The organism is Fodinibacter luteus (assembly GCF_039541575.1).
GTDB lineage: Bacteria > Actinomycetota > Actinomycetes > Actinomycetales > Dermatophilaceae > Fodinibacter > Fodinibacter luteus.
Genome location: NZ_BAABGM010000015.1, coordinates 56605 through 171947, shown reverse-complemented (window position 1 = coordinate 171947; position 115343 = coordinate 56605). Strand labels below are relative to the sequence as shown.

General features: G+C 74.1%; 98 protein-coding genes, 6 tRNA genes and 1 riboswitch (2 of these 105 only partly in view). Of the genes, 59 read left to right on the top strand and 45 right to left on the bottom strand.

Annotated features, from left to right (window positions below):
- Positions 1–273, top strand: the end of a protein-coding gene (locus tag ABD899_RS12670) for a DUF2017 domain-containing protein (protein WP_345206511.1). The gene continues 339 nt to the left of window position 1, outside the view; 273 of the gene's 612 nt are visible here — the last part of the coding sequence; the start codon falls outside the window, past its left edge; its stop codon occupies positions 271–273.
- Positions 274–315: 42 nt separating this feature from the next.
- Here ABD899_RS12670 and ABD899_RS12665 read toward each other — a convergent pair whose 3' ends face one another.
- Together ABD899_RS12665 and ABD899_RS12660 are read right to left on the bottom strand one after the other, a co-directional pair.
- Positions 316–1533 (bottom strand): glycosyltransferase family 4 protein, encoded by a 1218-nt coding sequence (locus ABD899_RS12665; RefSeq protein ID WP_345206510.1) that lies wholly within the window; start codon positions 1531–1533, stop codon positions 316–318.
- 7 nt (positions 1534–1540) lie between these two features.
- On the bottom strand, positions 1541–2611 hold the full coding sequence (locus ABD899_RS12660) for an RNA-binding protein (protein WP_345206507.1): 1071 nt from the start codon (positions 2609–2611) through the stop codon (positions 1541–1543).
- 165 nt (positions 2612–2776) lie between these two features.
- Between ABD899_RS12660 and murI the strand changes: the two genes are divergently transcribed.
- The 8 genes from murI (at position 2777) to ABD899_RS12620 (ending at position 7237) form a co-directional block, all read left to right on the top strand.
- Positions 2777–3604 carry a glutamate racemase gene (gene murI, locus ABD899_RS12655; RefSeq protein ID WP_345206504.1) on the top strand — a complete coding sequence of 276 codons (828 nt, stop codon included), beginning with the start codon at positions 2777–2779 and terminating at the stop codon, positions 3602–3604.
- The gene (locus ABD899_RS12650; protein WP_345206501.1) at positions 3601–4371 is read left to right on the top strand and encodes an MBL fold metallo-hydrolase; all 771 of its coding nucleotides are present in this window, start codon (positions 3601–3603) and stop codon (positions 4369–4371) included. The genes murI and ABD899_RS12650 overlap by 4 nt, the downstream gene beginning before the upstream one ends.
- 45 nt (positions 4372–4416) lie before the next feature.
- Entirely contained in the window at positions 4417–5175 is a 759-nt protein-coding gene (rph, locus tag ABD899_RS12645; protein WP_345206498.1) for a ribonuclease PH, read from the top strand.
- Positions 5172–5810 carry an RdgB/HAM1 family non-canonical purine NTP pyrophosphatase gene (gene rdgB / locus ABD899_RS12640; RefSeq protein ID WP_345206496.1) on the top strand — a complete coding sequence of 213 codons (639 nt, stop codon included), beginning with the start codon at positions 5172–5174 and terminating at the stop codon, positions 5808–5810. The genes rph and rdgB overlap by 4 nt, the downstream gene beginning before the upstream one ends.
- A gap of 40 nt (positions 5811–5850) precedes the next feature.
- Positions 5851–5932, top strand: a tRNA-Leu gene (locus tag ABD899_RS12635).
- 112 nt (positions 5933–6044) lie between these two features.
- Positions 6045–6515, top strand: coding sequence for a thioredoxin-dependent thiol peroxidase (gene bcp / locus ABD899_RS12630; protein ID WP_345206493.1), 471 nt, complete (start codon positions 6045–6047; stop codon positions 6513–6515).
- 7 nt (positions 6516–6522) lie between these two features.
- A complete protein-coding gene (locus ABD899_RS12625; RefSeq protein WP_345206490.1) occupies positions 6523–6894 on the top strand; it encodes a DUF3618 domain-containing protein in 372 nt (123 codons plus the stop codon).
- A gap of 1 nt (position 6895) precedes the next feature.
- Positions 6896–7237 carry a GroES family chaperonin gene (locus ABD899_RS12620; protein ID WP_425474964.1) on the top strand — a complete coding sequence of 114 codons (342 nt, stop codon included), beginning with the start codon at positions 6896–6898 and terminating at the stop codon, positions 7235–7237.
- A 225-nt stretch (positions 7238–7462) separates the two neighbouring features.
- On the opposite strand, the gene ABD899_RS12615 is transcribed toward ABD899_RS12620, so the two are convergent.
- The 4 genes from ABD899_RS12615 to orn form a co-directional block, all read right to left on the bottom strand.
- Positions 7463–7538: transfer RNA gene (locus tag ABD899_RS12615), tRNA-Lys, on the bottom strand.
- 72 nt (positions 7539–7610) lie between these two features.
- On the bottom strand, positions 7611–8327 hold the full coding sequence (locus ABD899_RS12610; RefSeq protein ID WP_345206488.1) for a copper resistance CopC family protein: 717 nt from the start codon (positions 8325–8327) through the stop codon (positions 7611–7613).
- Positions 8328–8445: 118 nt separating this feature from the next.
- Positions 8446–8521, bottom strand: a tRNA-His gene (locus ABD899_RS12605).
- Between the two features lie 61 nt (positions 8522–8582).
- Positions 8583–9293 (bottom strand): oligoribonuclease, encoded by a 711-nt coding sequence (gene orn / locus ABD899_RS12600; protein ID WP_345206485.1) that lies wholly within the window; start codon positions 9291–9293, stop codon positions 8583–8585.
- A gap of 71 nt (positions 9294–9364) precedes the next feature.
- On the opposite strand from orn, the gene ABD899_RS12595 reads away from it, so the two are divergent.
- From ABD899_RS12595 to ABD899_RS12570, 6 genes are all read left to right on the top strand, one after another.
- Positions 9365–10528, top strand: coding sequence for a PrsW family intramembrane metalloprotease (locus ABD899_RS12595; RefSeq protein ID WP_345206483.1), 1164 nt, complete (start codon positions 9365–9367; stop codon positions 10526–10528).
- Between the two features lie 127 nt (positions 10529–10655).
- Positions 10656–11870: a M20 metallopeptidase family protein gene (locus ABD899_RS12590; protein ID WP_345206480.1), complete on the top strand. Its 1215-nt coding sequence runs from the start codon at positions 10656–10658 to the stop codon at positions 11868–11870.
- A 164-nt stretch (positions 11871–12034) separates the two neighbouring features.
- A complete protein-coding gene (locus tag ABD899_RS12585) occupies positions 12035–12268 on the top strand; it encodes a hypothetical protein (protein WP_345206477.1) in 234 nt (77 codons plus the stop codon).
- Between the two features lie 45 nt (positions 12269–12313).
- Positions 12314–14935, top strand: a complete 2622-nt coding sequence (locus tag ABD899_RS12580) for a winged helix-turn-helix domain-containing protein (protein ID WP_345206474.1) — start codon at positions 12314–12316, stop codon at positions 14933–14935.
- A 141-nt stretch (positions 14936–15076) separates the two neighbouring features.
- Positions 15077–15739 carry a GAP family protein gene (locus ABD899_RS12575; protein WP_345206472.1) on the top strand — a complete coding sequence of 221 codons (663 nt, stop codon included), beginning with the start codon at positions 15077–15079 and terminating at the stop codon, positions 15737–15739.
- Positions 15740–15765: 26 nt separating this feature from the next.
- Positions 15766–17064, top strand: a complete 1299-nt coding sequence (locus ABD899_RS12570) for a cation:proton antiporter domain-containing protein (RefSeq protein ID WP_345206469.1) — start codon at positions 15766–15768, stop codon at positions 17062–17064.
- A gap of 42 nt (positions 17065–17106) precedes the next feature.
- Here the strand turns inward: ABD899_RS12570 and ABD899_RS12565 are convergent, their stop codons facing one another.
- From ABD899_RS12565 to ABD899_RS12550, 4 genes are all read right to left on the bottom strand, one after another.
- Entirely contained in the window at positions 17107–18447 is a 1341-nt protein-coding gene (locus ABD899_RS12565) for an anaerobic sulfatase maturase (protein WP_345206467.1), read from the bottom strand.
- Between the two features lie 47 nt (positions 18448–18494).
- Positions 18495–20849: a sulfatase-like hydrolase/transferase gene (locus ABD899_RS12560; RefSeq protein WP_345206464.1), complete on the bottom strand. Its 2355-nt coding sequence runs from the start codon at positions 20847–20849 to the stop codon at positions 18495–18497.
- A 75-nt stretch (positions 20850–20924) separates the two neighbouring features.
- Complete coding sequence (locus ABD899_RS12555; RefSeq protein ID WP_345206462.1) at positions 20925–21086, bottom strand: hypothetical protein; 162 nt, start codon at positions 21084–21086, stop codon at positions 20925–20927.
- 1 nt (position 21087) lies between these two features.
- Positions 21088–21552: a DUF6325 family protein gene (locus tag ABD899_RS12550; RefSeq protein WP_345206460.1), complete on the bottom strand. Its 465-nt coding sequence runs from the start codon at positions 21550–21552 to the stop codon at positions 21088–21090.
- Positions 21553–21830: 278 nt separating this feature from the next.
- Between ABD899_RS12550 and ABD899_RS12545 the strand changes: the two genes are divergently transcribed.
- The 3 genes from ABD899_RS12545 (at position 21831) to ABD899_RS12535 (ending at position 25236) form a co-directional block, all read left to right on the top strand.
- Complete coding sequence (locus ABD899_RS12545; protein WP_345206457.1) at positions 21831–23003, top strand: ABC transporter substrate-binding protein; 1173 nt, start codon at positions 21831–21833, stop codon at positions 23001–23003.
- Positions 22978–23430, top strand: a complete 453-nt coding sequence (locus tag ABD899_RS12540; RefSeq protein WP_345206455.1) for a rhodanese-like domain-containing protein — start codon at positions 22978–22980, stop codon at positions 23428–23430. Before ABD899_RS12545 ends, ABD899_RS12540 begins: the two co-directional genes overlap by 26 nt.
- Positions 23431–23637: 207 nt before the next feature.
- Complete coding sequence (locus ABD899_RS12535; protein ID WP_345206452.1) at positions 23638–25236, top strand: MFS transporter; 1599 nt, start codon at positions 23638–23640, stop codon at positions 25234–25236.
- 295 nt (positions 25237–25531) lie between these two features.
- On the opposite strand, the gene ABD899_RS12530 is transcribed toward ABD899_RS12535, so the two are convergent.
- Positions 25532–25605: transfer RNA gene (locus tag ABD899_RS12530), tRNA-Arg, on the bottom strand.
- Between the two features lie 135 nt (positions 25606–25740).
- The gene (gene thpR, locus ABD899_RS12525; protein ID WP_345206450.1) at positions 25741–26304 is read right to left on the bottom strand and encodes an RNA 2',3'-cyclic phosphodiesterase; all 564 of its coding nucleotides are present in this window, start codon (positions 26302–26304) and stop codon (positions 25741–25743) included.
- Positions 26305–26372: 68 nt separating this feature from the next.
- Here thpR and ABD899_RS12520 point away from each other — a divergent pair, with 68 nt between their 5' ends.
- The 6 genes from ABD899_RS12520 to ABD899_RS12495 all read left to right on the top strand — a co-directional run bounded on the left by ABD899_RS12520 (position 26373) and on the right by ABD899_RS12495 (position 34767).
- Positions 26373–28082, top strand: a complete 1710-nt coding sequence (locus ABD899_RS12520; protein ID WP_345206447.1) for a GTPase family protein — start codon at positions 26373–26375, stop codon at positions 28080–28082.
- On the top strand, positions 28079–29833 hold the full coding sequence (locus tag ABD899_RS12515) for a GTPase (RefSeq protein WP_345206445.1): 1755 nt from the start codon (positions 28079–28081) through the stop codon (positions 29831–29833). The genes ABD899_RS12520 and ABD899_RS12515 overlap by 4 nt, the downstream gene beginning before the upstream one ends.
- Before the next feature lie 274 nt (positions 29834–30107).
- A complete protein-coding gene (locus tag ABD899_RS12510) occupies positions 30108–30743 on the top strand; it encodes a single-stranded DNA-binding protein (protein ID WP_345206442.1) in 636 nt (211 codons plus the stop codon).
- Between the two features lie 229 nt (positions 30744–30972).
- Positions 30973–32655: an energy-dependent translational throttle protein EttA gene (gene ettA / locus ABD899_RS12505; protein ID WP_345206440.1), complete on the top strand. Its 1683-nt coding sequence runs from the start codon at positions 30973–30975 to the stop codon at positions 32653–32655.
- Positions 32656–32809: 154 nt separating this feature from the next.
- Complete coding sequence (locus tag ABD899_RS12500) at positions 32810–33808, top strand: glycosyltransferase (protein ID WP_345206437.1); 999 nt, start codon at positions 32810–32812, stop codon at positions 33806–33808.
- Positions 33805–34767, top strand: coding sequence for an NAD-dependent epimerase/dehydratase family protein (locus ABD899_RS12495; protein WP_345206435.1), 963 nt, complete (start codon positions 33805–33807; stop codon positions 34765–34767). Before ABD899_RS12500 ends, ABD899_RS12495 begins: the two co-directional genes overlap by 4 nt.
- 7 nt (positions 34768–34774) lie before the next feature.
- Here the strand turns inward: ABD899_RS12495 and ABD899_RS12490 are convergent, their stop codons facing one another.
- Complete coding sequence (locus tag ABD899_RS12490; RefSeq protein ID WP_345206433.1) at positions 34775–35512, bottom strand: class I SAM-dependent DNA methyltransferase; 738 nt, start codon at positions 35510–35512, stop codon at positions 34775–34777.
- Between the two features lie 96 nt (positions 35513–35608).
- Complete coding sequence (locus ABD899_RS12485; protein WP_345206430.1) at positions 35609–36271, bottom strand: TetR/AcrR family transcriptional regulator; 663 nt, start codon at positions 36269–36271, stop codon at positions 35609–35611.
- An 86-nt stretch (positions 36272–36357) separates the two neighbouring features.
- Here ABD899_RS12485 and ABD899_RS12480 point away from each other — a divergent pair, with 86 nt between their 5' ends.
- Entirely contained in the window at positions 36358–37503 is a 1146-nt protein-coding gene (locus tag ABD899_RS12480; RefSeq protein ID WP_345206428.1) for an acyl-CoA dehydrogenase family protein, read from the top strand.
- A gap of 33 nt (positions 37504–37536) precedes the next feature.
- On the opposite strand, the gene ABD899_RS12475 is transcribed toward ABD899_RS12480, so the two are convergent.
- The gene (locus tag ABD899_RS12475) at positions 37537–38241 is read right to left on the bottom strand and encodes a lysoplasmalogenase (RefSeq protein ID WP_345206425.1); all 705 of its coding nucleotides are present in this window, start codon (positions 38239–38241) and stop codon (positions 37537–37539) included.
- 94 nt (positions 38242–38335) lie between these two features.
- Positions 38336–39091, bottom strand: coding sequence for a 3-oxoacyl-ACP reductase FabG (fabG, locus tag ABD899_RS12470; RefSeq protein WP_345206423.1), 756 nt, complete (start codon positions 39089–39091; stop codon positions 38336–38338).
- A gap of 246 nt (positions 39092–39337) precedes the next feature.
- On the opposite strand from fabG, the gene glgX reads away from it, so the two are divergent.
- The 3 genes from glgX to treZ are packed head-to-tail and all read left to right on the top strand — an operon-like array spanning position 39338 to position 45893.
- Positions 39338–41488 (top strand): glycogen debranching protein GlgX, encoded by a 2151-nt coding sequence (glgX, locus tag ABD899_RS12465; protein ID WP_345206420.1) that lies wholly within the window; start codon positions 39338–39340, stop codon positions 41486–41488.
- Between the two features lie 2 nt (positions 41489–41490).
- Positions 41491–43950, top strand: coding sequence for a malto-oligosyltrehalose synthase (gene treY, locus ABD899_RS12460; RefSeq protein ID WP_345206417.1), 2460 nt, complete (start codon positions 41491–41493; stop codon positions 43948–43950).
- Entirely contained in the window at positions 43947–45893 is a 1947-nt protein-coding gene (gene treZ, locus ABD899_RS12455) for a malto-oligosyltrehalose trehalohydrolase (protein ID WP_345206415.1), read from the top strand. The genes treY and treZ overlap by 4 nt, the downstream gene beginning before the upstream one ends.
- Before the next feature lie 124 nt (positions 45894–46017).
- Here treZ and ABD899_RS12450 read toward each other — a convergent pair whose 3' ends face one another.
- Positions 46018–46989: an acyl-CoA thioesterase gene (locus ABD899_RS12450; RefSeq protein WP_345206412.1), complete on the bottom strand. Its 972-nt coding sequence runs from the start codon at positions 46987–46989 to the stop codon at positions 46018–46020.
- A 139-nt stretch (positions 46990–47128) separates the two neighbouring features.
- A complete protein-coding gene (gene yczR, locus ABD899_RS12445) occupies positions 47129–48604 on the bottom strand; it encodes a MocR-like transcription factor YczR (protein WP_345206410.1) in 1476 nt (491 codons plus the stop codon).
- A gap of 62 nt (positions 48605–48666) precedes the next feature.
- On the opposite strand from yczR, the gene yczE reads away from it, so the two are divergent.
- Positions 48667–49425 (top strand): membrane protein YczE, encoded by a 759-nt coding sequence (yczE, locus tag ABD899_RS12440; RefSeq protein ID WP_345206407.1) that lies wholly within the window; start codon positions 48667–48669, stop codon positions 49423–49425.
- On the opposite strand, the gene ABD899_RS12435 is transcribed toward yczE, so the two are convergent.
- Positions 49403–50356 carry a polysaccharide deacetylase family protein gene (locus ABD899_RS12435; protein ID WP_345206404.1) on the bottom strand — a complete coding sequence of 318 codons (954 nt, stop codon included), beginning with the start codon at positions 50354–50356 and terminating at the stop codon, positions 49403–49405. The two genes, yczE and ABD899_RS12435, sit on opposite strands and share 23 nt — an antisense overlap.
- Before the next feature lie 225 nt (positions 50357–50581).
- The gene (locus ABD899_RS12430) at positions 50582–52795 is read right to left on the bottom strand and encodes a RecQ family ATP-dependent DNA helicase (RefSeq protein ID WP_345206402.1); all 2214 of its coding nucleotides are present in this window, start codon (positions 52793–52795) and stop codon (positions 50582–50584) included.
- Between the two features lie 121 nt (positions 52796–52916).
- Between ABD899_RS12430 and ABD899_RS12425 the strand changes: the two genes are divergently transcribed.
- A complete protein-coding gene (locus ABD899_RS12425; protein WP_345206399.1) occupies positions 52917–54599 on the top strand; it encodes a serine hydrolase domain-containing protein in 1683 nt (560 codons plus the stop codon).
- On the opposite strand, the gene ABD899_RS12420 is transcribed toward ABD899_RS12425, so the two are convergent.
- On the bottom strand, positions 54545–55993 hold the full coding sequence (locus ABD899_RS12420; protein WP_345206397.1) for a serine hydrolase domain-containing protein: 1449 nt from the start codon (positions 55991–55993) through the stop codon (positions 54545–54547). The genes ABD899_RS12425 and ABD899_RS12420 overlap by 55 nt on opposite strands.
- A 234-nt stretch (positions 55994–56227) precedes the next feature.
- Here ABD899_RS12420 and ABD899_RS12415 point away from each other — a divergent pair, with 234 nt between their 5' ends.
- Both ABD899_RS12415 and ABD899_RS12410 read left to right on the top strand, forming a co-directional pair.
- On the top strand, positions 56228–56689 hold the full coding sequence (locus ABD899_RS12415) for an acyl-CoA thioesterase (protein ID WP_345206395.1): 462 nt from the start codon (positions 56228–56230) through the stop codon (positions 56687–56689).
- Positions 56686–57369, top strand: coding sequence for a DUF8010 domain-containing protein (locus ABD899_RS12410; protein ID WP_345206392.1), 684 nt, complete (start codon positions 56686–56688; stop codon positions 57367–57369). Before ABD899_RS12415 ends, ABD899_RS12410 begins: the two co-directional genes overlap by 4 nt.
- On the opposite strand, the gene ABD899_RS12405 is transcribed toward ABD899_RS12410, so the two are convergent.
- The 6 genes from ABD899_RS12405 to pepN all read right to left on the bottom strand — a co-directional run bounded on the left by ABD899_RS12405 (position 57351) and on the right by pepN (position 65402).
- Positions 57351–58736, bottom strand: coding sequence for an MFS transporter (locus ABD899_RS12405; RefSeq protein WP_345206390.1), 1386 nt, complete (start codon positions 58734–58736; stop codon positions 57351–57353). The two genes, ABD899_RS12410 and ABD899_RS12405, sit on opposite strands and share 19 nt — an antisense overlap.
- A 98-nt stretch (positions 58737–58834) precedes the next feature.
- Positions 58835–59647 carry a glycerophosphodiester phosphodiesterase family protein gene (locus ABD899_RS12400; protein ID WP_345206388.1) on the bottom strand — a complete coding sequence of 271 codons (813 nt, stop codon included), beginning with the start codon at positions 59645–59647 and terminating at the stop codon, positions 58835–58837.
- A gap of 1 nt (position 59648) precedes the next feature.
- Positions 59649–61460, bottom strand: a complete 1812-nt coding sequence (locus tag ABD899_RS12395; RefSeq protein ID WP_425474967.1) for a glycoside hydrolase family 13 protein — start codon at positions 61458–61460, stop codon at positions 59649–59651.
- Between the two features lie 45 nt (positions 61461–61505).
- Positions 61506–61907 carry a globin gene (locus ABD899_RS12390; RefSeq protein WP_345206385.1) on the bottom strand — a complete coding sequence of 134 codons (402 nt, stop codon included), beginning with the start codon at positions 61905–61907 and terminating at the stop codon, positions 61506–61508.
- Complete coding sequence (locus tag ABD899_RS12385; RefSeq protein WP_345206382.1) at positions 61904–62857, bottom strand: mechanosensitive ion channel family protein; 954 nt, start codon at positions 62855–62857, stop codon at positions 61904–61906. The genes ABD899_RS12390 and ABD899_RS12385 overlap by 4 nt, the downstream gene beginning before the upstream one ends.
- Positions 62850–65402, bottom strand: coding sequence for an aminopeptidase N (pepN, locus tag ABD899_RS12380; protein ID WP_345206380.1), 2553 nt, complete (start codon positions 65400–65402; stop codon positions 62850–62852). Before pepN ends, ABD899_RS12385 begins: the two co-directional genes overlap by 8 nt.
- 178 nt (positions 65403–65580) lie before the next feature.
- Between pepN and ABD899_RS12375 the strand changes: the two genes are divergently transcribed.
- The 4 genes from ABD899_RS12375 to trmB all read left to right on the top strand — a co-directional run bounded on the left by ABD899_RS12375 (position 65581) and on the right by trmB (position 68606).
- Positions 65581–66216 (top strand): mycothiol-dependent nitroreductase Rv2466c family protein, encoded by a 636-nt coding sequence (locus tag ABD899_RS12375; protein WP_345206815.1) that lies wholly within the window; start codon positions 65581–65583, stop codon positions 66214–66216.
- 3 nt (positions 66217–66219) lie between these two features.
- Positions 66220–66690: a ribose-5-phosphate isomerase gene (locus ABD899_RS12370; protein ID WP_345206377.1), complete on the top strand. Its 471-nt coding sequence runs from the start codon at positions 66220–66222 to the stop codon at positions 66688–66690.
- A 102-nt stretch (positions 66691–66792) separates the two neighbouring features.
- Entirely contained in the window at positions 66793–67902 is a 1110-nt protein-coding gene (locus tag ABD899_RS12365) for a PP2C family protein-serine/threonine phosphatase (protein ID WP_345206374.1), read from the top strand.
- The gene (gene trmB / locus ABD899_RS12360; protein ID WP_345206371.1) at positions 67899–68606 is read left to right on the top strand and encodes a tRNA (guanine(46)-N(7))-methyltransferase TrmB; all 708 of its coding nucleotides are present in this window, start codon (positions 67899–67901) and stop codon (positions 68604–68606) included. Before ABD899_RS12365 ends, trmB begins: the two co-directional genes overlap by 4 nt.
- A gap of 97 nt (positions 68607–68703) precedes the next feature.
- On the opposite strand, the gene ABD899_RS12355 is transcribed toward trmB, so the two are convergent.
- Together ABD899_RS12355 and ABD899_RS12350 are read right to left on the bottom strand one after the other, a co-directional pair.
- On the bottom strand, positions 68704–69660 hold the full coding sequence (locus ABD899_RS12355) for a hypothetical protein (RefSeq protein WP_345206369.1): 957 nt from the start codon (positions 69658–69660) through the stop codon (positions 68704–68706).
- Positions 69661–69900: 240 nt separating this feature from the next.
- A tRNA-Pro gene (locus tag ABD899_RS12350) sits at positions 69901–69974 on the bottom strand.
- A gap of 111 nt (positions 69975–70085) precedes the next feature.
- Between ABD899_RS12350 and ABD899_RS12345 the strand changes: the two genes are divergently transcribed.
- The 4 genes from ABD899_RS12345 (at position 70086) to tig (ending at position 74113) form a co-directional block, all read left to right on the top strand.
- Positions 70086–70159 (top strand) — tRNA-Gly (locus ABD899_RS12345).
- A 270-nt stretch (positions 70160–70429) separates the two neighbouring features.
- Positions 70430–71794, top strand: coding sequence for a TrkH family potassium uptake protein (locus ABD899_RS12340; RefSeq protein WP_345206366.1), 1365 nt, complete (start codon positions 70430–70432; stop codon positions 71792–71794).
- A complete protein-coding gene (locus tag ABD899_RS12335) occupies positions 71787–72455 on the top strand; it encodes a potassium channel family protein (protein WP_345206363.1) in 669 nt (222 codons plus the stop codon). Before ABD899_RS12340 ends, ABD899_RS12335 begins: the two co-directional genes overlap by 8 nt.
- 191 nt (positions 72456–72646) lie before the next feature.
- A complete protein-coding gene (gene tig, locus ABD899_RS12330) occupies positions 72647–74113 on the top strand; it encodes a trigger factor (RefSeq protein WP_345206813.1) in 1467 nt (488 codons plus the stop codon).
- Between the two features lie 143 nt (positions 74114–74256).
- On the opposite strand, the gene ABD899_RS12325 is transcribed toward tig, so the two are convergent.
- Positions 74257–75345, bottom strand: a complete 1089-nt coding sequence (locus tag ABD899_RS12325; protein WP_345206360.1) for a LacI family DNA-binding transcriptional regulator — start codon at positions 75343–75345, stop codon at positions 74257–74259.
- Positions 75346–75498: 153 nt separating this feature from the next.
- On the opposite strand from ABD899_RS12325, the gene ABD899_RS12320 reads away from it, so the two are divergent.
- The 4 genes from ABD899_RS12320 to ABD899_RS12305 all read left to right on the top strand — a co-directional run bounded on the left by ABD899_RS12320 (position 75499) and on the right by ABD899_RS12305 (position 79301).
- Entirely contained in the window at positions 75499–76701 is a 1203-nt protein-coding gene (locus tag ABD899_RS12320; RefSeq protein WP_345206357.1) for an MFS transporter, read from the top strand.
- Positions 76702–77230: 529 nt separating this feature from the next.
- Positions 77231–77641, top strand: a complete 411-nt coding sequence (locus tag ABD899_RS12315) for an SHOCT domain-containing protein (protein WP_345206354.1) — start codon at positions 77231–77233, stop codon at positions 77639–77641.
- Between the two features lie 360 nt (positions 77642–78001).
- Positions 78002–78628 carry an ATP-dependent Clp protease proteolytic subunit gene (locus ABD899_RS12310; RefSeq protein WP_345206352.1) on the top strand — a complete coding sequence of 209 codons (627 nt, stop codon included), beginning with the start codon at positions 78002–78004 and terminating at the stop codon, positions 78626–78628.
- Positions 78629–78656: 28 nt separating this feature from the next.
- On the top strand, positions 78657–79301 hold the full coding sequence (locus ABD899_RS12305; RefSeq protein ID WP_345206349.1) for an ATP-dependent Clp protease proteolytic subunit: 645 nt from the start codon (positions 78657–78659) through the stop codon (positions 79299–79301).
- A gap of 80 nt (positions 79302–79381) precedes the next feature.
- On the opposite strand, the gene ABD899_RS12300 is transcribed toward ABD899_RS12305, so the two are convergent.
- Positions 79382–79954, bottom strand: a complete 573-nt coding sequence (locus tag ABD899_RS12300) for a hypothetical protein (RefSeq protein ID WP_345206346.1) — start codon at positions 79952–79954, stop codon at positions 79382–79384.
- Positions 79955–80238: 284 nt separating this feature from the next.
- Here ABD899_RS12300 and clpX point away from each other — a divergent pair, with 284 nt between their 5' ends.
- On the top strand, positions 80239–81525 hold the full coding sequence (gene clpX / locus ABD899_RS12295) for an ATP-dependent Clp protease ATP-binding subunit ClpX (protein WP_345206343.1): 1287 nt from the start codon (positions 80239–80241) through the stop codon (positions 81523–81525).
- Positions 81526–81755: 230 nt separating this feature from the next.
- Here the strand turns inward: clpX and ABD899_RS12290 are convergent, their stop codons facing one another.
- The 5 genes from ABD899_RS12290 to ABD899_RS12270 are packed head-to-tail and all read right to left on the bottom strand — an operon-like array spanning position 81756 to position 85894.
- The gene (locus ABD899_RS12290; RefSeq protein ID WP_345206341.1) at positions 81756–82280 is read right to left on the bottom strand and encodes a hypothetical protein; all 525 of its coding nucleotides are present in this window, start codon (positions 82278–82280) and stop codon (positions 81756–81758) included.
- Complete coding sequence (locus ABD899_RS12285; RefSeq protein ID WP_345206339.1) at positions 82277–83620, bottom strand: DUF58 domain-containing protein; 1344 nt, start codon at positions 83618–83620, stop codon at positions 82277–82279. The genes ABD899_RS12290 and ABD899_RS12285 overlap by 4 nt, the downstream gene beginning before the upstream one ends.
- The gene (locus ABD899_RS12280) at positions 83617–84579 is read right to left on the bottom strand and encodes an AAA family ATPase (protein WP_345206336.1); all 963 of its coding nucleotides are present in this window, start codon (positions 84577–84579) and stop codon (positions 83617–83619) included. Before ABD899_RS12280 ends, ABD899_RS12285 begins: the two co-directional genes overlap by 4 nt.
- On the bottom strand, positions 84579–85094 hold the full coding sequence (locus ABD899_RS12275) for a hypothetical protein (RefSeq protein WP_345206334.1): 516 nt from the start codon (positions 85092–85094) through the stop codon (positions 84579–84581). Before ABD899_RS12275 ends, ABD899_RS12280 begins: the two co-directional genes overlap by 1 nt.
- Positions 85095–85150: 56 nt before the next feature.
- Positions 85151–85894: a DUF4129 domain-containing protein gene (locus ABD899_RS12270; RefSeq protein ID WP_345206332.1), complete on the bottom strand. Its 744-nt coding sequence runs from the start codon at positions 85892–85894 to the stop codon at positions 85151–85153.
- 154 nt (positions 85895–86048) lie between these two features.
- Here ABD899_RS12270 and ABD899_RS12265 point away from each other — a divergent pair, with 154 nt between their 5' ends.
- The gene (locus ABD899_RS12265) at positions 86049–86633 is read left to right on the top strand and encodes a hypothetical protein (RefSeq protein WP_345206330.1); all 585 of its coding nucleotides are present in this window, start codon (positions 86049–86051) and stop codon (positions 86631–86633) included.
- 38 nt (positions 86634–86671) lie between these two features.
- Here the strand turns inward: ABD899_RS12265 and valS are convergent, their stop codons facing one another.
- Positions 86672–89302 carry a valine--tRNA ligase gene (gene valS, locus ABD899_RS12260; RefSeq protein ID WP_345206327.1) on the bottom strand — a complete coding sequence of 877 codons (2631 nt, stop codon included), beginning with the start codon at positions 89300–89302 and terminating at the stop codon, positions 86672–86674.
- Positions 89303–89385: 83 nt separating this feature from the next.
- Here valS and ABD899_RS12255 point away from each other — a divergent pair, with 83 nt between their 5' ends.
- The 3 genes from ABD899_RS12255 to ABD899_RS12245 all read left to right on the top strand — a co-directional run bounded on the left by ABD899_RS12255 (position 89386) and on the right by ABD899_RS12245 (position 93181).
- On the top strand, positions 89386–90144 hold the full coding sequence (locus ABD899_RS12255; RefSeq protein ID WP_345206324.1) for a lysophospholipid acyltransferase family protein: 759 nt from the start codon (positions 89386–89388) through the stop codon (positions 90142–90144).
- Between the two features lie 100 nt (positions 90145–90244).
- A complete protein-coding gene (locus ABD899_RS12250; protein ID WP_345206322.1) occupies positions 90245–92332 on the top strand; it encodes a TPM domain-containing protein in 2088 nt (695 codons plus the stop codon).
- A 129-nt stretch (positions 92333–92461) separates the two neighbouring features.
- The gene (locus ABD899_RS12245) at positions 92462–93181 is read left to right on the top strand and encodes a PspA/IM30 family protein (RefSeq protein ID WP_345206319.1); all 720 of its coding nucleotides are present in this window, start codon (positions 92462–92464) and stop codon (positions 93179–93181) included.
- Positions 93182–93327: 146 nt separating this feature from the next.
- Here ABD899_RS12245 and ABD899_RS12240 read toward each other — a convergent pair whose 3' ends face one another.
- The 7 genes from ABD899_RS12240 to ABD899_RS12210 all read right to left on the bottom strand — a co-directional run bounded on the left by ABD899_RS12240 (position 93328) and on the right by ABD899_RS12210 (position 102763).
- Complete coding sequence (locus tag ABD899_RS12240; RefSeq protein ID WP_345206317.1) at positions 93328–93867, bottom strand: NUDIX hydrolase family protein; 540 nt, start codon at positions 93865–93867, stop codon at positions 93328–93330.
- The gene (locus ABD899_RS12235; protein WP_345206315.1) at positions 93864–94895 is read right to left on the bottom strand and encodes an ECF transporter S component; all 1032 of its coding nucleotides are present in this window, start codon (positions 94893–94895) and stop codon (positions 93864–93866) included. Before ABD899_RS12235 ends, ABD899_RS12240 begins: the two co-directional genes overlap by 4 nt.
- A complete protein-coding gene (locus ABD899_RS12230; protein WP_345206312.1) occupies positions 94892–96700 on the bottom strand; it encodes an ABC transporter ATP-binding protein in 1809 nt (602 codons plus the stop codon). The genes ABD899_RS12235 and ABD899_RS12230 overlap by 4 nt, the downstream gene beginning before the upstream one ends.
- A complete protein-coding gene (locus tag ABD899_RS12225; protein WP_345206310.1) occupies positions 96693–97820 on the bottom strand; it encodes an energy-coupling factor transporter transmembrane component T in 1128 nt (375 codons plus the stop codon). The genes ABD899_RS12230 and ABD899_RS12225 overlap by 8 nt, the downstream gene beginning before the upstream one ends.
- Positions 97821–97833: 13 nt before the next feature.
- Positions 97834–98781 (bottom strand): hypothetical protein, encoded by a 948-nt coding sequence (locus ABD899_RS12220; protein ID WP_345206307.1) that lies wholly within the window; start codon positions 98779–98781, stop codon positions 97834–97836.
- The gene (locus ABD899_RS12215; protein WP_345206304.1) at positions 98781–100337 is read right to left on the bottom strand and encodes a prenyltransferase/squalene oxidase repeat-containing protein; all 1557 of its coding nucleotides are present in this window, start codon (positions 100335–100337) and stop codon (positions 98781–98783) included. The genes ABD899_RS12220 and ABD899_RS12215 overlap by 1 nt, the downstream gene beginning before the upstream one ends.
- A 90-nt stretch (positions 100338–100427) precedes the next feature.
- Positions 100428–100549, bottom strand: a riboswitch (cobalamin riboswitch).
- 66 nt (positions 100550–100615) lie between these two features.
- Positions 100616–102763, bottom strand: a complete 2148-nt coding sequence (locus ABD899_RS12210; RefSeq protein WP_345206301.1) for an HNH endonuclease signature motif containing protein — start codon at positions 102761–102763, stop codon at positions 100616–100618.
- A gap of 522 nt (positions 102764–103285) precedes the next feature.
- Here ABD899_RS12210 and ileS point away from each other — a divergent pair.
- From ileS to ABD899_RS12195, 3 genes are all read left to right on the top strand, one after another.
- Entirely contained in the window at positions 103286–106582 is a 3297-nt protein-coding gene (gene ileS / locus ABD899_RS12205) for an isoleucine--tRNA ligase (protein ID WP_345206298.1), read from the top strand.
- A 138-nt stretch (positions 106583–106720) separates the two neighbouring features.
- Positions 106721–107248 (top strand): hypothetical protein, encoded by a 528-nt coding sequence (locus ABD899_RS12200; RefSeq protein ID WP_345206296.1) that lies wholly within the window; start codon positions 106721–106723, stop codon positions 107246–107248.
- Between the two features lie 154 nt (positions 107249–107402).
- Positions 107403–108797: a bifunctional folylpolyglutamate synthase/dihydrofolate synthase gene (locus ABD899_RS12195; RefSeq protein ID WP_345206294.1), complete on the top strand. Its 1395-nt coding sequence runs from the start codon at positions 107403–107405 to the stop codon at positions 108795–108797.
- 367 nt (positions 108798–109164) lie between these two features.
- Here ABD899_RS12195 and ABD899_RS12190 read toward each other — a convergent pair whose 3' ends face one another.
- A complete protein-coding gene (locus ABD899_RS12190; RefSeq protein ID WP_345206292.1) occupies positions 109165–109785 on the bottom strand; it encodes a cation efflux transmembrane domain-containing protein in 621 nt (206 codons plus the stop codon).
- 94 nt (positions 109786–109879) lie between these two features.
- Here ABD899_RS12190 and ABD899_RS12185 point away from each other — a divergent pair, with 94 nt between their 5' ends.
- The 7 genes from ABD899_RS12185 to mrdA form a co-directional block, all read left to right on the top strand.
- Positions 109880–110149, top strand: coding sequence for a hypothetical protein (locus tag ABD899_RS12185; protein ID WP_345206290.1), 270 nt, complete (start codon positions 109880–109882; stop codon positions 110147–110149).
- Positions 110146–110538 (top strand): DUF4233 domain-containing protein, encoded by a 393-nt coding sequence (locus ABD899_RS12180; RefSeq protein WP_345206288.1) that lies wholly within the window; start codon positions 110146–110148, stop codon positions 110536–110538. The genes ABD899_RS12185 and ABD899_RS12180 overlap by 4 nt, the downstream gene beginning before the upstream one ends.
- Positions 110539–110558: 20 nt before the next feature.
- Positions 110559–110981 carry a nucleoside-diphosphate kinase gene (gene ndk, locus ABD899_RS12175; protein ID WP_345206286.1) on the top strand — a complete coding sequence of 141 codons (423 nt, stop codon included), beginning with the start codon at positions 110559–110561 and terminating at the stop codon, positions 110979–110981.
- A gap of 130 nt (positions 110982–111111) precedes the next feature.
- Positions 111112–112146 (top strand): rod shape-determining protein, encoded by a 1035-nt coding sequence (gene mreB, locus ABD899_RS12170; RefSeq protein WP_345206283.1) that lies wholly within the window; start codon positions 111112–111114, stop codon positions 112144–112146.
- Positions 112147–112148: 2 nt separating this feature from the next.
- Positions 112149–113093 (top strand): rod shape-determining protein MreC, encoded by a 945-nt coding sequence (gene mreC, locus ABD899_RS12165; RefSeq protein WP_345206280.1) that lies wholly within the window; start codon positions 112149–112151, stop codon positions 113091–113093.
- A gap of 64 nt (positions 113094–113157) precedes the next feature.
- Positions 113158–113646, top strand: a complete 489-nt coding sequence (gene mreD / locus ABD899_RS12160) for a rod shape-determining protein MreD (RefSeq protein WP_345206277.1) — start codon at positions 113158–113160, stop codon at positions 113644–113646.
- Positions 113643–115343 carry the 5' portion of a penicillin-binding protein 2 gene (gene mrdA, locus ABD899_RS12155; RefSeq protein ID WP_345206274.1) on the top strand. Its footprint extends 294 nt past the window's final position, so 1701 of the gene's 1995 nt are visible here — the first part of the coding sequence; it begins with the start codon at positions 113643–113645; the stop codon falls past the right edge of the window. Before mreD ends, mrdA begins: the two co-directional genes overlap by 4 nt.

Here is a 115343-nt window from a genome sequence, read left to right as displayed (position 1 = left end):
GCCACCGTGCTCGAGACGGCCGCGGCGCTGCTGCGGGCCGAGGACAAGGTGCGCCTCGACGAGCCCCAGGCCCGGGCCCTGCTCACGGCGCTCACCGACGTGCGGCTCGTGCTCGGTGAGCGGATGGGGCTGCGCACCGACGCCGACGTCGAGGCGCTCGAGGCCGCCGCCCCGGACCTCGACCCGGACGACCCGCTCGGGTACGCGCTGGCCGTCTACGACTTCCTCACCTGGCTCCAGGAGACGCTCGCCTCGGCGATGCTCGACGCGTGAGGGCGCGAGCGCGCACCGGCCGGGGGCCTCGTGGGCCCTCGTTCATGCCGGTAACGACGCGAGGATGCCGCGCAGCCGCTCGCGCGCGACGTCGGGGGAGTGCTCGGCCTGCCAGCGCTCACGTTGGGCCCGGGCGACCTCCTCGAGCCGCGACCCCGGGGCGGACGCCCACGACCGCACCGCGACCGCCAGCGCGGCCGCGTCACCCGCGGGGACGACCCATGGGTGGTCGGGGCCCACGACGTCGCTGAGCGCGCCGGCGTCGCTGACGATGCACGGCACCCCGGCCGACATCGCCTCGGCGGCCGGGAGCCCGAACGACTCCGGGGCGAGGGAGGGGACGACGAGCCCGTCGACGTCGCGCAGCAGCTCGGCCGGCTCGACCCACCCCACCCGCTCGACCCGGTCGCCGAGCCGCTCGAGCGCCGCGGCCACCCGGCGGGCCCCGGCCTCGTCGGTGAAGCGTGGGCCACCGGCGAGGACGAGCCGCACGGGCTCGTCCCCGAGCCCCGTGGCGAGCGCCTCGGCGAGGACGAGCAGGCCCTTGTCGACCGCGTGCCGGCCGAGGTACCCCAGCCGGCGCGGGCGCCCGGCGGGACCGGGGGCGTACCAGAGGTCGGGGGTCCAGTTGGGCAGCACCCGCGCGTGCGGCACCTGTGCCGCCATCCACCGCGAGGGCACGAGGGTGAGCCACGACCGCGATCGGGCCGTGAGGTAGCCGGCGTGCTGGGCGCGGGTGGGCAGCTTGTGCAGGTGCACGACGCGGCGCGGTCGCCCGGCTGTCGCGAAGGCCGGGACGAGGCCGTGGCACCACAGCAGCTCGCGGCGCCCGCCGTGCCAGGCGCGCAGCTCGTGCACGTAGCGGCGGCGGTCCGCGGCGAGCCGGTGGACGGTGAACCCCTCGGATGCCGCGAGGTCGAGGATGCCGTCCGCCTCACCGGAGCCGCCCGCCCCGCGCGGTACCCCCGATGTCCCCGACGTCCCCGACGCCCCCGTTCCCGTACCGCCCGCCCCGGCCGGTACCCCCGATGTCCTTGGCGTCCCCGACGCCCCCGTTCCCGTACCGCCCGCAGCCACCGTGCGCGCCGGACCCGGCGTCCCGGCCATTCCCGTTGCCGCCGTGCGCGCCGGACCCGGCGTGCCCGGCCCGACGACCTCGACGTCGTAGCCGAGGTCGCGCAGCAGCCGGCCGGTCGCGAGGAGCATGACCTCACCGCCCCCCACCTGTCCGTTGTTCGCCGCGAGGATGACCGTGCTCACGACTGCCTCACCCGGTCATCTCCTGCACCACCGCCGCGACCGCACGTGCCGGCTCCGTCGCCGGCCGGTGCGGGGCGGCGGTGGGCGGGCCGCCCCACGGCGCCATGGCGTACCGGGCCCAGAGGGCGCTCAGCCAGGGCGGTGGGTCGGCGAACGTCACCCACGCGGGCAGGCCGGCGGCGGCCGCCTCGAGCACCCCCGCGGAGAACACGCTGACGACGGGCGCGCCGAGGTCGCGCAGGGGGGCGCCGGAGCGGTCGACGGGGACACCCGCCGCCTCGAGCCGCTCGTGGACGGCGACGGAGCCGCGGTCGAGCTCTCCCGGGTGGGGGCGGTAGGTCGCGTGCTCGGCCCGGCAGAACGACTCCGCCGCGTCGGCGAGCGCCTCGCGCGGCAGCTCGGTGGCGTTCAGCTGCCCGAGGAAGACGGGGGGCACCTGTGGCGCGCGGACCGCGGTGGGCGGGCGGCCGGCATCCCAGAGCAGCTGCGCGCCGACGACGGTGGTGTGCACGTCGTCGCGACCCGACCGCCAGTAGCCGGCATCCGCCTCGCTCCACGCGAGCAGCGTCGTGCCCTCCGCGAGCGGTGGCGCGTGCGGCGTGAGCAGGCCGTGCTGGACGGTGACGAAGCGGCGGTCGTCCCCGGTATCGCGGCCGCCGACCGCCGACCGGGCGATGTGGCCGAGGGGCAGGTGGTGCCCGGCGGAGAGCACGACCCGGGCCTGCTCGGCGAGCCCGGGGAGGGCGTCGCTCGCGAGGGTGGTGCTCTCGGCCCACGTCCACGAGGGGAGCACGTCGCGCACCCGTTCGGGCGAGACGACGACGACGTCCTCGGGGTGGACGTCGCGCAGCGGGGCGAGCAGGGCGGCCTCGGAGGCGGGGGTGCGGGACTCGAGGCAGACGAGGACCCGCGGCTCGGGCCCGCCCCGGGTGACGACGACCTGGCCGGCTCGGGCGCCGGGGCGGGCGATGTCGCGCAGGACCCCGACGACGCGCTCGACGCGACGTCCGAGGGGCTGGCTCGCGTGCTGCCAGCGGTGCCACGCCTCGAGGTCTCGGGGGTGGGTCAGGCCGTCCACAACGCCTCCGGGTGCCGGGCTCGGTAGGGAACAGGTCGCGCCCACCCGAGGCTACGCGCCCCGACGGGGCGCAGAGCGGGGGACCGCGCGGCCGACACCCCGGTGTGACGTGGGAGACGTCGCTGCGGCGGCTTCGGCGTCGGTGCTGGCACCTACCCTTGTCCGGTGGCAGATTCACCGATCGGGGTCTTCGACTCCGGCTATGGCGGGCTGACCGTCATGCGGGCGATCCTCGACCAGCTGCCGCACGAGTCGGTCGCCTACTTCGGCGACACCGCCCGCGCCCCCTACGGCCCGAGGCCGATCGCGCAGACCCGCGAGCTCGCGCTCGAGTGCCTCGACCGGCTCGTCGACCACGGGGTCAAGGTGCTCGTCATCGCGTGCAACACGGCGAGCGCGGCGGTGCTCCACGACGCGCGCGAGCGCTACGACGTACCGGTCGTCGAGGTGATCCGCCCCGCCGTGCGCCGGGCCGCCTCGGCCACCCGCAACGGCCGGGTGGGCGTCATCTCGACCGTGGGCACCCACCAGTCGGGGGCCTACCTCGACGCGTTCGCGGCGGCCCCGCACCTCGACGTCGTGAGCACTCCGTGCCCGAGGTTCGTCGAGTTCGTCGAGCGCGGGGTGACCGGCGGGCCCGAGCTCGTCGGTGTGGCCCACGAGTACCTCGACCCGCTGCGCGAGCGCGGCGTCGACACCCTCGTCCTCGGCTGCACGCACTACCCGCTGCTCACCGCGGTCATCTCCTACGCCATGGGCGACGACGTGACCCTCGTGTCGTCCGCCGAGGAGACCGCCAAGGACGTCTACCGCGTCCTCGCCGACGCCGACCTCCTGCGCCCCGACGGCCTCCCCGACCCCGACCACGGGTTCACGACGACGGGCGACCCGGAGGAGTTCCGCCGCCTCGCCACCCGCTTCCTCGGGGTCGGGTCGAGGCTCGGGCCGGTGTTCACCTCGCCGCCGACGGTCGTCAAGGCGGGTACCGCATGAGGGTCACCGTGCTGGGGTGCTCGGGCTCGTTCGCCGGCCCGGCGTCGCCGTCGTCGTCATACCTCGTCCAGGCCGACGCCGACGGGCGCACCTGGACGATCGTCCTCGACCTCGGCAGCGGGGCGCTCGGGGCGCTCCAGCGGCACCTGTCGCCCGACGACCTCGACGCCGTCGTGCTGACCCACCTCCATCCCGACCACTGCGTCGACGTGTGCGGCCTGTACGTCTCGCGTCGCTACCGCCCCGCGGGCCCGCTGCCGGCACGGCTGCCGGTCCACGGGCCGACCGGCACCGCCGAGCGGCTCCAGCTCATGTACCACGGGCTCGAGCCCGGCGGCATGGAGGGCCAGTTCGTCTTCCGGGTGGTCGCGGATGCCGTGCCCCTGCGGATCGGGCCGTTCACCCTCACCCCCTACGCGGTCAACCACCCCGTCGAGGCCTACGGCTACCGCGTCGAGGCCGACGGTGCCGTGCTGGCCTACACCGGCGACACCGACGACTGCGACAACCTCACACCGCTGCTGCGCGGTGCCGACCTCGCCCTCACGGACTCCGCGTTCGTCGACGGTCGCGACGACGCCGTGCCCGACATCCACCTGTCCGGCTCGCGTGCGGCCGCCGCGGCCGTGCGCGCCGGCGGGGTGGGCCGGCTCGTGCTCACCCACATCCCCGCGTGGAACGACCCCGAGGTCTGTCGGGCCCAGGCCGCGTCCGTGTGGCCCGGCGAGGTCGAGCTCGCCCGGGCCGGCGCCGTCTACGAGCTCTGAGCGCCCGGTTCGGGGCCCGGGTGCGACCCGGCTAGCCTTGCGGCCATGCCTGCCCAGACCCCCCGCCACGACGGCCGCGCCGCCGACCAGCTCCGCGAGGTGCGCCTCACGCGCAACTGGCTCGACCACGCCGAGGGCAGCGTCCTCGTCGAGTTCGGACGCACCCGGGTGCTGTGCGCGGCATCCTTCACGGCCGGCGTGCCGCGCTGGCTCAAGGGCAGGGGCACCGGCTGGGTCACCGCCGAGTACGAGATGCTGCCGCGCTCGACGAACACCCGCAGCGACCGCGAGTCGCGCCGCGGGCGGGTCGGGGGCCGCACCCACGAGATCAGCCGGCTCGTCGGGCGCAGCCTGCGCGCCGTCATCGACACCTCCGCCCTCGGCGAGAACACCGTCGTCCTCGACTGCGACGTGCTCCAGGCCGACGGGGGCACCCGCACCGCCGCCATCACCGGGGCGTGGGTCGCGCTCGCCGACGCCGTCGCCGACGCCCGGGCGAAGGGCCTCATCGCCGCGGGGGCCCAGCCGCTCACCGGCTCGATCGCCGCGGTGAGCGTCGGGCTCGTCGACGGCCGGCCGGTGCTCGACCTCGACTACCCTGAGGACTCGGGCGCCCAGACCGACATGAACGTCGTCATGACCGGTGACGGCCGGTTCGTCGAGGTGCAGGGCACCGCCGAGGGCGAGCCCTTCGACCGGGCCGTGCTCGGCGACCTGCTCGACCTCGCGACGGCCGGCTGCGCCGAGCTGACCCGGCTCCAGCAGGCCGCGCTCGACGCACACGCCCGGGAGCGGCTCGGGTGAGCCGTCGCCTCGTCCTCGCGACCCGCAACGAGCACAAGGTCCACGAGCTGCGCCAGATCCTCGGTGACCTCGTCGACGAGCTCGACCTCGACGTCGTCGGCGCCGACGAGGTCGAGGATGCCCCGGACGTCCCCGAGACGGAGGTCACCTTCCTCGGCAACGCCCGCCTCAAGGCGGTGGCCCTCGCGACGGCGACCGGGCTCCCGGCCGTCGCCGACGACTCCGGGCTCGCCGTGGAGGTCCTCGGTGGGTCACCGGGGGTCTTCTCGGCACGCTGGTCGGGGTCCGCGGCGGGCGAGGATGCCGCTCGCGCCGACCGCGACCGCGCCAACCTCGCGCTCCTGCTCGAGCAGCTCGGCGACGTCCCGCCCGCGCACCGGGGCGCGGCGTTCGTCTGCGCCGCCGTCATCGCGATGCCGGACGGGCGGGTCGAGGGCGTCGAGGGTCGGGTCGAGGGGCGCCTCGCGCGCGCGCCTCGCGGTACGAACGGCTTCGGCTACGACCCCGTCTTCGTCCCGCACGGCTCGCACCGCACGCTGGCCGAGCACACGGACGAGGAGAAGAACGCGATCTCGCACCGCGGCAACGCCTTCCGGGCGCTGGCGCCGGTCATCCGCGAACTGCTCGGCGAATGACGTCGCCCGGTGGCGCTGGGGCGGCATACCCTTGCCCTGCGCGCGAGTGGCGGAACTGGTAGACGCGCCAGATTTAGGTTCTGGTGCCTTCGGGTGTGCGGGTTCGAGTCCCGCCTTGCGCACGACACGTACCGCGCGACGGTGGTCCGTCGACGCGTGCGCCCCGCGGGTCGGCCCGGCGGTGGGCGGGGTAGGTTGGGAGCCGCACCGCCCCGACTCGACGAGGAGGCCACCGTGGGTGACCGGCTCAGCCCCGGCGACATCGCGCCCGACTTCACCCTGCCCGACGACACCGGCTCGCAGGTGACGCTGAGCGACCTGCGCGGCGGCAAGGTCATCGTCTACTTCTACCCCGCCGCGATGACCCCCGGCTGCACGACGCAGGCTTGCGACTTCAGCGACTCGCTCGAGTCGCTGCGGGCCGACGGCTACACCGTGCTCGGCATCTCACCCGACATGCCCGAGAAGCTCGCGAAGTTCCGGGAGAAGGAGGGCCTGACCATCACCCTCCTCTCCGACGCCGACCGCGCGGTCATGACGGCGTGGGGCGCGTTCGGCGAGAAGATGATGTACGGCAAGACCGTGCAGGGCGTCATCCGCAGCACCGTCGTGCTCGACGAGGACGGCACCGTGTCGCACGCCTGGTACAACGTCAAGGCCACCGGCCACGTCGCGAAGCTGCGTCGCGACCTCGGACTCGAGTGAGGACACCATGAGCACCTCCCAGCCCACCCCCGGCGGCACGACGGCACCCGGATCGGCGTCATCGGGCCCGGCGTCCGCACCGGCCACCCCGGCCGCCCCGGCCACCCCGGCCGCTCCGGCCCCGCCCGTGTCGATCCCCGCCCTCGAGGCCGAGATCAGCGCCCGGCGCGACCGGCTCGCGCAGACCATCGACGAGCTCGTCGAGCGCGCCCACCCCCGCTCGATCATCCACCGCCGCACCGAGGCGGCCAAGCAGCGCTTCGCCGACGTCGCGACGACCCCTGAGGGCGACCTGCGGGTCGAGCGGCTCGCCGCGGCCATCGCGGTCGTGGCGGTCATCGGCGGGTGGCTCGTCTACCGTCGCGTCCGCCGCGGCTGACGTGACCCCGCGGCAGGGGCAGGACCGCACCCGCCTGCCCGTCCGGATGCTGCACGACCGCATCCTCGTGAGCGTCGAGGGCGAGGCGGGGGAGCGGCGCTCCGGCGGCGGCATCGTCATCCCGGCGACGGCCAGCGTGGGCCGTCGCCTGTCGTGGGGGGCCGTCGTGGCCACCGGCCCGAACGTGCGCCAGGTCGAGGTCGAGGACCGTGTGCTCTTCGACCCCGAGGAGCGGGCCGAGGTCGAGATCGGCGGCAAGGACTACCTGCTGCTGCGCGAGCGCGACCTGCACGCGGTCGCCGCGACCCGGGTGCCCGAGGGGAGCACCGGGCTCTACCTGTGAGCTGACCCACCGGTGAGCCGGCCCAACGGTGAGCTGACCGACCGGTGAGCGGCCCCGGCGCTGAGCTGCTCGGGCGGGCCGGGCGGCACCGACGGAGTCGAGTGAGCACAACACGCCGGCGGACCTGCCGCATCCCGGGCGTGTCCTGCTCACTCGATCGGAGGTGATCGTTCCGGGCGCGGTTGGTGCCGATCGTGCCGGGCGGGGGAGTGACGACCGCGAGGATGGTGCGCCATCAGGGACTCGAACCCCGAACCCGCTGATTAAGAGTCAGCTGCTCTGCCAATTGAGCTAATGGCGCGCGTCGGAGACCTTAGCAGCAGGCTCCGGCCGCCGCGAAATCGGCGGCGTCACGCCCCGGGTCAGCCCCGGGTCAGCCCCGGGCGGCGCCGCCACGGTCGCCCACGGGGGCGTCGTCGTCCGCCTCCGGGGCGGCCCCGGTGCCACCCGCCGGCCGGCTGCGGAGGCGCCGGCCGACGGTGAGCGCGAGCACCGCGAGCACGGCCGCCACGGCGGCGATGAGCCACGGGGACAGGCCGTCCGAGCCCTCGGTCGATACCGGGGTCGAGGACCCCTGTGGGGTGGGCGAGGCGCTGGGGGCGGTGCTCGCCTCGTCGCCCGTGGACGGGGACGGCGTCGCGGATGCCGGGTCGCTCGGCTGCGTCGTGACGCTCGGGCCTGCGGTGGTCGTGAAGGTCAGGGAGCCGGAGATCGGGTGGCCGTCGGCGCTGACGACGCGGTAGGTCACGGTGTGCGCGCCGGCCGGCAGCTCGGCGGCCAGGGCCTGGGTCACCGTGCGGCCGTCGACGACCGGGCTGCCGTCGGCCTCGGCACCGTCGGGCCCGGCCACCCTGACCGCGACGAAGTCGGGGTTGACCTCCTCGTTGAACTCCAGCGCGACCTGCGTCGCCGTGTCGACGGTGCTGCCGTCCGCGGGCGCCGACCCGACGAGGCGGGCGTGCAGGGCCAGGCCCCCGGCGGTTCCCGCAGGCCCTGCGGCGGGTGTCGCGAACGCCGGGGCGACGGCCACGACGACGAGGGCGAGCAGCACGACGACGGTGACGACGGCGGACAGGCGGCGGGACGGCATGCCCCCATCCTCCCAAAGCCGACCTGCCGGCCGTGCCGCGGGTGAGCGAGGCCCTGCGACTGCGGGCGGGAACGCGCGAACCCCCGACCCGCACAAGCGGATCGGGGGTTCGGCGGCGTGGGGTGAGTAACGGGACTTGAACCCGCGGCCCCCTGGACCACAACCAGGTGCTCTACCAGCTGAGCTATACCCACCACGGCGGGCGGACGGCATCCGAGGATGCCGTGGCGCCCGCAGCGCGGACCATCGTACCTGCTACTCGGGGGTGCTCCGGACCACGTCCGGGGGACCAGCCGGGGCGCCACCCCGGTGGCCACCGTGGTCGACGACGTGACGGGCCGCGATGCTGCGCGCCTGCTCCGTGGAGGGTCCGGGCGGGGGCACGAAGACCGCCTCGCGGTAGTAGCGGAGCTCGGCGATGGACTCCCGGATGTCGGCGAGCGCCCGGTGGCCACCGCTCTTCGCCGGGGCCGCGAAGTAGGCGCGCGGGTACCAGCGGCGCGAGAGCTCCTTGATCGACGACACGTCGATGATCCGGTAGTGCAGGTGGGCCTCGAGGTCGGGCATGTCGCGGGCGAGGAAGGCCCGGTCGGTCGCGACGGTGTTGCCGCCGAGCGGGGCCCGGCCCGCCTCGGGTGCCCAGGCGCGGACGTGGTCGAGGACGAGCTCCTGGGCCTGCTCGAGGGTGACACCGGCCTCGAGCTCGTCGAGCAGCCCCGACGTCGTGTGCATGTCCCGCACGAAGTCGCCCATCTGGGCGAGCGCGGCGTCCGGGGGACGGATGACGACGTCGACGCCGTCGCCGAGCACGGTGAGCTCGTAGTCGGTGACGAGGGCGGCGACCTCGACGAGCGCGTCGGTCTCGAGGGACAGGCCGGTCATCTCGCAGTCGATCCAGACGATCCGGTCGCTCAGGGCGCGCTCGGTGCCGGGCGGGGCGGGGTGGTCGGGGCCGGGCAGGGTCATGGGGGCCATGCTAGGCGCGACCCGTCGAGTGGGAGGCCGGGGTCCGGGCGGCTGCACTAGGGTCGCGTGCCATGAGTCGGGACCTCGCGACGCACCGGCCCGACACCCTCGTGCGCCGCGACCCGACATCCCGCCCGGCCCTGCGCGGGTGGCTGTTCACCGGCATCGCCGGCCTCGGCTTCCTCCTCGTGCTCCTCGTCGTCGCGTCGTACTTCGGTGCCGCGTTCGGGGTGCAGACGACCCTGCTCGCGCTCGTCGCCGCCGTCGTGCCGCTCGGCATCGTCATCCCGACCTTCCTGTGGCTCGACCGGTTCGAGTCGGAGCCGACCCGCCTCCTCGTCGGCGCGTTCCTCTGGGGCGCCCTCGTGGCGGCCCTCGTCGCGGCCGTGTTCAACACGAGCGCGATCGCGGTGCTCGAGGTCGTCACGGACCCCGAGTCGGCGCTCGCGACGACTGCCGTGCTCGTCGCCCCCTTCGTCGAGGAGGCCGCGAAGGGCGTGCTCGTCCTCGTCGTCTGGTGGTTCCTGCGGCACGAGTTCGACGGCATCACCGACGGCATGGTCTATGCCGGTGTCTGCGCGGCGGGCTTCGCCTTCACCGAGAACATCCACTACCTCTCCGTCGCGTGGTCGCAGGGCGGCGCCGAGGCGCTCACCGGCACCTTCGTCGTGCGCTGCCTGCTGTCGCCCTTCGCCCACCCGATGTTCACGGTCCTCACCGGGGTCGGCATCGGGGTGGCGGCGACGAGCCGCACGTGGCTGCCACGGCTCGTCGCGCCGGTCATCGGGTACCTCCTCGCGGTCCTCAGCCACGCGCTGTGGAACCTCGCGGCGGTGTCGGGGGGCCAGGGCATGGTGGCGGTCTACCTCCTCGTCCAGGTGCCGGTCTTCCTCGCCTTCCTCGGGTTCGTCGGCTGGGCGCGGCGCCACGAGGGCCGGCTCATCGGCGAGCACCTGCGTCCCTACGCGGATGCCGGCTGGCTCTCGCCCGCGGAGGTCGCGATGCTCGCCTCGATGCCGCAGCGCCGCGAGGCCCGGGCCTGGGCCCGCGCCAACACCGGCCGCGAGGGCCTCGCCGCGATGCGGGCCTTCCAGGATGCCGCGAGCGAGCTCGCGCTCCTGCGTCGCCGCGTGCAGCACGGGGCCGCCGACGCCCATGCCGTCGAGCAGGAGCGCGAGCGGCTCCTCGCGCTGCGGGCGCGCAGGGCGCAGTTCGTCGGGATGCCGACCACGTGAAGCGGTGCGAGGGCGCGCGACCCCCGGCCGCCCGGCATCCGCATGACGACACCCCGCGCCCGCGCCGCCCGGCATCCGCGGCCCGCCCCTGACGACCCCGCCCACATCCACCCCGAGAGGACCACCCGTGACCGACGCCCTCGCCGTCGCCCGCCGCATCGGACCGGAGCTCGTCGACCTGCGGCGCCGGCTCCACCGCATCCCCGAGCTCGGCCTGCACCTGCCCGACACCCAGGCGGCGGTGCTCGACGCGCTGGACGGGATCGACCTCGAGGTGACCACGGGGGAGTCGCTCAGCTCGGTCGTCGCGGTGCTGCGCGGCCGGGCGCCGGTGTCGGGCGAGCGCCCGGTCGTGCTGCTGCGCGGTGACATGGACGCGCTGCCGGTGACCGAGGAGGTCGACGTCGACTACGCGTCGCAGCGGCCGGGGCTCATGCACGCGTGCGGGCACGACCTGCACGTGGCGGCCCTCGTCGGCGCCGCGCGGATCCTGGACGAGCTGCGCGAGGAGCTCGTCGGGGACGTCGTGCTCATGTTCCAGCCGGGCGAGGAGGGGCCGGGCGGGGCGGAGCCGATGATCCGTGAGGGCCTGCTCGAGGCCGCCGGCCGCCGGGTCGACGCCGCGTACACCGTGCACGTCTACTCGGCCGACCACCCGCTCGGGGTCTGGTTCGGCCGTCCCGGCACGCTCATGGCGGCGGCCGACGAGGTCACCGTCACCGTGCACGGCCTCGGTGGCCACGGCGCGGCGCCGGAACGCACGAAGGACCCGGTGCCGGTGGCGTGCGAGGTCGTGCTCGCCTTCCAGACGGCGGTGACCCGGCAGTTCAGCGTCTGGGACCCGGTCGTGCTCACGGTCGGGCGGGTGGCCGCGGGGACGAAGGACAACATCATCCCCGACGACGCCCGGATCGAGGCCACCCTGCGGACCTTCTCGAAGGAGAACCGGGCGCGCGCCCACGAGGTCGTGACCCGCGTCGCGCAGCACGTCGCCCTCGCCCACGGCCTGACCGCTGAGGTGACGATCGGCAACGGCTACCCCGTGACGGTCAACGACGTCGACGAGTTCGCCTTCGCGCAGGGCGTCGTCGTCGACCTGTTCGGCGCCGACCGGTGGGCCGATATGGTCGACCCCGAGGCCGGCTCGGAGGACATGTCCTTCGTCCTCGACGAGGTGCCCGGGTGCTACCTCAACATCAGCGCGTGCGCCGTGCCCGACCACCGGGACGCCGAGGACAACCACTCCCCGCGCGCGGCCTTCGACGACTCGGTCGTGCCCGACGTCGCGGCGGCGCTGGCGGAGATGGCCCTGCGCCGCTCGCGTCGGCACGCGCCGGGCTGACGGGCGGTGGTTCCACCGGCCCGCCGACCGAGAACGTCACTCGCGGAGGGTGATGCCGGGGGCGGTCGGCGGTCCTAGCGTGATCAGGGTTCCCGGCGATGGTCCAGCACGCTGGCGACGCAGTGGTCGGTGGCCGAGGCCGCACGAACCGGAAGGGCGGGCCCGTGACTCGTTATGAGATCGTCGTCGAAGGAGAGGTCGGTCCCCTGACCGCGGCCGCCATCGAGGGCTTCGAGGCCCGAGCGGACGAGGGCCGCACCCACCTCGTGGGGGACGTCGTCGACCAAGCCGCCTTCCACGGCCTGCTCAACCGGTGCCAGGACCTGCGACTCGAGATCGTCGAGATCCACCGGCTGGGCGAGCACGAGCACGGCGGCGCGCCGGGGACGTCGACCTGACGGGACGCCCAGCGAGGAGCGGCCGCGGGATGCGACGATCGCCGTATGCCGAAACGCCCCGGGCTGGACCCTCTCCACCAGCCCCTGCCCCGCACGGTCGTGGTTCGCCCACGGCTGCTGCGGCGCCTGGACGCCCTGGGCCCGGGCGGGCTGGGGCTGGTCATCGCGTCGGCCGGGTCGGGCAAGTCCGTGCTCGTGCGTCAGTGGGCGGCGGCCCGCCCCGGGCTGGGCTTCGGCGCGCTCGCCCTCGGCCCGCACCACGACGACCCCGTGGTCCTCCTGCGCGACCTGGTCGCGGCGATCCGGGAGGCCGCCCCGGGTGTCGATGTCGGCGTGACCAGGGCGACCGTCCCCGGCGGACGGGGGCTCGGGGACGTCGTGGTCGAGTCCCTCCAGGGGGTCCTCGCAGCCCTGCCGGGCGACGTGGCGCTCGTCATCGAGGACCTGCACGCGCTGACGAACGCGGAGCTCGTGCACGACCTGGGCCGGCTGGTGTGCGCGCTGCCCGCGTCGACCCGCGCCGTCGTCACGAGCCGGCGCGACCCTCCGTGGGCCGTCCACACCGTGCGGGTGGAGGACAGGCTCGTCGAGCTGCGCAGCGCCGACCTGGCGTTCGGCACCGAGGACGGGCAGGCGCTGCTGGTGAACCTCCTCGGCCGTCCGCTGACGCGCGAGCAGGCGGGAGCGCTCCTGACCCGGACGGACGGGTGGGCGGTCGGCCTCCAGCTGGCCGCCATCTCCCTGCGCGACTCGCCCGACCTCGACAGCTCCATCGAGGCCTTCGCCGGCAGCCACCGGCTCGTCGCCGAGTACCTCGTCGGGGAGGTCCTCGACCAGCAGGACCCGCAGGTCCGCCGCTTCCTCTTGCAGACGTCGGTGCTCGGCTGGCTGTCGCCCGAGGTGTGTGATGCGGTGACCGGCGCCGGGAACGCGCGGCGGATGCTCGAGGAGCTCGAGCGACGCTCGCTGTTCCTCCTCCCACTCGACCGGTCCGGAGGACTGTTCCGGTACCACCACCTCTTCGCCGACCTGCTGCTCTACCGACTGCGGGCGGAAGCCCCGGACACCGAGGCCGACCTGCACCGACGAGCCGCGAGGTGGCTGCTCGACCACGGGCGGGGGGAGGAGGCCGTCGACCACCTGCTCGCCGCGGGGGACCACGCCGCGGCGTTCGACGTGATCTCCGACGTCGGCCACCTGCTCTACGAGCGGGGGGAGGTTGCGACCGTCCTCGGCTGGCTCCGGACGATCGAACGAGCGCAGTCCCCGTGCCCGGGCGCCGTCGTGGTGAGCCTGCTCGCGGCGCAGGTGGCCGTCGACGAGGTCGGGGTGGCCGCGGACACCTACCGCCGGCTCCTGCGACGCTCGGACCTCACCCTCGGGGAGCGAACGGCTGCGCACGCGCTGTTCACCATCCTGGGGTTCAGGGACATCCCCCCGGAGGCCGTCACCCGCGCGGCCGCCCAGGTGAGGGAGGCCCTCCCTCACCTCGGCCACGGAGAGGTCGTCAACTTCCTGGGCATCGGCGGTCGGGACTCGGTGGAGGTCATGGCCGAGTACGGAGCTGCGGGGGCCCTGTTCCTCACCGGGGACGTCGCGGGTGCCGCGCGGTCCCTGGACCACGTGCTCTCCCTCCCGGGGACCGCCTACCCGGTCTGGAAGGTCTACGTGCTCGGCCTCCTCGCCCTCACCCGGGCTTGGTCGGGCCACTCCACGGAGGCGCTGCGCCTGGCCGCGTCCGCGGGCGCGGCCGCGCGGGCCGCCGGGCTGGCCCACCATTCCGCGCGCCTCAACGCCCACCTGGCCGCTGCGCTGGCCCACCTCGACCGGGTCGAGCTCGAGGCCGCAGCCGCCAGCCTGGACCTGTCCCGCCCCCTCCTGTCCCGTCGGCGCGCCAGCGTCGCCTACTTCGACCTGCAGGCGGCCCTCGAGATCCGCCTCCTGGCTGCGATCGAGGGCACGGACGAGGCCTTTGCCCGGCTCGGGGACTGGGACAGCAGCCTCTCCGAGGCCCCGGTCCTGCGGCTGGCCCGGCACGCGTTCGAGGCGCGCCTGCTCGTGTGGACCGGTCGCCTCGCCGAGGCCCAGGCACTGCTGCAGGCTGACCCCGCCGACGCCACCCTCGCTCCGGCGCGCATCGACCTGGCCCTGGCCCGGGCCGACGTCCGCGAGGCACGGCGCCTCCTCGACGGCTGGCTGCCGCGGGAGGACGACCTCAGGGCCTCGCTGCGGCACCGGCTCTCCTCCTTCGCCGTGCTGCGTGCCGAGGGGCAGCGTGACCCGGCCCGCCTCGTCCTCGACGAGTCGGTCGCCCTCGCCCACGCGGACCAGATGCACTGGCCCTTCGTCGAGGTGCCCGAAGCGCTGCAGGCCGTGCGCCGCCACGGCAGCCGCGACCCGGCCCTGGTCTCGGACGCACTCTGGCACGTCGCGCAGCGCCTGCACCCGCGCTTGCGCGCCCAGGCCGCGCTGCCCGAGCACCTGACCGAGCGTGAGCTCGAGGTCCTCGCGTACCTGCCGGGCCGGATGAAGAACGAGGAGATCGCAGCGGAGCTGTTCGTGTCCGTGAACACCGTCAAGACCCACCTGCGCAACATCTACGCCAAGCTCGGGGTCACCGAGCGCAACGACGCGGTGCACCGGGCCGTCGAGCTGGGCCTGCTCTGAACGGTCGGCAGCCACCGGCCGGCTCATCCGGTCGGGATGATCCTGAACCGGGGCTGCCACGCCACGATGGCAGGGTCGGCCACCGGCCAGGGCCGACGACCGCCGCCCGCCGGTGGCGGCGCCGGCACGGAAGGACATGGCATGGACGCAGTCGCAGCAGTCCTCCCCTTCGCCGTCGGGGTGGCGATCAGCCCGGTGCCGATCATCGCCGTGATCCTCATGCTGTTCTCCAGCCGGGCCAAGGTCAACGGGCCGATGTTCCTGCTCGGCTGGGCCGTGGCGCTGGCGGTCGTCAGCACAGTGGCGTTCCTGGCCGGAGAGGCCGGGTCGGAGACCACCACCGCCGACGTGGTCTCCTGGTCGCAGGTCCTCGTCGGCGCGCTCTTCGTGCTGCTGGCCGCGCGCACGTGGCGCGGGCGCGCGGCACCCGGGGAGCCGGCGGAACCGCCGAAGTGGATGGCCGGGATCGACTCGTTCTCACCCGTCAAGGCACTCACGCTCGCGCTCCTGCTGGCGGGGGTGAACCCCAAGAACCTGCTGCTCGCGGCGGGTGCGGGTGGGGCCGTCGCCGCCCTCGGACTTCCGACGACCGAGGCGGTCCTCTCGCTCGGCGTGTTCGTCGTCGTCGCCAGCCTGACGATCGCCGGACCCGTCGTGTACTACCTGGTCGGCGGCGCCGGCGCACGCTCCAGGCTCGACGCCACGAAGGAGTGGCTCGCGATCCACAACGACGCCGTGATGACGGTGCTGTTCCTCGTCCTCGGCGTGAACCTGATCTCCAAGGGCATCCCGCCGCTCACCTAGCGCCGCCTCCAGCGAAAGGACCCGCGATGGACGCCACCGCGATCGTCGTCATCACCGCGACGCTGTTCGGCTGGAGCCTGGTCTCACGCCGGCTCGCCCGCGCCGACCTGACCGCGCCGATCGTCTTCATCGTCGTGGGTGCCGCGCTCGCCTGGGCCGGCCTGGTCGAGGGCCCGGAGGAGTCCGCGGCGCTCACCGTGCTCGTCGAGGTCACGCTCGTCTGGGTGCTCTTCTCGGATGCCGCCCGGCTGCCGCTGCGCGAGCTGCGCCACGACGTCGGGCGGTACCTCCGCCTCCTCGGCATCGGCCTGCCGCTCACGGTCCTGCTCGGCTGGGCCCTGTCCGCCTGGTTCTGGCCGGAGCTGGGCCTCTGGCTGGCCCTGTTCGTCGGCGCCGCCCTCGCGCCCACCGACGCCGCGCTCGGTGTGCCCGTCGTGACGAACCCGGTCGTGCCGTCCAGGATCCGTCAGCTCATCACCGTCGAGAGCGGCCTCAACGACGGCATCGTGACCCCGGTCGTCATGCTGGCCATCGCCGGCGCGGCCGCCGCGGCCGGGCTCGAGGGCCACGAGGGTGCCGGAAGCGCCGTCGTCCAGCTGGCCCTGGGCGTGCTCGTCGGTTCCCTCGTCGGTGCAGCAGGGGGCTGGCTCGTCCGCCAGGCCGGTCGCCGTGGCCTGGCCGCGGAGGACTTCGCAGGGGTCGGGGTGCTCGCCCTGGCCCTGCTCGCGTACGCCGCGGCGCTCGCGGTGGACGCCAACGGGTTCGTGGCGGCGTTCTGCGGCGGGCTGGCCTTCGGTGGCCGCGCCGGCCGCCGCGCACCGCGGCAGCTCGTCTTCCTCGAGCAGATGGGCGAGCTCGTCTCCGCGCTGGTGTGGCTGGCCTTCGGGGCGGTGGCCCTGCCGATCATGCTCGACCGTGTCGACGCCCTCATGGTGCTCTACGCCGTGCTCAGCCTCACCGTCGTGCGCATGCTGCCGGTGGCGCTCGCCCTCGTCGGCAGCGGGCTCAACCGCCGGACGGTGCTCTTCGTGGGGTGGTTCGGCCCCAGGGGGCTGGCCTCGCTCGTGTTCGGCCTGCTCGCCCTCGAGGCACTCGGGCCGGTCGCGGACGAGGCGCTGGCCGTCGTCACCGTCACCGTGCTGCTCAGCGTGCTGGCCCACGGGTTCAGTGCCGCACCGCTCGCGGCGCGCTACGGAGCGGCCGAGGCGGCTGCGGGGCCGGAGGCCGGAGGCCCGGTCGAGGTCACCGAGCTCCGACCGTCGCGCGCTGCTCGGCACCGGGCGCGACAGCCCACCGACACCGGCGCGCCACCCGCCGACGGCTGACGACCACCGGGTCGGGCACCAGCCGTGCCCGCCGACTCGGTGTCAGCCGGCGGCGTCAACGCCGTGGCACTCGGACCAGGTGCGTCCGCCGGCGCAGGTGCACGGCTCGTCCGGCGCCCGCTTCGCGTCGCGGACGGCGTACCAGTCGCGCAGCCCGGTGGCGTCGCGACCGCGGCGCAGCAGGTCGGCCATGACCCGCATCGGTGCGTCGACGTGGCGGAAGAAGTCCTGGTACCCGGCGCAGAGGTAGTGCAGGCCGGGTTCGCCGTCGGGGGTGGTGGTGAAGCGGTCCTTGGGGCAGCCGCCGTTGCAGGCGAACCGCACGTCGCAGGAGCGGCAGTACTGGGGCAGCGTGTCCAGCTTGGCCTGCCCGAAGGCCTTCTGCTGCGGCAGGTTGACGAGCTCGAGCATCGTGCGTCCCTGCGCGATGTTGCCCAGCAGGTAGCCGGGCTCGACGTAGTGGTCGCACGAGTAGAGGTCGCCGTTGTGCTCCAACGCGACGGCGTCCCCGCACGTGCGGGCGTGCACGCACAGCCCGACCTGGTCCATGCCCATCCAGTGGGCCAGGGCGGTGTCGAACATCGAGACGAACACGTCGCCGACGTCGTGCCGGGCCCACTCCTCGAAGACGTCGATGAGGAACCGCCCGTACTGGGCCGCCCCGACGGTGCGGTGCGTGACGAGGTCGCCCTGCTGCCGGTACAGCGGGCGGTCACCGGTGCGGGCGCCCCAGCCCGACTCGGCCAAGGGCAGCAGCTCGGCGGTGACCCGCTCCACGACCGGGATGAGCTGCACGAACGTCGCCCCCAGCTCGTCCCGCAGGAACCGGTACACCCGCAGCCCGTGGTCCCCGTTGGCCGCGTTGACGGTGGTCAGCGCGTTCCAGTCGACCCCGTGCCGCTTCAGCGCATCCAGGCCACGGACGACCCGGTCGAAGGTCGGCTTGCCGCCCTTGTCGACCCGGTAGGCGTCGTGCATCTCGCGCGGCCCGTCGATCGAGACCCCGACGAGGAAGTCGTTCTCCTTGAGGAAGGCGCACCACTCGTCGTCGAGCAGCGTCGCGTTGGTCTGCATCGTGTTGAGGACCCGCTGCCCGGGCGCCGCGTACCGGCGCTCCAGCTCGAGGGTGCGCCGGAAGAAGTCGATGCCCATGAGCGTGGGCTCACCGCCCTGGAACGCGACGACCACCTCGTCGACCCCGCGCTGGGCGGCGAGCAGCTGGGCGATGTACGCCTCGTGCACGTCCGACGGCATCCGGAAGCCGCTGCCGGGGTACAGCTCGTCCTTGGACAGGAAGAAGCAGTACTCGCAGTCCAGGTTGCAGATCGCCCCGGTGGGCTTGGACATGACGTGGAAGGCCCGCGGTGCCGTCAGTGCCGTCATCGCGGACCTTCCGTCGTTGGCCGGCTCACCCGAGCGGGCGACCGGTGTCAGTCGAGGATGAACCAGCCCCGCACCTCGGCCTCGTGGTCGCGGTAGCGCTCCCCGGAGACGTCGACGACCACCTTGTCGATGGTGCCACCGGTGAACGCGAACGGCGCCGTGTAGCTGGGCGACACGGGGGAGGCGTCGTCGCGGCCGACGCACAGGCCGTCGCCGACGAGGCAGAAGGCGCCCGGCTGCGTCACGATGGTGTCGCTGCCGACGGCCTCGCCGTCGACGTACAGGGTGAGCGGTCCCTTGGCACCGGCCATCATCGGGTCCTCGCTGCGACCCTGGGCCACGAACTCGGCGGTGATGACGTGCGGACCGGGCTCGAGGGCCCGGTCGGCGGTGATCGTCTGCAGGTGGGTGCCGACCCAGTTGAAGACGTAGGTCAGCCGTTGGTCCTGGACGAAGAGGCTGTGCCCGCCGGCGACGCCGCCCTGGGCGAAGATGACGCCCTCGGCGTCGGCCGAGCCGACGTCGACCCCGGCCGAGATCGTGTACGAGCGCCCGGCCGTCGCGACGGCCGACTGCTCCGGGACCGATGCGCAGTCCGGGTAGTAGACGTACCGGTCCCGCGCGGGTGTGCCGCTCGGGCGTTCGGCGAGCATCTGCTCCAGGGCGTTGCGGTCGTCGAGCGGCAGGCCGTTGTACTGCTCGGCCAGCTCGAACCATCGGGCGACCATGGCCTGCACCCGCTCCGGTTCGGCGTCGGCGAGGTTCGTGGACTGCGAGCGGTCGACCTCGACGTGGTAGAGCTCCCACACGTCCTGCTCGAACGTGCCCCAGCCGCTCAGCGGCGGGTGCATGGTGCACGCGAGCCAGCCGTCCTCGTACAGGGAGCGCTGGCCGAGCATCGAGTAGAACTGGGTGCGCTTGCCGGGCACCGTGGGGTCGGTCAGCGAGGCCGCGAAGCTCTCGCCCTCGAGCACGCGCTGGTCGTAGCCGTTGATCGTGCTCGGTGGGGTGATGCCGATGAGGTCGTAGATCGTGGGGACGACGTCGACCGCGTGCACGTACTGCGGCCGCACCGCCCCGTCGGCCGGGACCTTCGCGGGCCAGGAGACCAGGCACATGTCGGAGATGCCGCCCTCGTAGCCGGCCCACCGCTTCCAGTACGGGAACGGGGTGTCGAAGGCCCACGCCCACCCGGTGTTGTAGTGGTTGTAGGACTTCGGGCCACCGAGCTCGTCGATGTGCTCCAGGGTCAGCGAGGTCGGGGTGGGCACGTTGTTGAAGAAGCGCCACTCGTTGAACGTGCCGTTCGGGCCGCCCTCGCCGCTCGCGCCGTTGTCGGAGACGACGACGATGATCGTGTTGTCGAGCTCGCCGCTGGACTCCAGGAAGTCCATGACCCGCCCGACCTGGTCGTCGGTGTACTCGACGTAGCCGGCGAACACCTCGGCCATCCGGATGAACAGGCGCTTCTCGTCGTCGCCGAGCGACTCCCAGGGGCGCACCGTGTCGAGCATGGGCCAGGGCTGCCCGTCGGGGCCGGTCACGCCGGGCTCGCCGTGCGGGTTGATGCCGCTCAGCTCGGTGTCCTGCGGCAGCAGGCCGAGCTCCTTCTGCCGGGCCAGGATGGTCTCGCGGATCGCCTCGTAGCCGCTGTCGAAGGTGCCCTTGTACCTGTCGGCCCACTCCAGGAACACGTGGTGCGGCGCGTGGGCGGCATCCAGGCTGAAGTAGAGGAAGAAGGGCTTGTCGGGCTCGACGGCCTTGGCGTCGCGGATGAAGCGGATCGCCTGGTCGGACAGGTCCTGGGCGATGTGGTAGCCCTCGTCGGGGGTCGCGGGGGGCTCGACGGGGTGGTTGTCGTGGATGAGGTCGGGGTACCAGCCGCTGGACTCGCCACCGAGGAAGCCGTAGAACCGCTCGAAGCCCCGGCCGAGCGGCCAGCGTCGCTTCGAGGCGGCCATGCCGGTCTCCTCGCCCGGCGTGAGGTGCCACTTGCCCACGCAGTACGTGTTGTATCCGTGCTCGAGGAGGACCTCGGAGATGAAGCCGTTCTCGAACGGGATCCGGGTGGAGATGCCGGGGAAGCCCGAGCTGAACTCGGCGATCGTCGCCATCCCGTTCGACGTCGCGTTGCGCCCGGTGAGCAGCGAGGCGCGCGTGGGCGAGCACAGGGCCGTCGTGTGGAAGTTCGAGTAGCGCACGCCCGCGTCGGCGATCCGGCTCATCGTCGGCGTGCGCACCGGTCCGCCGAAGCAGTCCATCGTGCCGTAGCCCACGTCGTCCCAGACGACGAAGACGACGTTGGGCGCGCCGTCGGGCGCCTTCGGGGCGAGGTAGGGCGCCCAGTCGGGGACCGAGTCCCGGATGTCCAGCTCGATGCGTCCTGAGAACTCCGGTGTCACGGTCCTGCCTCCTGTGCGGTCGGGGACGCCGCCGGGCCTCGGCGGCGTCCCTCGGGTCGGTCTGCGGGATGCCGGTCAGCGGCGGTCGCGGCGGTCCTCACGGCGGTCCTCGCGCCGGTCGCCGCGCCTGCGGACGCCGTGGACGACGACGGCCGCGGTGCCGACGGTGGCGGCGGTGCGGGCCACGGGGGCGCCGATGACGCCGCGGCGTGCTGCGCGTGCGGGACGAAGTGGCATGTCAGTTCCCTTCCTCGGAGGCCATCTCGGCCTCGATCGATGCGGCGATGGCCTGGATGGGGATCCGGCCGGAGGCGATGAGCTGCCCCCCCGCGCGTCGGGCGGCGGCGGCGAACGGTGCGGCCCAGACGTTCTCCCAGACGACGACACCGGCGACGCTGCCGGGCTCCATGGCCTCGGCCAGCAGCTCGACGTCCTCGGCGGCCAGGATCTCGGCGATGTCGGCCTCCAGGGCGCGGATGGCGTCGACGGCCGGGGTCTCGTCGAGCTCCATCCCCTCGACCGAGCCGTCCTCGTTCTTGACGAGGATGAGCACGTCGAGGATGCGGATGATGCCGCTCTCGGCGAGCTTGGCGAGCTCAGCGGCTGCCTCACCGGTGAAGTTCTGCTGGCCCGCTGGGAACTCCAGCACGAGGTAGTCGACCGGGCCGAGCTCGTCGATCGCGGTGTCGGGGTTGTCGTTCATCAGTTCTCCTTCGCGACCCGCCACGAGGGCGGGGCGGTGGACACGGTGCCCACCTCGTCGAGCCGAGGCCCACGCGTGCCCCGGTCTCACCTCAACCTCGTCTCCGAGCGCTCCTCGCGCGTCACCCGCCGCGGATGAGATCGGGTTCCGGGGTGGCGGCCGGGCGAGTGGGCGGGATGTCATCCCGCGCAGATGAGGCGACCCGGTCCTCGGGTCAGGGAACGTGGACGTGGATCCGCTGGTCACCTCGACCGTGGAGTCGACCGGAAGGAGTCGCCATGACCGCCACCGACACGCCCCGGGTGGCCACCACCGTGCCCCTGGACTGGAACGAGGTCTGGTTCACCAACTGCCCCATGGTCTCGGCGAACAACGTCGACCAGGAGCTCGGCTGGTGCCGTGAGGAGTTCAAGAAGCTCGGTGTCGAGTACGCCTACTTCCGCCACGCCCCCGAGAACAACTGGTACCCCCACTACGTGCACAACCTCGACAACCTCATTCGCTTCGGCGGGCTGTACCCGCCGATCCACGTGCACGCCGACATCCGCCGCACGGTGCTGCTCGGGGCCACCTGGGTCCACGAGGGCGGCTGCATGGCAGTGCGCTCCCGCGACCCGCTGTTCCGGATTGCGGACCTCAGAGGCAAGAAGATCGGCATCAGCAAGAGCCTGAACACCATCAAGAACGACTGGTGGCGCATCCAGGAGCACATGGGCATCGAGACGATGCTCAAGATCCACGACATGACGATGGACGACATCGAGCTCGTCGAGTTCCCCTACCCCGACGACTGGTACGACAAGCCCGCGATGCTCGTGCCGCCGATGAACAACCCCTCCGAGCTGTGGATGCGCCGCGACCACAAGCACGACCTGGCCTTCCGGCCCCTGGAGACGGCGTTGCGCGACGGCACGGTCGACGCGATCTACACGCAGAGCAAGGTCTTCCAGCACCTGCAGGAGGCCACCGGGAAGGTCAAGATGATCGAGGACCTGTCGAGGTACCCCGACTGGACGATCCAGGTGGCCAACACCCCGGCCGTGATCACCTGCACCGACGTCATGGCCGACGAGCACCCCGAGCTCGTCCTCGCCTACATGAAGGCGATGATCAAGGTCGGCCGCTGGGCCAACGAGCACAAGCGCGCGGCCGGCGCGATCCTGAACCGCCAGACGTTCTACCTCGACGCCGAGGACACCTACCAGGGCATCAAGGACGTCGACATGGTGCCGAGCCTGAGCGCGATGAACATGCAGACGATCGGAATCGGCAAGGATTTCATGGTCAGCCACGGCTACATCAAGAACGACTTCGACGTCGCCGACTGGGCCCGCCCCGAGTTCCTCGAGAAGGCCGCCGAGGAGGTCCTCAAGGAGGAGTGGGAGCGCCGCAGCTGGAGCAAGCTGCCCGCCGGCGGGGGGCTCGATGTCGAAGGCGTGCGGCTCGGGTGACCCGGCCCGCAACGACGAAGGAGATGACAGGGATGGCCATGGGCGTCATGCAGCTGATCACGGAGGCCAGGTCGCGCGTCGGCTCGGTGTCCCCACGGACGCTGCCGAGCAGCTGAGGGCCGGCACGGCCGTGCTCTGTCGACGTGCGCCAGTCCACGGAGTGGGAGCACGGTCACATCGACGGGTCCGTCCCGGCTCCGCGAGGGTTGCTCGGGTTCTTCGCCGACCCCGCCAGCCCCCGGCACAAGAGGAACTCGATCCGGCACGACCGATGGTCGTGGTGTGCCACTCCGGAGCCCGTGCCGCCCCGGCCGCGGCCACCCTGCAGGACATGGGCTTCGGCGGCGTGGCCGTCCTCGACGGCGGCCTGACCGCCTGGCAGGATGCCGGCTTTCCGGTCACCGAGCACGAGTACGCCGGCATCTGAGGGTCGACCCTCGGCCGGATGACCGCCGACGTGCTCGTGGCCCGTGTGCGACGTGGTGTGACGTGTTCGGTGCCAGGTCGGCCGTCATCCGCCGCGGGTGATCCCCCGCCCTGCCCCTCTTCGTAACCTGTCGACGACGGCGCCGATCCGCCGTGCGACTGCGGCCCGGCCAGCGCCTGCGCCGCCCTGCCACAGCGAGGAGGATCCATGAGCCAGGCCCGAGGTCCCGAGGTCCCGACCGTCGAGCAGGGGAGCCGCCGGCTCATGGTGCTCCTCGCCATGGCGATGTTCGTCCTCGTCGTCGACACCTCCCTCATGAACGTGTCGATCTCGGCGGTCATCGAGGACCTCGACACCACGGCGAGCGGGGTGCAGTCGGCCATCGCGCTCGAGGCCCTCGTCTCGGCGGCGTTCATCCTCATCAACAGCAAGGTGGGCGACCTCATCGGCAGGAAGCGGGCCTACGTGCTCGGCCTGCTCGCGTACGCCGTCGGGGCCCTCGCGATGACCTTGACCCAGAGCCTCACCGCGATCGTCATCTTCTGGGCGATCATCGGCGGGCTGGGCGCCTCGCTGCTGCTCCCGGCGATGCAGTCACTCATCCACGGCAACTTCAGCGGAGCCGCGCAGAAGCAGGCCTACGCGCTCATCGGCGCCGCCGCGGCCATCGCCGCCGCCGTCGGGCCGCTGCTCGGCGGGTTCGTCACGACCTACCTCTCGTGGCGCGTCGGGTTCGCGCTCGAGGTGGTCATCATCGCGGTCGTGCTGAGCCAGATCCGGCTCGTCAAGGACGTTGCCTACACCGGGTCGCGCCAGGTCGACGTCGTCGGGGCGGTCCTGTCCGTGCTCGGCATGGGTGGCGTCGTGCTCGGCATCCTCGTGTGGCAGGAGGGTGGCGAGTTCGTGCTCCTCCTCATGGCCGTGGGCGCCGTGGCCCTGGGCTCCCTGGCCTGGTGGCTCACCCGCCGGAAGCGCGCCGGGCAGGTCACCCTGCTCGACCCCGACCTCTTCCGTTCCCCGAACTTCACGGCCGGCATCTCCGCCCAGATGCTCCAGCAGGTGGCCCTGGGCGGGTCGATGATCGCGCTGCCGCTCTTCCTGCAGATGACGCTGGAGTACAACGCGATGGAGGCCGGCCTGTCGCTCGCGCCGTTGTCCCTGACGATGTTCGCGGCGGCCGTGGTCGCCGGCAAGAGGGCCGGTGACCGCCGGCCGGCACGGATCATCCGCACGGGCTTCATCCTCGCGGCGGTCGGCGTGGCCGTCATCATCGTCATGGTGCCGGTCATCGACAGCGGGTGGTACCTCGCCCTTCCCCTCGTGGTCACCGGGTGCGGGCTCGGCCTGCTCGTCTCGCAGCTGAACAACTACACGCTCGCGCCGATCGAGGAGGAGCGGATCAGCGAGGCCGCGGGAGTGAACTCGGCGGCGGGGTCCTTCGGCCTCTCGTTCGGCCTGGCGATGGCGGGCGGGGTCATGCTCGCCGCCCTGGCCTTCAGCTTCACCTCGCTGACCGAGGCCAGCACGGTCATCCCTCCGGCCCAGCAGGAGCAGATCGCGACCGTGCTCGAGGAGGACGCCGAGATCATGAGCACGAGCGCGCTCGACGCCCAGATCAGCGGCCAGCCCCCGGAGGTCGAGGCGGAGGTCCTCGCCATCAACGACACGGCGCGCAACCGCTCGCTCCAGATCGCCCTGCTCGTGCCCCTGCTCGCGGCGCTGCTCGGCCTGGCCAACTCCTTCCGGATGCTGCGCCTCCCCGATGTCAAGCCGTCCGCCTCGCTCGAGGGCCTCGACCTCGGGTGACGGCCCGGCCCGCGGGCGAACGTGGGTGAACAATCCTTTCCCCGTGGCCCGCCTCGGCGACCACGCTGCCTGACCTCATCCGTCGAGCGCGTTTCGCCCGGGCGTCTCCTGCCATGCCGGTGAGCGCTCGGGCATCGAGTGAGCAGGACACGCGCGGCGTCGCCCTCGATCCCGGGCATGTTCTGCTCACTCGTGTGGTCGATCTGGTGTCGGGTGATGCAGAGGGCGCGTCCTATCGCGCGGTGTGCATCACCGGACTCACCCGTGAACGAGCCGGAACATCCGCTTTCGACGGCGCCCCCGGCAGGACTCGAACCTGCGACCTCGAGATTAGAAGGCTCTTGCTCTATCCGGCTGAGCTACGGGGGCCCGGCACCCGCCCGGATGCCGTCGCCAGTCTAGGTCGGCCGCCTCACCGTCGAAGGGGGAGGCGATGGCCTCGTGCGTCGGTGCCCGCCTCACCGTCGAAGGGGGAGGCGATGGCCTCGTGCGTCGGTGCCCGCCTCACCCCCGTCCTCGAAGGGGGAGGCGGGCGATGACCTCGTGCCGGGGTCGGTGCCCGCGCTCGCGGGGCAGGTGCGACTCGAACACGGTGACCCACGAGGCGGTCCAGGGCGGGCCGGCGTAGGTCTCGAGCACCCTGACCCACCGCGTCGCGTCGCCCGGGCGGGTGAAGCGGCCGAGCGTGACGTGCGCCCGGAACGGGCCGCCCTCCGGGGCCGCCCCGGCGACCGCGCACGCCGAGCGGACACCCCGGGCGAGCGGGGCCAGCGCCTCGTCGTCGCGGATGCCGGCCCACAGCACCCGCGCGCGGGTCACGTCGGGGAAGCACCCGCCCCGGGCGATGCCCAGCTCGAACGGCTCGGTGCGACCGGCGACCTCGCCGACGCGGTCGAGGAGGTCGTCGATGACGCGTTCGGGCGTCCTCCCCATGAACGCCAGCGTCACGTGCCACTGCCAGGAAGGGCTCCACCGCAGGTCGGACCCGGCATCCTGACGGGCCCCGAGGAAGTCCTCGAGGTCCTCCACCGCACCGGTGGACGGCGCGACTGCCACGAACACCCGCATGACGGACATCATCCGCCGCGCCCCGGCGAATGGCCGGCCGACCTGCGCACAGTCGTTAGGCTGGCGCCGTGAGCATCGACGGGGACGTGGAGGCGCTCGTCTCCGCGGTCGAGGCCCTGCGGGACGAGGTCGAGGGGGCGGTGCTGCCGCTCGACGTGCCGAGCCGGGCGCCCGCCGAGGCCTCCCGCCGCCAGCTCCTCCAGCAGCTCGACGACTACGTCCTGCCCCGGCTGCGAGCCATCGACGCCCCGCTGCTCGCGGTCGTCGGGGGCTCGACGGGGGCCGGGAAGTCGACCCTCGTCAACTCCGTCGTCGGCGCCAGGGTCAGCCGCCCGGGGGTGCTGCGCCCGACGACGACGTCCCCCGTGCTCGTCCACCACCCCGACGACCGGCACTGGTTCGCGGACACCCGCATCCTGCCCGGCCTGGCACGGGTCACCGGCCACGACCCCGGGCACGACCAGCCGGGCACGGTGCGCCTCGTGGAGTCGACGACGCTGCCCGCGGGGATGGCCCTGCTCGACGCCCCCGACATCGACTCGGTCGTCTCGGCCAACCGTGCCATCGCGACCCAGCTGCTCTCGGCCGCCGACCTCTGGCTGTTCGTCACGACCGCCGCCCGCTACGCGGATGCCGTGCCCTGGGACCTCCTGCGCACCGCCGCCGACCGCGGCACCGCGGTCGCGATCGTCCTCGACCGCATCCCGCCGGATGCCGTCGACGAGATCCGCCCGCACCTCGCCGCGATGCTGCGCGAGCAGGGACTGCCGACCGCGCCGATCTTCACCGTGCCCGAGACGACCCTCGACGCCGAGGGCCAGCTGCCGCCCGAAGCGGTCGCCCGCCTCAGCGCGTGGCTCGACGCGCTCGCGAGCGACGCACGGGCCCGGGCCATCGTCGTCAACCAGACCCTGCGCGGCGCGGTCGAGTCGCTGTCCGGTCGCACGAGCGAGCTCGTCGTCGCGAGCCGTGACCAGCACGACGCCGCGGAGTCGCTGCGCCGCGCCGTCGACGAGGAGTACGCCGCGGCCCACCGGCGCATCGACGAGGGGATGACCGACGGCACCCTGCTGCGCGGCGAGGTCCTCGCCCGGTGGCAGGAGTTCGTCGGCACCGGCGAGTTCTTCCGCCAGGTCGAGACGACGATCTCGCGGTGGCGCGACAAGCTCACCGCGGCCGTCAAGGGCAACCCGCCGCCGTCCGACGGCCTCGGCGAGGCGCTCCAGACGGGCGTGGCCGCGCTCCTGCGCTCCAACGCCGAGAGCGCGGCCTCGGAGACGGCCCGGGCGTGGCGCCGACTGCCCGGGGGCACCCCGGTGCTGTCACGGCATCCCGAGCTCGCGAAGCCCGCGCCCGGCATCCAGGCCGACATCGAGCGGCTCGTGCGCGACTGGCAGGGCGAGGTGCTCGAGCTCGTGCGCACCGAGGGGCAGGGGCGGCGCACCAACGCTCGGGTCGCGGCCTACGGGCTCAACGCGATCGGGCTGTTCCTCATGCTCGTCGCCTTCAGCAGCACCGGTGGCCTCATGGGGGCCGAGATCGGCATCGCCGGCGGAACCGCGGTGCTGGCCCAGCGGGTGCTCGAGGCGATCTTCGGCGACCAGGCCGTGCGGGAGATGGCGGCCAAGGCGCGCCGACGGCTCCTCGAGCTGTCCGACGAGCTGTTCACGAGCGAGCGCGAGCGGTACGCCGTGGCGCTCGCGGAGGCGACGGCACCCGCCGACCAGGGGTCCCGGCTCGCCGCCGTGGCCACCCGAGTGCGGACGGTGGTGCGGTGAGTCCGCTGCGCATGGGGTCCGCGCGGGGCGCGGTCGTGGGCACCGAGGAGCTGTCGGCCGCCGCCACCGCGCTCGCCGCCGCCGTCGACGCGGGCGGCGAGCAGCTGCCCTCGGCCGAGCGTGAGCGGGCCGACGCGGTCGTCGCGAAGGTGGGGGAGCGCACCGCCCTCGTCGGCGACCACACGGTCGTCGCCCTCGCCGGGGCCACCGGCAGCGGGAAGTCGTCCCTGTTCAACGCGCTCGTCGGCCACGACGTCGCCACCGTCGGCGTCCGCCGGCCGACGACCTCGACCCCCACGGCGGCCATCTGGGGTGAGGCTCCCGCGGGCGAGCTGCTCGACTGGCTCGGCGTCGGTGCCCGCCACCTCGTCGCCCACGAGGCGGGTGGCGGGGATGCCGGGCCCGGTCCGGATGCCGGGCCCGGGTCGGATGCCGGGACGGGGCCTCGCGGTCCGGGTTCCGGGCGCCCGGGGGCGGGTGGCGCCCTCGGCTCGCTCGACGGTCTCGTGCTCCTCGACCTGCCCGACTTCGACTCCCGGGAGACCGGGCACCGCACCGAGGCCGAGCGGGTTCTCGAGCTTGTCGACCTCTTCGTGTGGGTCACCGACCCGCAGAAGTACGCCGACGCCCGCCTCCACGACGACTACGTGGCCGTGCTCGCGACCCACGAGGCCGTGACGATGGTCGTGCTCAACCAGGCCGACCGGCTCTCCCCGGACGAGGTGTCGCAGTGCCGGGCCGACCTCGTGCGCCTCATGGAGCGCGACGGCGTCCCACGGGCCACGGTGCTCGCGACGTCGGTGACGACCGGCGCCGGGCTCGACGAGCTGCGTCAGCGCCTCGCGAACGCCGTCGCCGGTCGCACGATGGCCCGGGCCCGGCTCGCCGGCGACGTGCGGGCCGCGGCCGGTGCCCTCGGTGAGCACGTCGCCGACACCGAGCCGACGGTCGACGAGCCGGCGCGCGCCGAGCTGCTCGACGCGCTCGCCCGCAGCGCCGGGGTCCCGACGGTCGTCGAGGCCGTCGCCCGCGACTACCGGATGGAGGCCGCCTCGCGCACCGGCTGGCCCTTCACCAGGTGGGTCCAGGGGCTGCGGCCCCGCCCGCTGCGCCGCCTACGCCTCGACGGGCGCGACATCCGGGTGTCCGACTCCGACGTGCGCTCGGTGCTCGGGCGCTCGTCGCTGCCCCCGCCCTCACCGGCGGCGCGGTCGGCGGTCGACATCGCGACGCGCCGGCTGGCCGACCGGGCCGGGGAGGGGCTGCCGACGCCGTGGGCCGAGGCGGTCGAGCAGGCGGCCGCGCCCCCGGGTGCCGCGCTCGGCGACGCCCTCGACCGGGCGGTCGTCGGCACCTCGCTGCACGCCCGAGCGCCGCTGTGGTGGGGGGCCGTCGGCACGGCCCAGCTCGTCCTCGCCCTCGCGGCCGTCGCCGGGCTGCTCTGGCTGGGGCTGTACGTCCTGCTCGGCTGGCTGCAGCTCGACGGCGTCGTCGGTGCGCCGCCGACGTGGGGTGTCCTGCCCGTCCCGCTCGTCCTCCTCGTCGGCGGGCTGCTGCTCGGGTTGCTGCTCGCCCTCGTCTCGCGGTGGCTCGCGCGCATCGGGGCGCGGCGCCGCGCCCGGGTCATGGACAAGCGGCTGCGCGCCTCGATCGACGGCGTCGCCCGCGAGGAGATCGTGCTTCCCGTCGAGCGGGTGCTCGAGCGGCACGCGGCGACGCGGGTCGCGCTCAGCCGCGCGGCCGCCGTCTGAGCCACGCGCGGGTCGCTGACCAGCAGTACCGCGCCGGCCGGGACCGCGACGCGGGGACGTGGGGACGCGGGGATGCCGCCTCGGGCGGGACGCGGGCGCGCCGGACCGCGACGCGGGGGCGCCGGGTCGCGACGCGGGGGCACTCGTCGTCCACAACCCCGTGGTCCTCACGCGGCCGTCCACAGGATGCGGTCCTCGCTTGTCCCGCACCGGATGCCGCCGCGAGGCTCGTTCCCGAGGCCCCGAGGTGCGGGGCCGTCGGGAGGGACAGACCATGAACGAGACCTACGTGACCATCAGGGGCCGGCTCGTCGCCGACCCCACCGTCCGCACGACCCGCGCGGGTGCGCCGATGACGAGCTTTCGGATCGCCTCGTCGGTGCGTCGTCCGGTGCCGGGCCAGCACGGCGCCTGGGAGGACGTCGGCACGAGCTTCTACGAGGTCGTCACGTACAAGGCGCTCGCCGCGAACGCCGGGGTGTCGCTGCGCAAGGGGCACCCGGTGAGCGTCCACGGGCGCCAGCACATCGTGTCCCGGCCCCGGGACGACGGCACGACCTGGTGGGGTGTGGAGGTCGTCGCCGACGCGGTCGGCCACGACCTGGCCTACGGCACGACCGCGTTCGCGAAGGTGGGCCGCGCGCAGGACGGCGGCGGCGACAGGGCGTTCGGCCCCGAGCCTCCCGACGGGTTCGTGGACCGCACCTCCGGGTTCGGGACCTCCGGGTTCGGGTCGCCCGACACCGACGCCTACGTCGTCGAGGGAGCGGACGGTCGCGGCCTGGGCCAGCTCGCCGCGCCCGGCGACGACGGATCCTCCGGTGGAGTGGCGACCGGCACCGGGTCCGGGGCCGGGCCCGCGCCCGACACCGGGCCGCTCGTCCCGTCCGGTGACGAAGCGGCCGCCTGACCGCAGCGGTGTCCGGGCCCGCGCTCGACACCGGGCCGCTCGTCCCGTCCGGTGACGAGGCGGCCGCCTGACCGCAGCGGTGTCCGGGCCCGCGGTCGGCACCGGGGCGCTCGTCCCGTCCGGTGGCGAGGCGGCTGCCTGACCGCAGCCGTGCCCGGGCGCGGTGGGCCCGACCGTGCCCGGTACACGGATTCGGGCGGGGGCCGGGCGCTCGAATAGCCTGTGCCCCATGCCCGAGTTCATCTACGTCATGTCGCGTGCCCGCAAGGCGCACGGCGACAAGGTCATCCTCGACGACGTCACCCTGTCCTTCCTCCCCGGCGCCAAGATCGGCGTCGTCGGCCCCAACGGCGCGGGGAAGTCCTCGGTGCTCAAGATCATGGCCGGCCTCGACCAGCCGTCCAACGGCGAGGCGCGCCTCACGCCCGGGTACTCGGTCGGCATCCTCATGCAGGAGCCCGAGCTCAACGAGGACAAGACCGTCCTCGGCAACGTCGAGGAGGGCGCCGGCGAGATCAAGGCCAAGCTCGACCGGTACAACGAGATCTCCGCGCTCATGGCCGAGCCCGACGCCGACTTCGACGCCCTCATGGCCGAGATGGGCCAGCTCCAGGAGGCCATCGACACTGCCGACGCGTGGGACCTCGACTCGCAGCTCGAGCAGGCGATGGACGCCCTGCGCTGCCCGCCCCCGGACGCCGACGTCACGGTGCTCTCCGGTGGTGAGCGTCGCCGGGTTGCGCTGTGCAAGCTCCTCCTGCAGAAGCCCGACCTGCTCCTCCTCGACGAGCCGACGAACCACCTCGACGCAGAGTCCGTCCTGTGGCTCGAGCAGCACCTCGCCAGCTACCCCGGGGCCGTCGTCGCGGTGACCCACGACCGCTACTTCATGGACAACGTCGCCGAGTGGATCCTCGAGCTCGACCGCGGCCGGGCCTACCCGTACGAGGGCAACTACTCGACCTACCTCGAGAAGAAGCAGGCCCGCCTGCTCGTCCAGGGCAAGAAGGACGCCAAGCTGTCCAAGCGGCTCGCCGAGGAGCTGGAGTGGGTGCGCTCCAACGCCAAGGCCCGCCAAACAAAGTCCAAGGCCCGGCTGGCCCGCTACGAGGAGATGGCCGCCGAGGCCGAGCGCACCCGAAAGCTCGACTTCGAGGAGATCCAGATCCCGCCGGGCCCGCGCCTGGGCAGCAAGGTCATCGAGGTGACCGACCTGCGCAAGGGCTTCGGCGACCGGGTCCTCATCGACGGCCTGTCGTTCACCCTGCCGCGCAACGGCATCGTCGGCGTCATCGGCCCGAACGGCGTCGGCAAGACGACCCTGTTCAAGACGATCGTCGGCATGGAGACGGCCGACGCGGGCACCGTCGACGTCGGCGAGACCGTGAAGATCTCCTACGTCGACCAGAGCCGCGGCGGCCTGGACCCGGAGAAGAACCTCTGGGAGACCGTCTCCGGCGGACACGACTACATCAACGTCGGGCAGGTCGAGATCCCGTCGCGCGCCTACGTCAGCCAGTTCGGCTTCAAGGGCCCGGACCAGCAGAAGAAGGCCGGCATCCTCTCCGGGGGCGAGCGCAACCGGCTCAACCTCGCGCTCACCCTCAAGGAGGGCGGCAACCTGCTCCTCCTCGACGAGCCGACGAACGACCTCGACGTCGAGACCCTCGGCTCCCTCGAGAACGCCCTCCTCGAGTTCCCGGGCTGCGCCGTCGTCATCAGCCACGACCGCTGGTTCCTCGACCGGGTCGCGACGCACATCCTCGCCTACGAGGGCGACGAGGAGAACCCCGCGAAGTGGTACTGGTTCGAGGGCAACTTCGAGGCGTACGAGGCCAACAAGATCGAGCGCCTCGGCGCCGAGGCGGCCCGTCCGCACCGCGTCACCTACCGCAAGCTGACCCGCGACTGACCGCCCTCGACTCCTTGCACATCACCCACCGGCGGCCGGGCCAAGGGCGCCCCGTCAGGGTGGGTGATGTGCAACCAGTGCGGGCGCCTGGGCGCGCGGGTGATGCCGTCTCCGGTCGCCGGGAGCTGGGCCACCCGCTTGTAGTGTGGCGGCCGTGACCGAGACGACCGCCCCCGCGCAGCACGAGGTGTCGGTCGTCATCCCGGTCTACCAGGGCGAGCGCACCCTCGCCGCCGTCGTCGACGAGCTCGCCGCCTCGGTCACCGACCGGGTGTCCCCGCAGGGGCGGCCCTACCGGGTCGTCGAGGTCGTGCTCGTCCACGACTGCGGGCCCGACCGCAGCGACGACGCCATCCGGGCGCTCGCCGGCTCCCACGACTGGGTGCGCCCGGTCTGGCTGAGCCGCAACTTCGGGCAGCACGCCGCGACCCTCGCCGGGATCGCCGCCTCCGGGGGCGAGTGGGTCGTCACGATGGACGAGGACGGCCAGCACGACCCGGAGGCCGTCGGCGTGCTCCTCGACACGGCCATGGCCGAGCAGGCCGACGTCGTCTACGCCCGCGCCACGAACGAGCCACCGCACGGCGCCCTGCGCAACGCGGCGTCCCGAGGTGCCAAGTGGCTCGTCGAGCGGCTCGCCAAGGGGGCACCGGCCGCCGACTTCTCGAGCTTCCGCCTCGTCCTCGGCGAGGTGGCCCGCTCGGTGGCCGCCTACGCCGGGCCGGGCATCTACCTCGACGTCGCGATCTCGTGGGTCGCCGGGCGGATCACCACCGCGCCGGTCGAGATGCGCAGCGAGGGCGACCGCCCCTCGGGGTACACGATGCGCCGGCTCGTCTCGCACTTCTGGCGGCTCGTGCTGTCCAGTGGCACCCGGCCGCTGCGCTGGGTCAGCGCGCTCGGGGCCGCGGCCGTCGTGCTCGCGCCGGTGCTCGCCGTCGGCCTCATCGTGGGCCGGGCCCTCGGCAGCTGGGACGTCCCCGGCTGGACGTCGACGATGATCCTGCTCATGGTCACGACCGGGGTCATCCTCTTCAGCCTGGGCGTCATCGCCGAGTACGTCGGCCTCGCGGTCAACATGGCGATGGGCAAGCCGCTCTACCTCCCCGTGCGGGACCGGCGCGAGGGCCCCCTCGGCCGGGACGGCACGTGAGCCCGCAGCCCGATCGCCCGCTCACCTGGGTCGTCGGGGCCGGCGGACTGGTCGGCCGCCACGTCGTCGCCGAGCTCGCCGACGAGGGGCACGAGGTCATGACGACGAGCGTGCCCTGGCACGACGAGGCCGCCAGCGTCGCGGCGCTCACCGAGGCCGTCGCCGGGTTCCGCGAGGCCCGTCGCGACCGGTCGTGGGCCCTCGCGTGGTGCGCGGGTGCCGGGGTCGTCGCGACGGGTGAGGACGCCCTCGCCGCGGAGGTCCGCGTCTTCCGGCAGGTGATGACGGCCGTTGCGGCATCCGTCGGCGAGGGCGAGGACGGCGTCGTCTTCCTCGCGTCCTCGGCCGGCGGGCTGTACGCCGGTTCGCGCCCGGCTCCCTTCGACGAGGGCAGCGACCCGCGCCCGCTCGTCGCCTACGGACGGGCCAAGCTCGCCATGGAGCAGGAGGTGCGACGACTCGCCGCCACCACCGGCCTGCGGGCCGTGCTCGGCCGCCTCGCCAACGTCTACGGACCGGGGCAGGTGCTCGGCAAGCCCCAGGGCCTGCTCTCGCAGCTGTGCCTCGCCGACGCCACCGGGCGCCCCCTGCCCGTCTTCGTCTCGATGGACACCATCCGCGACTACCTCTACGCCGGCGACGCGGCCCGCATGGTCGTGCGCACCGTGGCGCTCGCCCGCGACGAGCCCACGGGGGCCGTCGTCGTCAAGGTGCTCGCCTCGGGCCGGCCGGTCACCGTGGGCTACCTCGTCTCCGAGGCTCGACGGGTCTTCCACCGCCCGCTGCGCACCATCCCCGTCGGCGGGGCCGGCGGGGGACAGGTGCTCGACCTGCGGCTGGGTTCCCGGGTGTGGCCCGAGGTCGACGCGCTCGCGGCCACGCCCCTCGCCGCCGGGCTGGCCCGCACCTCGGCCGACGTGCGGGCCCGCGTCGTCGCCGGCGGGCCGCTCGACGGCTGACCCCGGGTCAGTCCCGGCGGGTCGCGGCGACGAAGACCGACGACCCGAACGGCAGGTCGCCCCGCGCGAGCACGACCCGGTCGAGTCGCGAGAGCCCGAGGAGCGCGGCGTTGACCGGCTTCGGCACCGAGGGCACCGCCACGATGTCCGCGGCCCCGTGGGCGCGCCGACGGCGCAGCCTGCGGGCCAGGCGCTCGGCGGCGAACATGGGGAAGACGCTCGCGAAGCCGTGCGTGACCCGCTGGACGGTGAACCCCGCGCCCTCGACGGCAGCGACGGCCCGGGCCCGGGTGTACCGGCGGTGGTGGCCGTTGGCGACGTCGAAGTCGCTCCACGCCCAGTCGTACGCGGGCACGGACATGACGAAGCGACCGCCCGGCCGCAGCACCCGGCGCACCTCGGCGAGCGCCGTCGCCTCGGGCTCACAGTGCTCGATGACGTCGAACGCCGAGACGACGTCGAAGGCCGCGTCCGGGAAGGGCAGGGCGAGCGCCGAGCCACACACGCCGTCGGAACCCAGCCCTCGCGGGTCGATGTCGAGCGAGACGGTGCGCTGGACGGCATCCCGGAGCCACGAGGCGCTCGGGCCGTCGGCGCTGCCGAGGTCGAGGGCCAGCCCGGCGCCCTCGACGTGCGAGCGCAGGGCGGTCTCGAGCAGGTCCGCACGGGCGACGTACCACCAGTAGTCCGGGGTCGCGATCGAGGGCGAGCCACCGTGGCCCGCAACGGTCTCGGGGTTCGTCACCGCGTCACTCTAGCGACCCGCGCGAAGCATCCTGCCCCGGTCACCGGTGCTCGCCGCGAGTGCTGACCCGCGTCGCCCCCGCAACCGTGTGCGCCCTCACCGCGGGGAGGGGGCGCGCACGAGCCGCACGGCGAGGTCGCCGTACGCCGCCTCGATCGCCTCGGGCGTGTAGCGCACGTCGGGGGCGTACCACCGGGCGACGTCGATGGCCATCGAGAGCAGGGCGAGCGCGGTCGCCGGCACGTCGGCGACCTCGAACTCCCCGGTGGACACCCCGTCGCGCAGGACGTCCGCGACGACCTCGTCGATCTCCTTGCGGAGCCCGAGGACGGCATCCCGGTGCTCGGCGCTGAGGTGACGGAACTCGAACTGGACGATGCGCCCGAGGCCGTAGTGCTCGGCGTGCCAGCGCGAGAAGCCCCCGACGATGGCCCGCAGCGCCTCGGTGGGGGTGGGGGCGGCGGCGGTGGCGGCGACGAGGAGGTCCCGGGCGCGCTCGTGGCCGCGCCGGCTCAGCTCGAAGAGGAGCACCTCCTTGGACGCGAAGTGCACGTAGACCCCAGCGGGGGACAGGCCCGCCCGTGAGGCGATGTCGCGGGTCGTCGTCGCGTGGAAGCCCCGCTCGGCGAAGGCGTCGGCCGCCGCGAGCATGATCCGCACCGCCGTGTCGGCGACGTCGCCGACGGCCGACTGGCGCCCACCCTCGGGGGCGAGGGCGGCGAGGACGGCGGTCTCGCTCATCGGTGTGGGGCTCGGCACGGTTGACAGCATGCCCCACCCCGGCGACACTAAGCAAGCGCTTAGTCAACGTCAGCGCAGCACCGAGTCGTCCCCGGAGGAGTTCCATGCCCCGCAACATCTACGGTCCCGAGCACGAGGACTTCCGAGCGTCCGTCCGCGAGTTCGTCGAGCGCACCCTCAAGCCCCGCGCCGAGCAGATGCTCGAGGTCAAGACGATCGACCGCGACATCTGGAAGGAGGCCGGCACCCAGGGCCTGTTCGGCCTCGACATCCCCGAGGAGTTCGGCGGCATGGGCGCCGACGACTACCGCTTCAACGCGGTCGCCGCCGAGGTGCTCAACGGCTTCAACGCGGCCGTCGGCTCGTGCTTCGGCATCCACAGCGACGTCTGCCCGCCGTACATCGTCGACCTCGGCACCCAGGAGCAGAAGGAGCGCTGGCTGCCCGCGATGGCCGCCGGCGAGAAGATCTGCGCCATCGCCATGACCGAGCCGGGCGGCGGGTCCGACCTCGCGGCGCTCAAGTCGACCGCGGTGCGCGACGGCGACCACTGGGTCCTCAACGGCAGCAAGACCTTCATCACGAACGGCTACCAGGCCGACCTCGTCATCGTCGCGGCCCGCACCGACCCGTCCAAAGGCGCCAAGGGCATCACCTTGTTCATGGTCGAGGACGGCATGGAGGGGTTCACCCGCGGCCGCAAGCTCGACAAGGTGGGCCAGGAGGAGTCCGACACCGCCGAGCTGTTCTTCCAGGACGTCCGCGTGCCCGACACGAACCGGATCGGCCCGGAGGGCATGGGCTTCATCGCGATGATGCAGCGCCTGCCGCAGGAGCGGGTCGGCGCCGCCTGCGCCAACGTCGCCCACGCCAAGCAGATCCTCCTGGAGACGATCGAGTACGCCAAGGAGCGCAAGGCGTTCGGCCAGCCCATCGGGTCCTTCCAGCACAACAAGTTCAAGATCGCCGAGCTCGTCACCGCGCTCGAGGTCGCCGAGGCCTACGTCGACGACTGCATCGAGGCGCACTCCAAGGGCGAGCTCAGCGCGGTCGACGCGGCCAAGGCGAAGTGGTGGAGCGCGCAGGTGCAGAACGACGTGCTCGACGAGTGCGTCCAGCTCTACGGCGGCTACGGGTTCATGAACGAGTACCGCGTGGCCCGCGCCTGGCGCGACGCCCGTGTCACGAAGATCTGGGCCGGGTCGAACGAGATCATGAAGGAGCTCATCGGCCGCGACCTCGGCCTCTGAGCGCCGGGACGACGACGTCCGGATGCCGTCCGCTCACCGGGAGCGGACGGCATCCGTCGTCGTGGGCCGGGCACCGTGCCGGTCCTGCTCGCGCAGGACGCCGGCGACGATGAGCAGCTGCGCGGCGACGTAGGTGGACATGACCCAGAAGCCGTGGGCCGGCAGGTCGACGCCCTCCGCGAAGGCCTCGAGGGCGATGAGCCCGTCGGAGACGAGGAAGAGCGCCCCGCCGACGGCGGTGGGCAGGTTGACCCCCGTCGCCAGCACGGCCATCGTCCCGAGGCAGGCACCGTAGACGAGGACGGGCCCGAGCAGGGCGTCGGCGCCGCCCGCGCACGCGGCCACGAGGGCGGCCACCGCCGCGACGTAGGCGAGGAGCAGCGGCCGGCGCCGGTGCAGCACGCTGCGCGCGCGGTAGGGCAGGAACGCCGCGATGTAGGCGACCTGGGCGAGGAGGAAGAACCCCACCATGAGGAGGAAGCCGGCGTCGCCCGACGCGAGCCGCGGGGCGGTGTCGCCGAGCCACGACAGCCCGAGGGCGAGCAGGGTCAGGGTGACGAGGCGACCGCGGGGGGTCTCGGTCTCGAGCCAGAGCGCGCCGGCGAGCAGCGGCATGAGCAGCACCTGGGTGACGGCGGCCACGGTGTCCGAGCCCGTGAGCTGGGCGAGGAGGTGCACGCCGGTGACGGCGAGCAGTGCCGCGAGGAGGGCACGGGCCGGCATCCGGCGGGGCAGCATGCGGCGATCGTAGCGACCGCCCGCACCCGACTTGTCGCACATCACCCACGCCGGAGGCCACCTTCTCGGGCGCCCTCGTGTGGGTGGTGTGCCATCAGTCGAGGGGGCCGCCGGCGACGTAGACGACCTGGCCCGACACGAACCCGGCCTCCTCGGACACGAGGAAGGCGATCGTCGCGGCGATGTCCTCGGGCTGGCCGACCCGCGCGACGGGGATCTGCGCGGCGGCGTGCGCGAGGAAGTCCTCGAAGGGCACCCCGACCCGCTCGGCCGTGGCACGCGTCATGTCGGTCTCGACGAACCCCGGCGCGACGGCGTTGGCCGTGACGCCGAACCTGCCGAGCTCGATGGCGAGGGTCTTCGTGAAGCCCTGGAGCCCCGCCTTGGCCGCGGAGTAGTTGGCCTGGCCGCGGTTGCCCTGTGCCGAGGACGACGACAGGTTGACGATGCGGCCGTACCGCTGCTCGGTCATGTGCGCCTGGCAGGCCCTCGTCATGAGGAACGCGCCCTTGAGGTGCACGGCCATGACGGCGTCCCAGTCGTCCTCGGTCATCCGGAAGATGAGGTTGTCCCGGATGATGCCGGCGTTGTTGACGAGCACGACGGGCGGGCCGAGCGCGTCGGTGACCCGGGCGACGCCGGCCTCGACCTGCGCGGGGTCCGTGACGTCGACCCCGACGCCCAGGGCGCGTCCGCCGGCGTCGCGGATGCCGGTCGCGACGGCCTCGCAGGCGGCCTCGTCGAGGTCGAGCACCGCGACGGCGAACCCGTCGCGCGCGAGGCGCTCCGCGGTCGCCGCCCCGATGCCACGGGCGCCTCCGGTGACGATCGCGACTCTCTGCGTGCTCATGGGACTCCTCCGGGTGGTGACGCGGGCTGGGTCGGGGTGGTGCGTCGACTCGCGGCGCCGACGGCAGGTCGGCGGCGACGGGCCGACCCTACCGAGCCGGGCCGTCGAAGCTGGCGCGGGGCCGGGGGTGACGTTTTCGCGGCGTCGGTGAGGTTCGGTAGGTTGACCCCCACCGCCGCGGGCCCCCGGTCCCGCGGCGAGCCCAGCACCGTCGCTGGTTTCTTGACCACACACGGAAGGCAACCAGTGGAGATCTGGCCCGGAACGCCCTACCCCCTCGGCGCCACCTACGACGGCAGCGGGGTCAACTTCGCCCTGTTCAGCGAGGTCGCCGATCGGGTGGAGCTCTGCCTCGTCGCCGACGACGGCGTCGAGACCCGCTACGACCTGCCCGAGGTCGACGGTTTCGTCCACCACGCGTACCTGCCCGGTGTCCAGCCCGGGCAGCGCTACGGCTTCCGCGTGCACGGGCCGTACGAGCCCGAGCACGGCCACCGCTGCGACCCGAGCAAGCTGCTCCTCGACCCGTACGCGAAGGCGATCGAGGGACAGGTCAGCAACGACCAGTCGCTGTTCTCCTACGACTTCGAGGACCCCACGAAGCGCAACACCGACGACAACCTGGGCAAGACGATGCTCTCCGTCGTCATCAACCCCTACTTCGACTGGGGCCACGACCGCCCGCCGCGCCACGAGTACCACGAGACCGTCATCTACGAGGCCCACGTCAAGGGCCTGACGATGACCCACCCCGAGGTGCCGGAGGAGATCCGCGGCACCTACGCCGGCATCGCGCACCCCGCGATCATCGACCACCTCACGACCCTCGGTGTCACGGCCATCGAGCTCATGCCGGTGCACCAGTACGTCCAGGACACCTCGTTGCAGTCCAAGGGCCTGACGAACTACTGGGGCTACAACACGATCGGCTTCCTCGCGCCGCACAACGGCTACTCGCGCGGCCGCCGGGGCGAGCAGGTCACCGAGTTCAAGGCGATGGTCAAGGCGCTGCACGAGGCGGACATCGAGGTCATCCTCGACGTCGTCTACAACCACACGGCCGAGGGGAACGAGTTCGGCCCGACGCTGTGCTTCCGGGGCATCGACAACGCGGCGTACTACCGGCTCGTCGACGACGCCAAGGACCACTACTACGACACGACGGGCACGGGCAACAGCCTGCTCATGCGCCACCCCCACGTGCTCCAGCTCATCATGGACTCGCTGCGGTACTGGGTCACCGAGATGCACGTCGACGGCTTCCGCTTCGACCTCGCGGCCACCCTCGCCCGCCAGTTCCACGAGGTCGACAAGCTCTCGGCCTTCTTCGACCTCATCCAGCAGGACCCGGTCATCTCCCAGGTCAAGCTCATCGCCGAGCCGTGGGACGTCGGCGACGGGGGCTACCAGGTCGGCAACTTCCCCCCGCTGTGGACCGAGTGGAACGGCAAGTACCGCGACACGGTGCGCGACTTCTGGCGCGGGGAGCCCCGCACGCTCGGCGAGTTCGCCTCGCGGATCACCGGGTCGAGCGACCTCTACGAGCACAGCGGTCGCAAGCCGATCGCCTCGATCAACTTCGTCACCGCGCACGACGGCTTCACGCTGCGTGACCTCGTCTCGTACAACGACAAGCACAACGACGCCAACGGCGAGGGCGGGCGCGACGGCGAGAGCCACAACCGGTCGTGGAACTGCGGCGAGGAGGGCCCGAGCGACGACCCGGAGGTCAACGCCCTGCGACTGCGCCAGCAGCGCAACTTCCTCACGACCCTGCTGCTCAGCCAGGGTGTGCCGATGATCGCCCACGGCGACGAGATCGGCCGCACCCAGCAGGGCAACAACAACGTCTACTGCCAGGACAACGAGCTGTCGTGGGTCGACTGGGACCTCACGGACGACGAGAAGAGCCTCTACGCCTTCACCGCGGCGCTCACGACGCTCCGGCGCGACCACGCGGTCTTCCGCCGGCGCCGCTTCTTCGCCGGCAGCGCCGACCACGGCGGCCAGTCCGAGATGGGCGACATCGCCTGGTTCCGGCCCTCCGGCGAGCCGATGGGCGAGTCCGACTGGTCCGACCACGAGGCCAAGACCGTCGTCGTCTTCCTCAACGGGCACGCCATCCCCACGCCCGACTCGCGGGGCCGACGGGTCGTCGACGACGACTTCCTCGTGCTCTTCAACGCCGACCACGAGCAGCACAGCGTCACCCTGCCCGGCACCGAGTTCGGTGAGCGCTGGCTCGTCGAGATCGACACCGGCGCCGACGTCGTCGACCCCGGCTGGCACGAGGCCGGGGGCGCCCTGTCGCTCCTGCCGCGGTCGGTCGTCGTCCTGCGCTCCCCGCGCGAGACCCCGCCGCCGCCCTCGGGAGCCGCGACGTCGACCCGGTCGTGACGATGGGCGAGGTCCACCGACCCGACCCCGGCCGGGTCGTGCCCACGGCGACGTACCGACTCCAGGTGCACGCCGGCTTCGGGTTCGACGACGCGGCGCGGCACACCGCGTACCTCGCCTCACTCGGCGTGTCGCACCTCTACCTCTCGCCCGTCCTGCAGGCCGCGCCCGGGTCGGTGCACGGGTACGACGTCCTCGACCACACCCGGATCAGCGTGGAGGCCGGGGGCCGCGGGGCCTTCGAGCGGCTCGTCACGGCCTGCCGCGAGAACGGCCTCGGCATCATCGTCGACGTCGTGCCCAACCACATGACCGTGCCCCGGCCGGCGCACCTCAACGCGCCGTTCTGGTCGCTGCTGCGTGACGGCCGGCGCTCCCCGTACGCCGGGTGGTTCGACGTCGACTGGGTCGCCGAGGAGGACCGCCTCCTCATGCCCGTGCTCGGCGGCACCCTCGGGCAGGCGCTCGACCGCGGTGAGCTCGTCCTCGCCCACGACGGCGGGCCGACGGCATCCGACCACGTGCTGCGCTACTACGACGCCGAGTTCCCGGTGGCGCCCGGCACCGAGCACCTCCCGCTGGCCGAGCTCGTCGAGGCTCAGGCCTACCGGCTCTCGAGCTGGCGCGAGGCGGGCGAGGCGCTCAACTACCGCCGCTTCTTCGACGTCACCTCGCTCGTCGCGGTGCGGGTCGAGGACCCCGTCGTCTTCATGGCGACCCACGCCCTGCTCCTCGCGCTGCACGGGCACGGGGCGGTCGACGGGTTCCGGATCGACCACCCCGACGGCCTGGCCGACCCGGGGGGCTACCTCGAGCGGCTCGGCGACGCCACCGGTGACTCCTGGGTCGTCGTCGAGAAGATCCTCGAGGGCGAGGAGACCCTGCCGGGCACGTGGCGCTGCGCCGGAACGACCGGCTACGACGCGCTCCTGCGGGTGCAGCAGGTGCTCACCCCCACCGCCGGGCTCGAGGCGCTCGACCGGGTGTGGGCGGCCGCCGCCCCCGACCGGGTCGTGCTCGCGGACGTCGTCGTGGAGTCCAAGCGGCTCGTCGTCGACGACGTCCAGGCCGCCGAGGTCGACCGGCTCATGCGGCTCGTGCGGCGGATCCTCGGCGACGTCGACCGAGCGGCCGTGCGCCGCGCGCTCGAGGCGCTGCTCGTCGCCATGGACCGCTACCGCGCCTACGTCGTCCCCGGCCGGGGCGTCGACCCCGAGCAGGCCGCCGTCGTCGAGGGGGCCGCCGAGCGCGCCCGGGCCCTGCTCGCGCCGAGCGACCACGAGGCGCTGGCGACCGTCGTCGACCTCGTGCTCGGCCGGGAGGTGCGCCAGGCGCAGCTCGACACCGGAGCGCTCGCCGACGACTTCCGGGTGCGGTTCCAGCAGACCTGCGGCCCGGTCATGGCCAAGGGGATCGAGGACACCGCCTACTACCGGTGGTTCCGGCTCGCCGGGGCGAACGAGGTCGGCGGACACCCCGACCACCCGTCGATCACGCCGGAGGAGTTCCACGCCTGGTGCGAGCGGCTCGTCTCGACGTGGCCGACGTCGATGACGACCCTGACGACCCACGACACGAAGCGCTCCGAGGACGTCCGGGCCCGGCTCATGGTCCTCGCCGAGGACGGCGAGGGCTGGGCCGCCTGGGTGGAGGAGGCGCGAGCACTCGCCGCCGAGCACCTCACCGAGCGCGTCGACGCCCCGACCGAGTACCTCGTGTGGCAGACCCTCGTCGGCGCGTGGCCGATCACCGGCTCGCGGCTCGAGGAGTACCTCCTCAAGGCCGTGCGCGAGGCAAAGGTGCACACCGCGTGGGTCGACGGCGACCACGAGTACGAGGATGCCGTGACGGGCTACGCGCGGGCGCTCTCGCGCGACCCCGCCGTGCAGCGGCACCTCGACGCCTGGACGACGGGACACGAGCCGTCGGTGCGCGCGAACGTGTTGTCGCAGAAGCTCGTCCAGCTCACCATGCCGGGCGTGCCCGACGTCTACCAGGGGTGCGAGATCGTCATGCTCTCGCTCGTCGACCCCGACAACCGCCGCCCGGTCGACTGGACCGACCGGGGCGAGCGCCTCGACCGGGTCGTCGCGGACGAGCCGGCCTTCGACCTCGACGACGAGAAGCTGCGGGTCACCGGGCGCGCCCTGCGGGTGCGCCGCGACGACCCCGCGGCGTTCGTCGGCGAGGGCACGACGTATGCCGCGCTCCCGACGACGAGCGAGCACGCCCTCGCCTTCGCCCGTGGCGACGGCGACGGCCTGCGGGTCGTCACCGTCGCGACCCGGGCGGCGGGGCTGCTCGCCGCGGCCGGTGGGTTCGGCGACGCGACGGTCGAGGTGCCCCCCGGCACGTGGCGTGACGTGCTCTCCGACCGCGACGACGTCGTCGAGGGTGGGCCCGTGCTCCTCGCGGATCTGCTCGACCACCGGCCGGTCGCCCTGCTGGTGCGCCAGCCGTGACGGGTCGGCCCGCGGTGCCCGCCGTCTCCGCCGCCCGGCGTCCGGGGGCCGGGCGCACCCCGATCGAGGTGTGGGCGCCGCGTGCCGCCCGCGTCGAGGTCGAGTGGACCGTCGTCCCGCACCCGACCCGCTCGTCCCAGCCGCGTCGGGACGCGCAGCCGCGTCGGGACGCCATGGCACCCATCGGCGAGGGCTGGTGGCGCTGGGAGCCGCCGGCCGACGTCGTCGGGGGCACGCCGGCATCCGACCCGCTCGTGCTCGACTACGCCTTCGTCCTCGACGGTGCCGAGCCCGCCCTCCCCGACCCGCGCAGCGCCTGGCAGCCGCACGGGGTCCACGGCCCGAGCCGCACCGTCGACACCGGCACCTTCTCGTGGACCGACGGCGGGTGGCGCGGGCCCCGCGAGGGCCACGGGGTGCTCGGCTCGGTCGTCTACGAGCTGCACGTCGGCACGTTCACGCCCGAGGGCACCCTCGACGCGGCCGTCGGGCGGCTCGACCACCTCGTCGCGCTCGGTGTCGACGTCGTCGAGGTCATGCCGGTGGCGGCCTTCCCGGGGCGGTGGAACTGGGGGTACGACGGCGTCGGGCTGTACGCCGTGCACGACGGCTACGGCGGTCCGTTCGCCTTCGCGCGGTTCGTCGACGCGTGCCACGCGCGCGGCCTCGGTGTGTGCCTCGACGTCGTGCACAACCACCTCGGCGCGAGCGGCAACTACCTCGCCCGGTTCGGCCCGTACTTCACCCAGGCGCACCGGACCCCGTGGGGCCCGGCCGTCAACCTCGACCACCGGGACGCCGGGCAGGTGCGGGGGTTCCTCGTCGAGAACGCCCTGCGGTGGTTCCGCGACTTCCACGTCGACGCCCTGCGCCTCGACGCCGTGCACGAGCTCAAGGACGCCTCGGCCCACCACTACCTCGCCGAGCTCTCGGACGCCACGGCGGCCCTGTCGGCCGAGCTCGGCCGCTCCCTCGACCTCGTCGCCGAGAGCGACCTCAACGACACGGTCATGGTCACCCCGACCGCCGACGGCGGCCTCGGCATGACGGCCCAGTGGGACGACGACGTCCACCACGCCCTCCACGTCTCGCTCACCGGCGAGCGGCACGGCTACTACGCCGACTTCGCCGGGGGAGCGGGGCGCGACGAGGCGGGGCCGCTCGAGGTGCTCGCCAAGGTGCTGACCCGCGGCTTCCTCCACGACGGCACGCTGTCGTCGTTCCGCGGTCGCGACTGGGGGCGCCCGGTCGACACCGAGGCACTCGACGCCCGCCGGCTCCTCGGCTACCTCCAGACCCACGACCAGGTCGGCAACCGGATGGCGGGCGACCGCATCTCGGCCACGCTCGACCCGGGAGCCCAGGCCGCGGGGGCGGCCCTGTACCTCCTCGCCCCGACGACGCCGATGCTCTTCATGGGCGAGGAGTGGGCCGCGTCGACCCCGTGGCAGTTCTTCACGAGCTTCGAGGAGGACTGGCTCGCGGATGCCGTGCGCGCCGGCCGCCGCGACGAGTTCGGCTCGCACGGCTGGTCCGCCGACGAGGTCCCCGACCCCCAGGACCCGGCCACCCGCGACCGCTCGGTGCTCGACTGGTCCGAGCTCGCCGAGGCCGAGCACGCGCGGATGCTGCGCTGGTACCGCGCCTGCACCGCGCTGCGTCGTCGCCTGCTCGGCACGGCGTCGACGCGGTTCGCCGACGTCGAGGTGCGGTACGACGAGGCCGCCCGCTGGGTGGTGGCGGTGCACGCCCCGGCCGGGCGCACGGCATCCGCCGTCGCGGTCAACCTCGCCGACGAGGCCGCCGAGCTCCCCCTGCCGCCCGGGCCCGCCGAGGTCCTGCTCGCCTGGGCCGACGCCGGCACCGCGCTCGTCGGGGACGGAGTGCGGGTGCCCGCCCGCTCGGTCGCGGTCGTCGCGGTCGAGGGCCGCCGCGGGCGCTGAGGAGCCCGGTCGAACCGGTGCCGCTCCGGTCCGCGTGCGGTACCACCTCGATGCCGACGGAGGATCCCCGGGTCGAACCGGTGCCGCTCGGGTCCGCGCGCGGTGTCACGTCGACGCCTGCCGGTCAGGGCTGGGGGAAGCGCATCATGCCTTCCTGGGCGACGGTCGCGATGAGCCTTCCGTCGCGCGCGAACATCCGCCCGATGCCGAGCCCCCGGCCGCCCTGGGCCGACGGGGAGTGCTGCGCGTAGAGCAGCCACTCGTCCGCGCGCGCGGGCCGGTGGAACCACATCGCGTGGTCCAGGCTCGCCACGCGCAGACCGCGGTTCGTCCACGCCTTGCCGTGGCGCCGGAGCACCGACTCCAGCAGTGAGTAGTCGGAGGCGTAGGCCAGGACGGCGTCGTGGACGAGGGGCTCGTCCGGCAGCTCGCCGATCGCCCGCATCCACACCCGCTGGTCGGCCACCCGGTCCGACGCCGGGGCGACGAAGAGGTTGCCCTCGACGTGCCGCTGGTCGATGGCGCGCTCCGTCGCCATGTGACGGGCGCCGGGGTGGTCGACGCCCGCGAAGATGTCGGCGAGCGAGGCGACCGTGAGGGGGTCGGGCGCATCGGGCATCTCGTCCTGGTGGTCCAGACCCCGGTCGGGCGCCTGGAACGACGCGCTCATCGACAGGATCGGCTTGCCGTGCTGGATGGCGTGCACCCGCCGGGTCGAGAACGAGCGTCCGTCGCGCATCCGCTCGACGCTGAACGTGATCGGCTGGGTGTCGTCGCCGGGGCGCATGAAGTAGGCGTGGAGGGAGTGCAGACGGCGGTCCTCCTGGCCCTCGACGGCGCGCACCGTGCGGCCGCTCGCGACCACGCCCTGCGCCAGCACCTGGCCGCCGAACACCCTTCCGTGCGGCTGCTTCTGGCTCTGCCCGCGGAAGAGGGTGATGTCCTCGGCGAAGACGTCGGGCAGCGGCACCGGGGCCTCCCCGGCGAGGGCCCCGGCCGTCGACAGGGGCTGGACGCTCACCTGCGCCGAGCCCAGCTCCTCGAGGTCGAGGGTGGCGAGGAGGTCGAGGAGGGGGGCGGGCTGCTCGGTGGTCACCGTCGCAACGATAGCCAGCCGGGGGCCTGCTCCCCGACCCGCCGCGGTGGATGCCGGCTGCGCGCCACCGCGCGACCCACACCACGAGTGCGCGGCCCGCGCCACTCACGCCACGAGCGGTCGGCCGGTACGGCGCGACTCACGCCACGAGCGGTCGACCGGTCCGGCGCTCACCCGTTCGGCCGGCCGTCCGGCGGGCGGTGCCCCGGCCCGTGGTGCGCACGGACTCCAGCGCCCCGGCGAGGCGATCCACGGCCTCGACCATGACGTCCGGGCGCAGGACGTAGGGCAGGCGCACCCACCGCTCCAGCCCACCGACGACGGCGAACCGCGGACCGGCCGCGACAAGGAGTCCGGCGTCCTCGGCGGCGATGGCGACCGTCGTGGCGTCGAGCCCCTCGGGCAGCTCGCACCACAGCGAGAGCCCGCCGCGCGGCACCCGGAACCCGAGCTCCGGCAGCCGGGCCCTCAGGGCGGCGACGAGTGCCTCCCGGGAGGCGCGGAGGTCGCCGCGCCGCTCGGGCGTGAGGCCGGGCGCGGCCCGCATGAGCTCCAGGAGCACGAGCTGCTCCAGCACCGGCGCCCCGAGGTCGGTCGTCACCCGCGCCTCGACCAGAGCCGGGAGGACCGAGCGCGGCGCCCGCATCCACCCGGTGCGCAGGCCCCCCCAGTGCGACTTCGACGAGCTGCCGACGGACACGGCGCGGGGGTCGTGGGCGGCGAAGGGCACCGGCAGGACGCCGGTGCCGTCGAGGTCGACCTCGGCGATCGTCTCGTCGACGACGGGCACCGTCCCCGCCGACCGCAGGGCCCGGGCCAGCACGGCCCGGTCCTCGTCGGCCATGAGGGCACCGGTGGGGTTGTGGAAGTCGGGGATGAGGACGGCGGCGGCGGCTCCGGCCGACCGGACCGTGCGGGCGGACTCCGCGACGTCCCACCCGTCGGGGTCCATCGCGAGGGGCACGAGCCGTGCCCCGCCGCGGCGCAGGGCGTCGACGGTGTTGGGGTAGGTCGGGTTCTCGACGATGATCCGGTCGCCGTGGCCGAGCAGCGCGCGAAGGACGATCCCGATGCCCGCGACCGCTCCGGAGGTCACCAGGACCTCGTCGGGGCTGGTGGGGAGCCCGCGCGCGGTGTAGCGGTCGGCGATGACCTCGCGCAGCTCGGGCATTCCCAGGGTGAGGTACCCGGCCCCCGTGAGGTGGGCCGGCAGCTGCTGCACGGCCCGCTCGTACGCCTCGAGGACCCCGGCCGGGGCTCGCGTCGCCGCGCAGGTGAGGTCGATGATCCCCTCGCCGGCGTCCGCGGGGAAGAGCGAACCCGCTCCGCGCGGGCGGGCCCCCGAGGGCAGCGTCGCGACCGATCCGGACCCCCGCCGCGAGGTGAGGTAGCCGCTCTCGCGCAGGACGGCATACGCGCGGGTGACCGTCGTGCGGCTCACGTCGAGGGCGGCCGTCAGGTCGCGCTCGCTCGGCAGCCGGGTGCCGGCGGCGATCCGTCCGTCCGCGACGGCAAGGCGCAGTGCGTCGGCGAGGGCCCGGTATGCCGGTCGGCCGGGTGCAAGGGTCCCGACGAGCCGGGCGGTGCGCGCGGCGGAGACGGTGGGCGTCGGCATGTGGCCACTATTGCAGGATTGGCCATCGAAGTGAAGGCCACTTCCGGGGCAGGATGGTGCCCATGACCCCCATCAAGCTGCTCCGCCGCGGTGTGCAGCGCCGTGTCGAGCTCGTGCCGATGAACCCCGTCGAGCAGCTGCGCGCGGGTCGGCTCGCGCACCGGGTGACCCAGCTGCTCGCCGGGCTCGTGCTCTTCGGCGTCTCGATGGCACTACTGCTGCGCGCCGACCTCGGGCTCGAGCCGTGGGGGGTGCTGCACTACGGCCTCATCCAGCACATCCCCCTGTCCTACGGCGTGATGAGCATCGTCGTCTCCTTCGCGGTCCTGCTGCTGTGGATCCCGCTGCGGCAGTGGCCGGGTCTGGGCACGGTGCTCAACGCCGTCGTCATCGGCCTCGCGATCGACGCGACCCTCGCCCTCGTGCCGCCCGTCGAGGGCCTGGGCTGGCGGGTGCTCGTCATGCTCGTCGCGATCGTCGGCAACGGTGTCGCGGGCGCCATGTACATCGGAAGCCAGCTCGGACCAGGGGCGCGCGACGGGCTCATGACCGGGCTCGCCCGGCGCACCGGCCGCTCGATCCGCCTCGTCCGCACCTCGCTCGAGGTCACCGTCGTCGTCGTCGGCTTCCTGCTCGGCGGCATCGTGGGGGTCGGGACGGTGCTCTACGCCCTGCTCATCGGGCCGGTGGTCCAGCTCTTCCTGCCGATGCTCACGGTCCGCGTCGAGCGGCCGGCGCCCCGGTCGCCCCGGGTGCCACGCGAGCCCGCCGAGGCGGCGGGGCCGGTCGCGGCCGAGGTCACAGGACCTGCGGCAGGCTGACGAACGAGTAGCCGGCCTCCCGGAGCCCGTCGATGACCGCGGGGAGCGCGTCGGCGTCGAGGGTCGTGCCGTCGTCGGGGTTGGCACCGACGTGCATGAGCACGATGAGCCCGGGGCGGGCGGCGCCGAGCACCCGGTCGCGCACCCTCGCGCTCGTCATCCCGCCGCTCGTGCCCTTCCAGCCCAGGCTGTCGACGCTCCATCGCACAGCGACGTAGCACTCCTCGTTGACGAGCCGGATCGTGCGGTCGTCGCGCGCCCCGAACGGGAAGCGGAACCACGGCGCCGTCGTGCGGCCCGTGACCGAGCGGATCGTCGCGGCGCCGTCGCGGACCTCGTCGACGACGGCCGTCGACCGCAGCGTCGTGAGGTCGGGGTGGTTCTCGGTGTGGTTGCCGACGGGGTGGGCCGCGGCGATCGCCCGGGCGGCGGCGCGGTGGTCGCGGGCGAAGTCACCGGTGAGGAAGAAGGTGGCAGGCACCCCTTCGCGGGCCAGGGTCGCGAGGATCGGGGCCACCGCCGCGTCGCTCGCGCCGCCGTCGAAGGTGAGCGCCACGACCCGCCGGCTCGTCCGGACGACCTCGACGTCCTCCCCGAGGTGGCGCCCCGCGACGGTGCAGGCCGGGTCGGTCGCCGGGACAGGGGGCGCGACCGGCCGGGTCGGTGCCGGCCGGGTCGGAGCCGGCCGGGTGGGGGCCACCGGTGTCGCCGGTGTCGTGGGTCGGGTCGTCGGCGACGGGGATGCCGTGCCCGGCGGCGGCGTCGTCGTGCTCGGCGGGACCGTCGGGATCGTCGTGGATGCCGTCGACGTGGCATTCGGCCGCGGGGTGGGGGTCGGGCTCGGGGCGGCGCCGGGCGTCGACGGGCCACAGGCCGCGAGCCCCACGAGGAGGGCCGCGACGGCGGGCCCAACCACACGGCTGCCGGACATCGTCGCCTCCACCCTCATCGTCACCCCGGGACGTGCCCCCGTGGTGGACGTGTGGCGCACGGATCAGAGCGGGCGCGCAGCCGCCGCAGTGGACGGCCCGCTCGCCGGCGACGTCCGGTGCCGGGGCACCCCTGCGGCGGCCCGGCCCTCAGCCGTCGACCGCGAGCCGACGGCCCGCTCGCCGGCGACGTCCGGTGCCGGGGCACCCCTGCGGCGGCCCGGCCCTCAGCCGTCGACCGCGAGCGCGAACGGCAGCACCCCGGGCGCCCCGGCCAGGCGTAGGGCGCGCCCGGCCACGGTGAGGGTCCACCGCGACGAGACGAGGTCGTCGACGAGCAGCACCGGGCCACGAAGGCCGACGAGGGCCCTCGCGAGCTCGGGGCCGACGACGAGACGCTCCCAGACGCCGGCGAGCCGGAACGCGCTGTTGCCCCCGGCCTCCCCGGTCGGGCCGCCGTGGGTGAGGTCGAGGCCGCCGAGCAGGGGCAGTCGCCCGATCTCGGCGAGGCCGGCCGCGAGGGAGCGCACGAGGGCGGGGTGCGCGCGGGACGGCACGGCGACGACGCCGACGGGGCGCTCGGCCCAGCCCCACTCGGCGAGCACCGGCACGCAGGCACGCAGCAGCTCGGGGCCCGCCGGGGTGTCCTCGCGCAGCAGCTCGCGCAGCCGCTGGCCCCACGCGAGGTCGGACAGCCGGGCCAGGGCCCGGCCCGCGAGGATCGACTCCTCGACCGGGATCCGGCCCTTGACGGGAACCCCGAGCCGGTCCATCCCCGTGGGCCACTGCACCCGCGGGTCGAGGTCGACGCCCGCCCGGGCGAGGCGCTCGCGAGCGGCCCCGACGACCCGGTCGGGCACCTGCGTGGGGTACCACGGTCCGGCGCAGCCGTCGCAGCGACCGCAGGGCACGGCGGTGTCGTCGTCGAGGGTCTCCTGCAGGAACGCCATCCGGCAGGCGTCCGTGCGCTCGTAGTCGACCATGAGCTGCTGCTCGTGGCGCCGGGCGGCGGCCACCCGCTCGTAGCGCTCGGCGTCGTAGACCCACGGCACCCCGGTGGCGACCCAGCCACCGGACACCCGCTGCACCGCGCCGTCGACGTCGAGCACCTTGAGGAGCAGCTCGAGCCGGGTACGTCGCACGTCGACGGCGGTCTCGAGCGCGGCCGTCGACAGGGGGCGGCCGGCCTCGGCGAGGGTGCGCAGCACCGCCTCGGCCTGCTCCTCGCGCGGCATCGACACCGACGCGAAGTACGACCAGATGTCGCGGTCCTCCGGGCCGGGCATGAGCAGGACGTCGGCCCGGTCGGTGGCCCGCCCGGCGCGCCCGACCTGCTGGTAGTAGGCGACGGGCGAGCTCGGTGCGCCGAGGTGCACGACGAAGCCGAGGTCGGGCTTGTCGAAGCCCATGCCGAGGGCCGAGGTCGCGACGAGGGCCTTGACCTCGTTGCGGCGCAGGGCGTCCTCGAGGCGCTCGCGGTCGGCGGGGTCGGTGCGGCCGGTGTACGACGCGACGGGCAGCCCGGCATCCGACAGCGCTGCCGCGACGTCCTCGGCGGCCGACACGGTGAGGGTGTAGACGATGCCGCTGCCCGGCAGCTCGTCGAGGTGGGCGACGAGCCAGCCGAGGCGCTGCTCGGGCGACATCGAGCGCAGCACGCCGAGGCGCAGCGAGTCGCGGGCCAGCCCGCCGCGCACCGTGAGCACGGGGCGCCCGCCGACCTCGAGCTGCTCGACGACGTCGGTGACGACGCGCGCGTTGGCCGTGGCCGTCGTCGCGAGCACGGGGGTGTCGGCCGGCAGCCCGGCGAGGAGGTCGCGGATGCGTCGGTAGTCGGGACGGAAGTCGTGCCCCCAGTCGCTGACGCAGTGGGCCTCGTCGACGACGAGCAGGCCGCAGCGCCGGGCGAGGTCGGGGAGCTGCTCGTCGCGGAAGCGCGGGTTGTTGAGCCGCTCGGGGCTGACGAGGAGCACGTCGACGGCGTCGTCGGCGAGGGCGGCCCGGACCTCGTCCCAGTCCTGGGCGTTCGCCGAGTTCATCGACACCGCGCGGATGCCGGCCCGGGCCGCGGCCGCGATCTGGTCGCGCATGAGGGCGAGGAGCGGGCTGATGATGACCGTGGGGCCGGCGCCCTCGGCGCGCCGCAGTGCCGTCGAGACGAAGTAGACGGCCGACTTGCCCCAGCCGGTGCGCTGCACGACGAGCACCCGTGACCGGTCGGCGACGAGGGCCGAGACCGCCTCGAGCTGGCCGTCGCGGAAGTCGGCGTCCGGGTGCCCGACGAGCCGTCGCAGGGCCTCGCGGGCTCGGTCGGTGAGCTCGGGCGCGGGGGAGGAGGGCGCGGGCGCGGGGGAGGAGGGCGCAAGCGCGGGGGAGGAGGGCGCGGGCGCGGGGGAGGAGGGCGCGGGAGGTGCGAGGGCGGCATCCGTCGGGTTCGTCATGGTGCGACCACCGTATGCCGGGTGGCCGACAGCGCCTGCGCGTCGTCCACAGGGCCCCACCGTTGACACCATCGAGCGCCACCCCCGACGCTGGAAGGCCCCGGGGCAGGAGGGAGGGCCGATGGTCGCCGCGCCCGCAGCCGCGTCGGGGCTCGTGCCGCGAGCCCGGACCATTGCCGGTCTGCCCCTCGTCGTGCTGTTGCTCGCCCTCGGCCCCGCAGCGGGTGCCGGCCCTGCCGCGGGTACCGGGGCCGCGGTGGATGGCGGGACCGCGGTGGATGCCGGGATCGTCGCGGATGCCGGGCCCGTCGCGACCGCGCCCGGCACCGCGCCCATCCGCGCCCCGGGCCCCGTCGTCGACGAGCAGCGCCTCGCCGCGGTCGAGGCGTACCTCGAGGAGGAGCGGGTGGCGCTCGGCGTCCCGGGGATGGCCGCCGTCCTCGTCTCCGGGGGCGAGCCCGTGCTCGAGGTGGGCCTCGGCACCGCGGACGACGTCGGCACACCGGTGACGCCGACGACGCCGTTCCTCATCGCGTCGCTGTCGAAGTCGGTGACCGCGCTCGCGGTGGCCCGCCTCGTCGAGGACGGTGCGGTCGACCCCGACCTGCCCGTGACGACCTACCTGCCCGAGCTGGCTCCCGGCGGGGACACCGTGACCGTGACCGACCTGCTGAGCCACCGGGCGGGTCCGACGACCCGGGACGGGCTCGACTCGTTCTCGGGCGGCACCGGGTCGACCCTGGAGGGCAACGTCGAGCGGCTCGCGGACGAGCTGCGGCCGTCGGCGTTCGCGTACACGAACGCGGGGTACGACGTCCTCGCCCTGCTCGTCGAGCGGGTGTCCGGGCGCGACTACGAGGAGTTCCTCGGTGCCGAGGTGTTCGGGCCGCTCGGGATGACCGCCTCGACCACCGACCCGGGCGTCGCGCAGGAGGCCGGGCTCGCCCTCGGTCACTACCGGTGGCTCGCGCTCGGGTACCGGCCGGAGCGACCGCGCATGCCCGACGGGATGGTCGGGTCGTTCCGGATGTTCTCGAGCGCCCGCGACCTCGGGCTGCTCCTCGCGGCCCACCTCGGCGAGGCGCCCGCGTTCACCGCGGCCTCGTGGGAGTGGCTGCACACGGGCGCGGACACCGGCTCCGGGAGCGGCTACGGCGGCGGGCTCGTCGTCCTCCCCGCCGACCCCGCGGCGGACGACCCGCTGCTGCAGCGAGAGGTGCTCGCCCACGACGGCGCGTCCCTGGCCTACCGGTCGATGATGTGGATGGTGCCCGAGGACGACCTCGGCTTCGTCGTCCTGGCGAACGCCAACGACACCACCGACGAGGGCCAGCTCGTCCGGGTCGCGTACAACGTCCAGCGGCTGCTCCTCGGTGTGCCCCTCGCCGAGCGCGAGCCCCCGCCCGACCCCCTGTACCGCTGGGGCAAGCAGGCCCTGGCGCTGCTCGTCGTCGTGCAGGTCGGTCTCGGGCTGGTCGCGCTGCGCGCGGTGCGTCGGCGCTCGGGAGGTGGGCGGTGGCGCCGGGTCGACCGCGTGGTGGTCCTGCTCGCGGGGCTCGTCGACGTCGCGGCGGTGATGGCCTTCCTCGTCGTCGTCCCGGCGCTCGTCGACACACCGGTGCGCGTCGTCCTCCAGTCACCCGACCTGCGGCTCCTGGCGACCGTCGCGGTGCTCGCGGCGGTGCTCGGGGTCGTGCGCCTCGTGCTGCTCGCCCGGTCGCGGCCGACCCGCCCCCGGTCGTCGACCGCTCAGGCCCAGCCGGCCTCGTCCACCCCGCCCGGGACGTCCGCCGTCGGGTCGTAGGGGGTGCGGGTGAAGCGGAACGAGGCGAGGTCGAGGTGCGACACGGACCCGTCGCGCCGCCGGACCACTCGCAGCGGCTCGCCCGCGTGGTAGCCGTCGAGACCCTCCCAGACGTCGCCCCCCACCCGCCGGAAGCGTGACCCGCGGCCGGCGCCGGGCTCGCCGAGGACGAGGTGCTCACCGACGACCGTGGCCACCTCGACGGCCGGTCCCCAGTGCCACGTCCCGACGAGCTCGAGCAGGCCGGCATCCCCGCCCGCCGACCACGGCTGGACCGGCGCCGGCTCGTGCGCCGCGAGGGTCGCGAGCAGGTCCGAGGCGAGGGTCCGGGTGGCGGGGCTCGACGTCGTGTTCGTCAGGAGCACGACACCGTCGCCGGCCGCCCCGCCGGCCGCCCCGAGCGAGCCGGATGCCGTGCCGTCGCCTCCCGAGGGCCGCAGGCCCGCCGCCGCCCCGCCCGCCGGCACGCCGGCATCCAGCCGCACCCTCAGGGCCGCGAGGAAGCCGGGCATCGACCCGCCGTGACCGGCGTACCGGGCCCCGGCGACGTTCCACACCTGCCAGCCCAGGCCGTGCGCTCCCGTCCAGGGCTGGCCGGGGTCGTCGACGACGTGGTGCGGCTCGAGCATCTCGGCGAGGGTCTGCTCCGACAGCAGCCCCTGGGTCGCACCCCCGAGGAAGGCCGCCCACCGGGCGAGGTCCTCGACGGTGGTCCACAGCTGCCCGGCGGGCGCCATGGCCCCGGCGTCGTGCTCCGGCTCGGGGAGGAGCACGTCGGCGAAGGGGTGCACCGCCAGCCCGTGGGCGGCCGCGCCGGCCGGCCGCGTCGTGGTGCGGCTCATCGCGAGGGGCTCGAGCAGCTCGTCACGCACGACGTCCGCCCACCCGCGGCCGTGGTGCACCTCGAGCAGGCGGCCGAGCGCGGCGTACCCGACGTTGGAGTAGTGGAAGCGCCGGCCGCCCCGGAAGCGCTGGCCGACCGGCCCGGCGACGAGCGCCTCCCAGTCCCCGCCGGGGCTCCGCTCCCACCACGGGCCGCCGGTCTCGGCCTGCACCCCGCCGGCGTGCGTGAGCAGCTGCTCGAGGGTGACGTCGTCGAGCGCGGAGCCGGGCACGTGCGCGCCGAACCGGTCGGTGAGGTCGAGCCGCCCCGCGTCGCGCAGGCGCAGCACGCACACCGCGACGAACGTCTTCGTGATGGACCCCATCCGGTACTGCGTGTCGGCGTCCGCAGGACGCCCACCCGCCCGCCCGTCGACGGTGCCGACCGCTCCGCTCCACACGAGCTCGCCGCCGCGCACGAGCCCGGCGGCGACGGACGGCAGGCGTCCGTCGCGCTGCGCCGTGGCGAGCAGGTGGTCCAGGCGGGTCGTCGTCGAGGCGAGCAGCGGCATCGGCCCAGCGTAGGCCCGCCCGTCCGACGCCCCCCGCAGCGCGGCCGACGCCCCGCAGCGCGACGTCCGCCCGCAGCGCGACGTCCGGCAGGTCGGGGTCCCTGACCCCCAGGGTGCCGGACGTCCGCGTGGGGGGGTCCGGGGACGTCCGGCAGGTTGGGGCCCCTGACCCCCGGGGTGCCGGACGCAAGCGCCGAGCGCCCGGGGCGGCGAGGGGCTGAGAGGATGGTCCACATGCCAGACGCCGCCGTGCCCCAGCCCTACCGCGTCGAGGTGCCGTTGCGTTGGTCCGACATGGACGCCTACGGCCACGTCAACAACGTCCAGTACCTCCGGCTCCTCGAGGACGCCCGCGTCATCGGCTTCCGCGTCTGGTTCCCCGACCGGCCCACGCTGCTCGACGAGGGCATCGTCGTGTCGCGGCACGCCATCGAGTACCGCGCCCCGCTGACGTACCGCCCGGAGCCCGTCGAGGTCGACATGTGGGTCACGCACGTGCACGGCGCCGGCTTCGACCTCGGGTACACCGTGCGCGACCCCGAGGGCGTGGGCGAGCACGTGTACGCCGTCGCCGAGACCGGGCTGGTCCTCTACGACTTCGCGACGGCCCGCCCGCGGCGGCTCACCGCCGAGGCCCGCGAGCAGCTCTCCGCGCACCGAGGGGAGCCGGTGCGCTTCCGCTGGGCGAACCGGTGAGCGAGGTCCTGCGGCTCGCCGACCCGCAGTCCCTCGCGGACCTCGGCCGGTTCGCGGCCCGGGCCCGCGCCGTCGACGACGAGGGTGCGATGCGCCTCCAGGCGGACGGCGGGGTGCTCGCGGCGTGGGTCGGCGTGCTGCCCGGCACCGGCATCCTCGCCGAGGGCACCGTGCTCGGCCTGCGCACCTTCACGCTCGCCGAGGCCGCCGAGGTCGACGTCGTCGTGCCACTCGGGGCCGTCACCGACCGGACGGCCCGCGACGTCCTCGGTACCGATCTGCCGCTGCCGCCGACCCGGGCGCTCGCGCCCTGGTCCGCGCTCACCCCACCGCGCGGGCCGTGGGAACCCGCCGGGACCCTCCCCGGTGACCTCCTCGCCGCCGTCGCCCGCGACGGGCTGGCGGAGGTCTCGGATGCCGTGCGCGAGCGGGGTGCCGCCGCCGGGTTCGTGCGCGACCGGGTCTGGGCCCGTGACGTGCTCGAGGCGGCCGGCCCCCACCCCGACCTGCTCGCCGCCGCACCGGGCGGGATGCCGGGTGGCGAGGTGGCCGTGCGGGCCGGCGGGGCCTTCGCGGCGTACGCCCTGGGTTTCCTCGCGCCGGGGGAGGACGTGCGGGTGTTCCGCTCCAACCGGTGGACCCGGCTCACCGCGGCCGGGGGTCACGTCCTGATGCGCTGACCCGCCGGCACGACGACGGCGGCCCCGGCGGCGAGCCCGAGGAAGATCGCGGCGAACAGGGCGTCGTCACGGCCGGGCACGTGGCGGGCGGCGAACAGGGCCGTCGCCGCGGCGATCCCGAGGACGCTGCCGAGGACGTCGGCGAGCTGGAGCGACGACGACGCCTCCCCGTGCTCCTCGACCGGGCTCAGCTCGAGCGACAGCACCGTCGTCGTCGTGACGCCCAGGCCCATCGCCACCCCGGTGAGCACGAGGGCGAGCGGGACGAGCCACCACGGGAGGCCGAACCCCGCGACCACGGCGACGACGGCGAACCCGGCGGCGAGCAGCGCGCCCCCGATCTCGACGAGGCGGTACCGGGGCAGGTGGAGGGTGTCGTGCCCCTGGTACCAGGCCCCCGCCGCCCAGCCGACGGCACCGACGGCGAGGGAGAGCCCGGCGGTCTGCAGGCTCAGCCCGCGCTGACCGACGAGGAAGAGGGGCACGTAGGTGACGCCGGCGTAGAAGGCCCCCGTGAGCAGGGCCCGCGACAGCATGACGCTCGGCAGCCCACGCGCCATCCGCCACGTGCCGCGCGGCACGAGGAGCGGCGCGACGAGGACGACCCCGACGAGGCCGGCGAGGGCCAGCCCGGTCCTCGGGGACAGGTCGAGGACGAGCTCGTGCGTGCCGACCTGCACCGCCCCCGCGGCGAGGGCGATGCCGACCCCGGCCCAGGCCGCCCTGACGTGCGCCGCGTGGTCGCGGCCAGACACGGCGACGCTGAGGCTCGCCGCGTCGACCCGCCGGCGCGCGTGGGCCAGGGCCGCCATCGTGACGAGCACCGGTGGCACGACCCCCCAGAACACCCACCGCCACGACAGGTGGGTCGTCAGCCACGCCGAGACGGGTGCGCCGAGCAGCGACGGCAGGACCCACGCGGCCGACACGTACGTGAACAGCCGCGGTCGGATCGACTCGGGGTAGAAGCGTCCCGCGATGACGTAGAGCATGACGACGAGCAGCCCGCCGCCGAGGCCGGTGAGCGCCCGCCCGGCGAGGAACACCGGAAGCGTCGACGCGAACCCGCAGACGGCCGACCCCGTGGCGAGCAGCGCCTGCCCGGTCACCGCCCCGACGAGGGGGCCGGAGCGGTCGGACCACACCCCGGCGAGGACGATGCCGAGCAGCTGCGCGGTGAGCATGACCGAGAACGCGAAGCCGTAGGAGCGCACGGCGTCGAGCTCGCGGGCGACGGTCGGCATCGCCGTCGAGACCGCCATCGACTCGAACGCGACGATGGTCACGAGGGCCAGGACCGACAGGGTGACCTCGAGGTAGCCGCGGCCGAGGGGGCCGGGGGCACGGGGTGAGGACGCGTCGTCCACCCGCTCCACGGTAGTGCCGGGCACCACGTCGTGCCGACCTGTCGTCGCGCGCCTCACCGCGCTGGGCACCACGTCGTGCCGACCTGTCGTCGGGCGCCTCACCCCGCCGGGACGAGCGGGTGGCCCCGCTCCGCGAGGACGTCGCGCAGCACGTCGATGTGGTCGGTGACGATCCCGTCGACCCCGAGGTCGAGGAGCCGGTGCATCTCCTCGGCGTCCTCGCGCGACCAGGCGTGGAACCACACGTGGACGTGCTTGCCCAGCCCGTGTGCGCGCCGCACCAGCCCGGGGGTGACGAGGGTGACCGTGCGACCGGCCACGGGATGGGTCGCGGGGATCTGGAGCACCGGCGCCGGGGTGTGGAACATCCGGCTCACGAGCGCCGGGGTGAACCGCAGGAAGGCGGTGCCGACCTGGCCCGCGGCGGTCGCGACCCTCGGTCCGAGGGCGGCGCGGGCCGCCCGCAGCCGGCGCTCCGAGAACGAGCCGATGCACACCCGCTCGCTCGCCCCGTGCCGCTGCACCTCCCGGACGGTGGGCGCGAGCGCGGCGTCGGACTTGATGTCGATGTTGACGCGCACCTCTGGGAACTCCTCGAAGAGCTCGGCGAGCAGCGGGATCGGCTCGCTGCCGCCGATCCGGGCCTCGCTCACCGCGTCGTAGGGCAGCGCCGCGATGGCTCCCTCGGCATCCGACACGCGGTCGAGCACGCGGTCGTGGAACGCGACGAGGTGCCCGTCGCTCGTCGCGTGCACGTCGGTCTCGAGGTAGCGGTAGCCCATCGCGACGGCCCGGCGGAAGGCCGCGATCGTGTTCTCGAACCCGATGTTCGGGGCGTACCCCGCACCGCCCCGGTGGGCCAGGGCGAGCGGGGTGGGGTGGTCGAGGTAGGTGAAGTCGGTGGCGCGCACGTCACTCCCGCGGCAGGCGGACCCAGGCGGTCGTGTCGCCGGGGAGCGAGCCGTCGTCGTCGAGCGGGGCCGAGCTGATGAGGACGTCACCGGCCGGGAGCGCCACCGGGGCGTCGCCGAGGTTGGTGACGACGAGCAGGGTGCGCTCGCCGTCGCCCGAGGTGTTGCGGAAGGCGACGACGGTCGACGACGTGAGGGCGTCCCACTCCAGGCTCCCGTGCCCGAAGCGGTGCTTGCGGCGGTACTCGAGCAGGGCGCGGTAGAGCTCGAGCGTCGAGCCCTCGACGCCGACCTGCTGGTCGACCGCGAGACCGGCGTACGCGTCGGGTTGCGGCAGCCACGGGTCGGACCCCGGGCCGAACCCGAGGCTCGGCGCGTCCCTGACCCACGGCATCGGGACCCGGCAGCCGTCGCGGCCGGTCACGGCGCCGTGGGTGCGGTGGAACGTCGGGTCCTGGCGGTACTCGTCGGGCATCGTCGTGTGCTCGGGGAGCCCGAGCTCCTCGCCCTGGTAGACGTACGCGCCCCCGGGGAGCGCGAGCATGAGCGCGGTCGCCGCGCGCGCCCGGCGCAGGCCGAGCTCGGCATCCGGCTGCGGGTCACCGGCCCGGATGCCGTTGGGCCGCGGACGGCTCTGGTCCAGGCCGAGGCGCGACGCGTGGCGCACGACGTCGTGGTTGGACAGCACCCACGTCGTGGGCGCGCCGACGGCGTCGTTGGAGCGCAACGACGACTCGATGACGGTCGTGAGCGCGGTGGCGGCCCAGTGGGCGTCGAGGAAGTCGAAGTTGAAGGCCTGGTGCATCTCGCCGGGCCGCACGTAGCGGGCCAGGCGCGACTCGGGTGTCACCCAGGCCTCCGCGCACAGGATGCGGTCCGGCGAGCCGTAGGAGTCGAGCACCTCACGCCAGCCGCGGTAGATCTCGTGGACGCCGTCCTGGTCCCACATCGGGGCGGCGCCGGTGGCGGTGTGGTCGAGCACCTGGCCGTCGGTGGACCGGATCGCCTCCGCGTCGCGCCCCACCCCGGTCGGGCCCGTGTCGGCGTCGACCTCGTCGTAGAGGCCGACGGGGCCGTGCCAGTCGGGCAGTCCCTCGCGCTTGACGAGGCCGTGCGCGACGTCGACCCGGAAGCCGTCGACGCCGCGGTCGCACCAGAACCGCAGGATGTCGTGGAACTCCTCGCGCACCTCGGGGTGCTGCCAGTTCAGGTCCGGCTGGGTGACGTCGAAGATGTGGAGGTACCACTGCCCGGGCGTGCCGTCGGGCTCGGTGACCCGCGTCCACCCGCGGCCGCCGAAGACCGAGGGCCAGTTGTTCGGCGGCTCGTCGCCGCCCGGACCGCGGCCCTCGCGGAAGACGTACCGGTCGCGCTCGAGGCTGCCGGGGCCGGCCGCGAGGGCGGCCCGGAACCACGCGTGCTCGCTGCTCGTGTGGTTGGGCACGAGGTCGACGAGGACCTTGAGGCCGAGGTCGTGCGCGGTGGCGATCATCGTGTCGGCGTCGGCGAGGGTGCCGAAGCGCGGGTCGACGTCGCGGTAGTCGGCGACGTCGTAGCCGGCGTCGTTCATCGGCGAGACGTAGAACGGGCTGAGCCACACGGCATCCACGCCGAGGTCACGCAGGTACGGCAGCCGTGCCGTGATGCCGGGCAGGTCGCCGATGCCGTCGCCGTCGGCGTCGGCCCACGAGCGCGGGTACACCTGGTAGATGACGGCGTCGCGCCACCACGGTGCCTCGGGGGAGTCGGCCGGGTGGACGACCTCGCCGGGGGCGGTCACGTTCTCGAGGGTCGGTTCGCTCACCGGCACCATGCTTCCGTACACCGTGTCATGTCACGAAATGCGCGGCCCGGCACGTCAGCGCTCGAGGGAGGGCGGCGGCGGGGTGGCACCGGGGGTGTTGACGAGCATGTGCGCGGCCCGCAGGAAGTAGTCGCGCATCTGCTCGGCCTGGGCCTCGGGCAGGTCGAGGGTGTCGAGCGCGGCGAGCATGTGCCGCATCCACCGGTCGCGCATGTCGAGGGTCACCGGGTAGGGCGCGTGCCGCATCCGCAGGCGAGGGTGACCGCGCTCCTGGCTGTACGTCGTGGGGCCACCGAAGTACTGGGTGAGGAACATCCGCAGCCGCCGCTCGGCGGGCGCGAGGTCCTCCTCGGGGTAGAGCGCCCGCAGCTCGGCGTCGGCCGCCACCCCCTCGTAGAAGGCGTGCACGAGTCGCTCGAACGTCGGTGCGCCACCGACCTTGTCGTAGAGGGTCACGGGGGGCCTCCGACCGGCCCGCCCAGCTGGCCGACGGGCGGGGCCTTGACGCCCGCGGCGTCGAGGGCGGTCTTCATCCGTTCGCGCAGCTCGCGCTGCACCGCGAAGTGCTCGCCGGGGGCGCACTGGGCCACGGTGCGGATGGTCATCGTCATGCCGACGATCGACTCGACGCCGAGGACCTGCGGGGGCTCGACGAGCCGGTCGGACCACTCGGGGGACTGGCCGAGGCCGTCGGCGACATCGCGGATGATGCCGACGACGCGGTCGACGTTCTCGGCGTACGACACGGGCATGTCGACGATGGCCGTCGAGTAGCCCTGGGACCGGTTGCCGATCCGGATGATCTCGCCGTTGCGGACGTACCAGGTGACCCCGCTGGCGTCGCGCAGCCGGGTGATCCGCAGGGTGACCTCCTCGACCGTGCCGATCGCCTCGCCGGTGTCGACGACGTCGCCTACTCCGTACTGGTCCTCCATGATCATGAAGATGCCGGCGAGGAAGTCCTTGACGAGGCTCTGGGCGCCGAAACCGAGCGCGACGCCGGCGACCCCGGCCGACGCGAGCAGCGGGCCGAGCGGGATGCCGAGCAGCGCCATGATGGTGAGTGTCGCGAGCGTCACGACGACGAAGGTGACGATGCTGCGCAGCAACGAGCCGACGGTCTCGACCCGTTGGCGCTGGCGCTCGCCGGCCATCCCGGTCGCGGTCGCGAGGACCTTGCCGGCCCGCCCCGACTCGGCGAGGCGGCGCGCGGACTTCGAGGTCATCGTCGCGACGACGCGGTTGATGAGCCGGCGGAGGAACCACACGGCGACGACGGCGAGCACGAGGGTGAGCAGGATGCGCAGCCCCACGGTCGTGAGCCAGCGCTGGGTCTGCTCCCAGGTGACGGCGACGAGCCGGAGGTCGGGCACGGGCAGCAGGGGGGTGGCGGAAATGTCAGTCACGGGCATCGCGCTCCTGCGCCGCGAGCGCCCGCGCGACCGGGTCGCGGTTCTCGACGACGAGTCGGCGCAGGGCGGGGGGCGCGTCGGCGCGGGCGTCGAGCCAGGCCTGGGTCGCGTCGTGCAGCGCGCGGTCGGCGAGCGGGCGCGGGTAGAACCCCATGACGACCGACTCGACGATGGCGTGCGAACCGCGCCCCTCGACGCTGTCGAGCATCGCGTGGTACCGCTCGACGAAGGGTCGCAGCAGCTCGGCGGGCGTGCCGGGCCGGGCGAAGCCGGCGGCGAGGGCGTCGACGACGGCGTTCGGCAGGCCGGTGCCCTCGACGGCCGCGGCCCACGCCTCCTCCTTGGCCTCGGGGATGGGCCGTGCGGCGCGGGCCCGGGCTGCACGCTCCCGACCAGTGGCGGTGTCCTCACGGGCCCGCTCGGCGTCGATCTCGTCGGCGTCGGCGGCGCCCGCCGCGGCGAGCGCGGTGAGCAGGGTCCACCGCATCTCGAAGTCGACGGCCAGGCCCTCGAGCACCTCGGTGCCGTCGAGCAGGGCCCGGGCGGATGCCGGGTCGTCGCCCGCCGTCGTCAGGGCCGCGGCCGCGGCGACGAGCTGGAGCTGGGCGTCGCTGCCGGGCTGCGCGGCCCGGGCGACCTCCCACAGGCGGTCGCGGGTCGCGGCCCGGGTGGCCTCGCGGTGCTCGGGAGCGGTGTACGAGAGCACGGCCGTCTGCAGCTGGGCGATGAGGGTGCGCAGCAGGGTGGAGTCGCTCTCACCGGGCAGCGTCTCGAGGACGACGTCGACGAACCGGCGGGCGCCCATCTCCGCGTCGCGGGTCATGTCCCACAGCGACGCGAGCACGAGCGAGCGCGGCAGCGAGGAGGTGAAGCCGCGGGGGTGGGCGAGCGCGGTGGCGAGCGAGCGCTCGTCGAGACGGATCTTGGCGTAGGCGAGGTCCTCGTCGTTGACGAGGAGCAGGTCGGGCTGGTCACGACCGACGAGCTCGGGCACCTCGGTGCGGGCGCCGTCGACGTCGAGCTCGAGGCGGGCGGTGCGGTGCAGGGCCCCGTCGCGGACGGCGTACGTGCCGATGGCGAGGGTGTGCGGGCGCAACGTCTCGAACCCGGGGGCGCAGGTCTGCTCGATGACGGCGGCGCAGACGCGGCCGCGGTCGTCGACCTCGACGAGGGGGCGCAGCGTGCTCACCCCGGCGGTCTCGAGCCAGAGCTCGGACCACGTGCGCAGGTCGCGCCCCGAGGTCGCCTCGAGCTCGACGAGCAGGTCGTCGAGCGTCGTGTTGCCCCAGGCGTGCTTGGCGAAGTAGGCGCGCAGCCCGTCGCGGAACGGCTCCCGGCCGACGTGGGCGACGAGTTGCTTGAGGACGGACGCGCCCTTGGCGTAGGTGATGCCGTCGAAGTTGACCTCGACGTCCTGCAGGTCGCGGATCTCGGCGACGATCGGGTGCGTCGAGGAGAGCTGGTCCTGGCGGTAGGCCCAGTCCTTCTCGTGGGTGCCGAAGGTCGTCCAGGCGTCGGCCCAGCGGGTCGCCTCGGCCTGGCAGGTCGTGGACGCCCACTCCGCGAACGACTCGTTGAGCCACAGGTCGTTCCACCAGCGCATCGTGACGAGGTTGCCGAACCACATGTGGGCCAGCTCGTGGAGCACGGTGAGGGCACGCCGCTCGACGAGGGCCTCGGTGACCTTGGAGCGGAAGACGTACATCTCGTTGAGGGTGACGCAGCCGGCGTTCTCCATCGCGCCCATGTTGTACTCCGGCGTGAACACCTGGTCGTACTTCTCGAACGGGTAGGCGCAGTCGAACTCCTCCTCGAAGAACGCGAAGCCCCGCTTCGTGAGGTCGAAGAGGTTGTCCGCGTCGAGGTAGGGCGTGAGCGAGCGGCGGCAGAAGATGCCGAGGGGCACCTCACCGCGACGGCTCGTCAGGGTGTCGCGCACGACGTCGTAGGGGCCGGCGACGAGGGCGGTGATGTAGCTCGAGATCCGCGGCGTGGGGGCGAAGCGCCACGTCGCGGTGCCGTCGCCGGCCGGCTCGGGATCGGGGGTGGGGGAGTTCGAGACGACCTGCCAGTGGGCCGGGGCGGTGACCGTGAAGGTGAACGACGCCTTGAGGTCGGGCTGCTCGAAGACGGGGTACATCCGGCGGCTGTCCGGCACCTCGAACTGGCTGTAGAGGTAGACCTCGTCGTCGACGGGGTCGACGAACCGGTGCAGCCCCTCACCCGTGTTCGTGTAGCGCCCGGTGGCCGTGACGACGACGACGTTCTCGGCGGCGAGGCCGGTGAGGCGCACCCGGCTGTCGGCGTAGTGCTCGGCCGGGTCGAGCTCGGTGCCGTTGACGGAGATCCCCTGCACGCCGTCGCCGACGAAGTCGAGGAACGTCTCGGATGCCGGGTCGCTGCACCAGAAGCGGATGGTGCTGCGGGTCGAGAAGGTCTCCGGGCCGGTCGTGACGTCGAGCTCGACGTCGTGGCTGTCGACGGTGACGAGCGCCGCGCGGGCGGCGGCCTCCTCACGGGTGAGGTTCGTGCCGGGCACGGGGTCTCCTTGCGTGGCGGTGCGGGGGGTGCGCTGCGGATGCCGGTCGGCCCCGCTTGGCGTGGCCCATCCTGTCACGGGAGCCCGCGCACCAGCCTCTCTGTGGACGGGCGCGGACGGGCGCTTCCCCTGTGGATGAGAGGATGGGGCGGTGTCCGTCTCCACTGATCCCACCCCCCTGACCCCCGCCGCCGACACGTCCGCCGGCCCCGGCGCCGAGTTCTGGTTCGACCCGATGTGCCCCTGGGCCTGGATGTCGTCGCGCTGGATGACCGAGGTCGAGAAGGTCCGCGGGGTCAACGTCACCTGGTCGGTCATGAGCCTGGCCGTCCTCAACGAGGGGCGTGACCTCGACGCCGACTACCGCGACTTCCTCGACCGGGCCTGGGGCCCGGTGCGGGTCGTCGTCGCGGCCCGCGAGGCGCACGGCGACGAGGTCGTCAAGCCGCTCTACGACGCGATGGGTGAGCGCATCCACCACCGCGGCGAGCGCGACGTCGACGCCGTCATCGCGGGTGCGCTCGCCGACGTCGGCCTCCCGGCCGACCTGGCCGAGGCCGCCACGAGCGAGGCCCACGACGACGCGCTGCGCGCCAGCCACGAGCGGGCCATGGAGCTCGTCGGCGACGAGGTGGGCACGCCCGTCGTCGCCGTCGACGACGTCGCCTTCTTCGGGCCGGTCGTCACCCCGGCGCCCAAGGGCGAGGCGGCCGGGCGGCTCTGGGACGGCTGCGTCCTCGTCGCCGGCACCGAGGGCTTCTACGAGCTCAAGCGCACCCGCACCCGCGGGCCGATCTTCGACGTGGAGGGCTGACCGGTGCGGGTGCACGTGGGCGGCGACCACGCGGCGTACGACCTGCTCGTCGACCTCGTGTCGTTCCTCGAGGGGGAGGGGCACGAGGTCACGAACCACGGCCCGCACGGCTACGACCCCGTCGACGACTACCCCGTCTTCGTGCTGCGCGCCGCGGAGGCCGTCGCCGCCGACCCCGGGTCCTTCGGCATCGTCCTCGGGGGCTCCGGCAACGGTGAGCAGATGGCCGCCAACAAGGTGACCGGCATCCGCGCCGCGCTCTGTTACGACGACGAGCTGGCCCGGTTGGCGCGCGAGCACAACGACGCCCAGGTCATCTCCGTCGGGGCGCGGATGACCACCGTCGAGCAGGCCCGCTCCATGGTGCGCGTCTTCCTCGGCACCCCGTTCAGCGGTGACCCGCGGCACGCCCGCAGGATCGCCATGGTGCAGGCCTACGACGAGGGGGGCACCCTCCCGCCGCTCTCCGCCTGACCTGCGACCCGGCATCCTCGCGACGCCCGACGGCCCGGCCTCTGGCGGTGCCGTGACCGCGCCCACTAGGGTGTGCGCGCCTACCGACCCCAAGGGGTGACCATGCCGAACGAGGTGCTGCAACGACCGCAGCTCCGCCGTGGTGACCTCCTCGCGCGCCGGCTCGTGGGCGGACACCGGACCCCGCTCGGCAGCGAGGGGGGCCTGCTCGTCCTCTTCCTCGTCGGCATCCTCACCCTCGGTCTCGCGGTCGTCCGGTGGCCCGACGACGTGCCCATCTCGCTGCTCTTCCCCGTCGTCGTCGTCGCCGGCCTCGTGCTGCGCCCGGGGCCGCTCCTGTGGGTCTACGGACTCGGCTTCGTCACCGTGCTCTTCTGGATGCCGGTGTCCGGCATCTCGTACAGCCGCTCCGCGCTGCTCGCGCTCTCCCTGCTCGCCGTCATGGCCCTCATGGTGTTCGCCGCCAGGTCCCGCTCCCTCATCGGCACCCGCGGCTTCGGCAGCGACCGGATGTTCGCCGAGCTGCGCGACCGGATCGCCCTCGTCGGCCGGCTCCCCGACCTCCCCGACGGGTGGGGGGCGTGGTCGTGCATCCGGTCGGCCCACGGCGAGCACTTCTCCGGGGACTTCGTCGTCGCCCACCTCAGCCCGTCCGGGTACCGCCTCGAGATCGTGCTCGTCGACGTGAGCGGGAAGGGGACCCGGGCGGGCACCCGGTCGCTCCTGCTGTCCGGTGCGCTCGGTGGGCTGCTCGGGGCCGTGCCCTCGGCCGACTTCCTTCGTGCCGCCAACGACTACCTCCTGCGCCAGGGGTGGGAGGAGGGCTTCGCGACCGCCGTGCACCTCGACCTCGACCTGCGCACGGGCGAATACTCCATCGCCAACGCCGGCCACCCCTTCCCGGCCCTGTACACCTCGGGGCGGGCCCGCTGGAACCTCCTCGACGGGGCCCGCGGCCCGCTGCTCGGGGTCGTCCCCGGGGCGTCCTTCCCCCGGCAGAGCGGGCGGCTCGACCGCGGCGACGCGCTGCTGCTGTACTCCGACGGCATCATCGAGGCGCGGGGGCGCGACCTCGTCGACGGCATCGACCGGATGCTCGGCATCGCGGCACGCTCGGTGCTCGGCGACGCGAACGTGGCCCGCGACGTGTGCGAGTCGGCCCGGTCGGGCGAGGACGACGACCGGGCGGCACTGGCCGTCCGACGCCTGTGACCCCGTCCGAGGGGACCGCCGCCGGGGGAGCCGGGCCGGGGCTCGACCACGCCCCCCGCGAGGGCGTGCGCACGTTCACGCCGCGCTGGCGCAACAGCCCGCTCACTGACGAGCGGATGGCGACCCTGCTGCCCGGGCGCTCGCTGCCCGAGGGGCCGCTCGTGCCCGTCGAGGCCTTCGGGCGGGTCGGGCCGGTCGTCGTCGAGATCGGTTCGGGCCACGGGGCGGCGGCCATCGCGTACTGCCGGGCCCATCCCGAGACCGACCTCGTCGCGCTCGAGGTGCACGTGCCCGGCGTCGCCCGGATGCTCGCCGCCGCCGCGGACGCGGGGGTGCGCAACCTGTGGGTCCACCCGGGGGACGCGCTGCCCTTCCTCACGGACCGGGTCGCACCGGCGTCGCTCGCGGCGGTGCACCTGTTCTTCCCGGACCCGTGGCCGAAGAAGAAGCACGCCAAGCGCCGGTTCGTCCAGCAGCACACCCTCGACCTCGTCGCGTCGCGCCTCGTTCCGGGTGGGGTGCTGCTCGTCGCGACCGACATCGCCGAGTACGCCGCGCACGCCCGTCGCCAGCTCGCGCACCACGGCCGGTGGGACGTCGTCGAGGGGGAGCGCCCGCCGTGGCGGCCCGACGACGGGTTCGAGGCCAAGGGGGTGCGCGCCGGGCGCACGGTCACCGAGCTGACCTGCACGCTCCGGCCGTAGCGGCCTCCGGTGATGCAGCTCGCGCGCCAGGTCGCGCGCCGTGCATCACCGGACGCCTCGGGCATGCAGCACGCGCGCCAGGTCGCGCGCCCGTGCATCACCGGACGCCTCGGGTCCCGGCAGCCGACCCGGTCAGCGCGGCGTGGGCGCGGGCGACCTGCGCGAGGAAGGCGTCGGGCGCCAGGCGCAGCCCGAGCACGGGGATGCGCAGCACCATCCGCTCGTCGAGCGTGACCTCGTTCTGGCGCAGGGCGTCATCGATGGGGTTGAGCGCCAGTGCGTGGTGGCCCCCGTCGACCTCCACGACGAGGCCGATGTCCTCCCACGCGACGTCGAGGTAGAGGCGCCCACCCGGTTCGGTGCGCACCCGCTGCCGGCTGGGCGCCGGGAGGCCGACGGTTCGACACAGCCGCGCGAAGTCGAGCTCACCCAGCGAGTGCGCACCGTCGCAGACATCGGCGAAGACGGCGTCGAGGAACACGCGACGCCGGCTGGAGCGCACGCGGCGCCAGGCGGCGAGCAGCCGCAGTGGTGAGACGAGGCGCTGTTGCACGACGAGGCAGACGATGAGCGCCGCCGCGCGATCCGTCGCCGCCCACTCAGCGGCTCGCACCGTCGCCATCTCGGGTCGGGCCCTGGGGATGCCGGCTCCGGCCGTCGGCCCCACCTCCCGACGCCGCCGGACCCTGACCCCGGCGACGGGGCGGCTCCGGCTGCACCGGGGCACCGTCACGTCGATGCGGCGCTGGGTGAAGCCGGTCAGCCCGGCGGCGTGCAGCGCACTGACCCCGTCGAGCACTGCTCCCGGGCCCGACTCCCACACCGCTTGCCACCGTCGGGCCCGCTCCGACATCGGCCCCGTGCCGATGACCACCGTGTGGGTCCCGACGCCCTGCCAGCGCCCGGCAGCGATCTCGGTGCGGACGTCCGCCCGGGTGACGCCTGCGCGGCGCAGGTCCGCGCGGTGGGCGATGCCGTCGTGCTCACGGGCGACCTCGGCCGCGACCCGGGCACGCTCGCAACGAGGAAGGCGTCGGCGCGGGCCTGCGGGCATCCCCCGAGGGTGGTCGATCGAGGGGGACCCCCGCTCCGAGCCTGTGGACAACCTCCTCGGGTGATGCACACAGCGCGACATGCCGCGCTCCCTGCATCACCGCAGAGGGTTCTCCGTCGGGGTAGCCGGAGCCGCCGTCGCCGCCCCCACTCCTTCGTCGCGGTGCCGGCTCCCGCTCCCGGCATCCTGCTCCCACGACGGCGAACGGCCCGCAGCGCGGAGCGCAGCGGGCGTTCTCCGTCGGGGTAGCCGGATTTGAACCGGCGGCCTTCCGCTCCCAAAGCGGACGCGCTACCAACCTGCGCCATACCCCGCCGCCCGCCGCACCGGCATCCGACGCCGACGAGGTCGACGAACGGATTTCGGATCCCGCGAGCGCGGCCACTAGGCTAGCGGTGCCCTCGGGGTGAGTGCTCACGAGGTGCGCGGGCGTAGCTCAATGGTAGAGCCCCAGTCTTCCAAACTGGCTACGCGAGTTCGATTCTCGTCGCCCGCTCCACGCCGACGCGTGACCCGGCACCCGGGCGCCCGGCATCCGACGGCCCCGCAGGCACGCGCCGAGGCACCACACAGCGGATGCCGTCCGCCCGGCCGTGGATGCCGTCCGCCCGCCTCTGCCACATCGCCGACCGGGCAGCCGACACGCGCCGAGGCGCCACCACAGCGGATGCCGTCCGCCCGCCCGGGCCGCACCGCCGACCGGGCAGCCCGCACCCACGCCGTCCCGGGACGCCACGCCCCGCACGGCCGCCTCTGTCACGATGGCCCCGTGCTCCTTCGCACCCAGGGCCGCGGGCGCGGCGTGCGCCGACCGGTCCTCCGCCACCCGGCCCAGGTCGTCGTCACCGCCTTCCTCGTCGCCGACCTCATCGGCACCCTCCTCCTCATGCTCCCTGCCTCGCGGGCCGGCGCGGGGTCGGCCCCGGTCGTGACGGCCCTGTTCACGTCGACGAGCGCCGTCTGCGTCACCGGCCTGACGACCGTCGACACGGCGACGTACTGGAGCCCGTTCGGCCAGGCCGTCATCCTCGGGCTCATCCAGGTCGGGGGCTTCGGGATCATGACCCTGGCCTCCCTCATCGCCCTGTTCCTCTCGCGCCGGATGGGGCTGCGCACCCGGCTGACCGCGGCGGCGGAGACCCGCAGCGTGGGGCTCGGCGACGTCCGCCGGGTGCTGCGCGGCGTCTTCGTCGTCACGGTGGTCGTCGAGTCCGTGACGGCGGCGCTGCTCACCGCGAGGTTCCGCACCGCCTACGACGACGACTGGGGCACCGCCGCGTGGCATGGGGTGTTCCACGCGGTCTCCTCGTTCAACAACGCCGGGTTCGCCCTGTTCAGCGACAACCTCATGGGCTTCCTCACCGACGCCTTCGTGCTCCTGCCCATCTCGGTCGCCGTCATCATCGGCGGCCTCGGCTTCCCGGTGCTCATGGAGCTCGCCCGGCGCGTCCCGGTGCGGCGCTGGAGCCTGCACACCCGGCTCACGCTGTCGATGACGGCGGCGCTGCTCGGCGGCGGCACCGCGTTCGTCACCCTCGCCGAGTGGGGCAACGACGGCACCGTCGGCGGCCTGCCGCCCCTGGCCAAGCTGCTCGCGGGGTGGTTCCACGCCGTCCAGCCGCGCACCGCCGGCTTCAACGCCTGGGACTACGGCCAGGTGACCGACGAGACGCTCATGGGCACGATCCTGCTCATGTTCGTCGGGGGCGGGTCGGCCGGCACCGCGGGCGGCCTCAAGGTCACGACGTTCATCGTGCTCTTCTTCGTCATCGTCGCCGAGGTGCGCGGTGACCGCGACGTCATCGCCTTCGACCGGCGCATCGACCACCGCGTGGTCCGCCAGGCGACGACGGTCGCGCTCCTCGGGGTGGCCGCGGTCGTCGGTGGCACGATGCTCCTCACCGAGCTGACCGACCTCCCGCTGCCCGACGTCATGTTCGAGACGACGTCGGCGTTCGCGACGGTGGGCCTGTCCACGGGCATCACCCCGCAGGTGGGCGAACCCGGCCAGCTCGTGCTCGTCGTGCTCATGTTCCTCGGCCGACTCGGCCCGATCACGCTCGTGTCGGCGCTCGCCCTCCGGCAGCGGACCCGCCGCTACACCCTCCCGGAAGGAGCACCCCTCATTGGCTAGGAAGATCGCGGAGGCCGGAGGAGTCGTCGTCATCGGCATCGGCCGGTTCGGGAAGTCGCTCGCCGACGAGCTCGAGCGCGACGGCGTCCAGGTGCTCGCCATCGACAGCGACCCCAAGCGCGTGCAGGACCTCGCCGGCCGCTGGACCCACATCGTCGAGGCGGACGGCACCGACCTCCAGGCCATGGAGCAGCTCGCCGTCGGCGACTTCTCGCGTGCGGTCATCGGCATCGGCAACAACCTCGAGGCGAGCGTCCTCACCGCGTTCGTGCTGACCAAGCTCGGCGTCAAGGACATCTGGGCCAAGGCGATCACCGCCTCGCAGGGCGAGATCCTCTCCCAGGTCGGCGTGACCCACGTCGTGCGGCCCGAGCACGCGATGGGCAAGCGGGTGGCGCACCTCGTGCGCGGCCGGATGCAGGACTACATCGAGTTCGACGACGGGTACGCCATCGTCAAGATGCGCCCACCCGAGAGCATCCTCGGCCGCACCCTCGCCGAGGCGGGCGTCCGGGGACGGTGGGGCGTGACGATCGTCGGCATCAAGAGCGAGGGGCAGGACTTCTCGTACGCGACCCCCGACTCGGTCGTCCACGACGGGGACCTCATCATCGTGTCCGGGGAACGGCGCAGGGTCGAGGTCTTCTCCGACGCGGACTGACGGCGACTGCGGATCCGGGGCCCGAGCGGCGGATTGGGTGCCCTCCACCCCGGCCGCTAGCATGGACCCTTGGTGCTGGTCCCGGATGCCGCGCGCTCGCGTGCCGCCGGACGGTGCCGGTCCGCGCGGCCGGCCACCCGGCATCCGCCCGCAGTTCCCCCCGATTCCCCCATGGTTGTGGAGTGCCTGAAGTGAAGAGTGCCGTCGAGACCATCAGCCCGACCCGGGTCAAGCTCAGCGTGGAGGTCCCCTTCGAGGAGCTCAAGCCGATGCTCGACCAGGCGTACCGGACCATCGGTGCCCAGGTGCAGATCCCGGGCTTCCGCAAGGGCAAGGTCCCGAGCCGCATCATCGACCAGCGCGTCGGCCGGGGTGCCGTCGTGCAGGAGGCCGTCAACGAGGCCCTCCCGCGCTTCTTCGCCGAGGCCGCCGAGGCCGAGAACCTGCGTGCCATCGGGCAGCCGGAGGTCGACGTCACCGCGGTGCCCCTCGAGGACGGGCAGGACCTGACGTTCACCGTGGAGACCGACGTGCGCCCCGAGGTCGAGCTGCCCGAGCTCGAGGGCATCGCCGTCGAGGTCGACGAGGTCGCCGCCTCCGACGAGGACGTCGAGGAGCGGCTCACCGCGCTGCGCGAGCGCTTCGGCTCCCTCGTCGGCGTCGAGCGCGCGGTCGAGGACGGCGACTTCGTCTCCATCGACCTGTCGGCCGTCATCGGCGACGAGGAGATCGACTCGGTCACCGGCGTCTCGTACGAGGTCGGCAGCGGGAACATGCTCCCGGGCATGGACGAGGCGCTCATCGGGATGGCGGCCGGTGAGTCCAAGGACTTCACGGCTCCGCTCGCCGGCGGCGACCACGAGGGCGAGGACGCCGACTGCACCGTCACCGTGCAGTCGGTCAAGGTGCGCGAGCTGCCCGCCCTCGACGACGACTTCGCCCAGCTCGCCTCCGAGTTCGACACCCTCGAGGAGCTGCGCGCCGACGTCACGACGCAGGCCGAGCAGGCCAGGCGCTACGAGCAGGGCATCCAGGCTCGCGACCGGCTGCTCGACCACCTCCTCGAGATCGTCGACGTCCCCGTGCCCGACGGCGTCGTCGAGGCCGAGGTGCACCAGCACCTCGAGGGCGAGAACCGCCTCGACGACGACGAGCACCGCGCCGAGGTCGAGGAGAGCACCCGTCGCGCCCTGCGCGCCCAGTTCCTCCTCGACGCCGTCGCCGAGAAGCTCGAGGTCCGCGTCGAGCAGCCCGAGCTCATCGAGTACCTCGTCATGAGCGCCCAGCAGTACGGCATGGACCCGAACCAGTTCGCCCAGGCCATCGACCAGCAGGGCCAGATCCCCTCGATCGTCCAGGAGGTGGCGCGCCGCAAGGCCCTCGCCGCCGTCCTCGACCAAGCCACGGTCACCGACACGGCCGGTGTCGAGGTCGACCTCGACGCGCTCGTGCCGCAGGCCCCGGGCGTCGAGACGGTCGAGGTCGAGGAGGGCGAGGGTGACGTTGCCGTCGCCGACGCCGAGACGGCTGCCGACGAGGTCGCCCAGACCGCCGACGACGCCACCGAGGTCGCCGACGACGCCGCCGAGGCGGCCGCCGACGAGGTCACCGACGCCACCGAGGCCGCCGACGGCGAGGCCGAGACCGCCAGGGCCTGAGCCACGACCCGCGAGAACCCGCACCCGGCCCGACGCCGGTGCGGGTTCTCGCCGTTTCGGATGCCGTGGCGCGGGTTCGGGCGTCCCGCTCGCGGGGTGCCGTCCCGGGTGTCCGCGCTCAGCGCGCCGCCTCGTGTGTGCGCTCAGCGCGGCGACGGCGGCGGTGCGCTCGTCGTGCCGACGCGCAGCCGCACGGGGAACGGCTCGTCACGCACCGGACGGCCCTCGAGGGCGTGCCGCACGAGGCGCCCCATCCGGCGCCCCTTCTCGGCGCCGGGCTGATCGACGGTCGTCAGCACGTGGTCGAGCCAGGGCAGGTCGACCCCGTCGAAGCCGGTGACGGTGAGGTCGCCGGGCACCCGCAGCCCCCTCGCCTCGGCGGCCCGCACCGCACCGGCGGCGAGCAGGTCGGCTTGGGCGACGATCGCCGTGGGCCGCTCGTCGTCGGGGACGTCGAGGAGAATCCGGGCCGCGGCCTCGCCCGCCTCGACCGTGAGGTCGTGGGCCTGCACGACGGGGGCGTCCGGCCCCGCGAGCGCGCGGAAGCCGGCGAGCCGGCCCGCGGCATCCGGGTAGGTGGCACCAGCGACGTCGGGCTCGGTGACCCGGGAGGTGGGGGCGCCGGCACGCAGCGGCATCGTGAGGTGCGCCAGCCGGCGGTGGCCGAGGTTGAGCACGTGCCGGGTCGTGAGGGCCATCGCGGCGGCCTCGTCGGTGAGCACGTGCGCGACCCCAGGGTGCACGGGGGCGCCGCTTCCGACGAGGGGGACCCCGCGGGCGAGCAGGTGGTCGACGACGGGGTTGTCGCGCTCGCCGCAGAGGGGGAAGACCGCGGCGTCGACGGCCTGGGTGGCGAGCTGCGCGACGGCACGCTCGGGGTCCTCGACGGGCTGGGCGACGAGGAGCATCGAGCGGCCGGCGGCGTCGAGCTCCTCGGCGAGGCCGTCGAGGATGGCGAGGGCGAACGGGTCGTGGAAGGCGTAGCGCAGCGGCCCCTCGACGACGACGGCGACCGTGCCGACCCGCCCCTGCCGCAGCGAGGAGGCGAGCGGGTCGGGGCCGGCGTAGGCCAGGTCGGCGGCGGCGGTCCGCACCCGCTCGGCGGTGCCGGAGGCGACCGGTCCCTTGCCGCTGAAGACGAGGGATGCCGTGGACGTCGAGACCCCGGCGCGCCGCGCGACGTCGCGCAGGGTCGGTCGGCGACCGGCGCGGGTTTGACGCGTGGGGGGCATGCGGGACACAATATCGAATCGATTCGATCGAATCGATTCGACCCGCTCGTTCCCGCCGTGGGTGCCCAACCGGTCGCCCCGGCGACCACCTCAGCACCCAAGGCGGGATTCGACCCGCCCACGTCCGTCCGAAGGAACCGATCGTTGTCCGCCATGACCGACACCACCTCCCTGCCCCAGCCGCTCGACCGCGCGCGGGTCACGAGCGCGCGCACGGCGGTCTTCGTCGTCTTCGCTCTCGCGGGGCTCGTCTTCGCGTCGTGGGCGTCGCGGATCGCCGACGCCAAGGCCGCGCTCGGGCTGAGTGCCGGCGAGCTCGGCCTCACCCTCTTCGCGGCGAGCGTCGGGTCGGTCACCGGGTTGCCGCTCGCCGGCCGGATCTCCGACCGCATCGGTGCGTCGCGGGCCGTGGCGCTCGGAATCGGCGTCGGCCTCGCCGGGCTGCTCGCCGTCGGCCTCGTCGTCGACGCCGAGGGGCCCCGCCTCGGTGTCGCCGCCGGCCTCTTCTGCGTCGGCCTCGGCGTCGGGGTGTGGGACGTGTCGATGAACCTCGAGGGCGCGGACGTCGAGCGCCAGCTCGGCACGTCGGTCATGCCGCACTTCCACGCCGCGTTCAGCGGCGGCACCGTCGTGTCCGCGCTCATCGGCGCCGCGATGTCGTGGGGGGGCGTCCCTCTCACCGTGCACTTCCTCGGTGCCACCGTGCTCACGGTGGGCCTCGCCTGGTGGGCGCTGCCGCGGTTCCTGCCGCGCAGCGCGGAGCACCACGAGGCCGCCCGGGCGGCTCGCGAGCGGCACCGCTCCGCCTGGCTCGAGCCGCGCACCCTGCTCATCGGCGTCGTCGTCTTCGCCGCGGCCTTCACCGAGGGCACCGCCAACGACTGGCTCGCCGTCGCGTTCGTCGAGGGCCACCACCTGCCCGCCTGGGCCGGGGTGCTCGCGTTCGCCACCTTCCTGGCCTTCATGACCCTCGCCCGCCTCCTCGGCACCGGGCTGCTCGACCGGCGCGGCCGGGTTCCGGTGCTGCGGGCCAGCTTCGCCCTCGCGGCCGTGGGCGCGGCCCTCGTCATCTTCGGCACCCCGTGGCTCGCCTTCGTCGGCGCGGCCGTGTGGGGCATCGGTGCGGCCCTCGGCTTCCCGGTCGGGATGAGCGCCTCGGCCGACGACGCGGAGCGTGCGGCGGCCCGCATGTCCGTCGTCGCCACGATCGGCTACGTCGCGTTCATCGCGGGCCCGCCCGTGCTCGGCCTGCTCGGGGACAGCGTCGGTGTCCTGTACTCGCTCCTCGTCGTCGGGGCCCTCGCGCTCCTCGCGCTCACCGTCGTGCCCGCGGTGCGCGAGCCTGCCGACGACTGAGCCCCCGCCCTCACCCCTCGCAGGTGATGTGTCGCGCGGGCGCGCGCGCCAGCATTGCCGCGCAGGGCCTTGATCGTCAGCGCCCTGAACCGGAACGAAGGCAGGACGCGGATGCTCGGCCACGACAGGCGAGAGGGTGGAGCCAGCCGGTCCACGCCCGCGACGCCATGGGGTCCGCAGGGCCCGACGGCTGCTCGCTCTTCGAGGTCACCCCGGCGATGACCACTCCTGCACGCGGGCGCTGCACCACCGACCCGGCCCGCGGCGAGCCGTCCGCTCGGGCGCCGTCGTCGACCCGATGTCCGGGACCGGGTCCCAGGGCAGTAAGGTTGCCGAGGTTTCGACGACGCGGTCGAGGGCGTGCGACACCCCTGGGTCGAGGCTGCGTCCGGTCGGACGAGGCGCTCTCCTGGCGGTCACGGCCTGCATCGACCCGTTGACGAACGGCTGAGCGCCCCGGCTCTCCGGCGTGCCTCCGGCATCGCCAGCACCACCCCCTCTACCATCACCACAACACACCACCTGAAAGGTGACTCACACGATGGGCATCAACAACATCGACAGCTTCGGCGAGGTCCTGCTCTGGAGCTTCTGGTTCTTCATCTGGATCTCCGCGATCATGATCTGGTTCCGCTGCATCTTCGACCTGTTCAGCGACAAGACGCTGAGCGGCTGGGGCAAGGCGGGCTGGGCCATCGTGCTCATCTTCCTCCCGTGGCTCGGCGCCCTGATCTACCTCATCGCCCGCGGCAAGAGCATGGGCGAGCGCCAGATGGCGGCGATCGCCGACGCCCAGGTGCAGCAGGAGAAGTACATCAAGTCCGTCGCCGCCCAGACGGCGAACCCCGCCGATCAGATCGCGAGCGCCAAGCAGCTGCTCGACTCCGGGGCCATCAGCCAGGCCGAGTTCGACGCGCTCAAGGCCAAGGCCCTCGCCTGACCCGACGCGTCACGCACCATCCACCCGTGGGGGCGGAGCCGACCGGCTCCGCCCCCACGGGCGTGCCGACGCGGCATCCGGCCCGGCCGCGCACCGCCCGGCACGGCATCCGGCCCCACGGGCGTGCCGACGCGGCACCCGGCCCGGCCGCGCTTGCCCCGCCACGGCATCCGGCCCGGCCGCGCACCGCCCGACGCGGCATCCGGCCCGGCCGCGCACGGCCCGGCGCGGCATCCGGCCGGTCCGCCGCTCGCCGTTGTGCTCACGGCGAACACGGCCCCGGGTGGGGAGTGGACCGTCGGAACCGGGCGTTAGGGTCACTGACAAGCAGCACCCGACCTGACGAGGAGCGACTCCAGCGTGACCAGCACCGAGATCGTCGCCGCCGGCCCGGGCCCCCAGGCCGGCCTGGACGACCACATCTACAACCGCCTCCTCAAGGAGCGGATCATCTTCCTCGGCTCCGACGTGCGCGACGACAACGCGAACGCGATCTGCGCCCAGATGCTCCTCCTCGCCGCCGAGGACCCGAAGAAGGACATCTGGCTCTACATCAACTCGCCCGGCGGGTCCGTGACCGCCGGCATGGCGATCTTCGACGTCATGCAGTGGGTGCCCAACGACGTCGCCACTGTGGCGATGGGCATGGCGGCCTCGATGGGGCAGTTCCTGCTGTCCGCCGGCACCCCCGGCAAGCGCTACGCCACCCCGCACGCCCGGGTCATGATGCACCAGCCCTCGGGCGGCATCGGTGGCACCGCCTCCGACATCAAGATCCAGGCCGAGCAGCTGCTGCACATCAAGAAGCAGATGGCCGAGCTCATCGCGCAGCACACCGGGCAGACCGTCGACCAGATCGAGGCCGACTCCGACCGCGACCGGTGGTTCACCGCCGAGGAGGCGCGGGAGTACGGCTTCGTCGACCAGGTCATCACGAAGGCGACGATGGCCGGACCGCAGGTGGACAACCCGGTGACCGCGGACTGACCCGGCGACGACGACGCGAGAGAGAGACATGAACGCAGACCTGACCGGCCGCCTCCACGTGCCCGGCCCCTCCAGCCGCTACATCCTGCCGCAGTTCGAGGAGCGCACCTCGTACGGCATGAAGCGCCTCGACCCCTACACCAAGCTCTTCGAGGACCGCATCATCTTCCTCGGGGTGCAGGTCGACGACGCGTCCGCCGACGACGTCATCGCCCAGCTCATCGTGCTCGAGTCCCAGGACCCCGACCGCGACATCCTCATGTACATCAACAGCCCCGGCGGCTCGTTCACGGCGATGACCGCGATCTACGACACGATGCAGTACATCCGCCCCGACGTGCAGACCTTCGTCATCGGCCAGGCCGCCTCCGCCGCCGCGGTGCTGCTCGGCGCCGGCGCGAAGGGCAAGCGGTTCGCCCTGCCGAACAGCCGTGTGCTCATCCACCAGCCGGCGATCGAGGGCACCGGCGGCATGGCCTCCGACCTCGAGATCCACGCGAACGAGATCATCCGGATGCGCGAGTGGCTCGAGGAGACCATCGCCCAGCACACCGGCCGCCCCGTCGAGGCCGTCCGCAAGGACATCGAGCGCGACAAGATCCTGTCGGCCGACGCCGCCAAGGAGTACGGCCTCATCGACGAGGTGCTCGCCTCGCGCAAGAACACCGTCTGACGGGTCCTCGACCCACGACGTGCCGGATGCCGTCCGCTCACCGAGGGCGGACGGCATCCGCACGTCCGGCGGTCAGGGGGTCAGCCGATGAGGTCGGTGAACACGCCGCACCAGTCGGCGTGGAACATCGGGTGCGGCCCGGCCTCCTTGACGAGGACCTCGTCGAGGACGAACCCGCCCGGCTCGCCGTCGCTGAGCGTGTCGAAGGTGTACACCCATCGCAGGAGCCCGGTGTCCCGGGCAACCACCTTGCCGTCGGAGTCCAGGATGGTGACCGGGTTGCCGGCCTCCGAGTACGTGTGGGTGAAGACGCCGTCGGCGACCTCGGTCGCCGGTCCTGACTCCTTGAGGAGGCCACGGCTCACGATGCGCAGCCACTCGCCGGTCTCCGGGTTGGTGAGGACCTCTTCGCTGCGAACGGCGATGGAGGCGAACCACAGCTCATCGGTGCCGTGGACGGTCCGAATGACGGTGGTGCCGGACGAGCTGAAGTCCGACTCGATGGTGAACCCGCAGTCGTCGAACGAACCCGTCTCCTCGAAGGACCAGGTGAACTGGTCGAGGATCCGGGCTTGGGCGGGTGCCGCGGCGACGACAACGGTGGCGACAGCGGCGAGGGTCGCCGCCGCCAGCTGGGTGCGAATGCGTGTCATTGACGTGCTCCGTCCGAGAGGGGACGCCGACCCCACGCCGGCGGTGCCCCGCATGGTCCTGCGGACCGGTAACGGTGCGGTATCAATGACCAGGCCGGTCATTCGCGCCGGTCCTGGGCTCGCCCCACGACCCGGCTGATGAACCGGACGCCGCTTCGAGGGGCCGTTGCGCTGACAGCGGACAAGGGAGACGCGCCCCTCCCGCGCGGGCTTCAATGGGTGCACTGGAGGGCACCGGCGGGTAGCGTCGGACCTGTTGTCTTCAGGTGAGGGAAGGGACGTCCGTGGCACGCGTGGGAGAGACGAGCGACCTGCTGAAGTGCTCGTTCTGTGGCAAGTCACAGAAGCAGGTCAAGAAGCTCATCGCGGGCCCGGGCGTCTACATCTGCGACGAGTGCATCGACCTGTGCAACGAGATCATCGAGGAGGAGCTCGCCGAGTCGAGCGAGCTCGGGCTCGACGAGCTGCCCAAGCCCCGCGAGATCTTCGACTTCCTCGAGCAGTACGTCATCGGCCAGGACGTCGCGAAGAAGGCCCTCGCCGTCGCGGTCTACAACCACTACAAGCGCATCCAGGCGGGGGAGTCGGCGCTCGGCAAGAAGGACCCCGACCACGTCGACATCTCGAAGTCGAACATCCTGCTCATCGGGCCGACCGGCTGCGGCAAGACCTACCTCGCCCAGACCCTCGCGAAGATGCTCAACGTCCCGTTCGCCATCGCCGACGCGACGGCGCTCACCGAGGCCGGCTACGTCGGCGAGGACGTCGAGAACATCCTCCTCAAGCTCATCCAGGCCGCCGACTACGACGTCAAGAAGGCCGAGACGGGCATCATCTACATCGACGAGGTCGACAAGATCGCCCGCAAGAGCGAGAACCCCAGCATCACCCGTGACGTGTCCGGGGAGGGGGTCCAGCAGGCGCTGCTCAAGATCCTCGAGGGCACGACTGCGTCGGTGCCGCCCCAGGGCGGGCGCAAGCACCCCCACCAGGAGTTCATCCAGATCGACACGACGAACGTGCTGTTCATCGTCGGTGGCGCGTTCGCCGGCCTCGAGAAGCTCATCGAGTCGCGCAACGGCAAGAAAGGTCTGGGGTTCGGCTCCGAGCTGCACACCCCGAAGGACCTCGCCGAGAGCATCCACGACGTCATGCCCGAGGACCTCATGAAGTTCGGGCTCATCCCCGAGTTCATCGGGCGCGTGCCGGTCATCACGACCGTGGCGCCCCTCGACAACGACGCCCTCGTGCGGATCCTCACCGAGCCCCGGAACGCCCTCATCAAGCAGTACCAGAAGATGTTCGAGATCGACGGGGTCGTGCTGGAGTTCACCGAGGATGCCGTCGCGGCGGTCGCCGACCAGGCCCTGGCCCGCGGCACCGGGGCGCGCGGCCTGCGCGCGATCATGGAGGAGGTCCTCCTCCCGACGATGTTCGACGTGCCGAGCGACGCCGAGATCGCCAAGGTCGTCGTCACCGCCGACGTCGTGCGCAAGAACGTCAACCCGACGATCGTGCGCCACGACGACGACACCGGCCGCAAGCGCGCGCCCCGCAAGCGCTCCGCCTGAACCGGGCCGTCGTCCGGGAGCAGGCACAGGGCCACCGACCGGCCCGGCCGTCCGACGCGTTCGGCGCCGGCCGCCCCCGGGCTCGACCGCAGCGGCAGGGTCCTCGACTGGACCCTCGCGGAGTGCGCCGGCATCGGCACTGACCTGTTCTACCCGATCCACCAATACGACGACTGGCGCACCCCGAAGGCGATGTGCGAATCGGCCGTCGCCGGCTCGAGGGGCGTCAGTCAGCCCGTGCCGGGTCGGGTCCGGGCCCGCAGCTGCCACAGCAGCCCGGCGACGAGCGCCAGCGCGACGGCACCGAGCCACGGCGCCCAGCCCTGCGGCGTCGCGGCGGCGAGCGCGCCCGCACCCGCCGCCGCGACCGCGACCCACACGAGGGCGGCCGCCTGGAGTGACCACCGCCGCGCCGTCCCGTGCGGAAGGTCAGCGCGGCGCGGCCACGACCCGAGCAGGGTGAGGGCGAGGTGCGTGACGACGACCGCGGCCCCGGCCGCTGCCGCGAGCGCCCAGCCGGCGACGGTGTCCAGCGGTGAGCCGGTCGCGCCCACGCCGAGCACCTGGACGACGACGAGGGCGAACGGGCCCCAGCCCGAGGGTCGGGCGACCGCCCACAGCGTGGCGACGGCGAGCACCGGGAGGAGGAAGGGCAGGAAGCCGGGCAGCGAGGTCCCGGCGACGAGGAGCACGACGAGGTCGGCACCGGCCACGGCCGCGACGACCGCGGCGCGCCACGTTCGGTGGGGGATCACCGGGCCACGACCCGGGGGCGGCGCGAGCGGCGGGTCGACTGGCGCAGCACGGTGTCGAGCGACCCCGGCCCCCGCCAGGGGATGACGGGGACGCCGGCGGCGGCGCAGCGGCGGGCCTCGCGTTCCCGGTCGAGCAGCCGCAGCCGCCAGACGAGCCGGGCCACCCGGACGTCGTCGACCCCGGTCACCGCGCACACCGCCTCGTCACCGGCATCCACACTGCTCAGCTCGGGGGGCAGGGTGTCGACGACGACGACCTCGTGACCGCTGCGCCCGAGCCGCACCGCGTGGGCGAGGGGCTCCGCGGACACGAGGGCCGACAGCAGCACGACGAACGCGCCGGGTGGGATGCGGCGCGCCAGCTGGGCTCGCAGCGCCCGCTCCTCGCCCACCGTGCCGCTGCTCGGTTCGGCGCGCCCGAGCCCGAGGAGGACCCGGGCCAGCTGGTGGCGCCCCCCGACGGCGGGCACCTCGACGAGCCCGCCGCCACCGAGGACGCTCAGGCCGACCCGGTCGCCGGTGCCGAGGTAGTGGGCGGCCACGGCGCCGGCCGCCTCGACCGCGACGTCCAGGCTCGAGCGCCGGCCGTGGGCGGGGTCGCGCTCGCCGAGGTCACGGATCGCGTCGACGACGACGCGGACCTCGGCATCCTGGTCGGCGTACGTCGTCGTGACGTGCAGTGCGCCGGTGCGCAGCGACACCGGCCAGTGGATCCGGCGCAGCCGGTCGCCGGTCCGGAACGGGCGGACGTCGAACAGCTCGGTGCCGCCGCCCGCCCGGGCGCCCCGGTGCTGGCCGACGAGCCCGACGGGGTGGGGCAGGCCGGCCCGCGAGGTGAACGTGCCGGGCGTGGGCACCGTCGCGACGGCCTCGAGGCGCTGCTCCGGCCACGTCCACGCGAACGAGGCGAAGTCCCCGAAGGCACCCACCTGTGCCGGCCCCAGCCGGCGCACCCCCCAGCGGTCGGTGCGGGCGAGGACACCGAGCGGCACCGTGGCACCCCGCGCCACCGAGCCGGCGACGTGGCCGTGGGCCGGGGTCGTCGTCGTCCAGCGGTCGCCGGGAAGGTGCGCCACGGCATCCCGCAGGCCCGGGACGACCGTGACGTCGACCCGCCAGGTCACCGTGTCGCCCTCGTGGGTCAGCGCGTCGGTGACCGCGCTCGTCGCGACCGGCCCGGCCGTGGGCCGGGTGACGAGGGACCACACGACGAGCGCGACGAGCGGGGCGCCGACGACGGCGAGGTCGCCGCGCCCCCCGACCGCCGCGACGACGAGCACGACGAGCCCGATCGCCGCGGCCCGGCCGAGCGCCCGGGTGGGCCGCCAGGCGGACCTCACGACGGGCGCACCGCCGTCCGCGGGGTCGGGACGGTGCGCAGCAGGTCGGCGACGATGCCCCGCGAGGAGACCTCGCTCATCCACAGCTCGGGGCGCACGACGACCCGGTGCTCGAGCACCGACGGGGCGACGGCCTTGACGTCGTCGGGGGTGAGGTAGTCGCGGCCGCGCAGCACGGCGTAGGCGCGGCCGACGAGCAGGAGGGCGAGCGAGCCGCGCGGGGACGCGCCCATGAGCGCGTGGTCGTGCTCGCGCGTCGCCCGGGCGAGCGCGACGCAGTACCGGCCCACCTCGGGGGACACCGTGACGTCCTCCATCGCCGCCTGGAGCTCGAGCAGCTCGGCGGCGTCGACCACGCGTCGCACCTCGGTCTCCTCGCGGCGGCGGGCCATCCTCCGGCCGAGCACCTCCCACTCCCCGTCGGCGTCCGGGTAGCCGAACGCGACCCGCACGAGGAAGCGGTCGAGCTGGGCCTCGGGGAGCGGGTACGTGCCCTCGTACTCGACCGGGTTGGCCGTCGCGAGCACGTGGAAGGGCTGCGGCAGCGCGAAGGTCTGCCCCTCGACGGTGACCTGGTGCTCCTGCATCGCCTCGAGGAGCGCGGCCTGGGTCTTCGGCGGGGTGCGGTTGATCTCGTCGGCGAGGAGCAGCCCCGTGAACACCGGCCCGCGTCGGAACTCGAACGTGCCGGCCCCCTGGTCGTAGACGAACGAGCCGGTGAGGTCGGCGGGGAGCAGGTCGGGGGTGAACTGGGCCCGGGCGAAGTCCAGGCCGAGGGCGCGGGCGAAGGTGCGCGCCGCGAGGGTCTTGCCGAGGCCCGGGTAGTCCTCCATGAGCACGTGCCCGCCGGCGAGCACGGCGGCGAGCACGACCTCGGTCGCGGAGCGCTTGCCCACGATGACGGTGTCGACCTCGTCGAGCACGGCGTTCGCGCGGCGGTGGACGGTGGGAAGGTCCATCAGTGGTGCTCCTTCGGGGGGAGGGCCTCGAGCTCGGTGACGACGGCCTCGGCCTCGGCGAGGTCGAGCCGTCGTGGCGGACCGTCGAGGTAGGTCGCGAGTCGTCCCGGGCCGACGGGGCGGCCGTCGGCCCGGTCGGCCGCGATCGCGCGGACGAGGGCCTGGAGCTGCTCCGGCGCGTCGGTGTCGCGGTCGTTGGGGTCGAGGAGGCGGCGCAGCGTCGCGATGCCGGGCTCGGGCGGCACCTCACGGGCCCGGTCCGGCAGCCAGTCCCAGTCGATGCCGTCGTGGCGCAGCAGCGGCGGCACCGCGAGGACGAACCCGGTCAGGACGGCGACCGTCGCGGCGGCGAGGATGGCGACCGGGCCCCTGGCGAACGCGAGGAGCACGACGGCCGCGGCCAGTGCGGCGCCGGCGAGGAGCGGTCGCAGGCCGGGACGGGCGCCGGGGCGGGCGGGGGGACGGGCGGCCGGACCGGCGCGGGCTCGGGCGGAGGGACGGGCGCGGTCAGCCACGACAGCCTCGGCCCGCGCCTGGCATTCCGGTCCGCAGGGCGGAGGGGCGGGCGCGGTCAGCCACGGCGGCCTCGGCCCGCGCCCGGCATCCCGGCGCGCAGCGCGGCGTCGAGCGAGCGGTAGGCGGCGGCCGCCCGGGCCCGGTCCTCCTCGGTGAGGGGATGCCGTGAGTAGCGCGCCTCGCGGTACAGGCCGGCGAGGGCCCGCAGGGCGTCGGGGTCGACCGCGAAGCGCTGCAGCACGTCGAGGGTGACCTCGGTCGACGTCCGCGACGCGGCGAGCGGCACCCCCGCTTCGTGGAGGGTCGCCTCGAGGTGCGCCCAGGCGGCGACGATCCCCTGCGCGGGGGTGCCGGCGGACAGTGCGTCGAGGCGCTGCGTCGCGTCGGTGGTGACGGCGAGGGCGAGGGCCTCGAGGTCGAGGTCGGCCGCGGCGCCGGCCTCAGGGGTGCGGTCCTCGCGCGCCGTGACGAACGCCCGCACGAGCAGGACGAGGGCCACGAGCGCCCCCACGCCGAACAGGATGATCGTGGCCCAGCCGAGGACGAACGCCAGCGTGTCGCCGGTCTGGTCCCACGGGCCGGGGACCCGCCGCAGGCCGAGGTCCACCTCCGGGCCGGACACCGTCTCGTCGTTGGCCCCGATGTGCCGCACCTCGATGCCGGTGCGCAGCCCGGGGATGACGCGCTCGGGGCGCGGGACCGCGGCGGCCCAGACGACGGCGAGCAGGGTGAGCACCCCGAGGGCCGCCACCACGGGGGGCCTGCCGAGGGCCGTCACGACGCTGGAACGATCGGCCACGGACACACCCAACCAGAGGGGGTGGTGGCGCCGCACCCCCCGACGCGGTAACGATTGGGGGGTGGTGATGGCCTATCGACTCCGCGCCGGTGACACCGGTCCCGTGCAGCAGTCCCCGGTGACGTGTGGGTCCGCCTGCCTCACCGTCGCCCGCATGCACGTCGACCCGGTCTTCGCCGGGTGGGTGCGCACCGGGCAGCCGAACCTCCCGGGCTCGCCCGTCGGCGCGACCCCGGGGGAGCGCTTCGCCGCCTACGAGCGGGTCGTCATGCGCCGCACGAACGGCCTGTTCGCCGGCGAGCACCGGCTCAACCTGCCGTGGCCCCGGCGCCTGGGCACTCCGCCCTGGGGCGCGCTGCGAGAGCTGGAGTACGGTGCCGCCCGGCTCGGCACGCAGTACACCCTCGACGTCCTGCGTGTCGACGGCGAGGAGGACCTCGTCGGGTCGTTCGACACCCTCGTCGACGTCGTCGCCGAGGGGGAGCCCGCCCTGCTCTACGTCGGCAACGAGCTCACCCCGCGGCACGTCGTGCTCGTCCTTCCCGGCGACGGCGACCGGATGCTCGACGTCTACGACCCGGGCAACGGCAGGGTGACCCACCTCCGCCGGGACGCCATGGTCGAGCGCCGGCTCGCCCTGAGCGGCTGGGACGTGCCGTGGATTGCGGTGCGCCCCACCGGACTGCGCTCGGTGCGATCGAGGGCGTATGCCCCGGCGCCGGGTGCCGCTCCGGCCTGATCGTCCGCCGGCGTGCAGCCCTCCGTGTGGGGCAGAGGTCAGGTGGTGGGCCTGGCCACCGGCACGAGCTCGATGTCGCGCGCGCCCACCTCGTCACCGACGGCGTAGGCGAGGGCACCGGTGAGCCGGCCCGCCGCGCGCAGGTCGGCCTCGGCCGCACGGACGAGCGCGATCGCGGCATCCGGGGCGACGAGGGTCATCGACGGCACCTCGGCCCGCATGCCGACCTTCGCCTCGGACTTGGCCTTGCGCACGACGGCGAGGGCGGCGCCGACGGCACCGACGAGGGCGGCGTCACCACCGGCCGGCACCTCGTCGACGCTCGGCCACGAGGCACGGTGCACCGAGCCATCGTGCGTCCAGGACCAGACCTCCTCGGTGACGTACGGCAGGATCGGCGCGAGCAGGCGCAGGACGACGTCGAGCGACATCCGCAGGGTCGCGCGGGCGCTCGCGGCGGCGGCATCCCCCTGGGCGCCGTAGGCGCGGTCCTTGACGAGCTCGAGGTAGTCGTCGCAGAAGGCCCAGAACCACTGCTCGGTGACCTCGAGCGCGCGGGTGAAGTCCCAGGCCTCGAAGCCGGCGGTGGCCCGGGCGACGACGTCGCGCAGGCCGGCGAGCAGCGACCGGTCGATCGGCTCGCTCACCTGGGCGGCGAGGTCGCCGGCGACCTCGCCGAAGGAGAGCGCGAACTTGCTCGCGTTGAGCACCTTGATGGCGAGCCGACGGCCGACCTTGATCTGCCCGGTGTCGTAGGCGGCGTCGGTGCCGAGGCGACCGCTCGCGGCCCAGTAGCGCACGGCATCCGCGCTGTGCTCCTTGAGGACGTCCTCGGGCGTCACGACGTTGCCGCGCGACTTGGCCATCTTCTTGCGGTCGGGGTCGAGGATCCAGCCGCTGATGGCGGCGTCGGTCCACGGCACCGAGCCGTGCTCGAAGTGCGAGCGCACGACGGTCGAGAACAGCCAGGTGCGGATGATGTCGTGGCCCTGCGGGCGCACGTCGAAGGGGAAGACCTTCTCGAAGAGCGGGTCGGATCCGGTGCCGTCGGCGTTGCGCCAGCCAGCGGCGATCTGGGGGCTGAGCGAGGACGTCGCCCACGTGTCGAGGACGTCGGGGTCGCCGACGAACCCGCCGGGGACGCCGCGCTGGTGCTCGGTGTAGCCGGCCGGAGGGTTGGCCGCCGGGTCGACGGGCAGCTCGGCCTCGCTCGGCACGATCGGCTGCACGTAGTCGGGCTCGCCGTCGGCGTCGAGGGGGTACCAGACGGGGATCGGCACGCCGAAGAAGCGCTGGCGTGACACGAGCCAGTCGCCGTTGAGGCCGCCCACCCAGTTCGCGTAGCGCGAGCGCATGAACGAGGGGTGGAAGTCGATCTCTTCGCCGCGGGCGACGAGGGCCGCGTTGAGGTCGGCGTCGCGGCCCCCGTTGCGGATGTACCACTGGCGAGAGGTGACGATCTCGAGCGGCTTCTCGCCGCGCTCGTAGAAGTTCGCCTTGCGCTGGGTGGGCGTCGGCTCGCCGTCGAGGTCTCCGCTGGCGCGCAGGGCGGTGACGACCGCCTCTCGGGCGCCGAACGCCGTCTTGCCCGCGAGCTCGCCGTCGTAGAGGTGCTCGCCCGGACCGCCGAGGAGCCACTCGGGCACCTCGCGCTGGAGCCGGCCGCTGCGGGTGATGACCGAGCGGGTCGGCAGGCGCAGCTCGCGCCACCACAGCACGTCGGTGAGGTCGCCGAAGGTGCAGCACATCGCGATGCCGGCACCCTTGTCCATCTCGGCGGCCGGGTGCGCGAGCACCGGCACCTCGACGCCGAAGAGCGGGCTGTGCACGGTGCTGCCGAACAGCGGCTGGTAGCGCTCGTCGTCGGGGTGCGCGATGAGGGCGACGCAGCTCGGGATGAGCTCGGGCCGGGTCGTCTCGACGTGGACCGGCCCGGCGGGGCCGTGGAACGCGACCCGGTGGTAGGCGCCGGGGTAGTCGCGGGCCTCGAGCTCGGCCTGCGCGACGGCCGTCTGGAAGGTGACGTCCCACAGGCCCGGGGCCTCGGCCTGGTACGCCTCGCCGCGGGCGAGGTTGCGCAGGAACGCCTGCTGGGCGGTGGCTCGCGAGTGGTCGTCGATGGTGCGGTAGGTGATCGACCAGTCGTAGCTGTGCCCGATGCGGCGGAAGAGGGACTCGAAGGCCTCCTCGTCGCGCACGGTCAGCTCGTCGCACAGCTCGATGAAGTTCTGCCGCGAGACCGGGGTCTCGTCGGCCGCCTTCGTGCTGCGGGCGTCGCCGCGAAAGGGCGGCTCGAAGCCGGGGTCGTGGTGCAGCGAGGCGTCACCGCGCACGCCGTAGTAGTTCTGGACCCGCTTCTCGGTGGGCAGGCCGTTGTCGTCCCAGCCGATGGGGTAGAAGACGTTGAACCCCGCCATCCGCTTGTAGCGGGCGATGCAGTCGGTGTGCGTGTAGCTGAAGACGTGCCCCATGTGCAACGAGCCGGATGCCGTGGGCGGGGGCGTGTCGATCGAGAAGACGGCGCCGCGCGGCCCGGCGAGCGCCGCCTCGCGGTCGAACGCGTAGGTGTCCTGCTCCCGCCATACCGCGGCCCACTTGTCCTCGAGGCCGTCGAGGGACGGCCGGTCCGGGACGGAGGCAGCGCGAGATGGGGAGAGGTGCTCGGTCATGCGGCTCATCCTCCCAGACGGCAGGGGTCGTGCTCACCCGGGTTGGGGTCGGGAGGCACGGGTGGCTGGCCTAGGCTGGGCGCATGGCCGAGCGCGTGTACCGACCCGTCATCTCGGGCGTGCGGACGATGTTCTTCCTCCAGGGCACGAGGTTCCGGATCCGCGGGGAGGAGCACGTGCCCGCGACCGGTGGGGCGGTCATGGCGATCAACCACACCTCGTACCTCGACTTCATGTACGCCGGGCTGCCGGCGTGGCCGCGCCGGCGTTACGTGCGCTTCATGGCGAAGAAGTCGGTGTTCACCCACCGGGTCACCGGGCCGCTCATGCGCGGCATGCACCACATCTCCGTCGACCGCCACAAGGGCGGTGAGGCCTTCGCGGAGGCCATCCGGGTGCTGCGGGCCGGGGAGATCGTCGGCGTCTTCCCCGAGGCGACGATGTCGCGCTCCTTCGAGCTCAAGGAGTTCAAGCCGGGCGCCGTGAAGATGGCCCAGGTGGCCGGGGTCCCGGTGCTTCCCGTGACGATCTGGGGCGGGCAGCGGGTGTGGACGAAGAACCTCCCGAAGCACATGGGGCCGGCGGCCCGGATCCCGGTGAGCATCACCGTCGGTGAGCCGCTGTGGATCGAGCGGCGCGAGGACGTCGCCGCCGCCAACGAACGGCTCCGGTCCGCCATGCAGGCCCAGCTCGACGTCCAGCAGGCGGAGTACCCCACGCTGCACGGTGACGACCTGCGCTACCTGCCGGTCCGGCTCGGTGGCACCGCGCCCACCCCGGAGCAGGCGCGCGCCGCCGACCACCACGACATGACGCGCACCCGCGACAAGTTCACCGGCTGAGCCCGGCACCGTGTGTTTCGACCGTCGGCGAAAGGGCAGAGCAGTGGGGACGCCGACTGACAGCGTCCCCAGCGCCGTCCCAGCCGAGGAGGAGTGCCGCGTGGACCACCGCAGGGCAGGCCGTCGCGCTCTCGGCGTCGCCGTGGCCGTGGCCGGTGCGGCGCTGTTCCTCGTCCCGGGGGCGCAGGCCGCCCCGGGGGGTGGGTTCGTCGCGTCCGACCGGGCCGTCGTGTCCCTGGCGGGGATGCCGGCCGACCCGCCCTTCGACGTCACCGACGAGCTCACCGACCGCTCCGGCGTGCTCGGTGACACCGACGCGCTGCGGGCCGACCTCGACGAGCTTCGGTCCGAGCACGACCTCCAGCTGTTCGTCGTGTACGTCGACAGCTTCGACGGCGCCTCGGGGGAGGAGTGGGCGCGGCAGACCTTCGAGGTGTCGGGCATGGGCGGCAACGACGTCCTGCTCGCCGTGGCGACCCAGGACCGCCGGTACGCGACGTGGACCACGAGCGAGTCGGGGCTCACCGCGGACCAGGACCAGCAGGTGCGGTCGCAGTACATCGAGCCGGCGCTGTCCGACGACGACTGGGCCGGGGCCGTGCGCGGGGCCGCCGAGGGGTACGCCGCGGCAGCCGCCGGCGAGTTGGGAGAGGGAGACACGTCCTCTGCCGACGCTGACGGTGACACATCCGGCGGAGGGGGCAACGGGTTCCCCTGGTGGCTCGCGGTGCCGGTCGGCGGTGTCGCGGTGTTCGCCCTGGCGCGCCGCCGGTCGAAGCGGGCGAGCGCGCAGCCGCCCGGCCAGGGCGGGGGTGCGCAGCCCCTCCCGACGGAGGCGCTGCGCCAGCAGGCCGCAGCCGCCCTCGTGGCGGTCGACGACGCCATCCGCTCCTCGGCCGACGAGCTGGCCTTCGCGGAGGCGCAGTTCGGCGTCCAGGCCACCCAGCGCTTCCGGGAGGTGCTCGAGACGGCCCGGGCCCGGGCCGCCGACGCCTTCCGGCTCCAGCGCGCGCTCGACGACGACGAGGCGGCAGGAGTCGTCGACGAGCCGACCCGTCGGGTCCGCCTCGAACAGATCCTGACGCTCGCGTCCGAGGCCGATGCGAGCCTTGACGAGCAGGAGGCCGAGTTCGCCCGGATGCGCGACCTCCAGGCCCGGGTCCCCGACTTCCTCCGCGAGCTGCGCGGGCGGCGCGACGAGGTCCTGCGCCGCGTCCCGGTGGCCGAGCAGGAGCTGGCCGGGCTCCGGGCGCAGTACCGTCCCGAGGCGCTGCGCACGGTCGAGGGCAACGTCGACCAGGCGGAGCGGCTGCTCGAGTCCGCGCAGGACTTCATCGAGACGGGTCAGCAGCACCTCGAGGCGGACGACCGGGCCGCGGCGGTGGCGGCGGGACGCGCGGCGGAGGAGGCGGTCGGTCAGGCCGACCTTCTCCTCACGGCGGTGGGCCACGCCCGGGCCGAACTCGCGGACGCGCCGCAACGCATCGAGGCGGCCCTGGCCTCGATCTCCGGGGACGTCGCGGACGCCGAGCGGCTCGGCGCCGACGACCAGCTCACCGTCACCGCCCTCGGGGCGGCCCGCGAGGCGATCGCCGAGGGCACCGCGGCCCGCGACGGGGGAGACCCCCTCGCCGCCCTTCGCACGCTGGCGCGGGCCGAGCAGGACCTCGACAACGCCCTCGCCCGCTACCGCTCGGCGGAGGCCGACGAGGAGCGCAGGCGAGGGCTGCTGGAGCAGCGGGTGGCCCAGGTGGGTGCCCGGCTGGCCAGCATCGACGAGCTCATCTCCAGCCGTCGCGGCGCGGTGGGCGGGCCGGCCCGGGCGCACATCGCCGACGCCCTGCGCCTGTTCGAGCACGCCAGGTCGGTGGTCCCCACCGACCCGGTGCAGGCCGCGGGCCTGCTCACCCAGGCCGAGGCGGAGGGCGAGCAGGCGCTCCGGCTGGCGCACCAGGACATCGGCTCGTGGGGGCAGGGCGGCTTCGGCGGAGGTATCGGAGGGGGGATGCCGCAGGGGCGTCGTGGCCTCGACCCGGCATCCGTGATCCTCGGGGGGATCCTCTCCGGTGCCTTCGGCGGTCGCGGCGGTGGCCGCGGCGGCGGCTGGGGCGGGTCGGGCGGCGGCTTCGGCGGGGGCGGGGGCTTCGGCGGCAGCGGCGGCGGCTTCGGCGGGGGTGGTCGCTTCTGACCCGATCGAACGAGGACCGGCCGGCGCACGGCATCCCCTGACGCCACGGCATCCACCAGACTCACCGGCACCAGCCACACCGACCGAGACAGACGACGTGACCGGCCCCCCGGGCCAGGAGGAGTTCCCATGACGCAGAAGACCAGCATCCTCGGACGCATCAGCCAGCTCGCCAAGGCCAACATCAACGCCCTGCTGGACCGCGCCGAGGACCCCGAGAAGATGCTCAACCAGCTCGTGACGGACTTCACGAACTCCATCGCGGAGGCCGAGGAGGCGGTGGCACAGACCATCGCGAACACGCGGATGGCCGAGCAGGACCTGCAGATCGACAAGGACGCCACCGAGGAGTGGGGCCGCAAGGCCGCGGCTGCCTCCGCCAAGGCCGACGAGCTGAGGGCGGCCGGTGACGCCGCCGGCGCGGAGAAGTTCGACAGCCTCGCCAAGGTCGCGCTGGCCCGCCAGATCGGCTTCGAGCGCGAGGTGAAGGAGGCCGAGCCGCGCATCGCCCAGCAGAACGCGACCGTGCAGCAGCTCAAGGACGGGCTCACCGTCATGCGCACCAAGCTCGAGGACCTCAAGAGCCGGCGCTCGCAGCTCGTGGCCCGCGCCCGTGCCGCCGAGGCCCAGGCGCAGGTCCAGGAGTCGATGAGCTCGATCGACGTCATGGACCCCACGAGCGACCTCGCCCGCTTCGAGGACCGGATCCGCAACCAGGAGGCCCTCGTCCAGGGTCGCGCCGAGGCCCGGGCCACGACGCTGGAGGACCAGTTCGCCGAGCTCGAGGACCACGGTGACGACGCCGAGGTCGAGGCGCGCCTCGCGGCGCTGAAGAACAAGGGGGTCTGACCCGGGGGCGCCGCGCCCGGAGCCGCGGCGGCGGGCTCCGCTGCGCTCCGGGCCGCTCAGGCGGAGTGGTCGCTGCCGCTCAGGCGGGCTGGCCGTGCCGCGCAGGCGGGATGGTCGGCCCGCGCCGGCGGGGTAGTCGGGGCCGCTCAGACGGGATGGCCGAGGTGGGCCAGGGCCTGGCGCAGGAGCACGCCGTGGCCGCGGTCCATCTCGGCCTGCACCGCCGGGTCCAGGGCCTGCTCGGGTGTGAACCAGGTGAGGTCGAGGGAGTCGTTCTGCGGGGCACAGTCGCCCGCGACCGGCACGACGAAGGCCAGCGACACGGCGTGCTGCCGCGGGTCGTGGAACGGGGTCACCCCTCGGGTCGGGAAGTACTCGGCCACGGTGAACGGCTGCGGGCTCGCGGGGATGCGGGGCAGCGCCATCGGGCCGAGGTCCTTCTCGATGTGCCGCAGCAGCGCGTCGCGCACCCGCTCGTGGTGGAGCACCCGGCCGGAGACGAGCTCGCGGCACACGTCGCCCTCCGGCCCGAGCCGCAGCAGCACGCCGACGGCGGTGACCGTGCCGCGGTCGTCGACCCGGACCGGCACCGCGTCGACGTAGAGGATGGGCAGCTTCTCACGGGCGGCGTCGAGGTCCTCGCGGCTCAGCCACGCGGCGTCGCGGTCCAGCTCAAGGGGGCTCATGGGCTCGATCGTGCCACGTCCGTCCGCGACCGAGCCGGACCGGATGCCGGGCCGTCACCGGCCGCCGCGTGTCCGGCATCCGCGTGCCCGAGACCCGGCAGCCCGGCATCCGCGTGCCCGAGACCCGGCTGCCCGGCCGCCGCGTGCCCGGCATCCGCGTGTCCGGCATCCGCGTGTCCGGCACCCGGCTCCCCGGCATCCGCCGTCGGGGGCGACGCGAAGGCGACCGGCTCCTCGAACGCCGCGCGTCGGGCTGCCCGCCGCAGGGCGCCGAGCACGGCCCGCCCGGTGATGAGCACGAGCACCGCAGTCGTGATGGCCCGACCGATGTCCCATCCCAGGCTCGTCGCGAGGGTGAAGACGAGGAACCGGTGGAGGTTCTCGGCGGCGGGGGCGCCGGCCTCGAAGGACAGCTCGCCGGCCATCCCGGTGGCGAACGGCCAGAACGACAGGTTGAGCAGGAGGCCGTAGGCGAGCCCGGCGAGCGCGCCGTACCCGGCGAGCATGAGCACCTCGGCCCGACCGCGCAGGGGCGGGAGCAGGCCCGCGCCCCAGCCGACCCACGCGGCGCCGAGCATCTGGAACGGCAGCCACGGCCCGACGCCACCGGTGACGAGTGCCGACGCGAACAGCGTCGTCGCGCCGAGCACGAAGCCGAAGCCGGCCCCGAACACCCGGCCGCCGAGGACGAGGAGGAAGAACACCGTCTCGAGCCCGGCCGTCCCGGCGCCGAGCGGGCGCAGGGCGGCGCCGATCGCGGCGAGGACGCCGAGCATCGCGACCGCCTTGACGTCCATCCCGCCCTCGCTCAGCTCGGCGAGGACGACGGCGAGCAGCAGCGGCAGGACGAGGGCGAAGACGAGGGGGGCGTCGGTGCCGTGGGCCAGGCCCGACTCCGGCGCGACGAGCAGCGGCCAGCAGAACGCGGCGAGCCCGGCGACCGAGACCATCGCCACGGCCGCCGCCGACCGGGGCCGCAACGCGAGAGCCCGGGTGCGGCCGGTCACCGGACCGTGCGGCGCGCTCACGACGCGACCCCCGAGAGGGCCTCGCGCACGTCGGCCACCGTGAGCCACGGCCCGGGCGCGGTCACCTTGGACACCTGCGGCGCGAACGCGGGGGAGGACACGACGACCTCCGCCGTCGGCCCGTCGGCCACCACCTCGCCGCCCGCCATGACGACGACGCGGTCGGCGCTCTCAGCGACGAACTCGACGTCGTGCGTCGCCACGACGACGGCCCGCCCCCGCGCGGCGAGCCCACGCAGCACCCGGCCGAGCACGGCCTTGGCCGTGGGGTCCAGGCCGCGGGTCGGCTCGTCGAGGAGGAGCACCGGGGGGTCGGCGCTGAGCTGCACGGCGAGCACGAGGGCCAGCTTCTGCCCCTCGGACAGGTCGCGTGGATGCCGGTCGGCCGGGATGCCGGGGGTCACCTCCGCGAGCAGGGCTGCGCAGGTGCCGGGTTGAGCGCCGCTCTCGCGGTCGGCCTGCGCGCACTCGGCGCCGACGGTGTCGAGGTAGAGCAGGTCGGTCGCCGACTGCGGCACCATGCCGACGAGGGACCGGCGTTCTGCTGCGCCGAGGGTGCGCGGCTCGACGGTCCCGCCCGCGGGGTCGAGGTGATGTCGCTCGGGATGCCGTGCGCCTGCGGTTCGACCCGGCTCACCCGCGCGCGGGCGCCTGGCGAGCACCGCGCCGGACGTCAGCGTCCCACTGCCCTGGAGCGCCCAGAGCAGCGAGGACTTCCCCGACCCGTTGCGGCCCATGACGGCGGCGACCTCGCCGGCCCGCATGTCGAGCGACACCCCCGCGACGGCGAGCACGTCCCCGGGGTGGCGCACGACGACGGCGCGGGCCGACAGCGCGACCGGTGCCCCGGCATCAGCGCCGGAGAGTGAGCCCGCAGCCGCGGCGGAGGCCGAGGACGCCGCCGCACCCAAGGGCGAGACCGAGGACCGACCAATGGGTCGGCGGCCGGTGGGGCCGGACGCAGCGAGCGCCGGCAGGGTCGCGGCGAGGTGGGAGCGCAGGTCGCCGGCGGCGCGCCGTGCGTCGCGCACGGACAGCGGCAGCGGCGACCACCCGGCGTAGCGGCCGAGCTCGACGACGGGAGAGGCGATGTCGCTGTCGACCATGACGTCGGCCGGCGGACCCGAGCGCACGGCGCCGTCGGGGGAGACGTGCACGACGGTGTCGGCGTGGTGCAGCACCCGCTCGACTCGGTGCTCGGCGACGACGACTGTCACGGCGAGGTCGTGCACGAGCCGCGTGATCGTCGCGAGCACCTCTTCCGCGCCGGTGGGGTCGAGCGCCGAGGTCGGCTCGTCGAGCACGATGACGCGCGGGTGCGCGGTGAGCACCGACCCAATGGCGACCCGCTGCTGCTGCCCGCCGGACAGCTCGCGCAGCGCGGCGTCGCGCAGCTCGGCGATGCCTAGCAGGTCGAGGGTCTCCTCGACCCGCTTTCGCATCGTCGGGGCGGGCAGCCCGAGCTGCTCCATCCCGTAGGCGAGCTCCTCCTCGACGGTGTCGGTGACGAAGCCGGCGAGCGGGTCCTGCCCGACGACCCCGACGAGGTCGGCGAGCTCGCGCGGTCGGTGCTCACGGGTGTCGCGCCCGTGCAGCCTGACGTGGCCGGTGAGGGTGCCCCCGGTGAAGTGCGGCACCCGCCCGCACATCGCGCCGAGCAGGGTCGACTTGCCCGACCCGGTGCGGCCGACGACGAGCGCGAGCTCGCCCTCCTCGACGACGAGGTCGACGTCGCGCAGCACCGGCCGGTCCGAGCCGGGCAGCGCCACGGACACCCGCGAGAGGGAGATCGCGTGCTCAGGCACCGGCCTCCACCTCCTCGCGGGCAGCGCGCCGCGGAGCGCGGGATGCCGGTCGTGGCGGCTCGGGCGTCAGGACGGCCGGGAGCGCGGCGACGAGCAGGCCCGCGACCGCAGCGAGCGGTAGGGCGGGCACGGCGAGGGGGGTGAGCGGCATCGCGAGGTCGTCGGGCACGGTGCGCGACAGGACGACGAAGACGCCGGCGACGACCACGCCGCACCCGAGGGTGAGCCACTCCGCGCCACGCCACGGGTCCGGCCGGTACGTGCTGCGGGCGACGTGCCGGCCGCCGAGCCACAGGCCGAGCGCCGAGAGCCCCAGCCCGAGGAGGAGGGCGGGGGTGCCCATGACCGCCGGGGTCGTCGCGTCGAGCACGCCGTAGATCCCGACGGCGCTCGCGAGCAGGCCGCCGAGGGTCAGGCCTGCGGTCGCGAGCCGGTGACCGCGCGGGGCGTCGCCGGTGCGCCCGTAGCCGCGCGAGTCCATCGCGGCGGCGAGCAGCAGCGAGCGCTCGAGGGTGTCCTCGAGCACGGGGAGCGCGACTGCGGGCACCGACCGGATGCCGCGGCTCGTGTCCCCGCGCAGCTGCCGGGCCCGGCGCACCCGCTGGACGCTCTCGGCGAGCTGGGGTGCGACCGACACCGAGACGACGACGGCCGAGCCGATCTCGTGCAGGGCCGCGGGCAGGGAGCGCAGCAGCCGCTTCGGGTTGGCCAGGGCGTTCGCGGCCCCGACGCACGCGATCATCACGGCGAGGCGCAGGCCCTGGAGGGCCGCGGCGAGCAGCCCCTCGAGGTAGACGGTGCCGCCGAGCTGGATGCCGGCCGCCCATGCCGGGAGGGTGATCTCGGGCAGCTCGAGCACGACGATCGTGCCGAACTTGAGCCCGACGAGGACGTGGAGGACGACCCGCACGACGACGATCGCCAGACCGAGCCACAGGTAGAGCCGGAACGCCCGCGCCCACGGCGAGGACCCCCGCCGGGCCGCGACGACGAGGGCCGCGACCGCGAGCGCGAGGAGGAGCAGGATCGGGTTGGTCGTCGTGCTCACCGCGACGGCCAGGCCGAGGGCCCACCCCCACCACGCGGCCGGGTGGACCGCGCGGGGGAGGGTGGCGCTCATCCGGGTCATCGCCTCACGCGCGTCGCTTCCAGGCCGCGTACCCGGCGCCACCGGCGACGAGCGCCACGAGGGCGGCGCCGGCCAGGAGGGTGCCGGGGCCGGCCGCGTCGTCGCTCGGCTGGGACGTCGGCGCTGCGGCGACGGTGCTCGGCTCGCTCGCCGGCGCGGTGCCGGTGGCGCTCGCGGACGCGGTCGTGCTCGGCGATGCGGATGCCGTTCCGCTGGCCCAGGGGCTGGCTGACGGGCCGGCCGTGGGCGAGCCCGTGGCGCCAGGGGCCGAGCCGTTGGGCGTCGTCGACGTCGTCCCGGAGGTCGAGCCGGACGTCGAGCCGGACGTCGTGCGAGGGGCGGCGGTGGCCGGCTTCGGCGTCGTCTTCTTCGTCGTCGACGTGGCCTTCGGCGTGGTCGTCGTCGGGGCCGGCTGGCTCGTCGCCGGGGGCTCCGGCGGCGCCACCCGGGGCTGCTGGCCCGACCCGAAGCGGAAGCCGACGACCGTGCCCGGAGCGGGGTCGTAGCTCGCGACGCCACTGGAGCCGTAGACCCAGCTGCCGCCACGCTTGGCGTGGAAGAACGCCCAGTAGGCGTCGGCCGGGGGCATCCGCACGCAGGGGTCGGACTCCGGGTAGCCGTCGATGCGGCAGACGACCGAGCCCGGGTACTGCTGGGGGTAGGTGACCGAGAACCCGGCGGCGGTGAGGGCCTTGAGCGCCGAGGATGGGTCACCGGAGGCGCACCGCGTGCTCTTCGAGCCGCCGGTGTCGACGACGACGGTCACCCCCGAGGTGCCCGAGCAGGCGGCGGCGCTCGCCGGGGCCGCCGCGACGACGAGCCCGGCGAGGGCCAGACCGGATGCCGCGGCGGCGCCGGCAAGGCGGTGCAGCCGCCGGCCCGCCCCGCGTCTGGCACGGTGGCCACCGGCGGGGAGAGCTGCCGGACGTCGCGCGACGGTGAGCAAGTGCATCACGTGTGCACACCCCGGCGGCGGGTCGCCGCGATCGCCACGGCACCGACGAGGACGAGGACGAGCCCGAGCCCGACGGGCAGCAGGAGGTCACTGCCGGTCTGTGCGAGCGACCCGGTCGAGCTGGCGGCTCCGGCGTCGGCCTCTGAGGCCCCCGAGCCGGTGTCGTCCTCGCCGTCGGCCTCCATACCCGCCCCGGAGGTGGCACTGCCGGTGCTCGTCGGCTCGGACGTCGACGTCGCCCCGTCGGTGCGGGTGGGCTCGGACGTCGACGTCGCGCAGTCCATCGGGGTGGTGCCGGACGCGGCCTCCTCGGACGCCTGCACCGACAGCAGCGACTGCCCGGCGAAGCCGAGCGTGCCCTGGGGAGTGGCGCGCAGGTCGGAGTCGGCGACGGCCGTCGTCGAGCGGGTCGCCGTTGAGAAGGCGAGACCCCCGCGCAGTGCCGCCGGCGCGGTGCAGCCGTACTGGAGCGAGACGAGGAACGCCTGGGCGTCCGCGAGCTGGGCGTCGCGGCCACCGGCGGCGAAGGCCTGCGCCGCGACACCGGTCGTGTTGGCGTTGGCCGCGCCGTCCGCGCTCTCGAGCGAGCCGTCGCCGGCCTGGGCGGCGGCGAGCCAGTCGAGGGCGTCACCCGCGGCGGCGTCCTCCCCGACGGCGACGAGGGCCTGGGCCGCGAAGGCGGTGGCGTCGGGGTCACTCGTGCAGCCCGACGCTCCGATGTCGCCGCGGAACCCGCCGTCGGCGCACTGCTGGGCAAGGAGGAGGTCGACCGAGGCCGAGCTCGGCGTGACACCGGCCCGCACGAGGGCGAGGACGGCGAGCGACTGGCCGATCGTGTTCGAGTAGTCGCCGTAGGTGGAGTCGTCGCTGAACCGGCCGTCCGCCGTCTCGAGGACGGTCAGGGCGGCGACGAGGTCGCGGCCGGCGAACGCGGTCGGGTCGCCCCCGGCGACGACGACACCGAGCAGGGCCTTGGCCGTCGGCCCGGCATAGGCCTCCCCGGCGCTGCCGGTGTAGCTCGCCAGGTTGTCCCCGAGGTAGGCGAGCGACTCACCGAGCTGCGTCGCGCCGGAGCCGGACGCGGCGAGGGCGATGATGCCGTCAATGGTGTTGCCGCCGTCGAACCAGGTGCCACCGGGGTAGACGTAGTGGTCCCCGCCCGCGGCGAGGGTGCGGGCGACGAAGTCGGCCGCAGCGGCCGTCTGCGGCGCCCGTGTGCCGGCGGCGGCGAGGAGGGCCGACGACGAGAGGCGCGCCACGGCATCCGGGGTCGGCTGCCCCTGCGGGACGGTGGGCTCGGTGGGGGTCGTGGTGCTGGGAGCGGGATCGGTGGTGGTGGTGCTGGTGGTCCCGGCGCTGGGGGTGGTCGTCGGGCTCGACGCGTCAGCCGACGGGCTCGGGGACGCCGACGTGGTGGGGGTGGCGGTGCTCGACGTCGGGTCGGTGGGGGCCGCGACGGCGGTGGCCGCCGGGACTGCGACGAGGGCGACGGCGGCGAGCAAGGTCCCGGCGCGGCGCAACAGGGCGCCCCGGGCGGTGGTGGGGGTGGACATCGGTGCCTTCCTGAGCGGTTCGGGACGAGAGGCCCGAACCACCGGGAGACCCGGTCACTCGGGCTCCGTCCCGCGTTCCTCGACGGTGTGTGGAGCCGCTCGCACCTGCCGGGCATTCCGACTCGCCGCGACGTGGTGGTGTCGCGACCCACGGCTGCGGGACAGTGCCGGACTTGGACCGGCTTCCCCCGAACAGGTGCGCGTGGTGTCGCCCCTCCGGGCGACGCCGTGACTCTACTCCTTCGGACGCGTCGCCTCACAGGAGTGTCACGTGGCTCTCAGAACGGGGGAGGGTCGGTCTCGGGAGGGAGCCGGTGGCGGTGCATCCGCCCCGGGCGGCGCGGTCGGTGGCCCGACGGCTCGACGACGAGGATGCCGTGCGCCCGGGTCACCTCGACGTCGTGACCGCGGTCGTCGCGCCAGGGGGAGGGGCGGTCGCGCCAGGGGGAGGGGCGGTCGCGCCAGGGGGATGGGCCGTCGGGCCAGGGGGAGGGACCGTCGGGCCATGGGGAGGGGCGGCGTGGCGGTGCCGTCTCGGCGAGGTGCTCGAGGCGGAACTCGAGGGCGCTGTGCGGCGCGTCCGGCAGGACGGTGCGCGACGTATTGGGGCCGTGGTCGGGCTCCGGCGTCGCAGCTCCGGGGACGACGAGCGAGTGGAGGGCGTCGACCGGCGCACTGGTGCGCACCCGGCCCGTCGGGTCGGTCCACGTCGTCACGCCGTCCGGGGCGAGCACGACCCGCCAGCCGGGTCGCTGCTTGACCCGGTGATGCCGTCTGCAGACGCTCATGAGGTTGTCGGGTGTCGTGCGGCCGTGCGGCCAGGGGCGCACGTGGTCGAGATCGCAGAACCGGGCGGAGACCGAGCACCCCGGGAACCTGCAACGCCGGTCGCGCGTGCGGACGAGCTCGGCCACCCGCGCCGTGGGCCGGTACCGGTCGGCTCCGGCGCCAGCCAGCGCGGCTGCCGCCACCCGGGCGACCACCTCGTCGCCGCCTGTGGGCTCCCGGCGCTGACCGACGGGGCCGGGCCCGAGACCGAGGTCGAGAAGGGCGCCTGTGGTCGGGTGGCAGCCGGCCAGCCGGACCGCACCAGCACCGGCCATCGCGGTCAGCCATCCACGCGGCACGAGGACCGGCTGGTTGCGGTGGGGGCCGGTCACCTCGACGAGGTCCTCGTGCCCGGCGCCGGTGTCGTGCACGTCGCGCGCCTCGGTGGAGGGGTCAGCGGCGATGCGCTTCTCGGGCGCGGGGTCTTCCACGCTGGGCACCTCGGGTGAGCGGTCCGACACGGCGGGCGTCTCGGGTGAGGGATCCGACACGGCGGGCGCATCGGGCGACGGCTCCGGGACGGTGCGCGACCCGGGTGAGCGGTCCGGGACGGTGCGCGCCCTGGACACCGGGTCCGGCACAGCGGGCGCCTCGGGTGGGGGGTCTGGAGCGGCGGGCGCCTCCGGGCGGACTGCGGGAGCCTCGGGTGAGGGATCCGGGACGGCAGGCGGCTCCGGGCCGGGCTCTGCCTCGGAGCCGGGCACTGCCTCGGGGTCGGGGACGGCGCGCTCCTCGGGCTTCGTCTCGGAGCCGGGCACCGCCTCGGCCGGGACGGTCACGATGAGCGTGGTCTCGATGGTGGCGTTCCCGGCCACGAGGTCGGTGAGCGCCTTGGCCCGCGCCCGGCCGATCGTCGAGCACATCCCGTCGGCGACGTACTGCTGCGCGAGCGCGTCGATCGCAGCCCAGGCCTGAGCGGCCTCCTCCGAGGGGAAGGTGCCCTCCCACTTGTCCACCCCGGGCTCCTCGGCCCACCGGCGCAGAGACGACTCGGCCCGCGCGCGCCGCGCCCGCTGGCGCAGCAGGTCGGGGCTGATCTGCTCCAGGGCGCGCCGGCAGCGGCGCCTCAGGTGGGTGCCGTCCTCGGCCTCGAGGTGCTCGTCGAGCGCGGCGACGACCGCGGCACGAACCTCCGCGGGCGCCTCCTCGAGCTCGTCGGCGATGACCGAGGCCCGGTAGGCGTCGAGGCGACCGGCTGCCATGGCTTCGTGAAGGCCGCCGAGCCCGGTCTCGGTGTCGGTGCCCGCGGGGCCGTCCGCGGCCAGTCGCAGTGCCGAGCGCACTCGGCGCTCAGCCCACACCGCGGACACCGAGAGCACGCCCGACACGATGGCCGGCGCGTCGAGGGCGGAGTACCCCAGCGCCCGGTGCGACTCGACCAACGTGCCGTCCTCGAGCAGCTCGGTCTCGATGGCTGCCAGCCGGGCGATCGCAGCGTCCTGGGCCGCGGAGGCGACGTCGACCACGCGCTGGAGCGCGCCCACGGCAGCGGCCCACTCGGCCACCGAGCCCGTGACGGCCGACTCGGTGAACGCATCGGAGAGCGCCGAGACGGCATTCTCGGACGCCGTCTGCACTGCGGCTGGTCCGTCCCCCACGACTGCTCCCCCTCTTTTCCCCGCACCCCGATTCTACCGGCGCAGACGCCATAGCACAAGTGTTCGATAACAGGAATCTCGCTGTGTCGCAGCGATGATCGGCGACCCCGCACCACCTCCCGGCGGATGTCCGGCACCTCGGGGCCTCGGGGCCCCAACTTGCCGGACGCAACGACGGGCACCTCGGGGGCCAGCGGGCCGCACCTGCCGGACGCAACGTGAGGCCCCAACCTGCCGGACGCAACGACGGGTCCAGCGTGGCTATCATGGGCGGCACAGGCGTTCGAGCCGTCATCAGCGGCGAGCCTCCGGAAGAACGGGACGTCCACGGCATCCGTCGGGCGTCCTCACTAGAACCGGACGTCCGGGTCACGTCACGACCTGGTGCAAGAGCGGTCGCCCGAGCGGGCGGCAAGCGAGGTGGTACCGCGGAGGTGCGCGGACGGCATCCGGATGCCGTGCCGTCACCCTTCGTCCTCGTCCCGGCACGACGAGTCGACGAACCGCAGGAGCAGGCACCCCATGACGTACCCGAAGGTCTCCACGACCGGTGACCACACCGGCGCCGCGTTCGGCGTCCCCGCGAGCCCGCGCTTCCCGCAGGTCGAGGACGCCGTCCTCGCGCACTGGGCGTCCGACGGCACCTTCGCCGCCTCCGTCGAGAACCGGCCGGCGGGGGAGGACGGCGCCAACGAGTTCGTCTTCTACGACGGCCCGCCGTTCGCGAACGGCCTGCCGCACTACGGCCACCTGCTCACCGGCTATGTCAAGGACATCGTCCCCCGGTACGAGACGATGCGCGGCCGGCGCGTCGAGCGGCGGTTCGGCTGGGACACCCACGGGCTGCCCGCCGAGCTCGAGGCGATGAGCCAGCTCGGCATCAAGACCAAGGAGGAGATCCTCGAGCTCGGGATCGAGACCTTCAACGCGAAGTGCCGCGACTCGGTCATGAAGTACACGGGGGAGTGGGAGGAGTACGTCACCCGCCAGGCCCGCTGGGTCGACTTCGAGAACGACTACAAGACGCTCAACCCGACCTTCATGGAGTCGGTGCTGTGGGCGTTCAAGACGCTCTACGACAAGGGCCTGGTGTACGAGGGCTTCCGCTGCCTGCCCTACTGCTGGAACGACCAGACGCCGCTGTCGAACCACGAGCTGCGGATGGACGAGGAGGTCTACAAGAACCGGCAGGACCCCGCGGTCACCGTCGGCTACCGGCTCGAGACGGGCGAGCTCGCCCTCATCTGGACCACCACCCCGTGGACTCTCCCGAGCAACCTTGCGATGGCCGTCGGCGAGGACATCGACTACGTCGTCGTCGAGTCCGACGGGCCGACGGGGCGCACCGAGCGGTACGTGCTCGCGGAGGCGCGGCTCGGGGCCTACACCCGGGAGCTCGGCGAGGATGCCGTGGAGCGCGTCGTCGAGCGGCTCACCGGCCGCGACCTGCTCGGGCGCCGCTACACGCCGCCGTTCTCGTACTACGTCGGTCACGCCCGCTCGCACGTCGTGCTGTCCGCCGACTACGTCACGACCGACGACGGCACCGGCATCGTCCACATCGCCCCGGCCTTCGGTGAGGAGGACAAGCAGCTCACCGACCAGCACGGCATCAAGCCCGTCGTGCCCGTCGGCCCCGACGGGAGGTTCACGTACCCCGTCAACGACTACGAGGGCCTGCACGTCTTCGACGCCAACCCGCTCATCATCGAGCACCTCAAGGCGGCGACCCGCGGCGAGGGGGAGCGTGCCTCGGTCAGCGACGGCACCGTGCTCCTGCGGCGCGAGACCTACGACCACTCGTACCCGCACTGCTGGCGCTGCCGCGAGCCCCTCATCTACATGGCGGTGTCCTCGTGGTTCGTCGAGGTCACGAAGTTCAAGGACCGGATGGTCGAGCTCAACCAGGAGATCACCTGGGTCCCGGAGCACGTCAAGGACGGCCAGTTCGGCAAGTGGCTCGAGAACGCCCGCGACTGGTCGATCTCGCGGAACCGGTTCTGGGGCAGCCCGATCCCCGTCTGGCGCTCCGACAGCCCGGAGTACCCGCGGATCGACGTCTACGGCTCGTTCGAGGAGCTCGAGCGCGACTTCGGGCGGCTGCCCCGCAACGAGCACGGCGAGCCCGACCTGCACCGGCCGTTCGTCGACCACCTGACGCGGCCCAACCCCGACGACCCGACGGGCAACTCGACGATGCGCCGCGTCGAGGACGTCCTCGACGTGTGGTTCGACTCGGGGTCGATGTCGTTCGCCCAGGTGCACTACCCGTTCGAGAACGCCGAGTGGTTCGAGCACCACTTCCCGGGCGACTTCATCGTCGAGTACATCGGGCAGACCCGCGGCTGGTTCTACACGCTCCACGTCCTCGCGACGGCGCTGTTCGACCGGCCCGCGTTCTCGTCGTGCGTCAGCCACGGCATCGTGCTCGGCAGCGACGGGGCCAAGATGAGCAAGTCGCTCAAGAACTACCCCGACGTCACCGAGGTGTTCAACCGCGACGGCGCCGACGCGATGCGCTGGTTCCTCATGTCGAGCTCGATCCTGCGCGGCGGCAACCTCGTCGTCACCGAGGAGGGCATCCGCGAGGGCGTCCGCCAGGTGCTCATCCCGCTGTGGAGCAGCTGGTACTTCTTCTCGCTCTACGCCAACGCCGCGAACGGCGGCCGGGGGTACACCGCGCAGTGGTCGACCGCCTCGACCGACCCGCTCGACCGCTACCTCCTCGCGAAGCTGCGCGGGCTCGTCGAGACGGTGCAGGCCCAGATGGACGTCTACGACATCCCGGGCGCGTGCGAGTCGGTGCGCCAGTTCGTCGACGCCCTGACCAACTGGTACATCCGTCGGTCGCGGGAGCGCTTCTGGGACACCGGGACAGGGGACGGCTCTGCCGCACGCGCGGCCTTCGACACGCTCTACACGACGCTCGAGGTGCTCACCCGGGTGGCGGCCCCGCTGCTGCCGCTCGTCACCGAGGAGATCTGGCGCGGGCTCACCGGTGGCCGGTCTGTCCACCTCGAGGACTGGCCGATCGCCTCCGACCTGCCGGCCGACGACGACCTCGTCGCCGCGATGGATGCCGTGCGGACGGTGTGCTCGACCGGCTCCTCACTGCGCAAGGCGGAGAAGCTGCGGGTGCGGCTGCCGCTGCCCGAGCTCACCGTCGTCTCCGGTGCCCCCGAAGGGCTGCGGCCGTTCGCCGGCATCATCGCCGACGAGCTCAACGTCAAGGCGGTCACCGTGCTCGACGTATCGGAGGCGCACGAGTCCGACTTCGGCATCAGCCAGCGCCTCGTCGTCAACGCCCGCGCCGCGGGGCCCCGGCTCGGACGTGACGTGCAGACGGCGATCAAGGGCTCGAAGACGGGTGACTGGTCGGTGGCCGACGACGGCACGGTGACCTCGGGCGGGCTCGCGCTCGTCGAGGGCGAGTACACCGTCGAGACCGTCGTCGACGCCGAGCAGGCCGGGTCGCACGCGACGGCGATGCTGCCCGGCGGCGGGTTCGTCGTGCTCGACACCGACGTGACCCCCGAGCTCGAGCTCGAGGGAGCCGCGCGCGACCTCGTGCGCGCGGTGCAGCAGGCGCGGCGCGAGGCCGGCCTCGCGGTGTCCGACCGGATCTCGCTGCAGGTGTCCGGCGCCGAGTTCGTCTACCGGGCGGTGCTCAACCACCGCGACCTCGTGACCGGCGAGACCCTCGCCGAGCACCTGTCGGTGACCCCGGACCTCGACGCGCTCGACCGAGCCGCCCCCGGCGTCACCGAGGTCACGATCGGTGAGCGCTACCCCGCGCGGCTGTCGGTCACGAAGCGCTGAGGGAGCCCGCCCGCTGTCGGTTCGGCCCGGAGCGCGGGTTGCTCCAGTGAGGGGGGCCGATCGCGCGGTTCGTCGCGCCGTTGGCACCCTCGCGCCGGCGACCCTGGCGCCCAGCGCGGGGGTTGCTCCAGCAAAGGGGTGCCGATCGCGCGGTTCGTCGCGCCCTTGGCACCCTCGCGCCGGCGGCCCCACGGCCCGGGACCGGCCGGCATCCCCGCCGAGTTCTCGTCGGAGCGGGCGACCTTCACCATCGGCGGGCTGCCGCAGTACGACAACGGCGCCGCCGAGGTCAAGGTCGGGTGGGAACCCGCTGACGCCGACGACAGGGGCAACCCGGTCGACTGGGACGTCTACGTCTACGACGACCAGGGCCGGCAGGTGGCCTCGGCGGCCAGCCTCGACGACCCCGAGGTCGCGGTGCTCATCGACCCCGTCCCGGGCGAGTACACCGTCGTCGTCGAGAACTACGACGGTGGCGACGTCAGCGACTGGAGCGGTGAGGTCTCCTTCCGCGCCCCGACGCCCGCGACCTACACCGGGGTCAAGGAGGCCTGGACGATGACCTGCGCGAAGTCCGACGGCACGGTCGTCGCGAGCCGGTCGGTCGTCGTCGACCGCGGGGAGAGCGTCGACGTCGGCAAGGCCTGCCAGAAGGCCAAGGACTGAAGCGAGGCGCGAACCAGGCCCAGCAGCACGGCATCCGAGGTGGCTCCCCGGTCCCAGCGACCGGGGGGCCACCTTCCTGGATCCGGATGCCGGGCGCGCACCTTCGCCCGTCGCCCGCGCGTGGGTGGTGGGCGCGGTCGGGGAGAATGGGCCGGTGAGCCCCGCACCCGACGCCTCCCAGCGCGACGCCGCGCACCAGCTCGACGTGACCCGCCGGATGCGCGAGGTCGAGGAGTCGATCCTCTCCCGCGCGCCCGAGCACGACCTCGAGCCCTCCCTCGACCGCATCCGGGCGGTCATGGAGCTGCTCGGCGACCCGCAGCGCACCTTCCCCGTCATCCACGTCACCGGCACGAACGGCAAGACGAGCACCGCCCGGGTCATCGAGTCGGTGCTGCGCGAGCTCGGCCTGAACACCGGACGGTTCACGTCGCCGCACCTGCACTCGATGCTCGAGCGGATCGCGGTCGGGGGCCGCCCGGTCGACGCCGAGCGGTTCCTCGCGGCCTACGACGAGGTCATCCCGTTCGTCGAGATGGTCGACGCCCGTTCGATCGTCGACGGCGGCCCGCCGATGACGTACTTCGAGGTGCTCGTCGCCGTGGCGTACGCCGCGTTCGCCGATCTTCCCGTCGACGTCGCGGTCGTCGAGGTCGGCATGGGCGGGTCGTGGGACGCGACGAACGTCGTCGACGCCCCGGTCAGCGTCGTCACCCCGATCGACCTCGACCACCGGCACTTCCTCGGCGACACCGTCGAGGAGATCGCCGGCGAGAAGGCCGGCATCATCAAGGCCGACGCCATCACGGTGGTCGGGCTCCAGCCGGCGGAGGAGGCGGCCGAGGTGCTCGTCGACCGAGCCAACGACGTCGGGGCGCGGATCGTGTTCGAGGGCAACGAATTCGGTGTCACCGAGCGCGACGTCGCGGTCGGCGGGCAGCAGATCTCGGTGCGCGGCCTCGCGGCCGACTACCCCGACCTGTTCCTGCCGCTGCACGGCACCCACCAGGCCCAGAACGCCGCGGTGGCGGTGGTGGCCGTCGAGGCCTTCCTCGGCGGCGGTGGGCAACCGCTCGACATCGACGTCCTGCGCACCGGGCTCGCCGCGGTGCAGTCGCCGGGGCGCCTCGAGATCGTGCGGCGCAGCCCCACCGTGCTCGTCGACGCCGCCCACAACCCCGCGGGCGCGCGCGTGCTCGCCCGGGCGGTCACCGAGTCGTTCACCTTCTCCCGCCTCGTGGGGGTCGTCGCCGTCATGAAGGACAAGGACGCCGCCGAGATCCTCGAAGCCCTCGAGCCCGTGCTCGACGAGGTCGTCGTCACCCGGACGACGTCACCACGCGCCATGTCGCCGCGACGCCTCGGCGAGATCGCCGTCGACGTGTTCGGCGAGCACCGCGTGACCGTCGTCGACGACCTGCCCGACGCCCTCGACCAAGCCGCGGGCCTGGCGGATGCCGGGGGCGGGGTCAGCGGGGGAGTGCTCGCCACCGGCTCGGTCGTCACCGCGGCCGAGGTGCGGATGCTGCTCGGCACGACGGACGTCTGACTGCCCCGAGGGTGCATCCACCGGCTCGGTCGTCACCGCAGGGCCGGACCATCAGCCCGCCGCCGGCGTCACCGGATCAACCGCGACCGGCGCCACGGGGTCAGCCCGCGGCCGGCGTCACGGGGTCAGCCCGCGGCCGGCGTCACCGGTCAGCCCGCCGCCGGCGTCACCGGTTCGGATGCCGTGGCACCCGGCTGGCGGTTCCGCTCGGCGGCGTGCCGAGCCATCGTCGCCAGCTCGACGCGGTTGGCTGCCCCGGCCGGCACCCGCGTGGATCCCTGAGCGGTGAGCCGACCCGGCCCCCACGAGGCGGCTCCCGGCGGAGAGGGGCCGGGAGCCGTCCACACGTGCCGATGGCGATCAGTCGTCAGAGGTCCTCGCCCGCGAGGGCCCCGGCGGCGAGCCGCTCCTCGCCGGCGAGCTCCCAGACCTCCCACGCTGCCTTGCCGTTGACGACGACGATCACGGCGCCGAGCACGATGTCGGGCCAGCCCGACATCGTCCAGGCGGTGACGAGGGCCATGACGATGATCGCGACGTTGACGACGACGTCGTTGCGGGCCGACAGGTAGGCCGCCCCGCTCAGGGAGCCACCGTGATGGCGCACCCGGGCGAGGAGGAGGGCGCACGCGGCGTTGACGACCGCGGCGCCGCCCGCCGTGACCACGAGCGCCGTGACGTCCGGGGCGACCGGGTCGAGCGCCTTGGCGAACGCCTGCCACGCCGCGAAGACCGCCGGCACGAGGATGACCCCCGCCATGACGTGCCCGGCGAGGGCCCGGCGGGCGAGGGGCCAGCCGAGGGCGAGCGCGATGAGCAGGTTGATCGCGGCGTCCTCGAGGAAGTCGACGGAGTCGGCGAGCAGCGAGACCGACCCGATGGCGAGCGAGACCGCCATCTCGACGCCCGCGTAGGAGAGGTTGAGGCCGGCCACGAGCAGCACGGTGCGGCGGAGCAGGCGGGGGTCGATGAGCTCGCCGGTCGTCATGCCCCCATCCTCCCGGGCCTGGCGCACCCTCCCCGGACCGGGGCACGGCTCCCGGCACACGGCACGGGGCCCGGCCCGACATACGCTTGGCGGCATGAGCCCCTTCGTCAAGCTGGTCCTGATCGTCGCCGCGGCGGCCCTCGTCTGGTGGGTCGTCACGTCGATGCGTGCCAGCCGGGGCGCGACGGCGACGACGTTCACCCCGGTCGAGGAGCTCGCGCCCGAGGTCCGGCAGACCATCGACGCCGCCCTGTCGCGCGGCGAGCTCATCGGCGCGATCCGGCACTACCGCGCGGCGACCGGCGCCGGCCTGGCCCAGTCGAAGGCCGCCGTCGAGACCCGGCGCTGGAAGATGGACGCGTGACCTCGCTGCCGCTCTACGGCCGGCAGGGCAAGTTCACCTTCCGGCTGCTCGCCATCGCGCTCTTCGGGCAGGCCATCATCCTGTCCTTCTTCGCCCTCGTCGCCCGCGGCAACGCCATCGCCGCGGGGCGTCCCGAGGACGGCGACCGGCTCATGTGGGTCGGACTGGGCCTGTCCCTCCTGGCGCTCGTCGCCGCGGGCCTCATGCGCACTCCCGTCGGCATCACCCTCGGCTGGGTCGTCCAGGCCCTGACCTGGGCCAGCGCCGCCCTCGTCACCGCGATGATCGGGGTGGCGATCGTGTTCACGGTGCTGTGGGTGCTGTTGCTCGTGCAGGGCGCCAAGGCTGACCGCATCATCGCCGAGCGGCAGGCGCCGGACGCCGTCTGACCCCCCACTAGGGTGGGGGCGTGACCACCGAGCGCTCCCTCGTCCTCGTCAAGCCCGACGGCTTCGCCCGCGGCCTCACCGGCGAGGTGCTGCGCCGCATCGAGGCGAAGGGCTACGGCCTCGTCGCCCTCCAGGTGCTGACGCCCGACCTCGACCGCCTGCACGCGCACTACGCCGAGCACCAGGGCAAGCCGTTCTTCGAGCCACTGTGCGAGTTCATGTCCTCGGGCCCGGTCACCGCCGTCGTCATCGAGGGCGAGCGCTGCATCGAGGGCTTCCGGGCCCTCGCGGGGGCCACCGACCCCACCGCGGCCCTGCCCGGCACGATCCGCGGCGACCTCGGCCGCGACTGGGGCACCGCCGTCCAGAAGAACATCGTCCACGGCTCGGACTCCCCGCAGTCCGCCGAGCGCGAGATCGGCATCTGGTTCCCCGAGCTCTGACCGACCCGGTTCCCGAGCCCTGACCGCCGGGACCTGACACCGGATGCCGTGGCACGGCATCCGGCGGCAGTTGAGGGCGACCCGGCGCGGCATCCCCGGGCCCGGTGACCGACCGACCTAGCCTGCTGCCATGAGTGGCTGGGCGTCGGGGTGGGTGCGCGGGCGGGACCTCGCGATCGACCTCGGCACCGCCAACACCGTCATCTACGAACGGGGGAGGGGCGTCGTCCTCGACGAGCCCTCGGTCGTCGCGGTGCGCACCGGCACGAGCCAGCTGCTCGCCGCCGGGCACCGCGCCAAGGAGATGCTCGGCCGCACCCCCGAGTCCGTCACCGCGGTGCGGCCGCTGCGCGACGGCGTCATCTCCGACGCCGACGTCACCGAGCGGATGATCCGCTGGTTCGTCGACCAGGTCGCCCCGAGCCGCCTCGTCCGCCCGCGGGTCGTCGTGTGCGTCCCGAGCGACATCACCGGCGTCGAGCGCCGCGCCCTCGAGGACGCCACGGTGCGCTCGGGCGCCCGCCGGGTCTACGTCATCGAGGAGACGATGGCGGCCGCGATCGGCGCCGGCCTGCCCGTCGAGGAGACCCGCGCGTCGATGGTCGTCGACATCGGCGGCGGCACGACCGACGTCGCGATCATCAGCCTCGGCGGCATCGTCACCTCGCGCACGATGCGCATCGGCGGGGACGAGATCGACGAGGCGCTCCTCGCCCACGTCAAGAGCGAGTACAGCCTGCTCCTCGGCGAGCGCAGCGCCGAGGACCTCAAGGTCGGCGCCGGCTCCGCCTTCCCGCTGAGCGAGGAGCTCAGCGAGCGGGTCCGGGGCCGCGACCTCGTCACCGGCCTGCCCCGGACCGTGACGATCGGCTCCGCCGAGGTGCGTCGGGCCATCGAGACCCCGCTCGTGCAGATCGTCGAGCTCGTGCGCACCGTGCTCGACGTCTGCCCGCCCGAGCTCGCCGGCGACGTCGCCGACCGTGGCATCGCGCTCACCGGCGGCGGCGCGCTCATCCGCGGGCTCGACGAGCGGCTCTCCCACGAGCTGGGGGTACCCGTCCGCACCGCCGACGACCCGCTGCACGCCGTCGCCCGCGGTGCCGGGCGCTGCGTCGAGGAGTTCGGCACCCTCGAGCGGGTGCTCGTCGACACCCGCCGGGCCTGACGATGCACGTCCGCCGCACGCCGGGTGCGCCCCGCTCCACCCGTCCCCCCCGCTCCACCCGTCCCTCCCGCGTCGACCGACCCGCGCGCTCGCGCCGCCTGCTCACCGGGGCGCTCGTGGCCACCGGGCTCGTCGTGGCCGCCGGGCTGTCCGGGGCGAGCGGGTTCGAGCCCGTGCGCACCGCCGCGGCGACGGTGCTCGGGCCGCTCGAGCGGGCGCTCGGACCGGGCGAGGATGCCGTCTCGGCGGCCCGCGCGGACCAGGCCGCCCTCGTCGCCCGCCTCGCCGCGGCCGAGCGCTCGGTCGCCGCCGCGCCCGACCTCGCCGCCCTCGTCACCGACCCCGCCCTCGCCGGGACCCGCACCGTCGCCGCCCGAGTCGTGGCGGTCGGCGCCTCCGGCCCCGCTGGCCCGGAGCGGGTGACGATCGACGCCGGCTCCCGCGACGGGGTCCAGGTCGACCGCACCGTCGTCGCACCCGAGGGGCTCGTCGGCCGGGTCGTCGCGGTCGCGCCCTGGACCTCCGACGTGCTGCTCGTCGGCAGCCCCGATCTCGCGGTGGCCGTGCGGGTGGGGGAGCGGGGCGTGCTCGGCGAGGCCTCCGGCTCGGCAGCCACCGGCGCGGCCCGCCCCGAGCCCGGGCTGCTCTCCCTCGGGCTCGTCCAGCGTGGCGAGATGAGGACGGGGGATGCCGTCACGACCCTCGGCAGCGTCGGTGGCCGGCCGTTCGTGCCCGGCATCCGGGTCGGCACCGTGCGCTCGGTCGACGCCGCCGACGGGCGGCTCGCACCCACCGGCTCGGTCGAGCCGGCGGTCGACACGACCTCGCTCGACGTCGTGGCCGTCGTGCTCGGCGACGCGCGCACCACTGCGCGACCGGGCCTCGAGCCGGGTGCGGGCTCGAGCCCTGACGTGCCGCAGGCCCCCGCTTCGACGGGAGGGGGCTGATGAGCCGCCGCACCCGGACCATGAGCCCGCCGGCATGCTTACCCACCATGTCGGGCACCGGCTGATGGGACCCGTCGCAGTCCTCCTCCGCGCCGGCGCGGTCCTGGCCGCGGCCCTGCTGCTCGTGGTCCTCGGCGTACGGCACGTCAGCCCGGTGCCCGACCTCGTCCTCGTGCTCGTCGTCGCGTGGGCGCTGCTCCGCGGTCCGGTCGTGGGCGCTGCCGTCGGCCTCGGAGCCGGCTGGCTGCTCGACCTGGTCCCGCCCGGGTCCGGCCACCTCGGCGTGCTCGCCCTGACCTATGCCGCTGCCGGGGCCCTCGCCGGTCGAGCGCGGGTCGAGGGGCCGGTGTCGGCCCTGCGGGTCGCGGGGGTCGCGCTCGCGGCATCCGCGGTCGTCGAGGGGGTCGTGGTGCTCGGCGCCCTCGTCGTCGGCGCCCCGGTGGCGCTGGCGGACGTGGCGCTGTCCTGCCTGCTCACAGCGACGGTGGCGGCGGTCGTCGTGCCACTCGTCGTCGGGGCCGAGCGCGGCCTCGTCCGCCGGAGGTACGGGTGAGGCGCGACCGCCCGGCATCCGCTCACCAGGGGCGGTTCCTCGCTGTCGTGCTCCTCGTCGTGCTCGGCTTCGCAGCCCTCGTCGGGCGGCTCGGGCAGGTGCAGCTCGTGGGCCACGAGGACTTCGTGGGTGGCGCCTCCGCTCTCGACACCCGCACGATCGTCCTCCCGGCCCTGCGCGGCCGGATCCTCGACAGCCGCGGGCTGCCGCTCGCCGACAACCGGGCCAGCACCGTCGTCACCATCGAGCGTCGGGTGCTGCTCGCCGACCGGGCCCGGGCCGAGGCCGTCGTGCGCGACGTCGCGTCGGTGCTCGGGGTCGACCCGCAACGCCTCCTCGGCCGCACGTGGCTGTGCGGCGAGGACGGGGCCCCGCCCGCTCCCGCCTGCTGGGCCGGCTCGCCGCAGGTGCCGGTGCCCCTGGCCGAGGACGTCGATCCGACGAGGGCGCTCTCCCTCGTCGAGCAGCCGGGCCGCTTCCCGGGGGTGGCCGTCGCGGCGCGTCCCGTGCGCACCTACCCGCGACCGCTCGGCACGAGCGCGGCGCAGCTCGTGGGCTACCTCGGCCAGGTGCGCACCGACGAGATCGAGCGCGACGACACCCTCACCCCCGAGGACCTCGTCGGCCGGGCCGGGCTCGAGCAGCAGTACGACTCGGTGCTGCGTGGAACGCCCGGCCGCACCGTCGTCGCGGTCGACGCCCGCGGGCTCGTCACCCGCGTCGTCTCGCGCACCGAGCCGGTGCCCGGCCGCGACCTCGTGACGTCGATCGACGCACGGGTCCAGGCGAGCGCCGAGCGCGCCCTCGCCACCGAGATGGCGGCGGCCCGCACCCGCGGCTGGCCGGCCGACTCGGGCGCCGTCGTCGTGCTCGACCCGCGCACCGGGGCGGTGGCAGCGCTCGCCAGCGCACCGGCATACGACCCGAACATCTGGACCGGCGGCATCTCGTCCTCCGACTACGCCCGGCTCACCGACCCGAAGGCCGGCACGCCGCTGCTGTCGCGGGCCGTCGGGGTGGGCCTCGCGCCGGCGAGCACGCTCAAGCCCGCGTCGGTCGCGGCGGCCGTGCGCGCCGGCAACCCGCTCCGCGGCCGCTACGGCTGCCCCGCGAGCTACCGCATCGGCGACCGGGTCTTCCGCAACCACGAGACCTCGGGCCGCGGCCAGATCAGCTTCGCCGAGGCCATCCGGGTGTCCTGCGACACCGTCTTCTACGCCGTCGCCCACGACGCGTGGCGGGACCAGGGCGGCACGACGGCATCCGTCGACGCCCCCGACCCGTTCGCGGCCGTCGCCCGCGGGCTCGGTCTCGGGACGCCGACCGGCGTCGACCTGCCCGGCGAGGCGCCCGGCAGCGTGCCCGACCGGGCGTGGAAGCAGAACCGGTGGGAGGCGACGAAGGACGAGAGCTGCCGTCGGGGCCGCACCGGCTACCCGGACGTCGCGGACCCCGCGCACGCGGCCTACCTTCGCCAGGTCGCGAGGGAGAACTGCGAGGACGGGTTCCGCGTGCGCGCCGGCGACGCCGCCAACCTCTCGATCGGCCAGGGTGATGTCACCGCCACCCCGCTGCAGGTCGCGGTCATGTATGCGGCGCTCGCGAACGGCGGCACCGTCGTCACGCCCCGCGTCGGGTCGGCGCTCGTCGACCCGGTCGGCGGCGGCGAGGATGCCGTGCCCGCCGGCCCCCGGCGG

Coding starts and splice junctions, on each gene's coding strand:
- mreC (WP_345206280.1), top strand. CDS start 112,149: ATGCACGTCCGCCGCACGCCGGGTGCGCCCCGCTCCACCCGTCCCCCC.
- ABD899_RS12580 (WP_345206474.1), top strand. CDS start 12,314: ATGCCGAAACGCCCCGGGCTGGACCCTCTCCACCAGCCCCTGCCCCGC.
- ABD899_RS12305 (WP_345206349.1), top strand. CDS start 78,657: ATGAACGCAGACCTGACCGGCCGCCTCCACGTGCCCGGCCCCTCCAGC.
- ABD899_RS12430 (WP_345206402.1), bottom strand. CDS start 52,795: ATGACGAACCCGACGGATGCCGCCCTCGCACCTCCCGCGCCCTCCTCC.
- ABD899_RS12395 (WP_425474967.1), bottom strand. CDS start 61,460: ATGGTGCCGGTGAGCGAACCGACCCTCGAGAACGTGACCGCCCCCGGC.
- ABD899_RS12435 (WP_345206404.1), bottom strand. CDS start 50,356: ATGTCCGGCAGCCGTGTGGTTGGGCCCGCCGTCGCGGCCCTCCTCGTG.
- ABD899_RS12220 (WP_345206307.1), bottom strand. CDS start 98,781: ATGCACTTGCTCACCGTCGCGCGACGTCCGGCAGCTCTCCCCGCCGGT.
- ABD899_RS12550 (WP_345206460.1), bottom strand. CDS start 21,552: ATGAACGACAACCCCGACACCGCGATCGACGAGCTCGGCCCGGTCGAC.
- orn (WP_345206485.1), bottom strand. CDS start 9,293: ATGACCCTGCCCGGCCCCGACCACCCCGCCCCGCCCGGCACCGAGCGC.
- ABD899_RS12215 (WP_345206304.1), bottom strand. CDS start 100,337: ATGTCCACCCCCACCACCGCCCGGGGCGCCCTGTTGCGCCGCGCCGGG.
- ABD899_RS12320 (WP_345206357.1), top strand. CDS start 75,499: ATGACCGACACCACCTCCCTGCCCCAGCCGCTCGACCGCGCGCGGGTC.
- ABD899_RS12555 (WP_345206462.1), bottom strand. CDS start 21,086: ATGCCACTTCGTCCCGCACGCGCAGCACGCCGCGGCGTCATCGGCGCC.
- yczR (WP_345206410.1), bottom strand. CDS start 48,604: ATGCCGACGCCCACCGTCTCCGCCGCGCGCACCGCCCGGCTCGTCGGG.
- valS (WP_345206327.1), bottom strand. CDS start 89,302: ATGACCGAGCACCTCTCCCCATCTCGCGCTGCCTCCGTCCCGGACCGG.
- ABD899_RS12300 (WP_345206346.1), bottom strand. CDS start 79,954: ATGACACGCATTCGCACCCAGCTGGCGGCGGCGACCCTCGCCGCTGTC.
- mreD (WP_345206277.1), top strand. CDS start 113,158: ATGGGACCCGTCGCAGTCCTCCTCCGCGCCGGCGCGGTCCTGGCCGCG.
- ABD899_RS12535 (WP_345206452.1), top strand. CDS start 23,638: ATGAGCCAGGCCCGAGGTCCCGAGGTCCCGACCGTCGAGCAGGGGAGC.
- yczE (WP_345206407.1), top strand. CDS start 48,667: ATGACCCCCATCAAGCTGCTCCGCCGCGGTGTGCAGCGCCGTGTCGAG.
- ABD899_RS12365 (WP_345206374.1), top strand. CDS start 66,793: ATGCCGAACGAGGTGCTGCAACGACCGCAGCTCCGCCGTGGTGACCTC.
- ABD899_RS12185 (WP_345206290.1), top strand. CDS start 109,880: ATGAGCCCCTTCGTCAAGCTGGTCCTGATCGTCGCCGCGGCGGCCCTC.
- ABD899_RS12420 (WP_345206397.1), bottom strand. CDS start 55,993: ATGCCGCTGCTCGCCTCGACGACGACCCGCCTGGACCACCTGCTCGCC.
- ABD899_RS12545 (WP_345206457.1), top strand. CDS start 21,831: ATGACCGCCACCGACACGCCCCGGGTGGCCACCACCGTGCCCCTGGAC.
- ABD899_RS12255 (WP_345206324.1), top strand. CDS start 89,386: ATGGCCGAGCGCGTGTACCGACCCGTCATCTCGGGCGTGCGGACGATG.
- rph (WP_345206498.1), top strand. CDS start 4,417: ATGCCTGCCCAGACCCCCCGCCACGACGGCCGCGCCGCCGACCAGCTC.
- ABD899_RS12355 (WP_345206369.1), bottom strand. CDS start 69,660: ATGCCCGCAGGCCCGCGCCGACGCCTTCCTCGTTGCGAGCGTGCCCGG.
- ABD899_RS12510 (WP_345206442.1), top strand. CDS start 30,108: ATGAACGAGACCTACGTGACCATCAGGGGCCGGCTCGTCGCCGACCCC.
- ABD899_RS12325 (WP_345206360.1), bottom strand. CDS start 75,345: ATGCCCCCCACGCGTCAAACCCGCGCCGGTCGCCGACCGACCCTGCGC.
- ABD899_RS12570 (WP_345206469.1), top strand. CDS start 15,766: ATGGACGCCACCGCGATCGTCGTCATCACCGCGACGCTGTTCGGCTGG.
- ABD899_RS12280 (WP_345206336.1), bottom strand. CDS start 84,579: ATGGACCTTCCCACCGTCCACCGCCGCGCGAACGCCGTGCTCGACGAG.
- fabG (WP_345206423.1), bottom strand. CDS start 39,091: ATGAGCACGCAGAGAGTCGCGATCGTCACCGGAGGCGCCCGTGGCATC.
- ABD899_RS12190 (WP_345206292.1), bottom strand. CDS start 109,785: ATGACGACCGGCGAGCTCATCGACCCCCGCCTGCTCCGCCGCACCGTG.
- mreB (WP_345206283.1), top strand. CDS start 111,112: ATGAGTGGCTGGGCGTCGGGGTGGGTGCGCGGGCGGGACCTCGCGATC.
- ABD899_RS12415 (WP_345206395.1), top strand. CDS start 56,228: ATGCCAGACGCCGCCGTGCCCCAGCCCTACCGCGTCGAGGTGCCGTTG.
- ABD899_RS12565 (WP_345206467.1), bottom strand. CDS start 18,447: ATGACGGCACTGACGGCACCGCGGGCCTTCCACGTCATGTCCAAGCCC.
- ABD899_RS12265 (WP_345206330.1), top strand. CDS start 86,049: ATGCACGTCGACCCGGTCTTCGCCGGGTGGGTGCGCACCGGGCAGCCG.
- ettA (WP_345206440.1), top strand. CDS start 30,973: ATGCCCGAGTTCATCTACGTCATGTCGCGTGCCCGCAAGGCGCACGGC.
- ileS (WP_345206298.1), top strand. CDS start 103,286: ATGACGTACCCGAAGGTCTCCACGACCGGTGACCACACCGGCGCCGCG.
- ABD899_RS12240 (WP_345206317.1), bottom strand. CDS start 93,867: ATGAGCCCCCTTGAGCTGGACCGCGACGCCGCGTGGCTGAGCCGCGAG.
- thpR (WP_345206450.1), bottom strand. CDS start 26,304: ATGCGGGTGTTCGTGGCAGTCGCGCCGTCCACCGGTGCGGTGGAGGAC.
- ABD899_RS12480 (WP_345206428.1), top strand. CDS start 36,358: ATGCCCCGCAACATCTACGGTCCCGAGCACGAGGACTTCCGAGCGTCC.
- ABD899_RS12225 (WP_345206310.1), bottom strand. CDS start 97,820: ATGAGCGCCACCCTCCCCCGCGCGGTCCACCCGGCCGCGTGGTGGGGG.
- ABD899_RS12625 (WP_345206490.1), top strand. CDS start 6,523: ATGAGCACCTCCCAGCCCACCCCCGGCGGCACGACGGCACCCGGATCG.
- ABD899_RS12575 (WP_345206472.1), top strand. CDS start 15,077: ATGGACGCAGTCGCAGCAGTCCTCCCCTTCGCCGTCGGGGTGGCGATC.
- ABD899_RS12650 (WP_345206501.1), top strand. CDS start 3,601: ATGAGGGTCACCGTGCTGGGGTGCTCGGGCTCGTTCGCCGGCCCGGCG.
- ABD899_RS12610 (WP_345206488.1), bottom strand. CDS start 8,327: ATGCCGTCCCGCCGCCTGTCCGCCGTCGTCACCGTCGTCGTGCTGCTC.
- ABD899_RS12540 (WP_345206455.1), top strand. CDS start 22,978: ATGTCGAAGGCGTGCGGCTCGGGTGACCCGGCCCGCAACGACGAAGGA.
- ABD899_RS12245 (WP_345206319.1), top strand. CDS start 92,462: ATGACGCAGAAGACCAGCATCCTCGGACGCATCAGCCAGCTCGCCAAG.
- treY (WP_345206417.1), top strand. CDS start 41,491: ATGGGCGAGGTCCACCGACCCGACCCCGGCCGGGTCGTGCCCACGGCG.
- ABD899_RS12475 (WP_345206425.1), bottom strand. CDS start 38,241: ATGCTGCCCCGCCGGATGCCGGCCCGTGCCCTCCTCGCGGCACTGCTC.
- ABD899_RS12425 (WP_345206399.1), top strand. CDS start 52,917: ATGGTCGCCGCGCCCGCAGCCGCGTCGGGGCTCGTGCCGCGAGCCCGG.
- ABD899_RS12595 (WP_345206483.1), top strand. CDS start 9,365: ATGAGTCGGGACCTCGCGACGCACCGGCCCGACACCCTCGTGCGCCGC.